Annotated in this window: 79 protein-coding genes, 1 pseudogene and 4 riboswitches (1 of these 84 cut by a window edge); of the genes and pseudogenes, 54 read left to right on the top strand and 26 right to left on the bottom strand. The window is 28.8% G+C overall.

The annotated features are described in order from the left end of the window. The 3 genes from ACYUDJ_RS16550 to ACYUDJ_RS16540 form a co-directional block, all read left to right on the top strand. On the top strand, positions 1-740 hold a 740-nt coding region (locus ACYUDJ_RS16550), incomplete at its 5' end, for an alanine/glycine:cation symporter family protein (protein WP_460289667.1). A gap of 347 nt (positions 741-1,087) precedes the next feature. Then, positions 1,088-1,187, top strand: a riboswitch (purine riboswitch). A gap of 85 nt (positions 1,188-1,272) precedes the next feature. Beyond that, on the top strand, positions 1,273-2,715 hold the full coding sequence (locus ACYUDJ_RS16545; protein ID WP_003484061.1) for an NCS2 family permease: 1,443 nt from the start codon (positions 1,273-1,275) through the stop codon (positions 2,713-2,715). 379 nt (positions 2,716-3,094) lie between these two features. Continuing rightward, positions 3,095-3,688, top strand: a complete 594-nt coding sequence (locus ACYUDJ_RS16540) for a YdcF family protein (RefSeq protein WP_080333572.1) — start codon at positions 3,095-3,097, stop codon at positions 3,686-3,688. 64 nt (positions 3,689-3,752) lie between these two features. Here ACYUDJ_RS16540 and ACYUDJ_RS16535 read toward each other — a convergent pair whose 3' ends face one another. The 10 genes from ACYUDJ_RS16535 to yqeC form a co-directional block, all read right to left on the bottom strand. Then, positions 3,753-4,325, bottom strand: coding sequence for a GDSL-type esterase/lipase family protein (locus ACYUDJ_RS16535; RefSeq protein ID WP_003484064.1), 573 nt, complete (start codon positions 4,323-4,325; stop codon positions 3,753-3,755). Between the two features lie 129 nt (positions 4,326-4,454). After that, positions 4,455-4,787, bottom strand: coding sequence for a hypothetical protein (locus ACYUDJ_RS16530; protein WP_003484066.1), 333 nt, complete (start codon positions 4,785-4,787; stop codon positions 4,455-4,457). Positions 4,788-4,924: 137 nt separating this feature from the next. Further along, the gene (locus tag ACYUDJ_RS16525; protein WP_043032234.1) at positions 4,925-5,983 is read right to left on the bottom strand and encodes an ABC transporter substrate-binding protein; all 1,059 of its coding nucleotides are present in this window, start codon (positions 5,981-5,983) and stop codon (positions 4,925-4,927) included. 51 nt (positions 5,984-6,034) lie between these two features. After that, positions 6,035-6,829 carry an ABC transporter ATP-binding protein gene (locus tag ACYUDJ_RS16520; protein WP_003484069.1) on the bottom strand — a complete coding sequence of 265 codons (795 nt, stop codon included), beginning with the start codon at positions 6,827-6,829 and terminating at the stop codon, positions 6,035-6,037. Further along, positions 6,826-7,794 (bottom strand): FecCD family ABC transporter permease, encoded by a 969-nt coding sequence (locus ACYUDJ_RS16515; RefSeq protein ID WP_043032233.1) that lies wholly within the window; start codon positions 7,792-7,794, stop codon positions 6,826-6,828. Before ACYUDJ_RS16515 ends, ACYUDJ_RS16520 begins: the two co-directional genes overlap by 4 nt. After that, positions 7,791-8,336: a nucleoside-triphosphatase gene (locus ACYUDJ_RS16510; RefSeq protein ID WP_003484073.1), complete on the bottom strand. Its 546-nt coding sequence runs from the start codon at positions 8,334-8,336 to the stop codon at positions 7,791-7,793. The genes ACYUDJ_RS16515 and ACYUDJ_RS16510 overlap by 4 nt, the downstream gene beginning before the upstream one ends. Before the next feature lie 25 nt (positions 8,337-8,361). After that, a complete protein-coding gene (locus ACYUDJ_RS16505; protein ID WP_043032232.1) occupies positions 8,362-9,171 on the bottom strand; it encodes an XdhC family protein in 810 nt (269 codons plus the stop codon). Continuing rightward, complete coding sequence (gene yqeB / locus ACYUDJ_RS16500; protein ID WP_003484077.1) at positions 9,153-10,001, bottom strand: selenium-dependent molybdenum cofactor biosynthesis protein YqeB; 849 nt, start codon at positions 9,999-10,001, stop codon at positions 9,153-9,155. Before yqeB ends, ACYUDJ_RS16505 begins: the two co-directional genes overlap by 19 nt. Beyond that, positions 9,991-10,596 (bottom strand): molybdenum cofactor cytidylyltransferase, encoded by a 606-nt coding sequence (gene mocA / locus ACYUDJ_RS16495; protein WP_003484079.1) that lies wholly within the window; start codon positions 10,594-10,596, stop codon positions 9,991-9,993. The genes yqeB and mocA overlap by 11 nt, the downstream gene beginning before the upstream one ends. A gap of 14 nt (positions 10,597-10,610) precedes the next feature. Then, positions 10,611-11,348, bottom strand: a complete 738-nt coding sequence (yqeC, locus tag ACYUDJ_RS16490; protein ID WP_003484080.1) for a selenium cofactor biosynthesis protein YqeC — start codon at positions 11,346-11,348, stop codon at positions 10,611-10,613. Positions 11,349-11,714: 366 nt separating this feature from the next. Between yqeC and ACYUDJ_RS16485 the strand changes: the two genes are divergently transcribed. The 16 genes from ACYUDJ_RS16485 to purD all read left to right on the top strand — a co-directional run bounded on the left by ACYUDJ_RS16485 (position 11,715) and on the right by purD (position 36,290). Further along, a complete protein-coding gene (locus tag ACYUDJ_RS16485) occupies positions 11,715-13,478 on the top strand; it encodes a sigma-54-dependent Fis family transcriptional regulator (protein WP_003484082.1) in 1,764 nt (587 codons plus the stop codon). A 285-nt stretch (positions 13,479-13,763) separates the two neighbouring features. Beyond that, positions 13,764-14,975: a diaminopropionate ammonia-lyase gene (gene dpaL / locus ACYUDJ_RS16480; RefSeq protein WP_003484083.1), complete on the top strand. Its 1,212-nt coding sequence runs from the start codon at positions 13,764-13,766 to the stop codon at positions 14,973-14,975. A 22-nt stretch (positions 14,976-14,997) separates the two neighbouring features. Beyond that, on the top strand, positions 14,998-16,371 hold the full coding sequence (locus ACYUDJ_RS16475) for a nucleobase:cation symporter-2 family protein (protein WP_003484085.1): 1,374 nt from the start codon (positions 14,998-15,000) through the stop codon (positions 16,369-16,371). Positions 16,372-16,453: 82 nt separating this feature from the next. Further along, positions 16,454-17,827 carry a dihydropyrimidinase gene (gene hydA, locus ACYUDJ_RS16470; protein WP_043032231.1) on the top strand — a complete coding sequence of 458 codons (1,374 nt, stop codon included), beginning with the start codon at positions 16,454-16,456 and terminating at the stop codon, positions 17,825-17,827. A gap of 364 nt (positions 17,828-18,191) precedes the next feature. Then, a complete protein-coding gene (gene ygeW / locus ACYUDJ_RS16465) occupies positions 18,192-19,388 on the top strand; it encodes a knotted carbamoyltransferase YgeW (RefSeq protein WP_003484088.1) in 1,197 nt (398 codons plus the stop codon). Between the two features lie 36 nt (positions 19,389-19,424). Next, positions 19,425-22,442: a putative selenate reductase subunit YgfK gene (gene ygfK / locus ACYUDJ_RS16460; protein ID WP_003484090.1), complete on the top strand. Its 3,018-nt coding sequence runs from the start codon at positions 19,425-19,427 to the stop codon at positions 22,440-22,442. A gap of 30 nt (positions 22,443-22,472) precedes the next feature. Beyond that, positions 22,473-23,801 carry a putative aminohydrolase SsnA gene (ssnA, locus tag ACYUDJ_RS16455; RefSeq protein WP_003484092.1) on the top strand — a complete coding sequence of 443 codons (1,329 nt, stop codon included), beginning with the start codon at positions 22,473-22,475 and terminating at the stop codon, positions 23,799-23,801. Between the two features lie 25 nt (positions 23,802-23,826). Next, the gene (locus ACYUDJ_RS16450) at positions 23,827-25,044 is read left to right on the top strand and encodes a YgeY family selenium metabolism-linked hydrolase (RefSeq protein ID WP_003484094.1); all 1,218 of its coding nucleotides are present in this window, start codon (positions 23,827-23,829) and stop codon (positions 25,042-25,044) included. Positions 25,045-25,419: 375 nt separating this feature from the next. Further along, the gene (xdh, locus tag ACYUDJ_RS16445) at positions 25,420-27,975 is read left to right on the top strand and encodes a selenium-dependent xanthine dehydrogenase (protein ID WP_042384442.1); all 2,556 of its coding nucleotides are present in this window, start codon (positions 25,420-25,422) and stop codon (positions 27,973-27,975) included. Between the two features lie 484 nt (positions 27,976-28,459). Next, a riboswitch (purine riboswitch) is annotated at positions 28,460-28,561 on the top strand. A 90-nt stretch (positions 28,562-28,651) separates the two neighbouring features. Then, positions 28,652-29,131, top strand: coding sequence for a 5-(carboxyamino)imidazole ribonucleotide mutase (gene purE, locus ACYUDJ_RS16440; RefSeq protein WP_003484098.1), 480 nt, complete (start codon positions 28,652-28,654; stop codon positions 29,129-29,131). Then, on the top strand, positions 29,131-29,835 hold the full coding sequence (gene purC, locus ACYUDJ_RS16435; protein ID WP_043032230.1) for a phosphoribosylaminoimidazolesuccinocarboxamide synthase: 705 nt from the start codon (positions 29,131-29,133) through the stop codon (positions 29,833-29,835). The genes purE and purC overlap by 1 nt, the downstream gene beginning before the upstream one ends. A 91-nt stretch (positions 29,836-29,926) precedes the next feature. Next, on the top strand, positions 29,927-31,375 hold the full coding sequence (gene purF / locus ACYUDJ_RS16430; RefSeq protein ID WP_080333570.1) for an amidophosphoribosyltransferase: 1,449 nt from the start codon (positions 29,927-29,929) through the stop codon (positions 31,373-31,375). 59 nt (positions 31,376-31,434) lie between these two features. After that, positions 31,435-32,430 carry a phosphoribosylformylglycinamidine cyclo-ligase gene (purM, locus tag ACYUDJ_RS16425; protein WP_003484101.1) on the top strand — a complete coding sequence of 332 codons (996 nt, stop codon included), beginning with the start codon at positions 31,435-31,437 and terminating at the stop codon, positions 32,428-32,430. 126 nt (positions 32,431-32,556) lie between these two features. Next, the gene (gene purN / locus ACYUDJ_RS16420) at positions 32,557-33,174 is read left to right on the top strand and encodes a phosphoribosylglycinamide formyltransferase (protein ID WP_003484102.1); all 618 of its coding nucleotides are present in this window, start codon (positions 32,557-32,559) and stop codon (positions 33,172-33,174) included. Between the two features lie 213 nt (positions 33,175-33,387). Further along, positions 33,388-34,887 (top strand): bifunctional phosphoribosylaminoimidazolecarboxamide formyltransferase/IMP cyclohydrolase, encoded by a 1,500-nt coding sequence (purH, locus tag ACYUDJ_RS16415; protein ID WP_003484104.1) that lies wholly within the window; start codon positions 33,388-33,390, stop codon positions 34,885-34,887. A 161-nt stretch (positions 34,888-35,048) separates the two neighbouring features. Continuing rightward, positions 35,049-36,290, top strand: a complete 1,242-nt coding sequence (purD, locus tag ACYUDJ_RS16410) for a phosphoribosylamine--glycine ligase (RefSeq protein WP_043032229.1) — start codon at positions 35,049-35,051, stop codon at positions 36,288-36,290. A 166-nt stretch (positions 36,291-36,456) separates the two neighbouring features. On the opposite strand, the gene ACYUDJ_RS16405 is transcribed toward purD, so the two are convergent. Together ACYUDJ_RS16405 and ACYUDJ_RS16400 are read right to left on the bottom strand one after the other, a co-directional pair. Next, the gene (locus ACYUDJ_RS16405) at positions 36,457-37,551 is read right to left on the bottom strand and encodes a Ger(x)C family spore germination protein (RefSeq protein WP_003484108.1); all 1,095 of its coding nucleotides are present in this window, start codon (positions 37,549-37,551) and stop codon (positions 36,457-36,459) included. A 90-nt stretch (positions 37,552-37,641) separates the two neighbouring features. Then, positions 37,642-39,048, bottom strand: coding sequence for a spore germination protein (locus ACYUDJ_RS16400; RefSeq protein ID WP_042384449.1), 1,407 nt, complete (start codon positions 39,046-39,048; stop codon positions 37,642-37,644). A gap of 93 nt (positions 39,049-39,141) precedes the next feature. On the opposite strand from ACYUDJ_RS16400, the gene ACYUDJ_RS16395 reads away from it, so the two are divergent. The 3 genes from ACYUDJ_RS16395 to mgtA all read left to right on the top strand — a co-directional run bounded on the left by ACYUDJ_RS16395 (position 39,142) and on the right by mgtA (position 44,013). Next, positions 39,142-40,254, top strand: coding sequence for a GerAB/ArcD/ProY family transporter (locus ACYUDJ_RS16395; RefSeq protein ID WP_321161977.1), 1,113 nt, complete (start codon positions 39,142-39,144; stop codon positions 40,252-40,254). A gap of 106 nt (positions 40,255-40,360) precedes the next feature. Next, a complete protein-coding gene (locus tag ACYUDJ_RS16390) occupies positions 40,361-40,765 on the top strand; it encodes an HNH endonuclease signature motif containing protein (protein ID WP_003484114.1) in 405 nt (134 codons plus the stop codon). Between the two features lie 73 nt (positions 40,766-40,838). Beyond that, a riboswitch (M-box (ykoK) riboswitch) is annotated at positions 40,839-41,000 on the top strand. 367 nt (positions 41,001-41,367) lie between these two features. Next, the gene (gene mgtA, locus ACYUDJ_RS16385; protein ID WP_460289666.1) at positions 41,368-44,013 is read left to right on the top strand and encodes a magnesium-translocating P-type ATPase; all 2,646 of its coding nucleotides are present in this window, start codon (positions 41,368-41,370) and stop codon (positions 44,011-44,013) included. Between the two features lie 232 nt (positions 44,014-44,245). Here the strand turns inward: mgtA and ACYUDJ_RS16380 are convergent, their stop codons facing one another. Beyond that, positions 44,246-45,139 (bottom strand): MBL fold metallo-hydrolase, encoded by an 894-nt coding sequence (locus ACYUDJ_RS16380; RefSeq protein ID WP_043032228.1) that lies wholly within the window; start codon positions 45,137-45,139, stop codon positions 44,246-44,248. A gap of 560 nt (positions 45,140-45,699) precedes the next feature. Here ACYUDJ_RS16380 and ACYUDJ_RS16375 point away from each other — a divergent pair. The 5 genes from ACYUDJ_RS16375 (at position 45,700) to ribH (ending at position 51,467) form a co-directional block, all read left to right on the top strand. Further along, positions 45,700-47,136 carry an aminoacyl-histidine dipeptidase gene (locus ACYUDJ_RS16375; RefSeq protein WP_003484121.1) on the top strand — a complete coding sequence of 479 codons (1,437 nt, stop codon included), beginning with the start codon at positions 45,700-45,702 and terminating at the stop codon, positions 47,134-47,136. A 61-nt stretch (positions 47,137-47,197) separates the two neighbouring features. Next, positions 47,198-47,316: riboswitch (FMN riboswitch) on the top strand. Positions 47,317-47,539: 223 nt separating this feature from the next. After that, complete coding sequence (gene ribD, locus ACYUDJ_RS16370) at positions 47,540-48,634, top strand: bifunctional diaminohydroxyphosphoribosylaminopyrimidine deaminase/5-amino-6-(5-phosphoribosylamino)uracil reductase RibD (RefSeq protein WP_003484123.1); 1,095 nt, start codon at positions 47,540-47,542, stop codon at positions 48,632-48,634. A gap of 176 nt (positions 48,635-48,810) precedes the next feature. After that, positions 48,811-49,464 carry a riboflavin synthase gene (gene ribE / locus ACYUDJ_RS16365; RefSeq protein ID WP_003484124.1) on the top strand — a complete coding sequence of 218 codons (654 nt, stop codon included), beginning with the start codon at positions 48,811-48,813 and terminating at the stop codon, positions 49,462-49,464. Positions 49,465-49,765: 301 nt separating this feature from the next. Next, a complete protein-coding gene (locus ACYUDJ_RS16360) occupies positions 49,766-50,971 on the top strand; it encodes a bifunctional 3,4-dihydroxy-2-butanone-4-phosphate synthase/GTP cyclohydrolase II (protein ID WP_003484126.1) in 1,206 nt (401 codons plus the stop codon). Between the two features lie 31 nt (positions 50,972-51,002). Beyond that, entirely contained in the window at positions 51,003-51,467 is a 465-nt protein-coding gene (gene ribH / locus ACYUDJ_RS16355; protein ID WP_003484127.1) for a 6,7-dimethyl-8-ribityllumazine synthase, read from the top strand. A gap of 276 nt (positions 51,468-51,743) precedes the next feature. On the opposite strand, the gene ACYUDJ_RS16350 is transcribed toward ribH, so the two are convergent. Both ACYUDJ_RS16350 and ACYUDJ_RS16345 read right to left on the bottom strand, forming a co-directional pair. After that, positions 51,744-52,496: a sulfite exporter TauE/SafE family protein gene (locus tag ACYUDJ_RS16350; RefSeq protein WP_003484130.1), complete on the bottom strand. Its 753-nt coding sequence runs from the start codon at positions 52,494-52,496 to the stop codon at positions 51,744-51,746. 25 nt (positions 52,497-52,521) lie between these two features. After that, entirely contained in the window at positions 52,522-54,381 is a 1,860-nt protein-coding gene (locus tag ACYUDJ_RS16345) for an LTA synthase family protein (RefSeq protein WP_003484132.1), read from the bottom strand. A 332-nt stretch (positions 54,382-54,713) separates the two neighbouring features. On the opposite strand from ACYUDJ_RS16345, the gene ACYUDJ_RS16340 reads away from it, so the two are divergent. The 7 genes from ACYUDJ_RS16340 (at position 54,714) to ACYUDJ_RS16310 (ending at position 65,161) form a co-directional block, all read left to right on the top strand. Beyond that, positions 54,714-55,172: a hypothetical protein gene (locus tag ACYUDJ_RS16340; RefSeq protein WP_043032227.1), complete on the top strand. Its 459-nt coding sequence runs from the start codon at positions 54,714-54,716 to the stop codon at positions 55,170-55,172. Between the two features lie 247 nt (positions 55,173-55,419). Continuing rightward, on the top strand, positions 55,420-56,775 hold the full coding sequence (gene rlmD / locus ACYUDJ_RS16335) for a 23S rRNA (uracil(1939)-C(5))-methyltransferase RlmD (RefSeq protein WP_043032226.1): 1,356 nt from the start codon (positions 55,420-55,422) through the stop codon (positions 56,773-56,775). A gap of 274 nt (positions 56,776-57,049) precedes the next feature. After that, positions 57,050-57,619, top strand: coding sequence for a TetR/AcrR family transcriptional regulator (locus ACYUDJ_RS16330; protein WP_042384453.1), 570 nt, complete (start codon positions 57,050-57,052; stop codon positions 57,617-57,619). A gap of 304 nt (positions 57,620-57,923) precedes the next feature. Beyond that, the gene (locus ACYUDJ_RS16325) at positions 57,924-59,717 is read left to right on the top strand and encodes an oleate hydratase (protein WP_003484139.1); all 1,794 of its coding nucleotides are present in this window, start codon (positions 57,924-57,926) and stop codon (positions 59,715-59,717) included. Between the two features lie 141 nt (positions 59,718-59,858). Then, the gene (locus ACYUDJ_RS16320; RefSeq protein WP_003484141.1) at positions 59,859-61,970 is read left to right on the top strand and encodes a hypothetical protein; all 2,112 of its coding nucleotides are present in this window, start codon (positions 59,859-59,861) and stop codon (positions 61,968-61,970) included. Next, positions 61,967-63,202 carry a hypothetical protein gene (locus tag ACYUDJ_RS16315; RefSeq protein ID WP_003484143.1) on the top strand — a complete coding sequence of 412 codons (1,236 nt, stop codon included), beginning with the start codon at positions 61,967-61,969 and terminating at the stop codon, positions 63,200-63,202. Before ACYUDJ_RS16320 ends, ACYUDJ_RS16315 begins: the two co-directional genes overlap by 4 nt. A 15-nt stretch (positions 63,203-63,217) precedes the next feature. Then, a complete protein-coding gene (locus ACYUDJ_RS16310) occupies positions 63,218-65,161 on the top strand; it encodes a vWA domain-containing protein (protein ID WP_003484145.1) in 1,944 nt (647 codons plus the stop codon). A gap of 693 nt (positions 65,162-65,854) precedes the next feature. Here ACYUDJ_RS16310 and ACYUDJ_RS16305 read toward each other — a convergent pair. Genes ACYUDJ_RS16305 through ACYUDJ_RS16290 form a run of 4 tightly spaced genes read right to left on the bottom strand, consistent with a single transcriptional unit; the run spans position 65,855 to position 70,056 of the window. Beyond that, on the bottom strand, positions 65,855-66,106 hold the full coding sequence (locus ACYUDJ_RS16305; protein ID WP_460289668.1) for a PRD domain-containing protein: 252 nt from the start codon (positions 66,104-66,106) through the stop codon (positions 65,855-65,857). Further along, on the bottom strand, positions 66,102-66,677 hold the full coding sequence (locus ACYUDJ_RS16300; protein WP_460289665.1) for a PRD domain-containing protein: 576 nt from the start codon (positions 66,675-66,677) through the stop codon (positions 66,102-66,104). Before ACYUDJ_RS16300 ends, ACYUDJ_RS16305 begins: the two co-directional genes overlap by 5 nt. A 38-nt stretch (positions 66,678-66,715) precedes the next feature. Beyond that, the gene (locus ACYUDJ_RS16295) at positions 66,716-68,128 is read right to left on the bottom strand and encodes a glycoside hydrolase family 1 protein (RefSeq protein WP_003484151.1); all 1,413 of its coding nucleotides are present in this window, start codon (positions 68,126-68,128) and stop codon (positions 66,716-66,718) included. A gap of 56 nt (positions 68,129-68,184) precedes the next feature. Further along, positions 68,185-70,056, bottom strand: a complete 1,872-nt coding sequence (locus ACYUDJ_RS16290) for a beta-glucoside-specific PTS transporter subunit IIABC (RefSeq protein ID WP_042384457.1) — start codon at positions 70,054-70,056, stop codon at positions 68,185-68,187. Between the two features lie 635 nt (positions 70,057-70,691). Between ACYUDJ_RS16290 and ACYUDJ_RS16285 the strand changes: the two genes are divergently transcribed. The 3 genes from ACYUDJ_RS16285 (at position 70,692) to ACYUDJ_RS16275 (ending at position 75,486) form a co-directional block, all read left to right on the top strand. Next, positions 70,692-72,599 (top strand): acyl-CoA dehydrogenase family protein, encoded by a 1,908-nt coding sequence (locus ACYUDJ_RS16285; RefSeq protein ID WP_003484155.1) that lies wholly within the window; start codon positions 70,692-70,694, stop codon positions 72,597-72,599. A 57-nt stretch (positions 72,600-72,656) separates the two neighbouring features. Further along, positions 72,657-73,856 (top strand): FprA family A-type flavoprotein, encoded by a 1,200-nt coding sequence (locus tag ACYUDJ_RS16280; RefSeq protein WP_003484157.1) that lies wholly within the window; start codon positions 72,657-72,659, stop codon positions 73,854-73,856. 235 nt (positions 73,857-74,091) lie between these two features. Further along, positions 74,092-75,486, top strand: coding sequence for an MATE family efflux transporter (locus tag ACYUDJ_RS16275; RefSeq protein ID WP_003484159.1), 1,395 nt, complete (start codon positions 74,092-74,094; stop codon positions 75,484-75,486). Positions 75,487-75,813: 327 nt separating this feature from the next. On the opposite strand, the gene ACYUDJ_RS16270 is transcribed toward ACYUDJ_RS16275, so the two are convergent. Further along, on the bottom strand, positions 75,814-76,296 hold the full coding sequence (locus ACYUDJ_RS16270; RefSeq protein ID WP_003484160.1) for a Fur family transcriptional regulator: 483 nt from the start codon (positions 76,294-76,296) through the stop codon (positions 75,814-75,816). A 542-nt stretch (positions 76,297-76,838) separates the two neighbouring features. Between ACYUDJ_RS16270 and ACYUDJ_RS16265 the strand changes: the two genes are divergently transcribed. From ACYUDJ_RS16265 to ACYUDJ_RS16255, 3 genes are all read left to right on the top strand, one after another. After that, entirely contained in the window at positions 76,839-77,450 is a 612-nt protein-coding gene (locus ACYUDJ_RS16265) for a TetR/AcrR family transcriptional regulator (RefSeq protein WP_003484162.1), read from the top strand. Positions 77,451-77,539: 89 nt separating this feature from the next. Then, entirely contained in the window at positions 77,540-78,259 is a 720-nt protein-coding gene (locus tag ACYUDJ_RS16260) for an ABC transporter ATP-binding protein (RefSeq protein ID WP_042384463.1), read from the top strand. A gap of 1 nt (position 78,260) precedes the next feature. Continuing rightward, entirely contained in the window at positions 78,261-79,181 is a 921-nt protein-coding gene (locus tag ACYUDJ_RS16255; RefSeq protein WP_003484166.1) for a SufB/SufD family protein, read from the top strand. Between the two features lie 133 nt (positions 79,182-79,314). Here ACYUDJ_RS16255 and ACYUDJ_RS16250 read toward each other — a convergent pair whose 3' ends face one another. Beyond that, positions 79,315-80,685, bottom strand: coding sequence for an MATE family efflux transporter (locus ACYUDJ_RS16250; RefSeq protein WP_003484167.1), 1,371 nt, complete (start codon positions 80,683-80,685; stop codon positions 79,315-79,317). 283 nt (positions 80,686-80,968) lie between these two features. Here ACYUDJ_RS16250 and ACYUDJ_RS16245 point away from each other — a divergent pair. Further along, positions 80,969-81,171: pseudogene (locus tag ACYUDJ_RS16245) on the top strand (helix-turn-helix transcriptional regulator). A gap of 232 nt (positions 81,172-81,403) precedes the next feature. On the opposite strand, the gene nagE reads toward ACYUDJ_RS16245, so the two are convergent. Continuing rightward, positions 81,404-82,846, bottom strand: a complete 1,443-nt coding sequence (nagE, locus tag ACYUDJ_RS16240; protein WP_042384465.1) for an N-acetylglucosamine-specific PTS transporter subunit IIBC — start codon at positions 82,844-82,846, stop codon at positions 81,404-81,406. Positions 82,847-83,483: 637 nt separating this feature from the next. On the opposite strand from nagE, the gene ACYUDJ_RS16235 reads away from it, so the two are divergent. Next, positions 83,484-83,963, top strand: coding sequence for a PTS sugar transporter subunit IIA (locus ACYUDJ_RS16235; protein ID WP_003484170.1), 480 nt, complete (start codon positions 83,484-83,486; stop codon positions 83,961-83,963). Positions 83,964-84,198: 235 nt separating this feature from the next. Here the strand turns inward: ACYUDJ_RS16235 and glcT are convergent, their stop codons facing one another. Then, complete coding sequence (gene glcT, locus ACYUDJ_RS16230) at positions 84,199-85,056, bottom strand: glucose PTS transporter transcription antiterminator GlcT (RefSeq protein ID WP_003484171.1); 858 nt, start codon at positions 85,054-85,056, stop codon at positions 84,199-84,201. A gap of 292 nt (positions 85,057-85,348) precedes the next feature. Here glcT and ACYUDJ_RS16225 point away from each other — a divergent pair, with 292 nt between their 5' ends. From ACYUDJ_RS16225 to ACYUDJ_RS16205, 5 genes are all read left to right on the top strand, one after another. After that, a complete protein-coding gene (locus ACYUDJ_RS16225) occupies positions 85,349-86,083 on the top strand; it encodes a GntR family transcriptional regulator (RefSeq protein WP_080333566.1) in 735 nt (244 codons plus the stop codon). Between the two features lie 56 nt (positions 86,084-86,139). Beyond that, complete coding sequence (murQ, locus tag ACYUDJ_RS16220; RefSeq protein WP_003484174.1) at positions 86,140-87,012, top strand: N-acetylmuramic acid 6-phosphate etherase; 873 nt, start codon at positions 86,140-86,142, stop codon at positions 87,010-87,012. A gap of 22 nt (positions 87,013-87,034) precedes the next feature. Next, a complete protein-coding gene (gene nagA / locus ACYUDJ_RS16215; protein WP_003484176.1) occupies positions 87,035-88,177 on the top strand; it encodes an N-acetylglucosamine-6-phosphate deacetylase in 1,143 nt (380 codons plus the stop codon). A gap of 82 nt (positions 88,178-88,259) precedes the next feature. After that, positions 88,260-88,994 carry a glucosamine-6-phosphate deaminase gene (nagB, locus tag ACYUDJ_RS16210; RefSeq protein WP_003484178.1) on the top strand — a complete coding sequence of 245 codons (735 nt, stop codon included), beginning with the start codon at positions 88,260-88,262 and terminating at the stop codon, positions 88,992-88,994. Between the two features lie 226 nt (positions 88,995-89,220). Continuing rightward, positions 89,221-91,440, top strand: coding sequence for a glycosyl hydrolase family 18 protein (locus ACYUDJ_RS16205; protein ID WP_042384469.1), 2,220 nt, complete (start codon positions 89,221-89,223; stop codon positions 91,438-91,440). Positions 91,441-91,535: 95 nt separating this feature from the next. Here the strand turns inward: ACYUDJ_RS16205 and ACYUDJ_RS16200 are convergent, their stop codons facing one another. The 3 genes from ACYUDJ_RS16200 to ACYUDJ_RS16190 all read right to left on the bottom strand — a co-directional run bounded on the left by ACYUDJ_RS16200 (position 91,536) and on the right by ACYUDJ_RS16190 (position 94,924). Further along, positions 91,536-93,545 (bottom strand): chitinase N-terminal domain-containing protein, encoded by a 2,010-nt coding sequence (locus tag ACYUDJ_RS16200; protein ID WP_003484182.1) that lies wholly within the window; start codon positions 93,543-93,545, stop codon positions 91,536-91,538. Between the two features lie 132 nt (positions 93,546-93,677). Beyond that, a complete protein-coding gene (locus tag ACYUDJ_RS16195) occupies positions 93,678-94,145 on the bottom strand; it encodes a Fur family transcriptional regulator (RefSeq protein ID WP_003484184.1) in 468 nt (155 codons plus the stop codon). 398 nt (positions 94,146-94,543) lie between these two features. Next, the gene (locus ACYUDJ_RS16190; protein ID WP_003484186.1) at positions 94,544-94,924 is read right to left on the bottom strand and encodes a hypothetical protein; all 381 of its coding nucleotides are present in this window, start codon (positions 94,922-94,924) and stop codon (positions 94,544-94,546) included. 515 nt (positions 94,925-95,439) lie between these two features. On the opposite strand from ACYUDJ_RS16190, the gene ACYUDJ_RS16185 reads away from it, so the two are divergent. From ACYUDJ_RS16185 to ACYUDJ_RS16155, 7 genes are all read left to right on the top strand, one after another. Beyond that, entirely contained in the window at positions 95,440-95,877 is a 438-nt protein-coding gene (locus tag ACYUDJ_RS16185; RefSeq protein WP_003484188.1) for an NUDIX domain-containing protein, read from the top strand. A 566-nt stretch (positions 95,878-96,443) separates the two neighbouring features. Next, entirely contained in the window at positions 96,444-98,156 is a 1,713-nt protein-coding gene (locus ACYUDJ_RS16180; RefSeq protein WP_003484190.1) for a methyl-accepting chemotaxis protein, read from the top strand. Between the two features lie 390 nt (positions 98,157-98,546). Next, a complete protein-coding gene (locus tag ACYUDJ_RS16175) occupies positions 98,547-98,945 on the top strand; it encodes a carbohydrate-binding protein (RefSeq protein WP_042384473.1) in 399 nt (132 codons plus the stop codon). A gap of 191 nt (positions 98,946-99,136) precedes the next feature. Then, on the top strand, positions 99,137-99,658 hold the full coding sequence (gene thpR / locus ACYUDJ_RS16170; RefSeq protein ID WP_003484193.1) for an RNA 2',3'-cyclic phosphodiesterase: 522 nt from the start codon (positions 99,137-99,139) through the stop codon (positions 99,656-99,658). A gap of 307 nt (positions 99,659-99,965) precedes the next feature. Further along, positions 99,966-102,224, top strand: a complete 2,259-nt coding sequence (locus tag ACYUDJ_RS16165; protein ID WP_003484194.1) for an ATP-binding cassette domain-containing protein — start codon at positions 99,966-99,968, stop codon at positions 102,222-102,224. Between the two features lie 17 nt (positions 102,225-102,241). Further along, positions 102,242-102,661: a MarR family winged helix-turn-helix transcriptional regulator gene (locus tag ACYUDJ_RS16160; protein ID WP_003484196.1), complete on the top strand. Its 420-nt coding sequence runs from the start codon at positions 102,242-102,244 to the stop codon at positions 102,659-102,661. A 594-nt stretch (positions 102,662-103,255) separates the two neighbouring features. After that, positions 103,256-103,379: the beginning of a YdcF family protein gene (locus tag ACYUDJ_RS16155; RefSeq protein ID WP_003484198.1), read on the top strand. The gene runs 932 nt beyond the window's last position; the window shows 124 of its 1,056 coding nt (coding positions 1-124); the start codon lies at positions 103,256-103,258; its stop codon lies beyond the right edge, outside the window.

Here is a 103,379-nt window from a genome sequence, read left to right as displayed (position 1 = left end):
GAATAGCTTCTGTAACAGAAAAAATGGTTCCTATAATGGCTTTATTTTATATAATAGGAAGTATTATAATATTAGCTAAGAATTATACAAATATATTACCTGCTTTTAAATTAATATTTGTTTCTGCTTTTAATCCTAAGGCCGCTATAGGTGGAGTTGCAGGTGTTACTGTAAAACAAGCTATACGATATGGAGTGGCAAGAGGATTATTCTCTAATGAAGCTGGAATGGGATCAACACCACATGCCCATGCGGTAGCTAAGATAAAACATCCAGTAGAACAAGGATTAGTAGCTATAGTTGGAGTATTTATAGATACATTTATAGTTCTTACATTTACAGCATTTGTAATACTTACAACAGGGGTATTAGATGGAAAAACAACAGGCATAGAATTGACACAAAATGCATTTACTAAGGGATTAGGTAATTTTGGTGCATACTTTATAGCCATCGCATTATTTTTCTTTGCTTTTTCAACAATAATTGGATGGTATTTTTTTGGAGAAGCTAATGTAAAATATCTTTTTAAAGGCAAAGGCTTAAATATATATAGATTATTAGTAGCAATTTTTATAGTGGTAGGAACAACTTTAAAAGTAGATCTAGTTTGGGAACTTGCAGATACTTTTAATGGACTTATGGTAATTCCTAATGTAATAGCATTAATAGCTTTGGCTAAGATAGTAAGAGAGTCATTAAAAGATTATAATGAAAATTTTAAAGTCAAAGATATGTAATATGTGATGGGATTTTTAAAACATAAATAATACAATAATAAAGAGGATACAATAGAATAAAAGGAAGCCTAATTCAGATGGAGTTTTACTCTATCTGAATTTTAGGTTTATGAGACCATAAAATTTAGAATTGTTATAGATGTCATAATAGCTCTAAACTAGGGAAGCTAAAGAAATCTAATATTTGATTTTATAAAAATAGGTGAGAAATGTTATAAATAAAATAAAAATATACGAACGATATAAACAAAAACAAGGTTTAACATTCAAACTGATAGGAACGTTAAGATAAATAATACGTCAAAAGTGTTGACTAATTCATGAACATAGGGTATTATGTACTTGTAAGTTAAGTGAATAGTTCTATCCATATAATCTTAACAATACGGGTTGAGAGTTTCTACCAGAGGCCGTAAATCTCTGACTATGGGTAAGTCCAGTTTATTTATTGGTATATTAAAGTTTTTGTTTTGGATTTACTCATATTTATAATCCGTAAACAAAAACTTTTTTATTTAGGAGGAGTATTACAATGTATATGGAGAAGGAAAAAAATTATAAGGAACCTAATAATAAAGGTTTTTTGGACTCATTTTTTAAATTATCAGAGCGTGGTAGTAATGTAAAGACCGAGGTTATAGCAGGTATTACCACATTTATTACTATGGCATATATAATATTTGTTAATCCAAGTATATTAATGCAAGCAGGGATGAACTCAAAAGGTCTTGTAGGTGAAGCAGCTGTAAAGGCAGGGTTATCTGCTATAAATGATCCAGTAGTTGGAGCAGTTTTTGCAGCCACTTGCATTTCCGCAGGTATAGGTACTTTAATAATGGCTCTTTATGCTAATGTACCTTTTGCACAAGCTCCAGGTATGGGGTTAAATGCCTTTTTTACTTTTAGTGTATGTTTAACATTAGGATACACTTGGCAACAAGCTTTGGCAGCGGTATTTATATCAGGATTACTTTTTATACTTATAACACTCACATCTATAAGAGAAAAAATAGTAGATGCCTTGCCACAAAATTTGAAATTAGCCATATCTGGTGGTATAGGCTTATTTATAGCTTTAGTAGGATTTAAGTCTGGAGGAATAATAGTTGCAAATCCAGCAACACTTATAAGCTTTGGAGACTTTACAAATCCAAGAACTATATTAACTGTAATAGGTATTTGTATAACAGCTATTTTGATGGCTAAAAATACTAAAGGTTCTATATTAATAGGTATAATTGTTACTACACTAATAGGAATACCTTTTGGAGTAACAAAGGTGGCAGGGGTAAGTGTTATATCAGCACCACCATCTTTAGCACCAACTTTCTTAAAACTAGATTTACCAGGACTTTTAGGTTTTGGAGGGGCAGGAATAATTGGGGCCTTAATGAGTGTATTAACAGTGGTTATATCTTTTAGTTTAGTAGATATGTTTGATACTATAGGAACCTTAGTTGGAACAGCTGAAAAAGCAGGGATGCTTGATGAAAATGGAAAAATGGAAGATTTAAATAAAGCACTTTTAGCAGATGCAGTAGCTACTACAGCAGGAGCTTTAATTGGAACAAGTACTGTTACTACTTATGTGGAATCTACAGCAGGAATATCAGAAGGTGGAAGAACGGGCTTAACATCTTTTGTTACAGCTATTATGTTTTTATTAGCAATGTTTTTTAGTGGACTTGTAGGAATAGTTCCAGCAGAAGCTACAGCACCAGCACTTATAATAGTAGGTGTATTAATGATGGGAGCTATAACAAAAATAGATTTCAATGATTTCACAGAAGCCCTACCAGCTTTCTTTACTATATCAATAATGCCATTTAGTTATAGCATTGCGAATGGTATAGCAGCAGGAATAATATTTTATCCAATAGTTAAGGTAGTTACAGGTAAGAGAAAAGAAGTTCACCCAATAGTTTATATATTGGCCATATTATTCATAATCAGATTTACGATTCTTCCTAAATAAATATATATAAATAAAGCCTAAAGAACTATTAATAGTTCTTTAGGCTTTATTTGAATTAAAGGAAGTTATATGTAATATTATTAAAGCAATATGGGGGACTTATATAATGGGGGTTAATACATTATATATATTTACCAATAATAATAATTTTATACATATAATAATAAATTTATTTATAAAAATTTCATACAATGTAAAAATTTATATTGTATAATATAGATATAAGCCTATATAGTATTTATATAGTGAAGTTATTTAGTCATTTAAGGTTAAACATAATTTTGAAAAAATTTACATTTAAAATTTTATAAACTGGTAAAAGTGAATAAAGATTTTAAAATTATCTCTAAATACTTCTACGAGGAATGAGGTGAGATAAATAATAAATTATAAATTTAAAAAAATATTTAAGGGTTTTATATTTTTTATGATTTTAGCAATTTTAATAATAACGATTTTAGCCTCTAAAATAATATATTTTGGAGTTAAATCACAGCCACAAAAATCAGATTGTATAATAATATTAGGATGTAAAGTTAAAGGAAATGATCCAACACCTTTTTTACAGTGGAGATTAGATGAAGGATTAAGGCTATATAATGAGGGGTATGGAAAGTATATAATAGTTTCTGGGGCAAAGGGACCAGGTGAAAATATAAGTGAAGCTGAAGCCATGGAAAAATATTTAGTTGAAAAGGGAGTAGATAAGAATTTTATAATATTGGAGGATAAGTCAAAAAATACACTTGAAAATATAAAATTTTCTAAAAAGAAAATGGAGGATAATAATTTGAAATCCTCTATAATAGTATCTAATAAATATCATTTAAAAAGAGCGGAATTGTTATGCCAAAAGGAAGGAATAAAAGCAAGTTATTCGGGAGTTTTTGTAAAACCTCATATGTCCCATGAGATAGTAGGTTTTTTTAGAGAAATACCTGCATTACTAGTATATTATGTTAAAACAATATAATAAGGGAATTGTCTCAAAATAGATTTAATTTGAGATGTCATCTTTTAGAAAAGTCTATGAGATATTATTTAAATATCTCATAGGCTTTATTAAACATTATTTTATGTCCTAATAGGGTGGGGTGAATTCCATCTACAAATAGTTCAGAAGTTTCACATTTTGAGTTATGTTCTTTAATAGTTGAGAAAAAATCTATATATTTAAAATCATTTTCCTTAGAAATGTTTAAAATATATTTTCTATATTCAGTTAGTTGATTATTTACACTCAAATAATCCAAATCAGATGTCCAAATTTTTTGTGCCATAGCTATTTCTATTTCCATGGGAATACCTATAATAGGAGTTACATTGTTTTCCATACATTCCTTAATTATTAGATTTAAATTTTTTTCTACATTTTCTAAAGAACGACCTAATAAGAAGTCATTTGTTCCAGCTAAAATTATAGTATGGGTAGCTTTACTTTTTATTATATCTTCATAGGATCTAGTTAAAATACCTCCGGTTGTATCACCATTTACTCCTTTATTTACAACTTCATATTCCAATATATTTTTTAAAAGTGTTACCCAGCAATAGTTCCTATTAATTCCATATCCAAAGGTTAAACTATCTCCAATACATATTATTTTCATTTAGGTTCCTCCTATTTCATTTCTATAACAAATGATAATGGTGAAAATTTATTTATATATAGTTTTTTATAATTAATATATAAATATTATTTTATTTAGAATAATATTTCAAATAAGAAAATAATAAAGCTAAAAGTTGGTTATATCTTCATTAAATTTTTTTAGTTCACTAAATAATTCTTCCTGCTTAGCTATTTGTTGTTGAATAGACCAAACATTATTAGCATAATAGAATTTATGTTCTAATATACTGACAAAATTTTCTTTCCAATTTGCATTTAAAAGAGAAATAAATTTTTCTTTTTTGTAATCTTCCATAGAATGGTAATAATCCTCTATATATTTATTAAAATCTTTAAGATTATTTATTAATTCGTATTTTCTATTTTTATAGTTGTTTCTAGATATCCATATAGCTAAGATTAATATGCATATAAAAATTATTAAAGGTAAAAAAGTCATTTTATCATACCTTTCATAAGTATATTTTTATAAAAAATGAATTTGATATAATTAAATTTTACTTTATTATATCAAACTTATCAGTTAAAAAATAGAAAAATCCTGATTCATTTATTAAATGAATCAGGATTTTTTATTTATTTAGATATATTTGTTTTTAAAAGATCATTAACTTCCTCATGGGAAAGATCTTTATGATAAAATAGTTTAAAAAATTCTTTAGTATCTTTATTAATATCTCCTTTATATAAATCCGGATATAGACAGGCTTGAAACCATCTTATTCCTATAAGTCTATTGATTGATGGTGGTTTATCAAACCAGTTAAATGGGATAGTTGGAATTATATATATTTTATTTTGTTTTACTGCAGAAACTTGTTTCCATGAACTATCATTAAATGCATTTGAATCTGAAACAATAACATCAGGATTCCAAGATATAATCTGTTCCATAGATACAGTATTTCGTGAGCCGTGTTTTACAGGGAAATTAGCTACATTCTTTCCACCAGCATAGGTTATAACTTCTGAATGAAGAGAACCTTCTGGATCTGTTTCTAAACCTTTAGGACCTTCAGCATAATAAACTTTTATTTTTTTATCTTCTTTGATATTATTTGTGATTTCTTTTGAAGATTTAAGAATTTTTTCACAATAAAGAGCAAGTTCTCTAGCTTTCTCTTTTTTATTTAATAAATTACCTACAAATTTATATGCTTCAGGTAATTTATCCATTTTGCCATCTACAAGTATAAAAGGTATATTTGATTGCTTTTGAAATTTTTCTACCCAAGATATAGTCGAATCGTTTATATCTCCCATAGATATTACTATATCTGGCTTTAACTTAGATATTTCTTCTATGTTGCCTGATTTTTTACCTTGTAGGCTACCAGCTACAGGAAGTTTGGCCACATCTTCGTTAAGATATCTAAGAGATTTTTTAGGAATCTTGTTATTCCATGCAACTAGTTTTTCAGGAGATAATGAATATATAAAAACAGAACCTAAGGGACTTGTACAATAAATTTTTTCTATTTTTTCAGGGATCTTTACTTCTCTTCCGGCTTGATCTGTTATGGTTTTGTAGTTATTTGAAGTAGTCTGAGTTTTATTAGTACATCCGGAAAAAGAGAATACAATAAGTAAAATTAGTGTTAAGATTGTAAATTGTTTTGATATTTTTTTTAGCATCGTATTGATACTCCTCTCATAAACATTTCATGTACATAGTTATGTAAAAATTTATTTAAAATTAGAATCAAAGGGTATACATATATTTTGTTGTGAGTTTTCACTAATATTAGTATTTATCATTTTTATATCTATTCCATAAGTTTCTTTTATAACTTTAGGAGTAATTTCATCAGATGGATTACCAAAGGAAAATAATCCTCCTTTTTTCATAATAATAACTTTACTTCCATACAAAAGAGCATGATTTGGATTATGACAAGATATAAGTATAGTTTTGTTGTTATTATCACATAGCGATTTTATTAAATTTAAAACTTTTATTTGATTCCCATAATCAAGATTTGATGTAGGTTCATCCATTATGATTATAGAAGCTTCTTGAGTAATAGCTCTTGCTATTAATACAAGTTGCCTTTCACCACCACTTATTTCTGTATAAATTTTATTTTTTAAGTGCAATATACCTAAAATATTCAAAGAGTTTTCTGCAATTTGTTTATCAATCTTGCTTGGAGAAGAAAATTCTTTTATGTATACAGCACGACCCATTAGAACTACATCAAACACAGTAAAGGGAAAAGGTGGAGTGTGTGCCTGAGGTACATAAGCTATATATTTATATAATTCATTAGGAGAATAAGAATTTATATTTTTATCATCTATTAATATTTCCCCAGATTTTAATTTTAAAATATCCAATATAGCTTTAAAAAAGGTTGTCTTCCCAACGCCATTAGGACCGAGAACACATAGAAATTCTCCTGAATTTAAACTAAAGGATAAATTTTTATAAAGTATGGTATCATCATAACCAAAAGAAACTTTTTTTATTTCCAATTTCATATCCAACCCTTCCTTACATTTATTAATAAGTAAGCGAAAAATGGTATCCCTATTAGAGAAGTTAATATTCCAAGGGGAACCTCCACAGGAAATACACATCTAGCTAAATCATCTACTAAGAGCATATATAAGCCACCTATAATAAAAGAAGTGGGAAGTAATATTTTATAATTAGGACCATATAATGATCTTGTTAAATGAGGAATAACTAATCCTACCCATCCAATAATTCCACAATAAGAAACAATTGAAGCACTAAGTAATGTGGAACATATTATTACAATAATTCTTATTCTATCTGTATTTACTCCTAGAGTTTTTGCTTCTTCTTCTGGAAAGGATAATATGTTAAGCTTCCATCTTATTAAAAGTAAAGGTATTAATCCTAAAATTATTGGTATTATCATGATTTGTAAATCTTTTAAAGTTATAGAAGATAAGCCACCCATAAGCCAAAAAGTTATAGCAGGTAGTTTGTCATAAGGATCACATATATATTTAATAAGAGATACTCCAGATGTAAATATTCCTTGTACTAACATTCCAGATAAAACTAATACTAAACTTGGATCATGATGAGGGATCCTTTTACTTATTCTCCAAGAACTTATAACTGCAATTAGCCCAAATATAAATGCAAAAACCTGTATAAATTGAACATTTAAAGAAAGTAATATACCTACTGCAACACCAAAGCTGGCTCCAGCAGAGGCACCTAAAATATCAGGAGATACTAAAGGATTTCTAAACATACCTTGATAAGAGGCCCCAGCAGTAGATAAGGCACCACCAACAAGTAATGCAGCTATAATTCTTGGCAATCGTAAATTAAAAAATATAGCAATAGTTTTATCATTTAGAAAATATAAATCCCTTAAAGATATAGAATATCTTCCTATAAAAATTGATAATAGAATTAGGATAATACCTAATTGAAGTATTAAATATTTTTTTATTTTGTTCATGGAATCATCTCATTTTCATAAAGTTTCATAGGTATATTCCAGCTACTTAATATATTTAATATATGGTTTGTAATATAATCTCTATTCTTTAGAGTAACATTCAGTAGAGTTATATCTTTTCTACTTCGTATTTCATTTAAAAAGGGAGAATCAAATTCTTTTAATACCCCTAATATAACTTTATTACTGTTTAAAATATTTCTTACTGAGGATTTAAATTTTTCTGCATTTTCTTCTAAGAAACCGATTTCATCTAGTATTATTAAGTCACTATTAGTTAAGCTAGTATTTAATATTTCAACACCCTTATTTTCAAAAGTATATAGGTTTGGCAATGTCTTTTTATTTTCCATACATTCTCCAATTATATTATTACTTTTTTTATCCATAAGAGATATCATGTCAAAATACATTTTTCCTTTTTTATTTAAATAGCGTTTTACTTGAAAGCCACCTATTGAAACATTTAAACGGCATAATATTTTTTCTATTATAGTACTCTTCCCAGTACCGCTAGGAGCTGTGAGAAATAAATTATACATAGTAATTCTCCTTTGGCTAAAAGATTTAAAAATCTATCTTTTTTAAATCTTTCATATGATTTAAAGTTCCTTTATTTTTAATCAATAAAACTTCACTTAAAATACCAGCTGCTATCTCTTCTGGTTTCTCGGAGGCTATATCTAATCCAATAGGAGCGAATACTTTTTTTAAGTCTTCTCTACAGACTCCTTTAGCAATTAAATTATTCATAACGTAGGATGTTTTATTAGAACTTCCTATCATACCAATATAAGCTGAATTTTTAGAAACTACAGTTTCTAAAGCTAAGGCATCATCCTTATGTCCTCTTGTTACTATAATAATATAAGTATTTTTGTTTATAGGATACTCGGATAAAGCCTTGTCTACCTTTTCAACTATTATTTCGTTAGCATTAGGAAATCTTTCGTTATTTGCAAAATCTTCTCTATCATCTATTACTACTGTATAGAAATTTAATATTTTAGCTATTTTGTGGAGATGAAAGGATATATGACCAGCACCAACTATTATAAGTTTAGTTTCAGGAGCAAATATTTTTATGAAGCCTTCAGCTTCTCCGCCACATTGCATACCTAGCTCGCCACCTTCATTTAATTTATGTTTAAAATTACTACTTTCATTATTTTTAATACATTTTATAGATTTATTTATGATTTCATATTCAACCTTACCACCGCCTACAGTGCCTTGAATTTCTCCATTTTCCCATACAGCCATTATTGATCCAGCTTTACCTGGAGAGGAACCTGAAATATGAGTTAGAGTAGCTAAAGCAACTGTGTCACCATTATTTACACTTTTATAAATATTTCTTAAGATATCTTGTTCCATAAATTTGACCTACTTTCTGTATTTTTATTCATAAAATATAATATAGTTTCTAATACTCCACCAGCAATATTGCGTGCTTTATCAGAAATAGTATAACAATTTTTTATTTCGTGACATCTAGGATCTACATCAGCGATTTTTAAACCTCTTTTTATTTTACTAGCATCTCTTATAAGTCCTCTTAATAATCCGTTTATTTCTGTTTTAATCTCTAAGTTATCTACATAAGCTAAAATTTCACCTGAGGATACAAAATCACCAATTTTTCTTACATTTCTAATAATTCCGCCACCTGGACTATATATAACTCTCTCTTTAGAGTATCCTCCAATTTCTCCAGGTATTCCTGTATTTTTCATAGCTTCCCCTTTTAATATAATTCGTCCCAAATTGTGACCTCTCATGGTTTCTATAACAGCATGCACATCCTTACCAGCACAAAACCCTGGGCCAAGGCCTATAGTTATTTCTGCCATATTCATTTTTGTACCTAGATTCTTCTTTGCAAGTATAGCATCTATCAATATTCTAGGTTTAAGCATTTCTATAAATTTTCCTTGGGGATCTACTGCAATAGGAATTCTATCATTTTGCCAACATTTTAATATTTCATTAAAATTACTTACTTTTACAGCAGTAGAATTTTCAATAGTAAATTTTCCATTATATATAGCTTCGCTATAACAGACATTTCTTCTTATAGAGGTAGGATTATGAGTTTCTAAAACCAATATTTTAAAACCACTTCTATGAAGTTTGTGTATAGTTCCAGAGGCTATATCTCCTCCTCCCCTAACAATTACAATATCTTTATATATGTTATTTATCATAACTATCACATCCTTGGTACAAATTTTTGCTTAATATATATTCATAATCCTTTGGAGTATCAATATCAAACAAAGAACAACCATTTCTTAAGTTTACAAATATAATTTCGTTTATATGATTATTTATAACGGTTTTACCGCCTACATCTCCTTGTAAATCAAGTAATTCATTCTTAAATTTTTCAGGAAATATGGTAGGGGAGCCAACTTTATTTTTGTATTTAGGAATTATTATATAGTCATTATTCCGTGTAAAGGTATTCAATAATAAGTTAATAGTATATGAATCTAATAATGGTTGATCACCGGTAAAAAACATATAGCCTTTTGATGAAGATGTATTTAAAATACCTAATTCTATAGATTGACTTTGGCCTTTGTAGGCTTTTGTATTTAAAATAGTTAAAATATTCTTTTTTTTAGCTATATCTAAAACTTCTTTTTCTTGGCCAACTAAAATTATTTCATTGAAGTTACATTCTTTGATTGCATCTATAACATGTTCTATTATAGGTTTTCCTTTGAATGGTAACATTAATTTGTTTTTTCCCATTCTAGTTGAGTAGCCTGATGCCATTATTACAGCATTTACCATAATAAGCCTCCAATTTAAAATGATATTAAATTATAATTTTTTTCTTTTAAGCTTCCTATAACTATTTTGTCTATAAATGAGTTAGAAATAGTTAAAATATGTTTTATTAATTCATAGGATAAAAAAATATCATGTTGGGTTTCAACTTTGTTTATAAATAATATTCTTTCTCCTAAAGAATCCTTAAAAAGTCCTAAAGGATGAGCTATTAACGAACTTATCATAGGTATAGATATTTTTTCACCTAACTTTCCATTAGTTATTTTTAAAAAATAAGATACTCTATGAACGTTAAAGTCATTTATTATTTTATTTATACAACTTATATCTAATACGCCTATAGTTTTATTTGTATTTCTACATATAACAGGCTCAGCATCTTTCCAACCTTTAATAGGCTTTCTTTTAGAGCCATCTGCCTCTATTATGGAATAATCAAAATATTTAAACTTTTCATCTAAAAAATTTTTACTAAAACCTATTAATTTATTATCGTTATGTATATATTTACCATATACATATACACCATTTTGTTTAAGGTGATCATATATATAGCAATTTTTTTCTCCAATGCATATAAAATCGTAGTATATTTTGTCAGGATTATATATCTTTGTAGTAGTTGTTGATAGAACTTTGTTATTAGGTCTTAATTCTTCTGATAAATTAAACATTAAAGAGGTCTTTCCACCAGCACCAACTATCGATATAATAGATCCTTTTTTAAAATTTAATATATCTGAAATAAACATATTTACCTCTACAATATAATGTTATTTTTCTAAATAATTGAAGCAATAAATATGCCAAGGGTATTTATTTACAAATTAAATAAATAGTTTGAAAATATTACGGCATAGTAGTGTTATAAAATAAATTATAGTATGTATAAATAGCGGGAATAGAGCATAATTATTAAAATGATAAAAATTTATAATACTGATAAACTTGATATAGCTTAGATTTTTAAGGGTATATTAAAAAAAATTATCCTATTGATAAATAACACAGTTAAAAATTGTTTGTGTTTACATTTAATTGTGATAAAATAATTTTATGGGATATATTGAAGTCTGTTGTAGAAAAAAATAAAAATATTATTTAAGGAATGATATATAATGAAAAGTTCTACATTACTAGAAATTCAAGATACAGTGGCTAAGTATGCAAATATAATTTCAAATATAATAAAAGTAGATGTGGAAATTGTTGATAAAAATCTATGTAGAGTAGCAGGTACTGGTATTTATAAAAACGAAATTAATAAAGATATATCCAAGGAAGGATATGTATATGCTCAGGTTATAAAAACTGGAGATAAGCAAATAATAAAGAATCCAGGACAACATTATTTGTGTAAAAAATGTAATCATAGAGATAATTGCGTAGAAAAAATGCTTGTATGCACTCCTATAATATTAAATGAAGATATTATAGGGGTAATAGGACTTGTATGTTCAGAGGAGGGTCAAAGGAATTATTTTATAAAAAATTTTGATTCATATATTCAGATACTAGATCAAATATCAGATTTTATAAGCACTAAATCATATGAACATCTTGAAATTGAAAGAAGTCATATGATGGTGAATTTATTAAATCAAATAATAGACAGTGTAGATAAAGGTGTTCTAGTTACTAAAAATAATGAAATAGTTCATATGAATACAAGTGCTATGAAGCAACTTAAGTTAAAAGCTAATAATATAAACAAGAAAATAGCAATATCTTCTACTAGTGAATATATAATGGGCGGAGAAGTATATACTATAACTATAGATAATGAAAAGTTTGAACTTATGGGCAAGATTATACCTGTTTTCCCTATATTATCATCTTATGACACAATATTTGTGTTTGAAGAAATAAAGCATTTAAAATCTAAAATATGTAAAGTTAGTGGAGGAAGAGAAGTTATAAAGGTTGAAGATATTATTGGAGAGTCAAAAGCTATGATTCAACTTAAAAATAGGATTAAAAAAATTGCCTCATCAAGTTCTACGGTTCTTATAACTGGAGAAAGTGGCACAGGTAAAGAAGTAATTGCACGGGCTATACATTGTGAAAGTGATAAAAATACTAATCCTTTTATAGCCATAAATTGTGGCGCTATACCAGATGCTCTTTTAGAAAGTGAATTATTTGGATATGTAAGAGGAGCTTTTAGTGGAGCAGATCCAAATGGAAGAGTAGGTAAATTTGAATTAGCTAATAAGGGAATAATATTTTTAGATGAAATAGGAGACATGCCTTTGTATCTTCAAGTTAAAATACTAAGAGTACTTCAGGAAAGAAAATTAGTAAGAATAGGATCTAACCATCTGATAGATTTAGATATAAGAGTTATAGCAGCTACTAATAAGGATTTAAAAAAACTCATAAAAGAAAACAAATTTAGAGAAGATTTGTATTATAGACTAAATGTTATTCCATTAAAAATACCACCTTTAAGAGAACGAAAAGAAGATATAGATCTTCTAATGAAAATGTTAATAAAAAAATATAATGTATTATTTGCTAAATCCGTTCATAAGGTTGATAAAGAATGTAGAGATATCTTGATGAATTATCCTTGGTATGGTAATGTAAGAGAACTTGAAAATGCTGTGGAATTTATGATAAATATGGCAGATGATAGTGGTATGGTGACTATGAATATGCTTCCACCTAATATAGTTGAGAATAAGAATTCTCAAGTTTATGGGATGGACATGGATGAAGATATGAAACCTTTAAAAGATATAGAGAAAGAGTATATTTTAAGAGCTTTAGATATATATGGACATGATACTAAGGGTAAGCAATTGGCTGCAAAGCGTTTAGGAATAGGTATAGCTACCCTATATAGAAAATTAGAGGAGATGAAGCATTTATCAAAATGATAAATTTTTAACACTTATTACGTTTAAAAGCAATAAAAATATGTATTTTACCGTAATGATAATTAATTATTATTTTGATAATAAAACTATATATTTTTAAATAATAAAAGATGCAAAGCAGATAATAGGCTTTGTATCTTTTCATTTTAATAAAGTATTTCTATTTTAGACAAATACCATCTCATCTAGAATTTTATATTCATAAGAAATATCAAATAGTTAAAAATTTGGCACAAGTATTGCTTATAGATATATATAAATCAAAAAAAGAAAAGAGGTATTATTATGAGTAAAAAAATAAAATGGAAAAATAACACTATGAAAGGGGATACAGACAAAGCATCTGTTGAATTTTTAGGAGAAGAAGAAATAAAAAAAGCTAGAGATTTTCATCAAAGCTTCCCACAATTTACAAAGACTCCTTTAGTAAATTTAGATAACTTAGCAAAACACTTAGGTGTAGCTGGAGTATATGTAAAGGATGAATCTTATCGTTTTGGATTAAATGCTTTTAAAGTATTGGGTGGTTCTTTCTCTATGGGTAAATATTTAGCCAAGAGATTAGGAAAAGATATATCAGAATTAAGTTATGAAAAACTTAATTCAGAAGAAGCAAGAAAAAAGCTTGGTGATATAACATTTATTACAGCTACAGATGGTAACCATGGTCGTGGAGTAGCATGGACTGCAACACAATTAAATCAAAAATCAATAGTGTATATGCCAAAGGGATCTTCATTAACACGTCTTGAAAATATAAGAAAAGAAGGTGCTAAAGCATCTATAACTGAGTTCAACTATGATGACGCAGTGAGACTTGCAGCCTCCCAGGCGAAAGAAAATGGATGGGTTATGGTTCAAGATACTGCTTGGGAAGGATATGAGGAAATACCTACTTGGATAATGCAAGGTTATGGAACTATGGCATCAGAAGCATTGGATCAATTAAGAGAATTAAATGTAGAGAAGCCTACACATATATTTGTTCAAGCTGGAGTTGGTTCTTTAGCAGGCGCTGTTCAAGGATATTTTGCTTCAGTATTTAAAGATGAATGCCCAATAACTGTAATAGTAGAAGCTGATGAAGCAGATTGTTTATATAGATCAGCAGTAGCTGGAGATGGAAAGCCAAGAGCAGTAACTGGAGATATGCCTACTATAATGGCTGGTCTTGCATGTGGAGAAGCGAATACTATAGGATGGGAAGTACTAAAATCTTATAGTTCAACTTTTGTATCATGTCCAGATTGGGTTTCAGCAAACGGTATGAGAATGTTAGGAAATCCTATTAAAGAAGATAAAAAAATAATATCAGGAGAGTCAGGATCAGTAACATCAGGATTGTTAAATGCTATAATGACAAACGATGATATGAAAGAATTAAGAGAACAACTAAAACTAGACGAAAATTCAAGAGTACTTTTATTTAGTACTGAAGGTGATACAGATCCAGATAAATACAGAAAAATTGTTTGGAATGGTGAATATTCAAAATAAAGAATTCATGGGGGTATAAAAAATGGATAATAAAGTAAATGAAGCAATAGCTCCTGTTGATGAATTACTTCCACCACAGCAGTTATTTATTTTAGGTTTACAACATGTATTGGCGATGTGTGCAGGTGCAGTTGCTGTTCCTCTAATAGTAGGTGGTGCACTGAATTTGTCTGCAGAACAAACAATATTTCTTATAAATGCAGACCTTTTTGTAGCAGGCATAGCAACTTTAGTACAATCTTTAGGTATAAAGAATTTTATTGGAGCGAAAGTTCCTGTTATTGAAGGTGCAAGTTTTGCTTCAGTATCGGCTATGTTAGCTATTGCGAATACTTATCCAGGAGATCCTATTACAGGTATTACAACTATCTTTGGAGCTACATTTATAGCTGGGTTGTTTTGTTTTATTATGGCACCTTTCTTCGGAAAGCTTATAAGATTTTTCCCTAAGGTAGTAACAGGTACTGTAATAACTATAATAGGAATCTCATTGCTTCCAGTAGCAGTGAGATGGTGTGCAGGCAATGATGTGAAATCTTCTTCATTTGCTAGCCCTAAAAATATTTTGTTAGCTTTATTTGTTTTAATTTTAATCTTAATTATGTATAAATTTTTCAAAGGAATTTTAGGAAATATATCTATACTATTAGGAATAGTTGTAGGAACTATTGTTGCTTCAATGTTAGGAATGTCTGATTTTACTAGAGTTCATAGTTCAGGTTGGATTAATATAGATATTCCTTTATATTTTGGTGCTCTTAAATTTGACTTGACAGCTATAATTTCAATGATATTAGTTATGTTAGTTATGATGACAGAAGCTACAGGAAATATGATAGCTATACATGAAATGGTTGGAAAAGATATTGACGATAAAAATTTAACTAGAGGTCTTAGAACAGATGGATTTGCTACAATGCTTGCAGGTATATTTAACACCTTCCCTCATACTGCTTTTGGTCAAAATGTAGGGCTTGTAAATTTGACTGGTGTAAAAAGTCGTTTTGTAGTAGCAGCTTCAGGTGGAATTCTAATATTATTAGGATTATTCCCAAAAGCAGGAGCAGTAGTTGCATCTATACCATATCCTGTTCTTGGTGGAGCTGGTATAGCTATGTTTGGCATGGTAGCTTCAGGTGGAATCTCAAGCCTTGGTCAGGTTGAATTTAAAGGAACTAAAAATGGGATGATAATAGCAGTAAGTATTGGGCTTGCTATGATTCCTTTAGCAGTACCAACTTTTTATAGTAAATTTCCCCAATGGGTAGAAACTCTTTTTCATAGTGGGATAACAACTGGTAGTTTAACAGCAATACTTTTAAATTTATTTTTTAATGAACTTGGAAAGAATAAAAATTTATTAATAAAAGACGATAAAGAGATAGCTATAAAATAGAAATAGCTGATAAAGAAATAAAAAAATATATAAATTTAAAATCATTTTTCACAATATTCACAAAAGGAGATGCGATTTTACGATGGCCACTTTAATAAAAAATGGAATTATTGTTACTTCAGGAGATACCTTTAAAGGAGATATTTATATAAGAAATGGTATCATAACTAAAATAGGGATGGATTTAATTGAAGAGGCTGACGAAATCATTGATGCTCATGGGAAATATGTAATTCCTGGAGGAGTAGATGTTCACACTCACCTTAATTTAGATGTAGGAATAGCTGTAGCTACGGATGATTTTTATACTGGAACTGTAGCAGCTGCATGTGGTGGTACTACAAGTATAGTAGATCATTTAGCATTCGGACCTAAAGGATGTGATTTACACCATCAAATAAATTTATATCATAATTATGCTAAGGGGAATGCAGTTATAGACTATGGTTTTCATGGTGTTATACAACATGTAAACGATAATATATTACAAGAACTTGAAGACCTCTCCTGTGAAGGAATAACAAGCAATAAAGTTTATTTAACTTATGATTATAAATTAAGTGATTTAGAAATATTTAAAGTACTTATGAAATCTAAAGAAATTGGTATACTTACAGCTGTACATCCAGAAAACAATGATATGGTTAACTATCTTAGACAATATTATTCAAACAATGGTTTTACATCTCCTATATATCATGCAAAAAGTAGACCAGTATGTTGTGAGGGAGAATCTATAAATAGAATGCTAAATATCGCTAGTGTAGCAGGAGATTCTCCTCTGTACATAGTACATCTTTCCTGTAAGTTAGGGTTAGATTATATAAAAATGGCTATAGATAGGGGACAAAAAAATATTTTTATAGAAACATGCCCTCAATATCTTTTTTTAGATGAAAGCAGATATAATGGTAAAAATAATGAAGGATTAAAATATATTATGAGTCCTCCCCTAAGAGAAAAATCTAATCAAGATGCCTTGTGGAAAGGGATTCAAGATGGATATATACAAGTTATTGCTACAGATCATTGTCCATTTAACTTTAGTATAGAAAAACAATTAGGAAAAGATGATTTTACTAAATGTCCAAGTGGAGTACCAGGTATAGAAACTAGAATACCTTTAATTTTTTCAGAGGGCGTTATGAAAAAAAGAATATCCTTAAATAAATTTGTAGATTTAGTAAGTACAAAACCTGCAAAAATATTTGGACTATATCCAAAGAAAGGAACTATTGCAGTTGGTTCTGATGGAGATATTGTTATAATTGATCCTAATAAAAAAGTTAAGATTACCAAATCTATGTTACATGAAAATGTTGATTATACTCCTTATGAAGGATTTGAACTTCAAGGGTATCCAGTAATGACAATTTCAAGGGGAAAAATCATAGTAAAAGATAATAAATTTATTGGAGAAAAGGGATACGGACAATTTTTAAAAAGAAAAAAATAGATTTTTTTAGTATTAAATAAATAATAATTTTGTAATTATAAAGAACCTTTTGTAGATTTAAAAAAGGTTCTTTTTTTTAGAATTTATCAAAATGATAAGAAATATTAACAAGTTAAGCATTATAATGAATATTTATAACATTTAGTAAATTTATTATTAAAATGATAAATTTATCATTTTAATAATAAATTTATTGAGATAATTTTTCTAAATTAACCACTTATAGGCTTTAGACTGTTTGGCATAAATATTGCTTATATAAAATAGTAAAGGAGGATATAAAAGATAAAAAGAAAACTTGGGAACTTTAATTAATTTAGTATGTAAATTTAAAATTTAATTATAAAAATTAGGAGGCGTATTTATGCAAGAGATTAAAAAATTAACTGAAAAATTAGAAAGTTTAAAATATGACAAAATGTATAATAATGATTTTTTCTTAACCTGGGAAAAGACTGATGATGAACTTAAAGCAGTATTCCAAGTAGCAGATATTTTACGCAAAATGAGAGAAAACAATATATCTACAAAAATATTTGATAGTGGATTAGGTATTTCAGTATTTCGTGATAATTCAACAAGAACAAGATTTAGTTTTGCAAGTGCATGTAACTTATTAGGTTTAGAAGTTCAAGATTTAGATGAAGGAAAATCTCAAATTGCTCATGGTGAAACAGTACGTGAAACAGCAAATATGATTTCTTTTATGGCTGATGTTATAGGCATTAGAGATGATATGTTTATAGGTAAAGGAAATAAATATATGCATGAAGTATCTGATGCAGTTCAAGAAGGATACAAATCAGCGGTTTTAGAACAACGCCCTACACTTGTAAATCTTCAATGTGATATAGATCATCCAACTCAATGTATGGCAGATTTACTTCACATGATTCATTATTTTGGAGGAATAGAAAATCTTAAAGGTAAAAAAATAGCTATGTCTTGGGCATATTCACCATCTTATGGTAAGCCACTTTCAGTTCCTCAAGGTGTAGTGGGTTTAATGACAAGAATGGGAATGGAAGTTGTGCTTGCTCATCCAGAAGGATATGATTTAATGCCGGAAGTAGAAGAAGTAGCAAGAAAAAATGCTAAAGTAAGTGGTGGTAAGTTTACAAAAACTAATTCAATGAAAGAAGCTTTTGAGAATGCAGATATAGTATATCCTAAGAGCTGGGCACCTTTTGCATTTATGGAAAGACGTACAAACCTATATGGAGAAGGCAAGTTTAAAGAAATAGATGTTTTAGAAAAAGAATTATTAGAAGAAAATGCTAAACATAAAGATTGGGAATGTACAGAGGAAATGATGAAACTTACTAAAGATGAAAAAGCATTATATCTACACTGTTTACCAGCGGATATTACTGGAGTTAGTTGCAAGGAAGGAGAGGTAGCTGCATCAGTATTTGATCGTTATCGTGAACCACTTTACAAAGAAGCTGGATATAAGCCTTATATCATTGCTGCAATGATGTTTTTGAGCAAAGTTAAAAATCCAGCCCTAAAGTTTGAAGAACTTCTAAAGGCAAACAAGCCAAGATTTTACGGAAAATAATTTTATAAAAATTATATATTTAAGGGGGAAGTTTATATGGGTGATAAGATGCGACCAATTTCTTTTAATAAAATGATTACATGGATTACTAAAGAGCTTAAAGAAAAAGAATCTATTTTTGGAATTCATAAGAACAAGTTTTATAAAAATGATAGTGAGAAATATATAGAATTATTTGGTAAAAAATTAGCATCGCCACTTGGTCCAGCAGCAGGTCCTAATTCCCAATTAACACAAAACATAGTTGCGTCTTACTTAGCAGGAAGTCGTTTTATTGAATTAAAAACAGTACAAGTTATTGATGGAGAGGATTTGCCTGTAGCTAAACCATGTATCCATGCACAAGATGAATGCTATAATGTGGAATGGTCTACAGAACTAACAGTACCAGAGGCTTATGATGAATACATAAAGGCTTGGTTTTTGCTTCATGTTTTAATGAAAGAATTAAATTTAAGTGAAGAAAGAGACTTTATGTTTAATATGAGTGTAGGTTATGATTTGGATGGAATAAAATCACCTAAAGTTGATGCTTATATAGACGGAATGAGAAATGCATCTACTACAAAAATTTGGAATGAGTGCAGGGAAATATTACTTTCTAACATAGATTTGTTCTCTAATTTTAGTAAAGAAGATTTGGATAAAATTTCACCAGCAGTTTGTCCATCTATTACATTATCTACACTTCATGGATGTCCGCCAGAAGAAATTGAAAAAATTGCAAAGTATCTTTTAGAAGAAAAAAATCTTCATACTTTTATAAAGATGAATCCAACCCTTTTAGGAGAAAAGTTTGTTAGAGATACCTTTGACAAAATGGGATATGATTATGTAGTTCTTAATCCTAATCACTTTATAAATGACTTGCAATATAAAGATGGAGTATCCATGCTTAAACGTCTAAAATCTCTTGCTAAAAAGTTAGAGTTAGAAATAGGAGTGAAGCTTACCAACACACTGCCAGTTAAGATTGAAAATGGTGAGTTACCTGGAGAAGAAATGTATATGTCAGGACGTTCTCTTTTCCCACTTACAATATCTTTAGCAAGTAAATTAGCTTCAGAATTTGATGGGGATTTACAGATATCTTATTCAGGTGGTGCAGATTTCTTTAATGTAGAAAAGATTTTAAAAGCAGGTATTCAACCAATTACTTTTGCAACTACTATTTTGAAACCAGGTGGTTATGAAAGAATAACTCAAATGGCTAAAAAGGTAGAAGAGCATCTTAAAGGTGAATTTAAAGGTATTGATATAAAATATTTAAATGATCTTGCTAATTCAGCTTTAACTGATAAATACCATCTTAAAGATCTTAGACCTGTAAATAGCAGAAAGATTTCTTTAGAACTTCCAACTTATGATTGTGCAATAGCACCTTGTACTATAGGATGTCCTATAAATCAACAAATACCTGAATATGTATCTCTAGTTGGTGAAAAAAAATATGATGAAGCTTTTGAAGTAATAGCTAAGGATAATACTTCACCAGCAATAACAGGTACTATATGTAATCATAACTGTCAATATAAATGTACAAGACTTGATTATGATGAATCAGTTCTAATTAGAGATATGAAAAAAGTAGCTGTTTTAAATTCTGAAGATAAATATATTGAAAACATTAAAGAAGCTAATATAAGAAGTGACAAAAAAGTAGCGGTTATAGGAGCTGGTCCAGCAGGATTGTCAGTAGCGCTATTCTTGAGAAGAAATGGCGTAGATGTAACTGTAATGGATAGAAAAGAAAAGCCTTATGGAGTTATAGAATATGTTATTCCAGAATTTAGAATTTCTTCTGAAATGATCAAAAAAGACTTTGAACTTGTTAAAAAACAAGGCGTTAAATTTAAATTTGGTATTGATGAAAATTTAGATATAGATGATCTAAAGAAAGAATACGATTATGTGGTATTAGCAATAGGTGCTTGGAAACCAGGCAAGTTAGCATTAAAAGAGGGTGAATCAAAAGCCATTGATGCTATTTCATTCCTTGAAAACCACAAAAAGTCTAAAGGAGATATTGATTTAGGAAAACATGTCTGTATTATTGGCGGCGGCGATGTAGCTATGGATGCAGCACGTGCAGCTAAGAGAACTAATGGAGTAGAAGAAGTTTCCATAGTTTATAGAAGAACTAAAAAATATATGCCAGCTAGCCTAGAAGAAATAGAGTTGGTTCAATCAGAAGGTATATTATTTAAAGAGTTACTTTCACCAATGTCTATAAAAGATTCAAAATTAATTTGTGAAGAGATGAGATTAGGGAAAAAAGATACTTCAGGAAGAAGAAAGCCTGTTGGCACTGGTAATACTGTGGAATTAAAAGCGGATACAGTTATTTTGGCTGTAGGACAACAAGTAGATAGTGATCTACTTAAAAATAACAAAATAGAATTAGATGCTAAGGGATTCCCTAAGGTAAATGAAGCGCGTGAAACAAATATTACTAATGTGTATGTGGCCGGAGATATGAAAAAAGGACCAGCTACCATTGTTAAAGCTATGGCTGATGGTAAGGCAGTATGTAAAGACATTTTATTAAAAGAAGGACTAAGTAATGATTTTGATAAGAAAGTCTTTTCTATAAATGAGAAAAAAGTATACAGTAAAAAGGGTATATTAAAAGATCATAATTGTTTAGAAAATGAATCAGAAAGATGTCTATCTTGTAGCAACATATGTGAATTATGTGTAGATGTCTGTCCTAACAGAGCTAATGTAGTTATTAATGTAGATGGAGAATTTGATTCTTCACATCAAATAGTACATTTAGATGGAATGTGTAATGAATGTGGTAACTGTGGTATATTCTGTCCTTACAAAGGAAATCCATATAAAGATAAATTAACACTTTTCTGGACTAAGGAGGATTTTGAAAATAGTACAAATAAAGGATTCTTAGTTATAGATAAAGATAAGGGAATCTGTAAGGTTAGAAGAGAAGATGCTGAAATTATAGATTATACTATTGGAAAAGAAAATGATGCTTCAAAAGAAATGGACAGTATGATTAAAACTTTCATAAATGAATATAGTTATATGTTATAAATTAATATTAAAAATGGGGAGGTAAATCATATGTTGCTGATCGGAAATGGAAAGGTTATAACTAGAGATAATACTAGACCAATCATAGACAATGGATGTATTGCTGTTGATGAAAATAAAATAATTGAGATTGGATCAACAGAAACTTTAAAAAATAAGTATAAGGAATCTCAATTTATAGATGCAAAAGGAAAACTTATAATGCCAGGATTTATAAATACTCATATGCATTATTATAGTACTTTTGCTAGGGGAATGGCTAATGATAGTCCGCCAGCAAAGTCATTATGTGACATACTTACAGGTCTTTGGTGGAGATTAGATAAGGTATTGACCTTAGAAGATGTTTACTATAGTGCTGCGGTACCTATGATTGATCAAATAAAAAATGGTGTAACAACTGTATTTGATCACCATGCTAGTGCTCACGCTGTTAAAGGAAGCTTATTTAAAATTGCAGAAGCAGCAGAGACAATGGGAATTCGTAGTAATTTGTGTTACGAAACTTCTGATAGAGATGGGGAAAAGATTGCACAAGAAGGCATTAATGAGAATGTAGAATTTATTAAGCACTGTAATGCTAAAAATGATGATATGATCAAAGGTATGTTTGGGCTTCATGCATCTATGACAATATCTGATAAAACTCTAGAAAAATGTGTAGACGCAGTTAAAGGTTTAAATACAGGATTCCATGTTCATTGTGGAGAAGGTATTGAAGATTTAGAGGATTCAAAGAAAAAATACAGCAAGGGAATTATAGAAAGATGGAATGATGCAGGAGTTCTTTGTGATAAAACTATAGCTGTACATTGTATTTATGTTTCAGATGAAGAAATGGATATGCTTAAAGAAAAGAATACAATAGTAGTTCATAATCCAGAATCTAATATGGGTAATGCAGTAGGCGTTTCTCCAGTACTTAAGATGTACAAAAAAGGTATTTTATTAGGATTAGGAACTGATGGATACACTCCAGATATTATTGAATCTTATAAAGTAGCAAACATTATTCATAAACATGCTGCCGGTGATTCAACTGTTGCATGGACCGAAATTCCTGAAATGTTATTTAAAAATAACAGGAAAATTACTGAAAGATTTATTGATGGTAAGGTTGGAGTTTTAAAAGAAGGTGCTCTAGCAGATATAATCGTAGTAGATTATAATCCACCAACACCAATTAATGAAAATAATATAAATGGTCATATATTATTTGGTATCAATGGAAGACATGTAGATACAACTATTATAAATGGTAAAGTTTTAATGGAAGACAGAAAACTTCTTCATGTCGATGAAGAGAGAGTTATGGCTAGAAGTAGAGAACTAGCAAAAGAAGTTTGGAAACGATTCTAATATAAAAAATTTTGGAGGGATTTAAATGGAAAACATTAAAAAGGAAGAAATATTAAAATTAGCTGGAAAGTACAAATCAGAAATGTCAAAATTCTTAAGAGATATGGCTAGAATTCCAAGTGAAAGTTGCGATGAAAAAGGCGTAATACTTAGAATAAAAGAAGAGATGGAAAAAGTAGGCTTTGATAAAGTAGAAATAGATCCTATGGGAAATGTATTAGGATACATAGGCCATGGAAAACATGTTATAGCTATGGATGCTCACATAGATACAGTTGGAATAGGCGATAGAAATTTATGGAACTATGATCCTTATGAAGGCTATGAAGATGATGAAATAATAATAGGAAGGGGAGTAACAGACCAAGAAGGCGGAATGGCCTCTATGGTATATGCAGGTAAAATAATTAAAGATCTTGGGTTAGAGGATGATTATACATTAATAGTAACAGGTACCGTTCAGGAAGAAGATTGTGACGGATTATGCTGGCAATATATAGTTAATGAAGATAAAATAAAGCCAGAATTTGTTGTAATTACAGAACCAACTTCTTTAAATATATATAGAGGGCATAGAGGAAGAATGGAAATAAAAGTTACAACCCATGGTATTAGTTGCCATGGATCAGCACCTGAAAGAGGGGATAATGCAATATTTAAAATGGCTCCTATATTAAACGAATTAAAAGCTTTAAATGAAAATTTAAAGGATGATGAATTCTTAGGAAAAGGTACTTTAACTGTATCTGAAATATTCTTTTCATCACCTTCCAGATGCGCTGTTGCAGATGGATGCACTATATCTGTAGATAGAAGACTTACTGATGGTGAGACTTGGGAATATGCAATTCAACAGATTAAGAATTTACCATCAGTTAAAGCTGCAAAGGCTGAGGTTGAAATGTATAGTTATGAAAGACCTTCATATACTGATTTGGTATATCCAACAGAATGTTTCTTTCCAACTTGGGTATTAAAAGAAGATCATCCAATATGTGAAACAGCTGTGAAGTGTTATAAAGATTTATTTAAAAGTGAGCCAAAGGTTGATAAATGGACATTCTCCACAAACGCAGTTTCTATAATGGGAAGATATGGAATACCATGCATTGGATTTGGACCAGGACATGAAGATCAAGCGCATGCACCTAATGAAAGAACTTGGAAAGAAGAATTAGTAAAAGCTGCAGCAATGTATGCTCTTATACCAATAACTTATGTAAAAGAATTTGTTAATAAATAATAATGTAAGTATATATTAAATTGTGCTGTGTAATAAAATAGGATTCTGATTTATTTTATTAGTATATTTTAAAAAGTTAGTATATTTTAAATAATAAAAATAAATGATGAAATGGAGAAAATTTATCTCCATTTCTTCATTATACATTTTTTTATCATAAACAGAGTTCTTGGCTTTAGAGGGAGCTTTTATTCCTATTACAGCTTATAAAATAGTTATCCAGTGATGTAGCTACTCTTTATTCCAACTTTTAAGAAGATGAGAGTATTAGAGGTAGTAGTCATCGTATAAAGTTCATTTATAGTTTTATACATTTAGACATATAAAGAGAAAATAATAGGCTTATTGATACATAAATATATGGGGGTAATAAATGTGTATGAATTTATATTAAATGAAAGAAATGTATCTGTTTCAGAGGATATTAATTTACTTGAATATTTGAGGGATAATGAGGATTTAACTTCAGTAAAAAATGGGTGTGCAGAAGGAGCCTGTGGAGCCTGTATGATACTTGTTAATGGTAAGGCACTTAGAGCCTGTATATGTACAACTGCAAAGGTGAATGGAAAAGATGTTAAGACTGTAGAGGGGTTAACAGAATTTGAAAAGGATGTTTTTACTTGGGCTTTTTCTAAAGCTGGAGCAGTACAGTGTGGATATTGTATTCCAGGGATGATAATAAGTGCAAAGGCACTTTTAGATAAAAATCTAAATCCAAATAAGAAAGAAATCAAAACTGCTATTAGAGGAAATGTATGTAGATGTACTGGATATGTGAAAATAATAAAAGCTATTGAAATGGCAGCAGAGGCATTTAGAAATGGTAAACTTCCATTTGCGAAAGAATATAAAGGAAAAATAGGTGAAAATATTCCAAGAATAGATGCAAAAGATAAAATTTTGGGTATAGGAAAATATGTAGATGATATGAAGGTAGAAGGAATGATTTATGGTTCTGCTTTAAGAACAAAATATCCTAGAGCATTAGTAAAAAGTATTGATATAAGTGAAGCTTTAAAACATCCAGATGTAGAAACAATTATTACAGCACAAGATGTCCCAGGAAAAAGATATATAGGACATATTATGAAAGATTGGCCTGCAATGATAGATGTGGGTGAGGAAACAAGATATGTTGGAGATTCAGTAGCCTTAGTAGCTGCAAAAAATAAGAAGGCTTTAAAAGAAATACTTAATCTAATAAAGGTAGAATATGAAGAATTAGAACCTATTTCTGATCCTAATATAGCTATGGATGAAAAGGCACCTAAAATTCATCCTAAGGGAAATATTTTAACAGTGGAAAAAGTTAATAGAGGAGATGTGGATGAGGCGATAGCCAATTCTAAATATGTGGTTACAAATCACTATTCCACTCCATTTACTGAACATGCTTTTTTAGAGCCTGAAAGTGCTTTAGCTATGCCAGATGGGGATGGAGTTATTATTTATACAGGAAGCCAAGGTATATATGATGAGCAGAGAGAGATTTCTGAGCTTTTAGGGCTTCCTAAAGAAAAAGTAAGGACTATTAGCAAATATGTGGGTGGAGGCTTTGGTGGAAAAGAAGATATGAGTGTACAACATCATGCGGCTCTTCTTGCATGGACTATTAAAAAGCCTGTTAAAATAACGTTAAGTCGTAAGGAAAGTATAAAGATTCATCCTAAAAGACATGCTATGGAAATGACAATTACTACTGCATGTGATGAAAAAGGAAATTTAACTGCTTTTAAAGCAGATATTATATCAGATACTGGTGCCTATGCATCATTAGGAGGGCCTGTACTTCAAAGAGCTTGTACTCATGCAGCTGGCCCATATAAATGCCCTAATGTGAAAATAAAAGGTACAGCTGTATATACTAACAATCCTCCAGGAGGAGCTTTTAGGGGATTTGGAGTAACACAATCAGTTTTTGGATCAGAGTGCAACCTAAATCTTTTAGCTGAAAAAGTTGGTATATCTCCTTGGGAAATAAGATTTAAAAACGCAGTAGAACCTGGAGATGCACTGCCTAATGGACAAATTGCTGATAAAGGAACTGCAATTAAAGAAACTATATTAGCTGTGAAAGATGTATATGAAAAGAGTAAATGTGCAGGAATAGCCTGTTGTATGAAAAATTCAGGAGTTGGTGTTGGAATACCGGATATTGGAAGATGCAACTTAGTAGTAATAGATGGAAAGGTTCATATAAGAACTAGTGCAGCTTGTATAGGTCAAGGACTTGGAACAATTCTTACACAAATAATATGTGAAACAATAGGTTTATTACCAGAACAGATAATTTTAGATTTACCAGATACAAAATTTGCACCAGATTCAGGGACAACTACAGCATCAAGACAAACAGTATTTACTGGAGAAGCCACAAGAATGGCATCATTAAAGCTTAAGGAAAAATTATTAACTACATCATTAGAAGAGTGTGAAGGTGAAGAATTTTATGGGGAATATCAAGGGGTTACAGATCCTATTAATTCTGATAAAAAGAATCCAGTAAGTCACGTGGCTTATGGCTATGCAACACAAGTGGTTATTCTTGACGATGAGGGAAAAGTAGAAAAAGTGGTTGCAGCTCATGATGTGGGAAAAGCTATAAATTTAACTAATGTGGAAGGGCAAATTGAGGGAGGAATAGTTATGGGCCTTGGATATGCATTTACAGAAGATTATCCTTTAAATAAATCTATTCCAACGGCTAAATTTGGTACATTAGGTTTGTTTAGAGCTACTGACATACCAGAAATTGAAACAACAATAATTGAAAAGAATACTAATGATTTAGCTTATGGTGCAAAAGGAATAGGAGAAATTACAACCATACCAACAGCGCCAGCCTCCCAAGGAGCGTATTATAAATTTGATGGAGAATTTAGAAAAAAACTTCCTCTCAAAGATACTGCTTATAGAAGAAAAAAATAATTATCTTAGATAGCACTATTTTAAAATAGATTTAAATTCAACCATGCAAATATAAAAAATACACGTATAGATAGATCAATTATTTGACTAAGGATTTCAAATTTTCTCTATTAAAAATTTTTTACCCGGTGGAAAAGTCATGCGTGGCTTGGCCATCGGTTTTTTACCTTCATTCTTTGATTAATAACAAAAGCTCCCGATTTAAAAAGATTAGAAAATTCTAAAGTTTATTCATATGTTTATTACCATATATTATTTTGCTTGATATCTGAAAATTAAATCTATTTTATTTTCAGAAATAAATTTCTATTATAAATTATTTCTATTACAATATAATATATATTTGAGTGAATTTCTCATCTGACAAATTGTTCGTTCCATTACGAATGATATTACGAAAAAATAAATAAAATACCAATAAAATACGAATGTTTTTATAAAAGCATGTTGATTTATTAAGAATTATATGTTACCATGAGTACATAAAACAAATGAATATATCATCCATATAATCTCAATAATAAGGTTTGAGAGTCTCTACGAGGGAACCATAAATTCCCTGTCTATGGATGAATCTTAGCTATGCTTTTGCAGTGCGCTTAAGTTCCGCTTTAGGATTCTCCATAGAAATCTTAGCGGAATTTTTTATATATTTAAATATAAGGAGGTCTAGTACATGAAAGTAGCTATTATTTTTGGAAGTAAATCTGATACTGATAAAATGAAGGGAGCGGCTAAAGCTTTAAAAGAATTTAGTATAGAATATAAAGCTTACATACTTTCAGCACACAGAGTACCAGAAAAGTTGATGGAAACAATTGAAGATTTAGAAAAGGAAGGTTATGAATGTATAATTGCTGGGGCAGGTCTTGCAGCACATTTACCTGGGGTTATAGCTTCTCATACGATTCTTCCGGTTATAGGAGTGCCTATAGAAGCCGCAGTTGGAGGAATGGATTCACTTTTATCTATAGTTCAAATGCCTAAATCTATACCTGTAGCTACAGTGGGTATAAATAATAGTTATAATGCAGGAATGCTTGCGGTACAAATATTATCTTTAAAGTATGATGAATTAAAAGAAAAACTTATAGAATATAGAAAAGATATGAAAGAAAAATTTATAAATGATAACAAAGAGGGAGTGGAGTTATAATGGAAAAGAAGGATATGTTATATGAAGGAAAGGCTAAAAAAATATTCGAAACGGATGATAAGGATACAGTTGTTGTGTATTATAAAGATGATGCCACAGCTTTTAATGGGGAAAAGAAAGGAACTATTGAAGATAAGGGAGTTATGAATAACTCTATAACAGCAATGTTATTTGAACTTTTAGAAAAAAAGGGTGTAAAAACACATTTTATAGAAAAGATAAATGAAAGAGAACAGCTTTGCAAAAAAGTAGAAATAGTTCCACTAGAAGTTATAGTTAGAAATATAGCAGCAGGAAGTATGGCAAAAAGATTAGGACTTTCAGAAGGAAGAAAATTAGATACTACTGTATTTGAAATAAGTTATAAAAATGATGATTTAAATGACCCTCTTATAAATGACTATCATGCAGTGGCTATAGGACTTACAACCTTTGCGGAACTAAGAGAAATGTATTCTATAGCAGAAAAAGTAAATAATACATTAAAAGAATTCTTTGATAAGCAAGGAATAAATTTAGTTGATTTTAAAATAGAAATAGGAAGATTTAATGATGAGCTACTTTTAGCAGATGAAATATCCCCAGATACTTGTAGATTATGGGATAAAAGCACAGGGGAAAAGTTAGATAAAGATAGATTTAGAAGAGACATGGGAAATGTAAAAGAAGCTTATATGGAAATATTAAAGAGAGTCAATAAATAAATTGTTATAGTTTAAAATTATTTTTGCAGCAGCTGGGAATAATCTAAAAGAAGATTAAACTTTAAAAATAGAAAATAAGTGGGGAGTAAAAATGAGTATGTGCTATATGTTAGATGATTTAAATGAAAATATGCCCTTTGATTTAGAAGGAGATAAGTTTAAAGAAGAATGTGGGGTATTTGGAGTATTTTCTAAAGATAATGAATCAAAGTCAGCAGAAATAACTTATTACGGATTATACGCTCTTCAACATAGGGGACAAGAAAGTGCAGGAATAGTAGTATCTGATGGAGAAAAGTTTAAATATCATAAGGATATGGGTCTCGTATCAGATGTTTTTAGTAAGGAAACCATAGAAGGATTAAGAGGAAATTCTGCTATAGGGCATGTTAGATATTCCACTACAGGAGCTAGTAAATCAGATAATGCACAACCTATAGTAGGTACTTATAAATTAGGCTCTATTGCCATAGCCCATAATGGTAATTTAGTTAATGCAGCAGTTATAAGAGAACTTTTAGAAGATGGTGGATGTATTTTTCAAACTTCTATAGATACAGAAGTATTATTAAATTTAATAGCAAGAAGTGCTAAAAAAGGCATAGATAAAGCAGTAGTAGATGCAATACAAGCAATTAAAGGTTCCTATGCTATTGTTATACTTACAGAAGATAAGTTAATAGGAGCACGTGATCCTCATGGTATAAGACCTATGTGCCTGGGGAAAATTGGGGATGATTATTTACTAAGCTCAGAAAGTTGCGCTTTTGATTGTGTAGGTGGAGAGTTTATAAGAGATATAGAACCTGGGGAAATAGTTATTATAGATGAAAGTGGAATAAATTCAATTAAGTTCGCAGAAAAAACAAAATGTCATACCTGCGCTTTTGAGTATATATATTTTGCAAGGCCAGATAGTACTATGGATGGTATAAATGTTTATGAATCAAGGGTTAGAGCAGGAAGAAAACTTTATGAAGAATATCCAGTAGAGGCAGATATAGTTATAGGAGTTCCAGATTCAGGTATACCAGCTGCAGTAGGCTATGCTGAAGCTTCAGAAATACCTTATGGTATAGGATTTATAAAAAATAAATATGTAGGAAGAACTTTTATAGCACCTTCTCAAGAATTAAGAGAAAAAGCTGTATCTGTAAAACTAAATCCACTTAAAATAAATGTAGAAGGAAAAAGAGTAGTAATAATAGATGATTCCATAGTAAGAGGAACTACTAGTAAAAGATTAGTACAAACATTAAGAAAAGCTGGAGCTAAGGAAGTTCATTTTAGAGTATCATCTCCAGTGGTTAAATATCCTTGCTATTTTGGAATAGATACTCCTTATAGAAAAGATTTAATAGGTGCTCACTCAGAAGTAGAAGAAATAAGAGAAAAAATAGGAGCAGATAGTCTAGCTTATATAAGTATGGAAGGCTTAGTAGAAACACTTAATAAAGATAAAGGTTTTTGCTTGGGATGTTTTAATGGTATATATCCTATATCTGCACCTATAGAAATGCCTAAAGATAGTTTGGAATAGGAAATTTAAGTTTTTTTATTGGTAGAATAACTAATAATTTAAAGAAGGGAATGTTATTCATGGTATCTTACAAAGAAGCTGGGGTTAATATAGAGGAAGGTTACAAATCTGTAGATCTTATAAAAAAACATGCTTCAAAGACATTTACAAAGGGAGTATTAAATAATTTAGGAAGTTTTGCAGGAATGTTTGAACTTCCTAAATATAAAAATCCTGTATTAATATCAGGAACTGACGGAGTTGGAACTAAATTAGATATAGTCTTTAGAATGAAAAAATATAATACAGTGGGAATAGACTGCGTAGCTATGTGCGTAAATGATATATTATGTCATGGTGCTAAGCCGTTATTTTTCTTAGATTATATAGCTTGTGGAAAATTGGAAGCAGAGGTTGCAGCTCAGCTTGTAGAAGGGGTTAGCAATGGTTGTATCCAAAGTGAATGTGCTCTAATAGGTGGAGAAACAGCAGAAATGCCAGGCTTTTATAGAGATGGGGAATATGATATAGCTGGTTTTGCTGTAGGTATAGCAGAAAAAGATGAAATAATAGATGGAAGTAAAATAGAGGATGGGGATATATTAATAGGTATAGCATCTTCAGGACCTCATAGCAACGGATATTCTCTTATAAGAAAATTAGTAGAAGATTTACATAAAGATTTTGAAGGGGATAAAATAGGAAATACTCTTTTAACTCCTACAAAAATATATGTAAAACCTGTAATGAAACTTTTAGAAAAATATAATATAAAGGGTATGGCTCATGTAACTGGAGGAGGTTTTTATGAAAATATTCCTAGAATGTTTAAAGAGGATTTTACAGCAGTTATAAATAAAAATTCTTATCCATTACCAAATATATTTAGCCATTTAATGAGTTTAGGGATAGAAGAAGATCATATGTACAATACTTTTAATATGGGGATTGGTTTTGTATTATGTGTAAATAAAAAAGATGGGGAAGATATAATAAAAGACCTGATAGAAATGGGAGAAAAGGGTTATAAAATAGGATATGTTAAAAAAGGAGATAAGTCTGTTGAACTAATTTAAAAAATAGTGCTAAAGGATTTATAATAAAAATTAGTTTATAGGTTAGATCTTTAAAATAATTGATTGGGGAATTAATTATTTATAGAGTATATATGAAAAATTTTCTTTAAATTAAAGGAGAATAAGATGTTTAAAATTGCAGTACTTGTTTCAGGGGGAGGAAGCAATCTTCAATCTATAATAGATAAAATAGAAGAGGGATATATAAAAAATTGCAAGATAGAAATGGTTATAGGGGATAGATCTAATATTTATGGTATAGAAAGAGCAGAAAAAAAGGGAATTAGAACTTTAACTCTAGATAGAAAAATATATAAAAGCAACCTGTCTAATAAAATATGTGAGTGTTTATATGGAAACGTAGATTTAATAGTTTTAGCAGGATGGCTTTCTATATTAAATGGGGATTTAGTAAATAAATTTGAAAATAAGATAATAAACATACATCCTTCATTAATACCAAGCTTTTGTGGAGATGGAATGTATGGTATAAAAGTACACCAGAGAGCATTAGAATACGGAGTAAAAGTATCTGGGTGTACTGTGCATTTTGTAGATGAGGGTACGGACAGTGGACCTATAATAATACAAAAATCTGTACCAGTTTTTGCAGAAGATACAGCAGAAATATTGCAAAAAAGAGTTCTAGAAAAAGAACATGAGGCATTACCAGAAGCTATAAAACTTATAAGTGAAGAAAAAGTAAAATTACAAGGAAGAAAAGTTTTTATTAAAACATACTAAGCTTATAATAATGAAAAAATTACTATTAATATAAATGAAACTAATAGAAAAATGTGTTTAGAGTAGATTAAGTTTGTTGAAATATAAAAAATTGTAGTTTGCAAATTGAAATAGTGCCACTTATATGTTTTCTTTGAAAGAAGGTGTATTGGTGGCAGTTACTTATGACAGATAAATAAGATAATAAAAAATATTGAAACTGGGGGAATTTAAGTGATAAAAAGAGCATTAATAAGTGTATTTGATAAAACAGGAATTTTAGATTTGGCAAAGTTTTTAGAAAGTAGAGATGTAGAAATAATATCTACAGGTGGAACTTATAAACATTTAAAAGAAAATGGAGTAAAAGTAATAGATATAGAAGAGGTAACAGGTTTCCCAGAAATGTTAGATGGAAGAGTGAAAACATTAAATCCTTTAATTCATGGAGGCATACTAGCTATAAGAGATAATGAAGAGCATATGAAGGTAATAGAAGAAAAGGGAATAAACCCTATAGATATAGTAGTAGTGAATTTATATCCTTTCTTTAATAAAGTAGAAGAAAATTTAAGTTTTGATGAAAAAGTAGAATTTATAGACATCGGTGGACCTACTATGATAAGAGCAGCAGCTAAAAATTTTAAAGATGTAGTAGTACTAACAGATACTAAGGATTATGAAAATGTCATAGATGAAATAAAAGAAAATGATCAGGTTAATATAAAAACTAGAAAAAAATTAGCAGGAAAAGTTTTTAATCTAATGTCAGCCTATGATGCAGCTATAAGTAATTTCTTATTAGAAGAGGAATATCCAGAATACTTAACTCTATCCTATAAAAAGAACATGGATTTAAGATATGGAGAAAACCCTCATCAAACAGCGGCTTATTACACATCTACTGTTGGAAAATATCCTATGAAAAATTTTGAAAAGTTAAATGGAAAAGAATTATCCTACAATAATATAAAGGATATGGATATAGCTTGGAAAACCGTTCGTGAATTTGAAGAGGTGGCTTGTTGTGCATTAAAACATAATACACCTTGTGGTGTGGCTATAGGAGATACTGTACAGGAAGTTTATACTAAGGCCTATGAATGTGATCCTATATCTATATTTGGTGGCATAGTTGCTTTTAATAGAAAAGTAGATAAGGAAACAGCAGAGAATCTTGCAAAAATATTTTTAGAAATAGTTGTAGCACCAGATTTTGATGAAGATGCTTTAGAAGTCTTAAAAAACAAGAAAAATTTAAGGGTTATAAAATGTGAAGAAAAATCTACAGAGTCAAAAGATATGGCAAAGGTAGATGGAGGAATATTAGTACAACAGGGTGATAATAAATTATTAAAAGATACAAAAGTAGTTACAGAAAAATCCCCAACAGAGAAAGAAATGAAAGATCTTATATTTGGTATGAAAGTAGTTAAATATGTGAAATCCAACGCTATTGTAGTAGTTAAAGATGGTATGGCAAAAGGTATTGGGGGAGGCCAAGTAAATAGAATATGGGCAGCAAAGGAAGCATTAGATAGAGCTGGAGATGGCGTAGTTTTAGCTTCAGATGCTTTTTTCCCATTTGGAGATGTAGCAGAAGAAGCTGCAAAATGGGGAATAAAAGCTATAATTCAACCAGGCGGTTCTATAAGAGATGAAGAATCTATAAAGGTATGTAATGAAAAAGGGATTTCTATGGTATTTACAGGAATAAGACATTTTAAGCACTAGATTTAAATATTTTTATACAAATATATTTTAGTTAAAAGATAAAAATTTTAATAAGATATTCTAATACTAAGATAAAAGAGATATTTTTTATAAAGAAATTCCATCTCAATATTAGAATTGATTAATGTATGGGAATTAAATATATTAAAGGGGTAAAAAACATGAAAATATTGATAATTGGTTCTGGTGGAAGAGAGCATGCTATAGCTTGGAAGATAGGTAAAAATCCTTTAGTAGAAAAAATATTTTGTGCTCCAGGAAATGGATGTACTGCACTAGAGCATAAGTGTGAAAATATAAATATTTCATCCGATGAAGAACTATTAGAATTTGCTTTGAAAAATAATGTAGATTTAACTATTGTAGGTCCAGAAGTACCTTTAATGGATGGCATAGTAGATTTATTTAAGGATAAGGGACTTAATATATTTGGACCAGATAAAAAAGCCGCTTTATTAGAGGGAAGTAAGGCCTTTGCAAAGGACTTTATGAAAAAATATAATATTAAAACTGCAGCTTATGAAGTTTTTGAAGAAGAGGGAAAGGCTTTAGAATATTTAAAGAATAGTGAGCACCCAGTGGTAATAAAAGCAGATGGATTAGCAGCGGGAAAGGGAGTTGTTATAAGTAACTCCTTTGAAGAAAGTAAAAATACCTTAGAAGAATTTATGACTAAGGATAAATTTAATGGTGCAGGTAAAAGAGTTGTTATAGAAGAGTTTTTAGAAGGCCCAGAGGCTTCTATACTATCTATAACTGACGGGGAAACTATAATACCTTTCATATCCTCAAAGGATCATAAACAAATATATGATGGTGGATTAGGTTCAAATACAGGGGGAATGGGAGTTATATCCCCTAATCCTTATTGTACAGAAGAAGTATTAAAGGATTTTGATAAAAATATATTAAAACCAACCCTAAAAGGCCTACAGGAAGAAAATCTAAAATTTTCAGGAATAATTTTCTTTGGCATAATGATAACTAAAAAAGGACCGTACCTTCTTGAATATAATTTGAGAATGGGAGATCCAGAAACGGAAGCTGTTCTTCCTTTAATGGAAAGTGATTTACTAGATTTAATATTAATATCAATAAATAAAGAATTAAAAAATGCAAATATAAAGTGGAAAAAAGCTTATTCTACCTGTGTTATAGCAGCATCTAAAGGATATCCTGGAAATTATGAAAAAGGATTTTCAATAAATGGAATAGAAGGTTTAGAAGGTATATTTGGAGCAGGAGTTAAATTAGAAAATAACAAGCTTTTAACTAATGGTGGAAGAGTGTTGTGTACTCAAGCTTTAGGAGAAACCTTAGAAGAATCTATAAAAAAGGCCTATGACAAGATGAAAAGAATAGATTTTGAGGGCATATATTATAGAAAAGATATAGGAAAATAATATTAATAATAAATAGCAGATACAAGTAATTATTTGTATTACATATGTATCTGCTATTAGTAATTTTTTAATAATAAAAATTGGGTTAATACAAGTTTTGCCACAGTATCATTTTATTATTTAGTATTAACTTTATATAAAAAAGATTGTGTTAACTCTATGATATTTATGAAATAATATCAGCACTATTTCTAATTTCTACTTCTATTTCAGTTTTTAGCTCAGTATTTAAAATTATATTTTCAATATTTAATTTAGGATACCTAATATACACATCATTTTCTATATCAAATATATCTAAATTATTCTTTTGAAATTTGGAAAATACAGAAGAAGTAAGTTTATTTATTTCTTCGGCTGCTAATGCTTCCAATTTATCTATTTCATTTTTATTACCATAAAATCTTCCTTGACTTTCACCTATGGTACATATGGTTTTAATTTTTTTAGTTAAATGGATAGAACCATTTACATACTCAATTTTAGTTCTGGTCTTACTAGATAATATCTCTAGAGATATTAATTTGTTTTTATCCTGGGGATTAGAAATTTGAAATACACCTTTAGAAACTTTATTAACTAGAAAATTATATCCTTTAGTTTCCTCTGCGGAAAGTCTTGATACATATTTATCCTTGGTTATAATAGCACCACCATTTAAGAATATTTTATTTTCAGTTTCCCTCCTGTTAAATTGTATAAAACTTGCTACAGCAGTTCTATCTTTCATAAGTCTTTTATTTAATAATTCGTTTAATGTCAACTTTATGGCACTAGAGGATGTATTTATATTTCTTATTAAATCATAAACAAAAATCCCAAGAAATTTTTCATCGGGTATCTTTATGTTTAATAATTCATCTCCAGTTCCTTCAAATATGCAAAAATTGGCTCTCATTATAAATTGTTGTTCTCTTTCAAAGATGTCTATAAACTTTTCTAAACCTATATTGGCAGCTTTTTCTGTAAATATAATTGCTTTTGTTTGCTCATAATTTACTTCATTTGAAGAGCTTAAATTAATATTTTTAAGAGCATCTAGTAGAGTTTTGCCTGTACCTTTAAATACTAATCTATCTTTTTGATTGGATTCCTCTCTAACACCCTTATAGGCTTCAACAAATAATACAGGATTATTTGAGTTGTCAACATCTACAATTACAGCAGTAGCAAATAATAATTTATTTATATCTCTATAACTGAAACATCCTTGTAAAAATATATTTGAAAAAACTAATAGTACTGCAATAAATCTTTTCATGTATATCAATTCCTTTAGAAAAAAAATAGGTTAAACAAACATAAAATTGGTTTTCTTATTTCAATTTATAAATATTTATGGCTTTATTTATTATTGAGATTTTTGATTATCTTTTAATATATCATTGGATAAATCTTTTAAATCACTCCTCAAAAGTACATCTTTATAATTATATTTCTCAAAAGTACCTAAAGGATATAGGTAAGGATATCCACAACTTTGCAAAGAACTTATATGAGCTAGAAATACCATAAGCATCATATAAAATCCAGGGAGCCCAGCTATGGATGAACCAATGGATATTAAGACAGACCATATAGAAACAGCATTATAAAATTTAGGTATTAAGAAAGTAGATATAGCAGCTAATCCAACTATAACCATGGTAGATTGCGATGTTAAGCTGGCACTTACAGTAGCATCTCCTAATATTAAAGCTCCAACAATACTCATGCTTTGTCCTATAGGCTGAGGAAGTCTAAGGCCTGCTTCCCTAGATAATTGAAAAAAGAACATCATAAGAAGAACTTCAATTATAGTTGGGAAGGGTACTCCAGCCCTAGCTTTAGATAATCTAAATATGAACATATAAGGAATTAAAGAAAAATGATGAGTAGATAAAGCTAGATAAAGTCCAGGTAAAAAAAGAGAAATACCTAGAGCAGCCCATCTTAATAATCTGCTTATATTAGCAAAGGACTTTTTTTGATAATAATCATCTGCCATATTAATATTTTCAATGAAAAAATGAGGAGCAGTTAAGACAAAAGGAGTCCCATCTACTAATATTCCAACTCTTCCCTCAAAAATTTTAGAGCATACCACATCTGCTTTTTCACTACTAGATATAGTGTCAAAAAGAGTATTTTTCTGAGTAAGAAGTTCTTCTATATAGTTGCTTTCAATAACAAATTCAAATTTAGCTTTATTTATTTTGTTCCTTATATAATTTGTTAAATCTTCAGGAGCTTTATTTTTTAAATAGCACATAGCTACTAAAGTGTTAGATTCTTCTCCCAAAGTAAATTTTTCTACCTCAAAATTTTCATTTTTAATTCTTCTACGTATTAAAGAAAGATTATCCATGATGGACTCTGTAAACCCTTCTCTAGGACCTTTTATTACGGATTCTGTTACAGGAGAACTAACAAAACGTTTAGCAAAACCTTTAGCTTCTACAGAAAGAATTCCTTCAAAAAAATCCGGTATTATAATTACATTTCCTGATAATATACTTATTATAGCCTCATCTATATCTGATATTTCCTCTACAGAACTTGCAGCTAACATTTTTTCTTTTATATTTTTTATATTATAAGTATAATTATTGTCCTTAATTAGAGGATAGATTATATATTCACTTATAAAGCTAGAATCACATAAGTTGCTAATAAATATTAAATGTAGGGTTCCTTGTTTACAAGAAACATCTCTAAATACTATATCAAAATTATTTTTTAATCTCTTTTTTATAGTATTATAAAAATCAATATTCATATTAATCACCATTTTTATTATTAGTAATAATTGCGAATAATATTCTAATATAGGTCAAGAATTAAAATAAAATATTATAAAATATAAGGAGGAATAAACATTTTTAAGTTAAATTCAAAGCATGTGGCTTTTATAATATTAGGAACAGTTATAGTATCATTAAAAACCTATCCAGAAATATTTATTATAAATGGTAAGACTAGTAGTTGGGTGGCTACTATAATAGCTTCACTGATTATATTTTTATATTATCTATATATAATCAATGTAAGTAAGAAAATTCGTAAACATAGTTTATGGGAAGTTTATGAATACGCCTTAGGAAAGCGCCTAGGAAAGTTATTTCAGATTACATTTTGTTTAGGATTATTTTTTTCTCTTTTAGAGAGCTGTAGTGTGGATGCTAATGCTATGAATACTAATTTACTTCAAAATACTCCACCTTGGTTTTTTGTTATAACATTTATATTAAGTGCTAATTATGTATTATTAAAAGGGCAAAGAGCTGTAATTTTAATGAGTTTAATCGGAATAACGCTTATATCTATTGCAGGTATAAATTTAGTAATACTTACAGCTAAGTATAAAACTTTTAAATATTTACTTCCCATATTTCCTAACGGTATAGATAGAGGGTTTATCATATGTATAATTCAGATATTAGGACTATATGGATGTGTAGCCATAGCGTATCCATATTTTCAAGGAATTAAAGATAAAAAAGCTGCTTTAAGAGGAGCAAATATAGGATTACTTATAGTTATACAAATGATAATAGTGTCTATAACAGGAGTAATATCTACTTTTGGAACTAATAGAGCTGTAACATTAGCTTATCCTAAGCTTATTCAAACTCAACTAGTAAGTTATTCAGGTTTCTTAGAAAGTGGAGAATTTTTTGTTATGCTTCAAATGTTAGCAGGTTGGTTTGTAAAATATGTATTAAGCTTTCAAGCTTTATTACATTTGTTAAAACACTTTAGAATAGAGGATAAAAAGCAAAGGATAACTATATGGGTATTAAATATTATAGTAATGATTGTATGTTTTTTTATGGCAAAAAATACTTATAGATTGTTATACATATTAGGATTCTATCCATATATATATTTAACTTCTTTTATAATAATTCCATTTATAATTTTTACTATAGCTTTAATAAAGAGTAAAAAAAAGCAAAAACCATATAAGGCTAGAAGATATTAATTAATAATTTTAAATTGGGAAAAATACAACTATTTTCAAATTACTTATAATATTATTTATGATATAATATTATTATAATATTATATTTATAAGGAGTGAATAGCTTTTGCCAAGATGTGAAGTATGTGGCAGAGAAGGTGCTGAAATACACCATATAATTCATAAATGTGAAGGCGGAATGGACTTAGAAATAAATTATAAATATTTATGTGGAAGGCATCATAGAGGAAGATATAGTCCACATAAAAATAATAATATAGATATAAGTTATAAATTAGAACTACAAAATAAACTGGAAAATTTATTTGCAAAAGAGTATTATTCATTAGGAAGTATTCAAGCTATATTAGATATTAATAGAAATAAGGGCAAAAAAATAGTACAAGGCTTAAAAATATATAAAGAAGGCTATAAATCTGAAGATATAATATATAAACTTATGGGACAAAAACATTATAGTGAATATAATTTATTTGAATCCGAAGAGTTTATAGCTTTAGGAGCGATATAAAGAGTAAATTTAAAAAATATGAAAAATTTCTTGACAAAATTCTATATAGAGAATAATATATTACTATAAATTGAATAAACCTCGGTAGGTGAGGTTACTACAAGGATACGGGTTGTTGCCGTAAAAGGATGGAAACATTCTTAACTGGTTAGCAGATTTTGCCGAACAAAGAAGGCATAATCTAATACAATTTCATTGCCTTGTAGAGCCAAAACTTGAACGAGAAAGTGTTGTTAATATAATACCTTCGCCATGTTTAAGTTTGGCGAAGGTTTTTTATTTTGAAATTTAGGAGGTGAAAAAGAATGGAAGCTGGCGGGAGTAGTATGGACAGTGGAGGTAAGCTTATATATTTAGAGAAAATTTTATATATGATTATTAAACTCTATTCTTTTTCACTGGAGTTTAACATAAAATTTATATGACAAAACTCTTCATATATGCAAGTCTTTAGTAAGATTTTTTATCTTCAACTGTTCTTTACTAAAATAATTCACCAATTATTATTTAACCGCAAATTTAATTTTATTTTTTTAAAAGGTTAAACTATATGTAATTAGCCTTTAGTTTGTTATTGTTTTTAGAATTTGGAGGTGTGAATTATGATGAAAAAAAGAATATTCAATGTTGAAGACATGTCAAAAAAAAGCATAAATAATCTTATAGAATTTAGCAAAATGGATTTAAAAAACGTTTATAAAAAATTAAACACTGATGTAGAAGGTCTAACAATAAATCAGGTAGAAAAAAGCAGAGAAAAATGGGGATTAAATCGAGTAGAACAAGAGAAACCAATACCATGGTACATTCAGCTAATTAAAGCTTTTATTAATCCCTTTATATTAGTTTTATTAGTTCTTGCAGGAGTATCTTTGATAACAGATGTTATATTAGCAGCACCAGAAGACAGAAGTTTTATAACTGTAATTGTTGTTTCTATAATGGTAACAATAAGTGGTTTTTTAAAATTTTTTCAAGAATTTAAATCAAATAAAGCTGCTGAAAAGTTAAAAGCATTAATAAAAACAACTGCTGCTGTATGTAGAAAAGAATCAGGAATTAATGAAATAGATATGAGTGAAATTGTACCTGGAGATATGGTATATCTTTCAGCAGGAGATATGATACCCGCAGATATAAGAATAATAACAAGCAAAGATTTATTTGTAAGTCAATCTTCTTTAACAGGTGAATCTGAGCCTGTTGAAAAGTATTCAGTTCTAAAGAATAAAAATGAAAATTTAAATGTAAGTGAACTTGATAATATCTGTTTATTAGGGACTAACATTATAAGCGGAAGTGCTACTGGGGTAGTTATAGCAACTGGAAACCAAACATATTTTGGAACTATGGCTTCAACACTTACAGAAACTAAAAACTTAACAAGTTTTGAAAAAGGTATAAATAGTGTAAGTATGCTTCTTATAAAATTTATGTTTATTATGGTTCCTATAGTATTCTTTGTAAATGGTATTACAAAAGGAGACTGGTTACAAGCTTTACTTTTTGCAATATCCATAGCTGTTGGTTTAACTCCAGAAATGCTCCCTATGATTGTTACAACTAATCTTGCTAAGGGTTCTGTAATTATGGCAAAACAAAAAACTGTAGTTAAAAAACTTGACGCTATACAAAATTTTGGAGCAATGGATGTTATTTGTACTGATAAAACAGGAACTTTGACCCTTGATAAAATTGTTGTTGAAAGATATTTAAATGTACATGGAGAGGAAGATAATAGAGTATTAAGACATGCTTATTTAAATAGTTTTTATCAAACTGGACTTCGTAATTTAATGGATGTAGCAATACTAAATCATGGAGAAGAAAATGGCTTTAGTGAGCTTGAAAAAAATTATTTGAAAGTGGATGAGATCCCTTTTGATTTTACAAGAAGAAGAATGTCTGTAGTATTAAAAGATAATGAAGGTAAAAGACAACTTATAACAAAAGGTGCTGTAGAGGAAATGATTTCAATTTGTACTTTAGCTGAGTACAAAGGTAATGTTGTAGAGCTTACTGAAGATATCAAAAATAAAGTTCTTAATATGGTAAAAAAATTAAATAGTGAGGGCATGAGAGTTATTGGGGTAGCACAGAAAAATCATATTCCAGATGAAAATAGTTTTAATGTAAAAGATGAAAGTAATATGGTTCTTATGGGATATATAGGATTTTTGGATCCTCCAAAGGATTCTGCAAAAGAAGCAATAAAAGCCCTTAAGAAAAATGGAGTAGATGTAAAAATATTGACTGGTGATAATGATTCAGTAACACTAAAAATTTGTAAAGAAGTTGGATTAAAAGCCAATAATATTCTTTTAGGAAATGAAATAGAAAAAATGACAGATGAAGAATTGGGCGAGACCATTGAAAATATTAATGTTTTTGCAAAACTTTCTCCACTTCAAAAATCAAGAATAATAAAATTACTTCAAAATAATGGACATACAGTAGGCTTTATGGGAGATGGTATAAATGATGCCGCAGCTTTGCGTCAAGCAGATGTAGGTATTTCTGTTGATACTGCAGTAGATATAGCCAAAGAATCAGCTGATATAATTTTATTAGAAAAAAATCTTATGGTTTTAGAGCAAGGAGTTATTGAAGGAAGAAAAGTCTTTGGAAATATTATAAAGTACATTAAAATGACTGCAAGTTCAAATTTTGGGAATGTATTTAGTGTATTAGTAGCTAGTGCATTCTTACCATTTTTACCAATGATGCCAATACATCTTTTGATACAAAATTTATTCTATGATGTATCTCAAGTTTCTATTCCATGGGATACTATGGATGATGAATATTTAAGTAAACCAAGAAAATGGAATGCAGATGATATTGGAAGATTCATGATTTTTATAGGTCCAATAAGTTCTATATTTGATGTGATAACTTATTTAGTAATGTGGTTTGTATTTAAAGCTAACACTCCCGCCATGCAATCATTATTTCAATCAGGTTGGTTTATAGAAGGCCTTTTATCTCAAACTCTTATTGTACACATGATAAGAACTAAAAAAATAGCTTTTATCCAAAGTAGAGCTACAGTTCCAGTGCTTTTATTAACAGGAATTATAATGACAGCAGGTATTTTTATACCATTTACATCCTTTGGAATCTCTGTAGGATTGCAACCATTACCATTTTTGTACTTCCCATGGCTTCTAGGGGTTTTATTAGCTTATTGTGTACTAACACAATTCATAAAGAAAGTATATATTAAAAAGTTTAATAGCTGGTTATAATTAGAATTTAAAATAAATAGTTTCATACTAGAATTTTAGTAATATATATTTTTGAGTAAAATAAAAAATTATTAATAATTTTGGAAATCAATGATATAAATGATATAAAAGTGTAAATAAAAAAATAAATAATAGCAGTCTTTTTTAATTAGAAATAAAATTAAAAAAGACTGCTATTGTTTGGTATGTATTTTCAAAACTATTAATTTTTATTTAGCTAAAATTTAAGTTTTTATAATTTTTTAAAATAATAAAGTTTACCATCCTCTATAGAATAGTCAATAAGATTTTTATGGAAAAGGTAAGTTATAAAGGCACTTAGAGCACCGATATATAAGTGATATTGATTAAAGTTTAGTTTTAAATCTTCTAATATTGCAAGGTTTTCTAAGATGTCTTCTTTAGTTAGAGGTTGATCTAAAAGTTCTAAAATTATATTTATATGCTTTTCTATATTTTTCATGTTTTTATCCACTAAATTTATTATTTCATCTTTTTCTAACACTTTATCACAGTGACTTATAACAAAATAGTCTGCCTCTATATTTTTTATAATTTCTAAACTCTTTATAGATTCTTCTAAATCATAGTAGTAAGGAAGAGAATATTTTTTTATTGTTTCATCACTAAAAATACTGTCTCCTAAGAAACATACTTTTTCAGGTGTAATAAGTCCTATTTGTTCTGGTGAATGCCCCTTAAGACTTATAACTTCAAATTTTTCATCATTAATTTTGTTTATTCCATAATCTAATATGTAATCTACACTTATATTTTTATTGCTTTTATATATAAGTTTTATTGGTGAAGCAGAAAACAGCATAGCTGCATTTAAGTCATGATTTTCCATAAATAGTTTTTCTTTAAAGGATGTATAAGTTAAACATCCAGGATAATTTTCTTTAAATAAGAGGTTACCACCACAATGGTCTAAATGACTATGAGTGTTTACTATGTATTTTGGATGAAGCCCATTTTCTAATAAAACCTCTTCTATTTTTTTTCCATCATATTTATTTTTCCCTGTATCGATCAATAAACAATTTTTATTTTTAAAAATATATACTCCAATGTTTGTAGGAAAATTTATATAATAAGAATTTCCTTTAATTTTAGTAAGTTCCATGAAATCACTTCCTTGATAAAATAATTGTTATTAATATAAATAATTTTTAATATATATTAAATTAGATAGATTTCCTAGTATACTATATAGCAATCTAAAAAAGTTTAATTTATCCCATGACTATAGGCTGTAGCACTATCACCTCTAAGAAGTGGGCATGTTAGAATTTTGAGAAAACCATTTAAAATTCTTATGTTGTGCATAATAGTGTTAATAAGGAGTTCTAGGTTTTAGATGGAGTAAAAACTTTACCAGAAACTTAGAAATCTGTTTATATATAATTTTAAGACACTATAAATTTTAACAGAAAAGAGACTACTTTTAAAATAATAATAACATAATAAATTTTTATAAGTAAACCTTATGAATTTTAAAAATATAATAATATAATAAAAATTATTATAAAATAATGAAAAACGCCCAAATTCAGGGCAAATAAGTTGTAATTTAAGTATATATTTAGTAGAATTAGGATAATGTCGTGTTGATACTAAATTATATATAAAATTAAGTATTGGGGTAATTTTGAAATTTAATTTTAAAAAGGGGGATATATTACAATGTTAGAAAATTTACAACCAAAATCAGTGTTTCATTTTTTTGAGGAATTAACTAAAATACCACATGGATCAGGGGATGAAAAAAGAATAAGTGATTATTTAGTTAATTTTGCAAAAGAAAGAAATTTAGAAGTTATTCAAGATAAATCTTTAAATGTAATTATAAGAAAGCCAGCTACAAAAGGATACGAAAATGCTCCTACTGTAATAATCCAAGGACATATGGATATGGTTTGTGAAAAAGTTAAGGAAAGTAATCATGATTTTGAAAAAGATCCATTAAAATTAAGAATAGATGGAGACCATTTATATGCTACAGGTACAACATTAGGAGGAGACGATGGTATTGCCGTTGCTTATGGGCTAGCTGTGTTAGATTCAAAGAATATATCACATCCTAGTATAGAATTTGTTGCCACAACTTCAGAAGAAACAGGCATGTATGGTGCTATGGGACTAGATACTTCTAAATTAAAGGGGAAAATTTTATTAAATATTGATTCAGAAGAGGAAGGAATATTTTTAGTTAGTTGCTCTGGTGGAGTAAATCCTATAGTTTCTATACCAACAGAATATGAAAAGGCCACAGGAAAGTATATACAAATAGAAATAAAAGGATTGAATGGTGGACATTCAGGTATGGAGATTATAAAACAAAGAGCAAATGCTAATAAGTTAATGGGGAGAGTTTTATACGACTTAAAGAAAAAACTAGATTTTAATCTTGTTGAAATAAATGGCGGTTCAAAACATAATGCTATTGCGTTACATGCAACTGCAGTGTTAACTATAGATGAAAATAAATTTAATGAAGTTAAAGTTCTTTGCGATAAGCTAGAAGAAACTTTCCAAAATGAATTTAGAGTGGAAGATTCAAATATAAAAGTTGTAGTTGAAAACATAGAAAATAGGGAAAAACAGTTAACTAAAAAAGTAACAGATAATATAATAAATTTCCTACTATTAGTTCCTTATGGCGTTCAAACTATGAGTAAAGATATAGAGGGGTTAGTGGAAAGTAGTTTAAATATTGGTATAGTTGAAAATAAAGAAGATGAAATTAAGATTACAATAGCTGTAAGAAGTTCCGTAAGTAGTTTACAATTAGAAGTTGTAAATAGAATAGAGGCTTTATGCTTATTGGTAGATGCAAGATTTGTTAGGGAAGATGAATATCCAGCATGGCAATTTGATCCAGAATCTAAAATAAAAGATTTATGTGTTGATATATACACTAAGTTATATGAAAAACCAGAAGTATCAGCTATACATGCAGGATTGGAATGTGGATTGTTTAAGGGTACCATGAAAGATACTGATATGATAAGTTTTGGACCAAATTTATATGATGTTCACACACCAAATGAACACTTAAGTATATCCTCAGTGGAAAGAATATGGAAATTTTTAGTGGAACTATTAAAGAACATAAAATAAAAATTAATTATTGACACAAAGCGTGAAAAAGAGTATATTAAAATTGTAAAATTTAATAAGGTAAATCCTTCAGGGCGGGGCGTAATTCCCCACCGGCGGTAAAGTCCGCGAGCTACTTGTAGCATGATTCGGTGAAACTCCGAAACCGACAGTTAAAGTCTGGATGAAAGATAGGATTATAAATAATAATTTTTATATTGTTATTTTATTTCGTATATAAATCTCTGGAGGAAACTCTAGAGATTTTTTTATATTTAAGGGAACACTAAATAAAGTTTAAAGTATATAAAACTTTATTATGCTTTAAAAATATATATTAAAATAAGTGTTAAATATAAAAATATATTTAGGAAATTATACCACTTAAAATTAAATAATAGTTATATAAGGCGGTGTATTTAAAATGGAAGATTATAATTTTTATATGGAAAAAGCCTTAAAATTAGCTAAAAAAGGTGAGGGAAAGGTTAATCCTAATCCTAAAGTAGGAGCTATAGTTATTAAAGATAATAAGATAATTGGAGAAGGTTATCACAAATATTTTGGAGGTCCACATGCAGAAGTTTACGCTCTTAGGGAAGCTGGAGAAAAAGCTAAGGGAGCTACTATATATGTTACATTAGAGCCCTGTTCCCATTATGGTAAAACTCCTCCCTGTGCAAAGGCTATAGTAAAGGCAGGAATAGCTAAGGCTGTTATAGCTATGAAAGATCCCAATTCGCTAGTTCAAGGTAGGGGAATAGATATCTTAAAACAAAATGGAATAGAAGTTGTAACTGATATTATGGAAAAAGAAAGTAAAGAATTAAATGAAGTATTTATAAAATACATAACTAAAAAAGAACCCTTTGTAGTTTTAAAAACTGCTTCTACTTTAGATGGTAAGATTGCTACAAAAAAAGGAGAATCTAAATGGATAACAGGAGAAGAATCAAGATATAGAGTACACCAAATAAGAAATGATTTATCAGGAATAATGGTAGGGATAGGGACAATTATAAAAGATAATCCTCTTTTAACTACAAGGATAGAAGAAGGAAGAAGTCCAAAAGCAATAATAGTAGATTCTAATCTTAGAATTCCTTTAGAATCTAAAATCCTAGAAACAATTAATGCAAGAAGTATTTATATAGCTACAACTAAGAAACATAAGGATTTATCAAAAAAGAATGATTTGGAAAATTTAGGCGTTAAGATTTTAGAATTTGAAGAAAATGAAGAAGGGAAAGTTCCATTAAAAAAATTAATGCAATATTTAGGCGAAGAGGAAATAGATAGTATCCTTTTGGAGGGAGGCAGCACATTAAATTTTTCTGCACTAAAAGAGGGAATAGTAGATAAGGTTATGTGTTTTATAGCACCTAAAATAATAGGAGGACAGGATTCAAAGACAATGATAGGTGGAACTGGGGTAGATAATTTAAAAGATATGTTTAAATTACAAAATTTAAACTTTGAAAAAATAGGAGAGGATATACTTATTGAAGGTTATATATGAGTAGAAAAGTAATTCATAAGTTTTCAATAACTATTAAGTATAAAATATAAAAAATTATTAGATAAAGTTATATGAAAGATTATACAGTAAATGTTCTATAAATAGTTTCTAAATAGAATAAGTAAATTTAATAGGTGTAGTGGTTATTACACTAGATATTTAAAGAAGGTGTTAGTTTGTTTACAGGCATAGTTGAGGAAGTTGGAAAAATATCAAAAATAGAAGAGGGCAAAGACTTTCTTCATATAACCATAGAGGGAAGTAAGGTTTTAAATCCATTAAATTTAGGAGATAGTGTAGCAGTGAATGGAGTGTGTCTTACAGTAACGAATTTTAATAATAGTAGTTTTACTGCAGATGTTATGGCAGAAACTCTAAAAAAAAGCAGCTTAAAAACATTATCTAAAGGTAGTTTGGTAAATTTAGAAAGAGCCGTAACTTTAAATAAACCTCTAGGTGGACATATCGTTTCCGGTCATATAGATGGAACAGGCGAAATAATAAACATTAAAAAAGAAGGAATTGCTACATTATTGGAGGTAAAAACAAAAGAAACTTTGTTAAAATATATGGTGCCTAAGGGTTCTGTAGCGTTAGATGGTGTAAGTTTAACCTTAGTGGATATAAAAGAAAAAAGTTTTACAGTATCTTTAATACCTCATACAAAAGAAGAAACTATATTAATGAACAAAAATATAGGCGATATAATAAATATAGAATGCGATATTTTAGGAAAATATATATATAAATTTATGCATTTAAAAAAGGAAGAAGAAGATTTAAAAAGTAATATAAATTTAGATTTTTTAAGTAAGACAGGATTTTTATAATTTAAAATTAAGATTAATTTATTAATGAATATTAGCTTAATGTGCAGTTTATACTATGTTTAAAGTATAAAGAAAAAAATTATTATTTTAAACTTTATGTAATAGTAAAATCTATATTATATTAAATAACTATTACCAGTTTTATTATGTATAACTAATAAAAAATTATGACAACAAGTTGCTGAAAATAGGATAAAAAGTTAAGAGGCGTGGATAAAGTAAGTGGCGAATAGAGCAATATGTTTGCTGTATTATGTAAAATCTTTGTAGAAATTCAATAATATGTTTAGGGGGAATTTTCATGAGTTATAAATTTAATACTATAGAAGAAGCTATAGAGGATATAAAAAATGGAAAAATTATTGTAGTTGTAGATGATGAAGATAGAGAAAATGAAGGAGATCTTTTGATGTCAGCAGAAAAAGTTACTTCAGAGACTATAAATTTTATGGCTAAAGAGGGAAGAGGACTTATTTGTGCTCCCGTAAAAAAATCCAGACTGGAGGCATTAGAAATATATCAAATGGTACATAAAAATAAAGATAATTTTGGTACGGCCTTTACCGTATCAGTAGATGCAGTAGGCACATCCACAGGAATATCTGCATTGGATAGAGCCTTTACCGTATCAAAGATAGTAGATCCAAATTCCAAACCAGAGGATTTTTTAAAGCCAGGTCATGTGTTTCCTTTAGCAGCCAAAGATGGAGGAGTTTTAGTTAGAGCAGGACATACAGAAGCAGCAGTAGATATGGCAAGACTAGCAGGTTTTTCTGAAGCAGGAGTTATATGTGAAATAATGAATGAGGATGGGACTATGGCAAGGGTGCCACAGCTTATGGAATTTGTAAAAAAGCATAATTTAAAAATAATAACTATAGCAGATTTAATTGAATACAGAAGTAAAGAAGAAAAATTAATAAAGGCGCTAAAACCAGTAAATCTTCCTTCTAAATATGGAAATTTTACTGCTATAGGGTATGAAAATTTAATAACTGGAGAAGAACATGTAGCTTTAGTAAAAGGAGATGTAAAAGGAGAGGAACCAGTACTAGTTAGAGTACATTCAGAATGTTTAACAGGAGATGTATTCGGGTCTTTAAGATGCGATTGTGGTGAGCAAATAGCTAAAGCTCTCATGAAAATAGAAGAAGAAGGAAAAGGAGTTTTAGTATATATGAGACAAGAAGGAAGAGGTATAGGTTTATTAAATAAACTAAAAGCCTATGCTCTTCAAGATGAAGGTATGGATACTATAGAAGCAAATTTAGCTTTAGGATTTCCAGAAGACTTAAGAGATTATGGTATAGGAGCTCAAATATTAAGGGATTTAGGTGTTAAAAATATAAAACTTATGACTAACAATCCTAAAAAAATATCAGGACTTTCAGGTTATGGTATAAAAATAGTAGATAGAGTTCCTATAGATATGGGATGCAAAAAAGAAAATCTTAATTATTTAAAAACTAAAAAGGATAAAATGGGACATTTAATTGACATAATGTAGTTAAATTAATAAAAGATTAGGGGGAAATAAAATGAAAATATATGAAGGAAAATTAACGGCAGAAGGGTTAAAGGTAGGAATAGTAGTTTCAAGATTTAATGAGTTTATAACATCAAAATTATTAGCAGGGTCTATAGATTGCTTAAAAAGGCATGGAGCTAAAGAAGATAATATAGAAATATGTTGGGTACCCGGGGCTTTTGAAATACCTGTAATAGCAAAAAAAATGGCATCAAAGGGTAAATATGATGCAGTAATTTGTTTAGGAGCAGTAATAAGGGGGGCAACACCTCATTTTGATTATGTATCTAGTGAAGTTTCAAAGGGAGTGGCTCATGTATCATTGGATAAAGAAGTGCCAGTAATATTTGGAGTATTAACTACAGATACCATAGAGCAAGCTATAGAGAGAGCAGGTACAAAGGCAGGGAATAAAGGTTATGATGCAGCTATGTCAGCTATAGAAATGTCAAATTTAATAAAAATTTTAGATTAGAATTTTAAACTTTACTAAAGTTTAAAAGTATATATTGATACAAATGCTAATTCATTTTATTAAGGGCTTTTAACCTTATTTTATTGAAGTAGCCTAAAAATTCTACTATTATAAAGATAATCAAAAATAAGAATCTCTATAAAATCATATAGAAATAAAAGAGCAGATATAAGTTAATTTTTATTACATTTTAACTTATATCTGCTTAAATGTTTTAATCTTCATTAAGTAATTGTTTTAAATCTTACTTGCCCTATAACTATTTGGAAAAATGTATTATGCAATGGTCTGATATAACACTTTTATAGCTATTAAAAGCGATATAGTAGTAAAAACTGGTTTTATTACTTTGGAACCTTTATTTAAAGCTATTTTTGTTCCAAGCTTAGCACCAATTATCATTGCTAAGGATACAGGGATGGCTAGCTTATAGTTTATTTGCCTATGAAAAGCAAATAATATTAAAGAGGCCATATTGCTTATAGTAGTTAATGATTTTGAATTTCCACTAGCCCTTACAAAATCAAACTTAAAAATCCCAATTAATCCTATCATCATAAAAGCTCCTGTACCAGGACCAAAAAAACCTGTATAAAAGCCTACAGAAAAAGATAGAAATATTCCTAGTAGAGTATTTTTTTTATTTAATCCATGAAAATTATTCTTTAAGCCTACATTCTTAGAAAATAAACTGAATAAAGCTACTATAACTAATAAAATAAGAACTATGATGTTTAGACAATTAGCATCAATGCCCATTACTGCGTTAACACCTAATATAGCACCTATCAATGAAAAAGGAGCTAATATTTTAAATAGCTTTAAATTAATCTTTCCAGATTGAGCAAAATTAAAACAACTTGTTAATGAAGAACAGGTAGCACAAAGCTTGTTTGTGCCTAAGGCCATATGGGGTGGAACTCCCGCCATTAAATATGCAGGTATAGTAATTAGTCCTCCACCGCCAGCTATGGCATCTATGATTGCAGCTAAAAAACCTGCAAAACATAGAAGTAAAATAGTAAACAAAAAGACACATCTCCAATCTATAAAATTAATTTAATTTATTATTTTTTAAAAGATCATGTTTAAGTATATTATCAGAAGAGTTTAATTCACTTATAGCATTATCTTTTTTTGCTTTTAATTCTTCAGTTTCATTTATTTTTTTATGAGTTTTTATATCGTAATAAGTATTTATCGGGGATATATAAAATACTTTCCCATCAGTAAAGGAACCATTTCTAAAAATTACAGATTCATTTTTGTTGTTTAAAAGATCCCTTCCAAACATAGTATTATTTTTTATATTTAATAAATTTGCTAATGTAGGGTATAAGTCTATTTGACCACAATATTCATTGTTTATTCCCTTTAATTTTTCATCAGGAGTGTGGATTATTAAAGGGACCTTTTGAAGTTCTATCCAGTTTAATTCATCTATATCTTTTCCCAGGAAATTAGACAAATCTTTTTCATTTTCTCTTGGTATAGCATAGTGATCCCCATAGATAGCTATTATAGAGTTAGCTAAAATATTTTCTTTTTCTAATTTATATAAGAAAACACCTAATTGTTCATCCGTATAATGTATAGATTTCATATAGTTTCCTAAAAGAGTTCCTTCGTATTCTTCTACATCAAATTCTCCATATTTATCTGTAGCTTCGTAGGGAAAATGACTTGTTAAGGTTACAACAAAAGAAAAATAAGGTTCTTTAAGCTTTTTCATTTTTTCTATAGTTTCATTTAAAAAGCATTTATCACTAAGGCCTAAACCTATTTTTTCATCTATTTTATAATCTTTTTCACTATAAAATTTATCAATATCCATATTTTTATACATTAAGTTTCTATTCCAAAAGTTTTCTTTATATCCATGGAATGCCGCTGTATTATATCCGTCTTCTTTAAGTTCTGAAGGAAGGGAATTAAAATGGTTACCTGCATATAAAAAGTAAGCAGCACCAGAAGGGGCTGGATATAAAGAATTATTAGTTATAAATTCTGCATCGGAAGTACTTCCAGAAGCTATTTGATAAAAATAATTGTTAAAGTATAAAGATTTATTTAAAAACTTATTTAAATTTGGAGTTATTTCTTTATTGTTTATTTTTTTATTTATAACAAAGTTTTGCAAAGCTTCTACCTGTATAAGTATTACATTTTTATATTCATAGATACCTTTATATTTAGAAGAGTTATAAGAGGTATTCTTTTGTGCCAGAACATTTTTTATGTCTTCTTTTTTATTAGAACTTACAGGCATTTTTCTTTTTATAAAGTTTGTACTAGAACAATAAAAATCAATATAATGATAGTTTAAAACTCCTAATTTTTCAGCAATATAAACTTTATTATACATAGTTGAAATAAGCTTTGGTTGTTCTTGAGATAATTTATAAAAATTTATAAACTCTATAGGTATGGCAATAATTAAAGTTATAATTATTAATTTATAATCAAATTTATAATTATTTTCAGAGAATATACCTTTACTTTTAAGTGCCAAAAATAAAGGAATTAAAATTAATATGTCTAATATATAAACTAAATCCCAAAAGTTAAAAAGCTCCAATACGCTGGACCCCACTGCCCCTAGTTGGAAGCTATTTATAAGTATAGGCAGAGAAAATAAATCCTTAAAATATCTAAAATAATTTAAATCTCCTATAATAATAATAGAAATTAAAATATTAAACAAAAGAAGAAAAATAAATCTGCCCTTTCTTTTGAAAATAAGGCTTAAAGCTATTACTAAAAGAATAGACGCAATAGCAGGATACAATATTCTACTATATTTAAAGTGTTTCAATTGAAGTTTACTACCATAAGTTAAAAGTTTTGTGAGCATAAGAATAAAAAATAAAATAATATCCCAATAGTTATATAAATATGTTTTATATTTTTTCATGTTCACCTTTCCTTTATATGTTATAATATCAATTGTGTTTAAGTTTAAATATATATGTATTTAAAATATAAATTCTATAAAAATTTAATGTTTTATAAAAAAAATTAAAATCCTCTTTATATAGTATAAACTATAAATAGGATAATTGTAATAAAGATTGATTTAAAAAATGATAATTGTTGTAAGTGTTAAAGAAAGTGTGGATTTTTTATTACAAAAATAATAATTTATTAAAAACATATAATTTATAAGGATATAATATATTTACATAGAACTAATACTATAGCATAATATAATTTGACTTGGATGTAAAATGTGAGGAGGAGTAATATATGTTAGATAAAGAAGAAGTAAAAGCTTCTGAAGAAGTAGTAGAAAATATAGAAAAAGAAAAGGAAGAAGAAAAAGTAAAAGAAGTTAATGATGAAAAAGTATCAGAAGATGAAACAGATAAAATTAATGAGTTTGTAGAAGAAGATGCTCTAAAAAATAAAGAAGAAGAAATTGATAAGTCTGCAAAAGAAGATAAAGAAGAAAAAACTAAAGAAGACGAAGTTCATAATGATATAAAGGATAAAGTTTGCTTTTTACAATACTTTAAAGAAGGAATAAAAAACACCTTAGGAATATTTGTAGTATCCATAGGGGTTTTAGCAGTAATAGGGTTAATCTTAAGATATATAATAGGGTTATATGTAGTAGATGCTTGGGGTATGCTATTTATTGTATATTTAGTAGTATCTTTATTCTATCCATACATAAAAGCTAAATTTTATAGAAAAAATAAATAAAATGGATAAATAATTAAGAGTATCTTAGGAGGCTCTTAATTATTATTTTTAATATAGAAAATAAAATTAATATAGAAAATTTTATTCCATTGCTTATAATTCTTATAATGTATATAAGAATTATAAACCACCTAAATTGATTTAATTAAAATTTAGGTGGAATAAGAATTCCATCTGAATTAAGTTTTGATTTGAAATAAATAAAGTGCTTAAAATAAATTTACTTTGAAAGGATGAAAACAAATATATGAGAAAAGGTAAGGAGTATGAATTTCTTATAGAAGAAACAGAATTTCCAGGAACAGGTATAGCAAAAAAGGATGGTCTACCAGTTTATATAAAAGGAACATTGCCAGGACAAAAGGTTTTAGCAAAAATAACTAAAAAAAGAAGAGAATATGCTCAGGCTAAACTTTTAGAAATAATAGAAAATGTGGATTATGCTATAAAAAATAAATGTCCTCATTTTGGTCAATGTGGGGGATGTTCAACACAATACATACCTTATGAAAAACAATTAGAAATAAAAGAAGAGCAATTATTAAAATTGTTTGAAAATAAGGACATAGAAGATTTTGAATTTTTAGGAGTAGAAAAAAGTCCAGAAGAATATGAATACAGAAATAAGATGGAGTTTACCTTTGGAGACATGGAAAAGGGTGGAGATCTTACTCTAGGTATGCATGTTAAAAATAGAAGTTTTTCTATTGTAACAGTGGATAACTGTGAAATTGTGGATAAAGATTTTAGGAGTATATTAACATCTGTGGTTAATTACTTTAGCAAAAAAGGATTACCTAAATATAGGGTAATGAGTCACGAAGGTTTTTTAAGAAATTTAGTTATAAGAAAAGCTAAAAATACAGGAGAGATATTAGTAAACATAGTAACTACATCTCAAATGGAATTTGATTTTAAAGAAATAGTAGATATATTATTAAAGGGAGAGTACAAAGGAGAAATAAAAGGCATTCTTCATACTATAAATGACACGTTATCTGACGTAGTTCAGGTAGATAAATTAGAAATATTATATGGAAGAGATTATATAATAGAAGAGTTATTAGGACTAAAATTTAAAATAGCTCCAGAAGCCTTTTTCCAAACAAATTCAAAGGGAGCAGAAAAACTATATAGCATAGTAAAAGACTTTTTAGGTGATGCTAGTTCAAAGGTAGTTTTTGATCTTTATTGTGGTACAGGAACTATAGGGCAAATAGTTGCTCCAAAGGCTAAAAAAGTTATAGGTGTGGAATTAATAGAGGAAGCAGTTAAGGCAGCTAATGAAAATGCAAAATTAAATGGATTAGATAACTGTGAATTTATAGCTGGAGATGTAGCAAAGGTTATAAAGGATTTAAAACAGAAGCCAGATATTATTATATTGGATCCACCAAGACCAGGTGCACACCCAGTAGCTTTAGAATATGTAGTTAAATTTGAACCAAAGGAAATAATATATGTATCTTGTAATCCAAAAACTTTAGTGGATGACTTAGAATATCTTATAGATAATGGATATAAATTAGAAAAGGTTAAGGGCATGGACATGTTCCCCCACACACCACATGTGGAGACTGTAGTAAGGATAGCGAAAAAGTAAAATAAGTAGAGTAAAAAAGCTAGTAAATAAGGATTTCTGAGCATTTCATCAATTTTCCCAGATGTTAGTTGGTAGATGATACCCTTTGAAACTCTTATGTTCTGTCTGAGGAAACATATCATTGCTTTAACTGTGGTTATGTTGACAGATTAGACGACAGTTATTTTTTTAAGGATTGAGAATTATAATAAATAATATGATGATGAATTATTTGAAAATAACTTACCATGTTTTATAATTTTGAATATAGATAAAGCGTCAAGGAGGTGGCGACTTGGCACAGCAATATACCAAAAAAATGATTCGTGAGGTATTCATAAAGATGCTGAATGAACGTCCAATTAACAAAATCACAGTTAAGGAAATTGCTACAGTATGTGAGATAAATAGAAATACTTTTTATTATTACTACACAGACATATATGCACTTTTGTCAGAGATATTCCAAACAGAACTTCAGACAGTAATTGATGAATATAATGATACACTTTCCTGGGAGGAGAGTTTTATTGTAGCTGCTAGATTTGCTTTAGAAAACAAAACAGCCGTTTATCATGTATATAATTCCATGCAGAGAGAAGAACTAGTGAACTATATATACAATGTATCAGGGAATGTGATGATTCGGTATGTTGAAAAAGTAAGCGAGGGTATCTCAGCTTCTTCGGGAGATAGAAAACTTATTGCTTCCTTTTATCAGTGTGCCCTTACTGAAATGGTGCTACAGTGGATTGCTGCCGGAATGAAGGAGGACCCTGATACTATTATTAGACGAATCGGGTATCTTTTCGATGGAAACATCGAATTGTCCCTTAAGCGAAGTGCTGGTTTAAATGATACCTAGTAAAAAACGATAGGAGATTTCTTTTTTATCAGACATTCTGACCTCAATGCCTAAAAATTAGATAAACAAACTGCGGTGTTCGAATTTTGAACACCGCAGTTTGTTTATCTAATGAAAAAGACACAAAAAAACTATATTATAGATTTATAGAGATCTTACAGATAATAAGTATCCACAAAATTAAAGAAGGACTCATTATATATTACAATATATGGGTATACTATTGGAGTGAATATAGAAGAACTCCAAACATAATGGTATAATTTAGAAAACTATTAAAAATTTAAGAAAGAGGGAGATAATAATGAAATTAAAAACACATGATGATAGACTTACCCTTACAAATGGAAGTTATCATGCTTTAGTAAATGCAAGAAAGCCTAAAGGAATTGAAGATAAAAAAGCTTATTTAATCGGTACTGGAATTGCTGCTTTAGCTGCTGGTTGTTTTTTAATTCGTGATGCTCACATGGATGGCAGCAAGATTACCTTCTTAGAACAATTAGATATTCCTGGTGGATCTTTAGACGGTCAAGTTCGTCAGAATGCGGGATATGTAGCACGTGGTGGACGTGAAATGGGTCATTGTTTTGAAGTTTTATGGAGTTTATTCAGTTCATTACCATCTACAGAAGATCCTAATATGACTGTTTTAGATCATTTTTATTATACAAACTACGATGATCCAAACTTTAGTAATTGTCGTATTACTAAAAATAAAGGTGAACGTTATGACAATGGCAAATTCAATTTGGGTCAAGACTTGGCAAAAGAATTAGCTGCTTTTGTAAATATGACAGATGAAGAACTTGAAGATAAAGCTATTGAAGATCTTCTTTCTGAAGACCTTTTAAACACTGATTTCTGGACATATTGGAGAACAATGTTTGCTTTTGAAAATTGGCATAGTGCTTTAGAAATGAAATTATATATGAATCGTTTTATCCACCATGTTGGGGGATTGCCAAGTCTTTCTGCTCTACAATTTTCAAGACATGACCAATATACTTCATTTGTAAAACCTATGGTTAAATATTTAGAAGACCATGGTGCTAAATTTGAATATGGAGTTACTGTTGATAATGTTGAATTCTCAATTTCAGATGATAAAAAGGTTGCAAAGAAAATAGTTGCAACAGATAAAACTGGAAAAGATATTTCTATTGATTTAACAGAAAACGACTTAGTATTTATTACTAATGGTTCTATGACTGAAGGTTCAGGATATGGTGATGACAATACTCCTGCACCATTTAATAGAGAACCAGAAGGATGCTGGAAGTTATGGAGAAATATAGCAGCTCAATCAGATGAATTTGGAAGACCAGATAAATTCTGTACAGATACAGAAAAATCTAATTGGGAATCTTGTACAGTAACTTGTCATGATGAACGTGTTCCTGAGTACATTGAAAAAATCACAAAACGCTCACCATATGGTGGACGTACTGTAACAGGTGGAATAGTTACAGCACTTGATTCTTCATGGTTGATGAGTTGGACAATAAACCGCCAAGAACAATATTATGGACAACCAGAAAAAGATGTTTTAGTTTGGGTATATGGTTTATTCTCTGATGTCCCTGGAGATTATATTAAAAAGCCTATGAGAGATTGTACTGGTAAGGAAATCACAAAAGAATGGTTATATCATATAGGAGTTCCTACAGATAAAATTGAAGAATTAGCAGGATCATGTAGCGCAGTTCCTGTTATGATGCCATTTATCACATCTCAATTTATGCCTCGTGCAGCTGGAGATCGTCCATATGTTGTACCAAAGAATGGAGTAAACTTTGCTTTCCTTGGACAATTTGCTGAAACATTGGATGATCCAGGCCGTGATACTGTATTTACTATAGAATATTCAGGACGTACAGCTATGGAAGCAGTATATGTTTTAACTGGAGTTGAAAAAGGAGTTCCTGAGGTATTTGGTTCAAGATATGATATTCGTTATTTATTAAATGCTGGTGTATGTTTATTAGATGGAGAAAAACCAAAACTTGATTTACCACCAATGGCTAAACGTAAAGTTTTAAAACAAGTAGCAGGAACAGACATTGAAAAGTTATTAAAAGAATATGGAATTATTTAATGCCATTTGCAGTTAGATAATTTGATTAAAATCCCGAATTTTAAAAAAATCGGGATTTTAATTTATATGTAGTTATTATTCATATTGATACTTGGTATATTAACAATATAATAGAATTATCATACGAAGGAGGAAACTTTTGTGAAAGAAAAAACAGAGATCAAGCAAGGTTATATTCCTACTATAGAAGAAATGCAAAATCGGTATGAAGACGATTTGCGAAAAGAAGCCTTAAAATCATTGGAATATGAGAATAATAAAAAAATAGAAGAACAAGGGGCATTTTTTAAAGCTTTTCGAAAATTTGAAGAAAGGGATTATGATATTCCTCCTGATTCTAAAAAAAATAATGTGTATTATGAAAAATATAAAACTTATGTAGAAGAAGAAACAGAAAATAAGGGCAAAAAGATACAAGAAATTGAAAATTCAATTGGATATGAACAGTTTTTCCTTAGTTGGGAAAGAAGAGTTAATAGCGAAAGTAATAATTATAGTCATTATGGCAGTAATTCAGCTACAAGATATAGAGTTGATTGCATAAAAAGACTAGAAAAAGAGCTGGAGACAATTTTAGAAAATTCTCCGGAAGCATGGGAATTTTATTATAAACGTCAATTGACAAGTGATATAGAAACCCAACATCAGCAGCGTTTGGTAACTGTACCTTATGTAGTTAAAGCAAAACAAAAAGTAATAGATTCGCTGAATTTAGGTGTTCCTGTATATATTGTTGGACATTTGGGAAGTGGAAAAACACAATTAGCAACTGAAGCAGCTCTAGATTTTACTATTCAAAATAGAATACAAAGAGAATTAGAAGATAAAATGGAAGATTGGTTTTCTAGAAATCCAAGTGCCACAGAAAAAGATGCTATTGAAAAATTTGAAGAATTTAATGAAGAAAGAAAACTTTACTATAAAAATATTTTAACTAATGGAAGTAAAGATGAAATAGAATCTTTACAACCACTATTTATATCTGGATCCCATAATTTAACTTATGAAGATATGTTTGTAGAGAAAACTTTGACCCTCAAACACAGTTTTTCTAAAGGATCTTATTCGGATTATCTGAATATGATTATAGGAGATTTTTATGAGTGGATGGATGAGCATAGAACTAGACTAGAGAAGATGACTGATGAAGAGCAGTTGCAGCTTAAGATTCAAATATGGAAGAGCTTTTCTGATTTATTGGTAGCAAGTAATAGCGCTTTTGGTACCGAAATCAAAAAAATAGAAAGAGAAATTTTGATTGCAGTAAAAGAAGGTCGCCCTGTAATTGTAGACGAATTAAATACAATTGCCATGCAAAACTTAATTGCTTTAAATGATATTCTACAGCGTCATGCAGGAAATACAGCTTATATCACAGGAGTTGGTCCTGTTTTGATTAAGCCTGGATTTGGATTTATTGGTACAGGAAACCTGTCAAGTCAAATGGTCAATTATGAAGGAACCAATGAGTTAAATCCAGCCTTTAAATCACGTTTCGTAACCATTGAATATAATTATGTACCTCAAAATACAATTGGTTCTTTAGAAGATCAAGAGTTGCCAGAAAAAAATGAACTTTTTAGAATAATAATAGCGCGATTAACTGACAGAAATGGAAATATCCATCTTCCTAATTCCAAAAGAACATTAGAAGAATTGTTTAGATTTTCTCAATTGTGCAGGGTTACTCAAAACGTTTTTATGGGGAAATGGAAAGATGACGAAGCCCAAGAAGATTGCGGAATAGATGAACTAGAGTTGAGAGAGTCTGTATTATCAATTCGTAATATTTTACACGTTTTAGATAATTGGAATAAAGGAGAAGAAAAAGACTTGAGTAAAGCTTTGTGGGATGGCTTTATTAGTTCAATCACTTATCCTGACGATCAAAACTATATTCTTTCACAAGCAGTACGTTTTGGATTTTTCCCTATGGGAGAGGGATGGAAGGTTGAGACAAAAGGCATAGGAGAAGCAACCACAACATATGATGAAATTCGAACTCGTCCATATCACTATGTTCGCCCATTAACAGAAACTTTAAGTTATTTAGATGTAGTTCATCTTATATTTGGAAAAGGAACGCCAAGAAAAACTTTGCCAAAAGGACTAAAAGAAACTTTTGAAGCTGCTATTGATGATTCATCGCGAATTGATGCCATAGAGTATCAAAAATTAGATCAACAATTATTTCATTTAGAGCATTCAAAAGATCTACTTGAATACTTAGAAGATAATGGAGAAGAAAAATGAAAATAAATTTATCAGTAGACGAAAAGGAGTTTAAGAGTCAAGTTAAAGATCTAAGAGAAAAATTGAATGAATGCCAAAGAGATGGAATTTTAGATGATAGATTTAAAGAACAATTAAATAAACTTTTAAAAATAGAAGAAGAGTTATTGACTGATTTAATTCCCTATTATCGAGTTTATGCAAATGATATCCAAAAAACTTCAATGAGGATAAATCCAATAAAACAATTGGGAGCTTTTAGTTTTGATAGTTTTTTACAAACTATATTGAGGATTAATAAAAACCTTTTTATTACAAGTAGTATAGATAGAAAAGTTCAATTTTTTTATATAGATATTGTAGATGATTTTTCTGATCATAAACAAATTGAAGTAGAGTGGAGTCCTCCTATTAAAGAAATAAAAGAGACGATTTCCTTTATATATAAATTGAATGACAAAGAAATTTTGCTTTTAGGGGTCAGAGGAGGATGCTATCTACTTTCAAGCGATAATTTTGATAAGCTGCCTAATGTTAATGAGGAGATTAAAGTTAAAAGGATTCAAGCAAATTATGACTTTAATGGATTTGGAAGATGTTTAGCAATTAGAGATGGTTTATTTGTAGTGGAAAATGGAGATGAAAAGTTAAATTTATTTGAAATAATAAAAGAAAGTGATAAATATAGTTTGTTTTTTTATAAATATATATATTCCACTATTCCAGATTGGACTACACTAGAAAAAATAAATGAGGATTATTTTGTAGTTGGAACAAAGACGGGAAAATTATATTTTATCAAATATGAGAACAGAGAATTTATTGTTATAGAAAAAATTGATTTTCTAAATGATGAAATAAGGCAAATTAGATTCTTAGAGGATGAAAATGGTAATAAGAATTTCATTATAGTGGCAGGGAATAAAGGGCAGCTTAAGATATTTTCTTTATATGAGGATTCAAAAAATATAAAAATAGAATTGAATGATTTGAAAGGCAATTTGTTTGACATTCGATCTAAAAAAGGCACAGCTGTAGTTTTAAGTGAAGATGGAATTATATACTTACTTGAAGAGAATTTTGGAAATTGGTATCTAAATGAAGATGCAACGATTAAAGACATCTTTTTTACTAATGTCTTTAAATTAGATGTTTCAAAATATTTACTCATGGATATAGAAGGTAAATTAAATCTATTGTACATTGATCGAATTGACACACCAAAAGACTTGTGGAATCTGCCGCTGTATTAATAGGAGGGGATGAGTATGTTTGACTTTGATGAACAAACACTAATTGAAGAATCTAAAAAACATTGCGAAGAGTTTTTGCAAAAAGAACAACGCTCATTAGCCACATTTACAGGAGATTCTAGTTTGATGTATATTCCTGATTCAAAACTACAAAGATTTTTATTAGACCCTTCCAAGGGAGTTTTATATTTGCCCTTGGAAAGTTTTTTGGATAGAAAATTAGATGATAATCAAATTATGTGGCATATCTATTATGAGCTAGCATTATATCCTGATTGGAAAAAGCAAACTAAAAAATATCTGAATAGAAAAAAAGATTGGCAGAAAGAAATTGATCACATGACAAGCTATATTATGACTAGAGTAAAAAAAGAAGGACTAGAAGATGATCTTGCATACCAACCAAAAATTATTTCTAATTATGTGAGAAAAGAAATTTTTGATTTGTTACATCTAGTGGATAAACAGACATCATTTCTAAGAGTTTTGCAAATGTGTCCTATATATAGGGATGAAGAAAATTTTAAAAAAATTGTTTCATATATGAGAAAAACAGGTAAGACCATTGAGTCAATTTCTCAAATGCCTAGACATAGAGCTTTTGCAAATAGCTTTTTTATTATTGAATTATATAAAATAGAGCCTAAAATTGAAGAGTGTGTTGAAAGTCCCTTTGATAGAAAAATTTTCAATCAGCCTTTTTTTGATTTTATTCATTATCAATTAGTTAGACAGATAAATAATAGTCAAGGAATTATAGAGAGAGATCCATTCATTCGTTCTTTCATCTTTCCAACTTTTGAGCAATTGTGGAAGCAAGAAATTGATGAAATGATGTTATATAAATCAAAAGGACAAAAAGAAGAGCAAGTTAAAGGAAGTGAAAATCCTTTTGAACAGTCAAAAGCAGATGAGATACCAGATTCACTGGAATCTACTCAAGAAGAAGTGGAAAAGATTTTAGAAGAAATGATAGATCAACAAGATCAAATAAGTACGTGCATACAAAATACCATGCAAGGTAAAGTAGATTTAGAGCCTTATGGGATTAGCCAATCAGATCAACAATTGTTTCAATTTTATTCAAATAAAATGAAATTGGAAAGAGAACAAATGCGTCAATTTTGGAAAAAGTTGATAGGGGACGCAAAAAAAGAAGTGAGTGTAAAAAAAGATGGTCAAGTAAAGGGAAAACTAGATGTGGATAGCTTTATTAATTTTTATCCGGATTTTGTAGAAGCTGAAAAAAAGGGGAATTATAAAAACCTTCTGATTTTTAATAGATACTTACTAGAAACTCAAGCAGATATATTGCCTGAAAGAATAGAGATTTCTTTTGTTATAGATAATTCAGGATCAATGAATGCGTCAAAAATTGAGGCGTCAAGAAAAGCTTTGGCAGTGACTTTGTTGTCTATAGATGATTTTAATAGATATCTGAAAAGCAATGCAGAACAATTGAATCAAAAAGTAGAAGTTTTAAGTGAAACCTGGTTTTTTGGCAGTAAGTATTATAATGTTAAAGAATTTAACGATAAAAATGTGAAGGAAAAAGAAAAAAGCGACATAATTCGCTCAATTGTAAAGCTAGATGCAACAGATGGAGCAACTGATGATGCAAGTTGCCTTAGAGAAATATCCAATAGAATTACATCTATACAGGAAAGTGAACTCAAAAAAGGAAAACAAATAAAGATAGTCTTCGAAATTACAGACGGTGCATCAAGTTTTCCAGGATCAGCAAAAGAAGCCGTACAAGAATTATTATCTAAAAATGTTGAAGTCTATGCATTTCAAATAGGAAAGAATAGCGAAACAAATGAAAAAATATTTAACTTCGTATGGAATGAAGGATACAAACAACCACACGGAGTAATGATTGGTGAACAAGTAGAAAGACTACCAAAAGAATTGCTAAAAGCAGTAGGAAAAAATATGCAGTCTATTTTTAATAATTAGTTGGATAAGCATAAAATCAAAACCTTCATGTTAATTCATCAATTTATATGAGATAATATCTCTAACGTCAACAAAGGAGGTCATCTCGAGTGAAATAGGAATAGATATGTATGAAAATATAAAATATTACAAGGATATACAGTATAAATACCGGAAATATATAGACATTTGAGTTCATGAAATAAAAACTAATAAATTATCTTATTACAAAAAAATACTAGTCTACCACTAAGAAAATGCTATATACTTATGGTATCATTATTGTAGTACCTCCACGTGTGAGGGAAGTTTCTGTGGATATGGAGTGGCGGTATCTGATTTTAAGAATCCGGTTATTAAGTGGAATATAAACTATACTTATATTCAAAAAGATGGAATTAATCAGGATTTTGGAATTTATGATGATCCAGACAGTTTTTTTCAAAGCATTCTCAGCAATTTAAAATAGTAAAGAAGTTTGCTTACCAGAATAAATGAAACAAACAATCAAAAATCAAAAAAGTTCTTTAGATAAAAAAATAAGTTAAATAGAATGCGGCAAGAGGTTTAATTTAAACCACTTACTGTTTTCTATTTATTTAAATTAAACTTATATTTCAGAAGTTTATTTGAATAATACTTTTAAATATTTTTGACAATGCTATAATACTTAATTAATCATATTTAAATGTATATACATTTAAATATGATTAATTATTTTTCCACTATACGAACTAAGTGTATAGTTAGATATAGCAGTTCATCATTAGAAATTTTTTTATTTAATATTTTTTTTACGTATTTTCCAATTAATTTAGCACACTTAACTTCTTCAGGATATTCTTTTATAATTTGTTCAAAAATAAATGTCTCTTTAGATTCAATCAAGGTGTCATCCAGTAAACGCTGAACAAAGAACTGTAAATGGGTTAAGAATCTGGAATAGTTAAGTGAATCTTTATCAATTGTTATATTGAATTATATTAAAAATATCTTTTAACATTTTTATTGTGAGCATTGTATTTTGCATTACGGCTTCATCTGTTTGTGCATTAACAAAATGGAATGCAATATTGCCTGCTTCTTCTTCTGGTAAATTTACATTAAGGTTATCATTAATATATTCAACTGCATATTTTCCTATTTTAAATTCCTCTGGATAAAATTTTTTTAACTCCCATAGCAAACGATTTTGTAATGTTATATTTTTTTTATATCTTGTAAGTGCATAAGAGATGTGATCTATTAGTGTAATGAAAATTTGGTCATTTAATTTTCCACCTAATTTTTTACTGGCGTATTGTATAATATCATTAGTAATTTCAATATATTCATTAGGAGTTTCTTCAATAAGTTTTACATATTCTTTTGTGTTAGTCTCATTTTTTAATACAAATATTTTTTCTATTTTATCTACATCTATTTCTTCTCCTGATTTGCGTCTGAAACCAAGACCTTTCCCCATTACAAGAATTTCTTTATCATTTTCATCTCTTGCTAAAATAAGACTATTATTCATCACTTTAACTATTTTCATCTTATTCACCCTAAATAATTTTTATTTATATAGAAGTTTTATAAATTACTTCCATTAGTATTTATAACATTCTTATACCAATTAAAACTTTTCTTTTTTATTCTTTTCAAGTCTTTTAAATTAGATTCATCTCTATTAACATATATAAAACCATAACGCTTGCTATATCCTTGATGTGTACTCACAACATCAATTACAGACCATGGACAGTAGCCAATAACATCTACACCATCATTAATTGCTAACTTAAGTTGTTCTAAATGCTTTTTAATATAATCAATTCTATAATCATCATTTATAATTTTATTTTCTTCTATAACATCAGGTGCACCAATTCCATTTTCAGTAATTAGAATGGGTAAATTGTATCTTTCACATACTTTTCTTAATGTCAATCTAAGACCTATAGGATCAATAACCCATCCATATTTTGTTTTAGAAACATAAGGATTTTCTGCAGGGCGATATACACCTTGCTCACCTAACATTATTTGTTGATCACCAGCTCTAGCAGATATATCAGAAGAATCACCTTTGCTTTCTGAAATTGTAGCTGTTGAGTAGTAGTTAATAGCTATAAAATCAGGTTTAGCACTGCTTAGGATTTTCATATCCTCATCTAATATAGTAGGTTGTAAATTTCTATCTACTAAATAACTCCAAGCTAGTTTATTATATCTTCCCCATACGGCTATATCAAGAAAACTCCAGCAACGAATAGTTTCCCAATTATGAGCTGCAATAGCATCGGAAGGATTACAGGTTTCAGCATACATTGCGGTTGTATTAATAGCTGGACCTATATTAGCATTTGGATACATTTCATGACACAAATTCATTACTTTTGCTTGAGCTAAAAGCATATGATGATTTTGTTGATATAATTCTTTTTTAGAAGGTAAAGATTTTCCTTTAGGCATTCCTATAGCACCGGGATGAAGTATCATAGTATTTTGTTCATTTATTGTTAGCCAGTATTTTATCTTTGATCCAAAAGATTTGAATAATACTTTTGAGTATTCAACAAAGGCATTAATTGTATCACGGTTATTCCAGCCTCCCTTTTCTTCTAATGAATATGGTAAATCAAAATGAAACATTGTAACTACTGGTTCTATATTATATTTTAGTAGTTCATCTATTAGATCACTATAGAATTTAATTCCATCTTGATTAATTTCACCAATTCCATTAGGAATAATTCTAGTCCATGCTATAGAAAAGCGGTATGCTTTTAATCCAAGTTCTGCAAAAAGTTTTATATCTTCTTTAAATCTATGGTAGTGATCACTAGCAATTTTAAAATCTGCTGTACCTTCAGGATGTTCACACATATCTATTATTGATAATCCTTTACCATCCTCATTCCAAGCTCCTTCTACTTGATAAGCAGAGGTAGAACCCCCCCACAAAAAGTTTTTTGGAAATCCTTTAATATTTTTATATAGCATTTATAATTTCTCCTTTCAATAAGTTAAGCCTAGAAATAGAATTTTTATAATATTTATTATTTAATTTTTATAATGTTATTACCAAATGTAACTTCATTTTCTTTTTCACCTACTATTGCTTCGTATTTATCTGAATTACAAATGATTACTGGAGTAACAGTATCATAACCTAATTTTTTAATTTCATTTATATCGAATTCTATTAATTTATCTCCAATTTTAACTCTATCTCCGCTTTTTACAAAAGACTTAAAATGCTTTCCTTCAAGATTTACTGTATCAAGTCCTATATGAATTAAAATTTCAACCCCATTATCTCCTTGTAGTGCAACAGCATGTTTTGATTCTAGTACAGTTGAGACTATTCCTTCAATTGGAGATACTACATTGCCATTATTAGGTAGTATAGCCATACCTTTTCCTAAAAGTTCACCTGAAAATACATCATCATTAACTTGAGTTAATGGAATTAATTTTCCAGAAAGGGGACTAGCAATTTCAATTATATTAGTATCAGATATAGTAGTTTCATTTTTATTAGTGACAGAAGTTTTTATAGATTCCTCATCTATTGAATCTTCAAAACCTAAAATCCAAGTTAATATAAATGTAACTACAAAAGCAATTAAACAAGTAATTAAAGCATGTATTATATTCATTGGATTTTTACCAATAAAGGCTGGAAGAGCTGCTAATCCTGGTGAAACAAATGCATAACGGACAAGACCAGAAAGTCCTGCATATATTCCTCCACATCCACCACCAATCATAGCTGCTATTAATGGTTTTTTTAGTTTTAAAGTAACTCCATAAAGTGATGGTTCTGTTATACCTAATAATGCTGTTGTACCAGCTGAGCCTGCAAGTTGTTTTAAATTTTTGTTTTTACTCTTTACGGCGACACATAAAGTAGCTGCACCTTGAGCTATATTTGAAGCTAACATACCAGGTCCATTTATCATTTCTGAACCATTGTTAGTTAATTGCATTGTAGCAATAGGAGTCATAGCCCATGCTGTACCAGTTACAACAAGGAAAGGTTGAAATGCTCCCATAAGCAAAGGTATCAACCAGCTAGCTTTTCCGTTAATAAATGCTGCGCCAGCAGCAACTAAATCGTTTAAATATGTACCAAAAGGACCTATAACAATTAAAGCAAGTGGAGCTGTAAGTAATAAAATTATCAATGGTTTAGTAAAGAATTTAATAATTGATGGTGATATTTTTTCTGCAAATCTTTCTATATAAGACATTGCCCAGACAGTAATAATTATTGGTAATACAGAACCTGCATAATTGGTTAATCTTACAGGTATACCTATAAAATGTACTGCTTTTCCAGATGTCATAAGAGATGTTAAATTAGGATGTAATAATGCTCCAGCGATAGTTATTGCTAATATGGGATTACATTCAAATTTAATTGCTGCACCATATGCTAATAGTATTGGCATAAAGAAAAATGCTGCATCTGCAATAGTGTCTAATAGATAATAAGTTTGACTATCAGCAGATAAAAGGCCTGTTAAGCTTAAAATAGATAATACAGCTTTAATCATACCAGCACCTGTAATTGCTGGTATCATAGGTGTAAATGTTGTTGATATAACGCTTATAAAACGTGAAACTATATTTTCTTTTTCTACATTTTTATTGTGTTGCTTATTTGGAGAGTTAATAAGATCTGATGTCTCATTAATTATGGCTCTGTAAGATGTTTGAACATCATTTCCAATAATGACTTGGAATTGACCACCTTTATCAACCACACTTATAACTCCGGGTAAATTTTCAAGGTTTTTCATTTGAACCTTTGATTTATCATTTAGTTCAAATCTAAGTCGTGTTGCACAATGAGTAAGTTTGTTTACATTTTTGGCCCCACCTACAAGTTCTAATACTTGAAGGCCAACTTTTTTATAATCCATAATTTTTCCTCCTATATTAAAATTAAAAATAAAAAAAGACCAAAATAAAATGTATTTCTCATAAAAGAAATCCATTTTTATTTTGGTCTTGCCTGCATTACCAGTAACATGCCTTAACAAAAATGTGTTAAAACATATGAAATTGTTTACTTGCATATATAATAACATAGATTTATTATGCATGCAATATATATCTTGTAATAAATTTAATTATTATGAGTTAAATTGTAGAATTTTGAATTCAAGTAAATAAAGCATATATAGGAATATTTTAAGAAAAGTGAAATTGATTAGTATCAAAATGTGTATATAAGCATTGAAAAGGCAGTACTATTGATAATAGGTATAAGCCCCAAAAAAGACATAGATAGCAGTTGATGATTAAAAGAATTAAAGGTCAGAGAAATTTTCTGTATTTCTATAAATGAGAACTAGCATGGCAATGAAAATGATTTAAATAAACTATATAGTAATATAATATCAAAATAATTGATTCAGAAAAACATATTTATTATATGATTTTCATATAGTAAAAGAGATTTGTAGAATATGCTTAAGGTTAAGAAGCTCTAGTTATAAAAACTCGTTGCAGAAACATATTTATGGACTATTTTAATTAAAAGGGAGGCATATTTATGTTATTTAAAACTATGGAGCAACATGAGAAGTTGAGGATAAAAATTAGAGAGTTTGCTGAAGAAGAAGTTAAGCCTATTGCATTTATGCTGGATCAAGAAAATAAATTCCCTTTAGAATCAATTCATAAGTTAGCTGATATGGATATGATGGGGATACCATATCCAAAAGAATACGGTGGAGCAGGTTTAGATGTAATAAGCTATGCAATAGCTGTTGAGGAATTATCAAGAGTAGATGGTGGTACAGGTGTAGTTCTCTCCGCTCATACATCTCTAGGTTCATATCCAATTTTTGCTTACGGAACAGAGGAGCAAAAGCAAAAATATCTAGTTCCATTGGCAAAAGGAGAGAAGATTGGAGCCTTTGGTCTTACGGAGGAAAATGCAGGTAGTGACGCTGGAGGTACAGAGACTACGGCTGTTTTAGAAGGGGATAATTATGTTTTAAATGGAGAAAAGATTTTTATCACCAATGCAGGTGAGGCAGATATTTATGTTATTTTTGCAGTTACTACACCTAATATAGGTACTCGCGGCATTAGTGCCTTCATTGTTGAGAAAAGTTTTCAAGGATTTAGTTTTGGAAAACATTATGATAAGATGGGTATTCGTTCTTCTGCTACTGCAGAGTTAATTTTAAACGATGTTAAAGTTCCTAAGGAAAATCTATTAGGTAAAGAGGGTGAGGGTTTTAAGATTGCTATGTCTACCTTAGATGGTGGTCGTATTGGTATTGCAGCTCAAGCCATAGGAATTGCTCAAGGAGCATATGAAAATGCACTTGAGTATTCAAAAGAAAGAATTCAGTTTGGCAAACCTATTTGTCACCAACAGATTATTGCTTTTAAGTTAGCAGATATGGCTACAAAACTTAGAGCAGCTAGATTACTTGTTTATAGTGCAGCAGATATGAAAGAAAATCATGAGCGTTATAGTATGGAAGCTGCTATGGCAAAACAATATGCTTCTGATGTTTGCTTAGAGATTGTCAACGATGCTCTTCAAATATTTGGTGGAAGTGGCTATATGAAAGGTATGGAAGTTGAGCGCGCCTATAGAGATGCTAAGATTTGTACAATATATGAAGGAACTAATGAAATTCAACGTGTTGTTATAGCTGCCAATATTATAGGTAAAATGCCAAAAACTAAGAATACAGGTCAAACTTATAAAAATAAATCTGCTACAGGTTATCGTAAAAAGACGATTTTTAAGAAAGGAACTCCTAAAGAAAGAGTGGATGCACTTGTGGAAGCTCTTAAAGCAGATGGTTATGATTTTACAGTTGGAATTCCTATAGATGCTCCTATAAATAAAGCTGAAAGAGTAGTCAGTGTAGGATTAGGTATAGGAAAAAAGGAAAATATGAAACTTATAGAAGATTTAGCAGTTCAAGCTGGCGCAGCTATAGGCTCTTCTCGTCCAGTAGCAGAAACACTTAAATATGTACCATTGAATAGATACATTGGTATGTCTGGGCAAAAATTCACAGGAAATTTATACATTGCTTGTGGTATTTCAGGTGCAATTCAACATTTGAAAGGTATAAAGGAAGCTTCTACAATTGTTGCTATAAATAATAATCCTAATGCTAAAATCTTTAAGAACTCAGACTATGGAATTGTTGGAGATTTGATGGAAATATTACCATTGCTTACTGATGCTTTAGACAACGGAGAACCTAAGAAGGCAGCACCCCCAATGAAAAAAATGAAAAGGGCTGTTCCAGAAAAAGTTCGTCCAACTTGGAAATATTACGTATGTAATGGATGCGGTTATGAATATGATCCTAGCGTAGGAGATCTTGAAGGTGACATAACTCCAGGTACAATCTTTGAGAATATGCCTAAGGATTGGACTTGTCCTGCTTGTGGCGAAGGAAAAGATATGTTTATAGAAGCTTGATTTTTATAAATAAATAGACATAATAATGTGCTTTTAGCGTAAAGGAGGATTTAATCTATGTATTGTGTTAGAAATATAACTGAAGATCTTTATTGGATTGGTGGTAATGATCATAGACTTGCTCTATTTGAAAATATTCATCCCATTGAGAGAGGTGTTTCCTATAACTCTTATCTACTTTTAGATGAGAAGACAGTACTATTTGATACAGTTGACTGGTCAATTTGCCGTCAATTCATTGAGAACATTAAAGGGGTTTTAAAAGATAGAACTTTAGATTACATGGTAATAAATCATATGGAACCAGATCATGCAGCTTGCATTGAAGAAATTATTCTTCGTTATCCAGATGTAAAGATTGTGTGTACTGAAAAAGCTTCCATGTTTATGCATCAATTTGATTTTAACGTTCAAGACAGAGTAGTAAAGGTTAAAGAAGGAGATAATATGTCCTTTGGTAAACATAATGTTGCATTTATGTTTGCTCCAATGGTACATTGGCCAGAAGTTATGGTAACATATGATACCACTAATGGTGTATTATTCTCTGCTGACGCCTTTGGTACTTTTGGTGCATTAGATGGTAAAATGTTTAATGACGAGGTGGACTTTGATAGAGATTGGATTGATGAAGCTAGAAGATATTATACAAACATTGTAGGTAAGTACGGTGTTCAAGTTCAAGCTCTTTTGAAGAAAGCTAAAAAACTTGATATTAAGATTATCTGTCCGTTACATGGACCAGTATGGCGTAGTGATTTAGGATATTTCTTAGATAAGTACGATAAATGGAGTCGATATGAGCCTGAGGAAAAGGGTGTAATGATTGTTTATGGAACAATGTATGGCAATACCGAAGCTGCTGCCAATAATTTAGCAACAAAGTTAGTTAAAAGAGGAATAATTAATGTGGTTATGTATGATGTTTCAAAAACTCATGTTTCATATTTGATTTCTGAGACATTCAAATATAGTCATGTAGTTCTTGCTTGTGTAACTTATAACTTAAAGATTTATCCACCAATGTTAGGATATATAATGGATATAAAGGCATTAAATCTTCAAAAACGTACTTTTGCTCTTATAGAAAATGGTTCTTGGGCTCCTCAATCAGGAAAACTAATGCGTAAACATTTAAGTGATATGAAAGAAATGACTATTTTAGATAATGATATATCAGTCAATTCCAGTGTGAAAGAACAGGATGAAGATTCAATTGATGACGTTGCTGATAGTATTATTCAGTCAATGAAATAATTTTATAAAAATATAAATTTAGGACCAATTCATGGACAATTCTGGTGAGTTGGTCCTTTTTGAATATTTGTCAAAAACAAAAGAAAGTGTTATATTATCAAGTGGTTCTAAATTTTAGAACCTGTAAAATTTAATCCAAAGCCTAGCGCTATAATAAAATTTTAAAAATTAAAATTTAAACTATGAAGGGAGGCATGTCTAAGCTTTTCTAGGCTTTTATTAGGCAAGAAAGAATATGAAAAACAAAATATCTACAGCAGAAATGATGGAGAAAGAGAGTATATCAAAGGTGCTCTTAAAATTATCAGTACCTGCAATAATAGCTATGTTAATTAATGCTATTTACAACATAGTGGATACTATGTTCGTGGGAATGTTAAATAACACTAGTGCTATTGCTGCCGTATCTATAGTATATCCACTATTTATGTTTATTGGAGCTATAGGGGTTATGTTTGGTGCAGGAGGTGCTTCCTATCTATCAAGATTGTTGGGAGAAAAGAAAAAAGAGGAAGCTGATAAGACGCTAACATCTACTATAATAATTGGATGTATATTCAGCTTAATTTTTACTGTGATTTCTATAATATTTTTAGATAAATTTTTATTAATGTATGGAGCAACAGAAACAATAATGCCATATGCCAGAGAATATGGATATACAATAGTATTAGGAGCGGTTTTTACTATTGGGACAGGAATAATGAGTAATACTATTAGAGCAGAGGGAAATTCAAAATATAGTATGATTGCTACCTGTATAGGAGGAGTTATAAATATAATATTAGATCCTATATTCATGTTTAAATTTGGTATGGGTATAAAAGGTGCTGCAGTTGCTACAGTTATATCACAGATAGTATCTTTTGTTTTTCTTTTAAGATATTATTATTCTAAGAAAAGCTATATAAAATTAGGAATCAAGTTTTTTAAACCAACTTTTAATATGTTTTTTGAAATACTTAAGATAGGTATTCCTATTTTTGTAACTCAAGTATTGGCCAGTTTTGCTTTAGGTTTCATGAATTTAGGAGCAAAACCTTATGGAGATGCAGCTGTAGCTGCTATGGGAATAGTATTTAGAGTTATGTCTATAGGATTTTATATAGTGTTTGGAATTGGCCAAGGATTCCAACCTGTTGCAGGATATAATTATGGGGCTAAAAATTTTGCTAGATTAAAAGAAGCTGTAAAATTATCTATTAAATGGAGTATTATATCTGGAATTGTTATATCTATTTTATTTATAGTTTTTGCAGAAGGGTGTATGCTCATATTTACAAGGGATAGAGAAGTTATAAATATAGGAATAAAAGCCTTTAGAGCAGCAAGTTTGTTGTTCCCACTTTTTGGATATATAAATACTTATGCAGTATTATATCAAGCCTTAGGTAAGGCTTTAGGAGCCTTTATATTATCTATTTCTAGACAGGGTATATTTTATATACCTTTAATATTTATATTACCAAAATTTATAGGATTAGAAGGAGTAATATTCTGTCAAACTGCAGCGGATGGCTTGGCGTTTATAGAAACTTTTATAATGGCAATTTGGTTAAATAAGAGCCTAAAAAAGGAAATGGTTGAAGAGACTAATTTAGACTCAGTAAAGAAAGTTTCATCCTTATAAAGACCAGATTGAAAGTATATATATGGAAAAATGTTTACAAATATATGTTAGTTAGAGTTTCTCAAAAGTCTTATTTATTAATACAAATAAAAATAAGCAAAAATAAAAGGTGGCATAGTATATGTGTCACCTTTTATTTTCGCTTATTTTTTTATTTAATGAACCTAATGTAAGCGATATCTTTATTTCCCTAGAGTTTTATATTATACAATTTTTAAAATTATATAAAAATTTAAAACACTATTATATACATATTTAAATGGGTTAAGTAAATTCTTTTAATATAAATAGCATTAATAAAAATAATATTTATATGCACGAAATCTATTATTTGCTTTTTTTACCAGAACATTTCTCACAATATCCATAGAAATTCATTTCCAAATCAGTAATTTTGAACAAAAAGTCTTTATTTATTTGATTTTTAACAGTATTAATAAAGTTATATTGACTAAAGTCATATCGACAATCTATAATTTTTTTACAACCAAGGCAAATAAGATGAGGATGATGTTTATTATGAACTTCAAAATTTGTATCTTCATTAAAAAATAGTTTATAACAATTAACTCTACCTTCTAATAATAAATGTTCTAACAAATCTAGTTTTAATAATGTTTGAATGGTTCTATAAACAGTAGCTAAGCCAATTGACGGACAAATTTTTTTTACTAAATAGTAAATTTCATTTGCTGTTAAATGATCATTTTTATGATCAAAGAAAATTTTTAAAATCATGATTCGTTTAGTTGTAAGTTTGATATTATTAGAGTGAAAAATATGTTTATAAAATTCTAATTCCTTTGACATATAGATTCTCCTTAAACTTTGGTGTTAAGTAATAAGCATAAAATTTGGATATAAAGACATTATATTATTGTATTTATTTAAATAAAATCATTAAATAATTTTTGAAAATTGGATAAGCATCAATTTATATCATAAAGTTGTTTATGCAACATTATAATTATATATTGATGATTGAAAAAGGTTAAAAGTTAAAATAGAATATACATGTAGATGATAATTAATATCAATTACTTATTAGGTAAGTATATAAGGTTATTAGAGAGAAATATTAGTGAATTTATGTTATTGTTAATAAAAAATTATAGTATTTATTTAAATTAAAATAAGAAATTAATATCTAATGTTAATGTTAAATCGAATTATTTCAAGCATTATTATCAAATTATTATAAATTTAAAAAGAAAAATTAATTTTATTAGATTTCAATATTGATATCTTCATCAATTTTGTAGATAATGATTTTATGATAAATCCATTATATTTTAATAAGAGAAGTACGTTAATGTTCATATAATTTATCAGAAAATTGATTCATATTAGGAGTGATTATATTGTTTGAAGCACAAGATTTAAGAGTTGTAAAAACATTAGATAATATAAAAAATAGTTTTTTACAATTAATAAAAGAGAAAAGTTTTACTAAAATTACCATAAAAGATTTAACTGAGAGGGCACGAATAAATCGATCAACTTTTTATAAATATTATCTAGATAAATATGATTTAAAAGAAAGAATAATTAATGATTTTTTAAAAGATTACGAAAAGGAATTCAGTCTAGATTATATCAAATCTACACATAACAGTATTACCTTGAATATAGATGAATTGGAAAAATTAATGTTATATTTTCAAATAAAAGAAGAAATGATTATGTCGTTGTGGGATGAAAATATGGAAGATTGCGTTTTATCGAAAATGCAGGAAATTTTAGAAGAAAAGATTGGAATTTGGATTAAATTAAATACAGATACAGAGCAATTAGATAAAAAAGATGAACTATTTATCAGAATATTTTCGTGTTCTTTTTTAGTAATTATTAAATGGTGGTTTGAGTGTGCACCCAAATGTTCGGCCAGAGAAATTGCACAACTTGTATCTGATAGTAGAGATTTAGCACATGGAAAATTTTTGCTTGATAATTGTGATTTGTAAAGGGAGTATTATAGAGATAAAACTAGATAGTATGGTTTTTATTATGGAGTATGTATAATGTTATGTTGGATAAAGAATGGAGGATATATATGTTAGAATTGAAGAATGTTTCTTTTGGGGTGAAAGAAGATAATTTGCAAAAAGATATATTAAAAAATATTAATTTGAAGATTGGAGAGCAGTTTGTTGTTATTACAGGACCAAATGGAAGTGGTAAATCTACTCTTGCAAAATTAATTGCTGGAATTGAAAAGCCAACTAGTGGACAGATTCTGTTTGATGGACAGGATATTACAGATTTGAGTATCACAGACAGAGCAAACATGGGTATCAGCTTTGCATTTCAACAGCCCATTCGCTTTAAGGGAATTACCGTTAAGGATTTAATTACATTGGCATCAGGAGAAAATCTGAGTACAGCAAATGCCTGCAAGTATTTATCAGAAGTAGGGCTTTGTGCAAGAGATTACATTTATCGTGAGGTAAATGCTAGTCTTTCTGGTGGAGAATTAAAAAGAATCGAAATAGCTATGATCATTGCAAGAGGTACAAAGCTTTCTGTATTCGATGAACCAGAGGCTGGAATTGACTTATGGAGTTTTAATAATCTGATTCAGGTATTTGAAAAAATGTATCATAAAATTCACGGCTCAATTATTATTATTTCCCATCAAGAAAGAATTTTCAATATTGCAGATCAGATTGTTGTAATTGATGGTGGTGAAGTAAAACAAGTTGGCAAGAAAGATGAAATACTTCAGGGACTATTAAATAGTTCTAAAAGTTGTAAATTTTACAAAGGAGAATGAGATGATGAATGCAATACATAGAAATTTATTAAAAGAAGTAATAGGATTTCACGAGATTCCCATAGGGGCTTATAATATTAGAACAAATGGAAAAGCAGTTGGAAGAAATACAACTGAGAATATAGATATTGTTATCAAAACAGATAAACCGGGAATTGATATCATTATTAAACCTAATACAAAGAATGAGAGTGTGCATATACCTGTTTTATTAAGTGAGAGTGGTTTTAAAGAAATGATATATAATGATTTTTATGTTGGAGAAAATTCCGATGTAACTATTATTGCCGGTTGTGGAATTCACAATGATGGTAGTAAAGAATCTGAACATAATGGCATACATAGTTTTTTTATTGGTAAAAATGCGAAAGTAAAATATGTAGAAAAGCACTATGGAACTGGCGATGGTAATGGAGAACGTATTATGAATCCTACAACAATTATAAAAATTGATAATGGTGGTTATATGGAAATGGATACTGTACAGATTGAGGGTGTCAATTCTACAAAGCGTGTAACAAAGGCTACTTTGAAAGATAGTTCTACATTGGTTATTCAAGAGAAAATAATGACTCATGGAAAGCAAACTGCTGAGACAGAATTTGAAGTGGATTTAGATGGTGTGAACTCTAGTACGAATGTAATATCAAGATCTGTAGCAAAAGATAATTCACATCAATTATTTTTATCCAAAATTAATGGAAATAATAAATGCGCAGGACATACAGAATGTGATGCAATTATCATGGATAATGCAAGTGTAAGAGCAATTCCTGAAATTGCAGCCAATTGTATTGATGCAAGTTTAATTCATGAAGCAGCTATTGGCAAGATTTGCGGTGAACAGCTTATTAAGCTAATGACCTTAGGACTTACGGAAATAGAAGCAGAAGAACAGATCATTAATGGATTTTTAAAGTAATTATAGGATATAGTGAGTGAGATTATGTTTTTTACAGAATATTAATGCATGAAAAAGATATTGATTAAAAATGAATAAAAGGTAACATAACATAAATGTCACCTTTTATCTAAATATATATTCTTCATCCATTTTATTTAATGTAAGTTATATTTTGATTTTCTGAAGAATTTATATTATTTAATTTTTTAAATTCCATGGCTAAAAGAACAAGAGAAAGTACAAATACTATTGAATCAGTAACTGAAGAAGATAACCATGTTCCTTTTATTCCTATAATTTTAGTAAGAATTATAGCTATAGGCATAAAGAGTATTACTTGTTTTAAAATAGTTATTAGTGCAGATTTTCCGCCTTTACCTATTGATTGGAAAAATGTCATAGACATAACTATAAGTCCTGATACTGGGAAAGTTAAAAACATAAGTCTAAAAAATTCGTATCCATTTTCGATTATAGTCTTATCATTAATAAACCAACTTAGAACAACTCTAGGTTTAAGCATATAAAAGACCCATAATATTCCAATGAAGATAGTAGAAGCTATACTAAAGATTTTAACAGCATCTTTAACACGATCATATTTTTTAGCTCCAAAATTCATTCCTACTATAGGTTGAAGTCCTTGTCCGATTCCCCAGATAGGTATAAATGTAAACATTAAAATTCTAAGAGCTACACCCATTAATACCAATTGTTCATCCCCACCATATATTGAGGTGAGCTTATACAAAGCAGTTTGTTGTACTAGATACATAAGTTGCATCATTGCAGCTGAACCTCCTATGGATAATATCTCTGGCATTAAATCGAAAGCAAACTTTAATTTATTTACTGATAGGATTGATTTGTTACGTTTAAAGTATATAAATGTAACTAGAGCCTGGATTATTTGTGCAATTATTGTAGCTATAGCTGCACCTTCAACGCCAAAATTTAAAGTCTTTATAAATATTGGATCTAAAATGATATTTAATATTGCACCTAATGCCATAATACTCATAGCTTCTTTCATCTTTCCCTCTCCTCTTATGAGCATATTAGCGCTTTGTGAAAAATTAACAAAGAATGATCCAATATAAACTATTCTTAAATAGTTTATGCCTGATTTTAATATTTCTCCTGTAGCTCCTGAAAATCTAAGTAAATTTTCTGAAAATAAGCATCCTAATATAGTTACAGCCAATGATAATACTAATACAGACAGTATTAAATTTCCTAAAATTTCATTAATAACTTTATCATCTTTTGATCCAATAGCTCGAGATAAAATTGAAGATGAACCAACACCTACGAGTACAGCAATACAATTGTTTATAAAAGTAAATGGAGAGGATATGCTTACAGCAGCCAAGGCAGTTTCTCCTACTAGTTTTCCGACAAAAATAGCATCACATAAATTATATAATCCTATGACTAGCATTCCTATAATGCCTGGAATAGAAAGTTTTAAAAGCAATGTAAGCATATTACCATTAATTAATTCTTCGCGATTTTTATTCATATATATCCTTCCTTTTTTAAAATTATTTTTTATGATAGTGAGTATTAGTAATTTTGTGATTGATTATATTTTTATCTACCTCCCTTAATATCAATGAATATATCCTCTAAGGTTTTTAATAATGATTGTCTGTATCGATTGTATAAAAAATTAGTATATATTATCTACTCATATGAGGATTTAAAATAACGAAAAAAGGATTATTTTAATTTATATTGCTCTATTATAAAAAAGCTAATTTTGAATTGAATAGGAGAAGTTGGAGAAGATACATTTTTGTAAAATGGCTCTTTTAAAAACCAATTTAAAAGAGTTCAGAGAAAAGACAAACATGAAGCAAAGGGAATTAGCTGATTTAGTAAGAGTTAGACGGGAAACTATTATGCATCTTGAAAATGGAAAATACAATTCTTCACTAAAACTTACTGTGGATATTGCTAAAATTTTAATATGTAGGTTGAAGATTTGTTTGAATTTATAGATTGATATGTATTTATTATAATATTTAGGGGTAAAACAAAAAACATTTGAAATAATATATCTTAGGTAAATATATATAGATTGGAATAATAAAAAACCAAAGTATTATATAAAATTAAGTGATAAAGTAATTTATGATAGTATTTTAAGTAATAAATAAAAACCTACAAATATAAATATTTATATATTTGTAGGCTTTTAAGTTATATAAGGAATATAGTTTAAGTTATAAAGTAATTTATTTTTTCATTAATAGTTTCATTTGAGATACTAAAGGATCAGCTATAGTGCCAACCACTATTTGGAAATTTTTATCATCAAGCTTCATAATTCCATTAGCGCCTAATTCTTTAAGTTTAGCTTCATTTATTTTGCTTCCATCAAAAACAACAAGTCTTATTCTAGTTACACAAGCATCTATAGAATCAATATTTTCAGAATTACCGATAGCGTTTAGTATTCCTTTAGCTTTATCTTCTAATTTAGAATGTCCACTTTTTTTGGACGTATCAACATTGATATTTGTATTAACTTCTGAATCTAATTCCCTTCCTGGTGTAGGTAAATTGAATTTCTTTATAAAGAACAAGAATAAAAAGTAGTATATTGCTGCAAATATTAAACCTATGGGAATTATAAATAGTGGTTTAGTTGATATACCAAAATTAAGACCATAATCTATAAGACTTGCAGAAAATCCAAATCCACATTTTATTCCTAAGGCTGATGTAAGGGCTAGAGCTATACCAGTTAACAAAGCATGTATTGCATAAAGAACAGGAGAAATAAACATAAATGAAAACTCTATTGGTTCAGTAACCCCTGTAAGAAATGCAGTAAATGCTAACCCTAAAAGCATACCTGAAACAGCTTTCTTATTTTCTTCTCTAGCAGCTTTTATCATAGCAAAACAGGCTGCAGGAAGAGCAAACATCATTATTACAAAGAATCCAGTCATATAAGTACCTGCAGTAGGATCTCCAGCGAAAAATCTATTTAAGTCACCATTAGCAATTTTACCTGCTGGATTTTTAAATGTACCAAATTGGAACCAAAATATTGTATTCATAATATGGTGTAATCCAGTTGGAATCAAAAGTCTATTAAATAATCCAAAGAAAAATGCCCCAATAGCTCCTGCTCCAGCAACTGCGTTACCAAAGTTATTTATAACATTTTGAATTGGAGGCCATATAAATCCAAATATAATTCCTAAAATTAAAGAATATAGAGAAGTTATAATTGGAACAAAACGTTTACCACCAAAGAAACCTAAATAATCAGGAAGTTTGATATCCTTATATTTGTTATAAAGGGATGCAGATAATATACCTACGATTATACCAGATAAAACTCCCATATTAATTGTATCATCAAATTTTAAAGAAACATTTGTTAGCACAAGGTAGCCAACAGTAGCAGAAATTGCAGCAACACCATTATTCTCCTCTGCTAATCCTACAGCTATACCTATAGCAAAAATAAGGGATAAGTTATCAAAAATAGCAGATCCAGCTGAAGACATCCAAGGAATACCGCTTGGTAAAGAACCAACCCAAGTCCAAATATCAGGCTGTCCTAATCTAAGAAGTAGGGCAGCTGCTGGCAATACAGCTATAGGGGTCATAAGAGATTTACCTAACTTTTGAACCTTTGATAAAATTTTACTGTTTTTTGCCATGTTTATACCTCCTAATACATGTTTAATAATATATTTCCATTTAATTTGTATAGATATTTTAGTAGAATACATCTTTAATTAACTTAAGAATTTATTTATTATTAAGTAAAAGTATTGCAAAAGAATAAAAAATGAAAGAAAATTCTTGAAATTAACCCTACAGATGCATTTCTTAAAATAAATATACTTATAAACAGAGTTCTTGGCTTCAGAGGGAGTTTTTACTCCATTAAAGCTTAGAAATCGTTATCCAGAAACATAGCCGCTCTTTACTCCCACTTTTAAGAAGATGGGAGTATTAGAGTGGGTAGTCATCGGATAAATATGAATTTAGTTAAAAAATTGTAATAAAAAAAGCCGAAAAGGTATAGATAACCTTTTCAGCTCTTGCCCAACGTTGGTTGCACGCCGATAAATTAAGTATAAGCTATAAAAATAAAAATGTCAATATATTATACTTAATTAATTTTTTATAATATATTGACATCAATGGATTTAGATTATATACTGATATAAGTATTAAACGTGTAACTGTTAGATCAGGCATAAGTTAGAGATAACTTGTGCCTTTTTTTATTTCAATTTTTATAAAAATGTAAGTAATATTTGTATTAGATATATTTAGGAGGTTTTAAAAATGTTTAGTTTTTTTAAGAGAGAAAACAAGATTGTCGCTCCAGTTTTAGGGAGAGTATTAGAATTATCAGAAGTACCAGATGAAGTATTTGCAAGTAAATTAGCAGGAGATGGTGTTGCTATTGAATGTGAAGATAATACTATTGTTGCTCCAGCAAATGGAGTAATTTCTTTAATATTTAAAACTAATCATGCTTTTGGTATTACTTTAGAGGATGGAACAGAGCTTCTAGTCCATATTGGTATTGACACTGTTAAATTAGAAGGAAAAGGTTTTGAAAGATTATTACAGGAAGGTGATAAAGTTAAAACAGGAGACCCTATTATCAGGATAGATAGGGAGTTTATTAAAGCTCAAGGATATTCTTTGATTACACCTGTTTTAATAACAAATCCTGATAATGTTAAAAATATACAATATAAAACAGGTTTTAATGCTAGTCCTGGAAAGGATATTTTGATTATCTATACTGATAAATAATTTAATAAAGTTATAATTTATAAACTTATTTGGAATATTAGAACTAAAGTTTATTTAGTAAGGCGTAATACTAGTATAATTTATGTATATTAGTATTACGTCTTTTAGTGTAAGAATAATTATTATTATTCTTTCTGTATTAAAGGTTTTTTAATTATATGGAATGAAAAATTTCTTAAAAATTAAGTTTTATAGTGCAGTATTAATTAGGTATAGGAAAAAGTTAAGTGGATACTTAATTTTTAGTAGGAGAATTTCTGAATTTTTCTATGTGAATAGCAATGTAGGCTATTTCTTCTTTGGACACATTTACGGAAAGCTCCCCTTCTATTATTTTACTTACTTTTTTAGCCAATTTATATGAAATTTTATATTGACTTTTTATAGCAGTTAAAAGTTCATTTTTTATTGGTGTATTATTTAAAATTCTTTCTATTGCAAATCTTATGTGAGTTAAAAATCGGGCGTAGTCTAAGGAACTTTTATTTATTTCTATGTTAAGTTCGTCTTCAAGGAACTCTATGATAGTGTTAGAAAGAAAAGCGTATTTTATGGTATTAGATAGTTTCCCTTCGTTTCTTGCAGAGTGAATGTGTAAAGTGATAAAACCTGCCTCTTCATCAGGAATAACTAAATTAAGTCTATCTTCTAACATTCTTATTGCTTTTTTTGCTATAGCAAATTCCTTTTTATATAGAGTTTCTGTTTCTACTAAAAAGGGATTTTCTATAGAATTATTTTCCATGAGTCGTTTTATAGTATAAGATATGTGGTCAGTTAAAGATACATGTATTTTTTCATTTAAAGGTTCATTTAGTTCATCGGAAATCATTGAAATTACTTCTTCACATAAACCTATAATATCACTGTCTACATTTGACATTAAAAATTTAAAGTTATTAAAATTATTTTTATTTTGTATAGTGAATATCTTATCAATTTTTATATCAAAAGGGATACTATCTCCAGGATGTTTTCCAAAACCAATACCTTTGCTAAAAAGAATTTTTTCTTCTTTACTTTCATGTACCAGTAAAACATTATTATTAAATACTTTTATAACCTGATAGCAATTGTCTTGTAAACCATTCATTACAATTCCTCCGAAATATAGATAAATTTTATATGAAAATTAAATTAACTTTTATATATTTATAAGATTACAAATACTCTCTTTATAATATAGTATAAAATCAAACAAAATATTTTTCAAGGGAAATTGGTATATACAACATAACAATATGATGATATAATAACATAAAGAATAGGAATTGAATATTAAATTTATTATTAAGTTTTATAAAAATAAACCATAAATTCTAGTATTAAGAAATATAAGGATTAGTATAATAAAGGTTTAGATAAACAAAGAAGGGATTAGTGATATGATGAAAATTGTTTCTAAAAAAAATCCAGTACCTCTCCATTTTCAAATTAAAGAGATATTGCAAGAGATGATAGAAAATGAAGAATTAAAGCCTGGAGATGCTGTACCTACAGAAAGAGAACTTTGTGAAATTCAAGGTGTTAGTAGAATGACAGTAAATAAGGCTATAATGTCTTTAGTTAATGAAGGATTATTATATAGAGAACAGGGGAAGGGTACTTTTGTTGCTAAACCTAAAGAAAATAAAGAAATAGCTGGTCTAAAAAGTTTTAGTGAAGTAATGCAGGATAAGGGATTAAAAACAGAAACTAGAATTTTATTTTTTCAAATAAAGGAAGCTACAAAGAGAATACAGTCTGTTTTAAACTTATCAGATTATAATAATAAAGTTTTTGAAATTAGTAGATTAAGAATGAGTGAAGGTGAACCAGTAGCTATAGAAACTGTGTGGATACCACATAATTTATGTAGTGATATGGATAGACAAACTATAGAGGGAAAATCTTTGTATGAAACTTTTAAAAATAAATACAATTATTTTCCTGATAAGGCAAAACAAACTATAGAGCCTATAATTCTAAATGAGGACGAATGTAAGCTTTTAAACCAAAATGAAAATGCTTTAGCCTTAATGTTTAGAAGAACTACTTATATAAAAGGTGAAGTTCCAATAGAATATACAAAAGCAATTTATAGAAGTGACATATATAAGTATGAGTTGGTTTTCCAGTAATAGATTAATATTTATTAAAGATTAACTATATTAATCTTGAGAAAAGAGGCGAACTTATGAGTGAAAGAAATATAAATACTGTTAATTTAGATAGTTTAAGTACTTTGGAAATAATAAGAAAAATAAATGAAGAAGATGAAAAAGTGGCAAAAGCTATAAAAAAAGAAGAAAAAAATATAGCTTATGCAGTGGATATTATTGTTAAAGCTCTAAAGGAAGAAGGCAGAATGCTCTACATTGGTAGTGGAACCAGTGGAAAAATTGGAGTTTTGGATGCTTCCGATTGTCCTGCAACTTTTGGAATTGATGATTTCTTGGTACAAGGCATTATATCAGGTGGAGAAGCAGCTATAAGCGATTGTCTTGAACATACTGAGGATAATGAGGAGTTAGCCATAGAAGATCTAGAAAAAATAGGAGTAAATAATAAGGATGTTTTAATTGGAATAACTGCTAGTGGCAATACTCCTTATGTAAATAGTGCTATGAAATATGGAAGACAGCTAGGATGTAAAACCATAGGCATTATGTGTAGTAAAAATGGAAAGCTTAAAAATATATGTGACTTAACTATAGCTGTAGATTTGGGGCCAGAGGTTATAATGGGATCAACAAGAATGAAAGCTGGTACTGCACAAAAAATGATTGTTAATATGTTAAGTACTACTGCCATGATTAATCTTGGAAAAACTTATTCTAATCTTATGGTTAATGTTAGGCCTATAAATAACAAGCTAAAAGACAGAGTTAAAGAAATAGTTATGTTGGCAACAGATAAAGAGTTAGAGGTAGTTGAAAAATATCTTAAGGAATGTAATTATGATCCCAAAGTTGCTATAGTTATGATTAAAACAGGAATTTCAGTTGAAAAAGCACAAGAAAAGTTACAACAGCATGGAGGTAGAGTTTATTATGCTTTAAAAAGCTAGGTAGATATGGGGAGTGATTAATATGAAGGCTATAGTCAATGGAAAGATTATAGTAGGGAATGAAATATTAGAGAATAAAGTATTATTATTTGAAAAAAAAATAATCGACATATTAGATAGAGAGAATGTTTGTTTAAGTAAAAATGATTATATTATTGATGCTAAGGGGTTATATATTTCTCCAGGGTTTATAGATGTTCATATACATGGTTCAGGTGGAAAAGATGCTATGGATGGGGAAATAGAGTCTATAAAGGTTATAAGTAATACTATAGCTAAAAGAGGTGTGACCTCATTTTTACCAACTACCATGACTATGGCTAAAGAACGTATATATAAAGCTTTGGATGTTATAGAACAAGCTATGAATATGGATTTAGGTGGTGCTAAGGTTTTAGGAGCACATTTAGAAGGACCTTTTATTAACCCAAAATATAAAGGAGCTCAAAAGGCGGATTTTATAAAAAATCCAAGTTTTCATTTTATTAAAGGTTATGAGAATGTAATAAAAATAATTACGCTGGCACCAGAGAAAGATGAAAATTTTAAGTTCTTAAAATATATTAAAGAAAATACAGATATAGTTTTATCTATAGGTCATTCAGATGCAACTTATGAACAAGCTATGGCAGCTATAGATAATGGAATAAGTCGTGCTACTCATATATTTAATGCTATGACTCCTTTAAATCATAGGAAGCCAGGAATAATAGGAGCTATTATGAATACAGATATATCTTGCGAGCTTATAGCAGATAATATTCATGTTCATAAGGGAGCTATTAATGTTCTTACTAAAATTAAAGGTAAAGACAAGATTATTTTAATTACAGATTCAATGAGAGCTGGATGCATGAACAATGGTATATGGGAACTAGGAGGACAGAAAGTTATTGTAAAAAATGGTTCTGCTAGACTAGAAGATGATACCCTAGCTGGAAGTATTTTGACATTAGATAATGCAATCAAGAATATGAAAAATAATATAGATGCTTCTTTATGTGAAATTATATCTATGGTAACAATTAATCCCGCTAAAGATATAAATATATATGATAAAAAAGGAAGTATTGAAAAAGGAAAAGATGCTGATATTGCTATTTTTGACAAAGACATTAATATTAGTATGACAATTGTTGAGGGCAATATTGTTTATCAAAAATAAAACATTTTGACTTAGATTATTAGACATAATTAGTTATTAATTTATTGAAAGAGAAAATTTAATTTTAATGAGGTGTGTTTTTATGAGAATTATAGTAGTAGATAATTATGAAGAAATGAGTAAAAAAGCAGCCGCTATGGTGGCTAGCCAAGTTATTTTAAAACCAGATAGTGTCCTTGGATTGGCAACGGGAGATACCCCTACAGGAATGTATAAAGAAATCATAAATATTTACAAAAATCAAAAGATGGATTTCTCTAAAGTTAAAACTTTTAATTTAGATGAATACTATGGTTTAAGTAGAGAAAATCCTCAAAGTTATTATTATTATATGATGAATAATTTATTTAATCATGTGAATATTGATGACAATAATATCAATATTCCTAATGGAATGGCTGATAACATAGAAGTAGAGTGTAAGGAATATGAAAGAAAAATAGATAAAGCAGATGGCATTGATTTACAAGTTCTTGGCATTGGTGTTAATGGACATATTGGATTTAATGAACCAGATGCAAGTTTTGAATCAGAAACTCATCTAGTTAATTTAGATGAAAAAACTATAGAGTCTAATTCAAGATTTTTTAGCTCAAAAGATCAGGTACCAACAAAAGCTATTAGCATGGGAATTAAAACTATATTACATTCAAAAAAGATAATTTTGTTAGCTTGTGGTAGTGCAAAGTCTGATGCCGTTTTTAAAGCTATAAATGGTAAAATTACCCCTAATATACCTGCATCTATTCTTCAATTACACAGAGATGTTGTTGTTATTATAGATAAGGAAGCTGCTAGCAAGTTAAATTTGAAGTAAAGGTAGCTTAAAATATAAGTGTTAGGAATTCGTGCCCTTAGGTTATAGGGATGAATTACCTAACACTTTTTAATTCATTAATATGTAAAAAATACAAAAAAATGTTAACACAAACCTCTTTGTAAAATATATTGATATTAACTAATATTTTCTATAATATTAAGTTTTATGTAAAAATATACGAATAAAGTAAAAAGTGATAAATAATTATAAAGGGGGAAATTTTATGAAAAATCATAAAAAAAAGAGGATTAGAGCATATATAGGATGTATTCTATCTTTATTTATGTTATTTAGTATTATTCCTTTAAAAGGAAAGACGGCTAAGGCAGCTGATTCTAATGAATCCAGAAAAAAAATTGTGGCTTATTTTACGGAATGGAGTGTTTACGGAGGTCATAATAATTACAAGATATCTGATTTACCTTGGGATAAAGTTACTCATATAAATTATGCATTTGCAACTATAAAAAATAATAAAATTGCTTTATTTGATGAATGGGCTGCTACAGGTATAGATTTTGGTGATGGATGGGATTCGCCTTATAAAGGAAATCTAGGACAAATAAAAAAATATAAAAAGAAGTATCCAAATGTAAAAGTTCTTATATCTATAGGTGGATGGAGTCAATCAGCTGGATTTCATAATGTAGCAAAGACTCCAGAAAACAGAAAGATATTTGCTGACAGTGTTGTAGAGTTTATTCGTGATTGGAATTTAGATGGTGCTGATATAGATTGGGAATATCCTACTTTTAAAAGAGAAGGAGATACTGTAGATAATCCTAATGATCAAGGAACACCTTTGGCAGACGAAAGTGAAAAAGAAACCTTTACACTTCTTTTAAAGGATTTAAGAGAAACATTAAATAAAGCTGGTAAAGAAGATAATAAATATTATGAACTTACCGCTGCAGTTGGATCTGGAAAAGATAAAATAGAGAAGACTGAACCAGAAAAATACTCACAGTATTTAGATTTTATAAACATTATGACATATGATATGAATGGTGCTTGGGAAAATGTAACAGGACATCAATCACCTTTATACAAAAATCCTTATGACAATCATGATGATACAGTAAAGAATTATTATAATGTAGACACAGCTATGAAGTTATTTGAAGCTTATAATATACCAAAGGATAAGCTTGTAGTTGGATCACCATATTATTCTCGTGGATGGAAAGGTGTAAAAAATGATGGACCTATAAAGGAACTGCCAGGATTATTTGCCACAGCAACTGGAGGAGCAAAGGGAACATGGGATGGGGGACGTGCAGCAGGATGCAATCCTTACCATTATATAAAGGGTACTTTAGAGAAAGATCCATCTTTTAAAAAATATAGAGATCCTTATTCAAGGGTTCCTTATTTATATAGTGAATCTAAAGGAGAAATGTATACCTATGAAGATGAGACTTCTTTAGGTGAAAAAGTTAAATATGTAAAAGATAATAACTATGGTGGGGTAATTTTCTGGGAATTAGCAGGAGATGCACCTCTAAAAGGAAGTAGTTTAACAGATGTTATTTATAAAGGATTCTTTGGAGATGGAGGTATACCTTCAGATGATAAGCTGCCTAAGTCACCAGAAGTATCTTTGAAAAATGATGATAATTATGGAAACTATGATATCAATATATCTATACCAAAAGATAGTAGAGGAGATAAGATTAAGTTATATGAAGATAATGAAGTGATTTTAGAAGAAGATATAGACAAATTACCTTCAAACAATATAATAAAAAATTTTAAAGGAAAGAAAGAAGGTTCATACACTTATACAGCAGAGCTTGTCAATAAATATGGTTCCTCTAAAGGTAACACTATAGTAGTTAAAGCAACAGATCCTAATAAATTAAAAGCTCCTATAATTTCTGTGGATAAACAAATTAACACAGGAGATTATAAAATATCTATGGAAGTTTTAAAAGATAATAATGGAAATGAACTAAAACTATATGAAAATGGAGTAGAAATTTTAACAGAAAAGATTGATGGATCAACTAGTAAAACTTTTATTAAAGAATTTAAAGATAAAAAAGTAGGAGAGTACACTTATAAAGCTGAAATATCAAGAAAAGATGATAAGATAGAAAGTAATGATTTAAAAGTAACTGTAAAAGACAAGGACTCATCAGTTAAAGAAAAACCAGGTAAACCTGCATTGACTCATGATAACTGGTGGCCAGCTGATGGAGATTATACTATTACCATGAGTATGTGGTGGGGAGTTAATGGTGATAAGGTAAAAATATATGAAAATGGTGTTTTAATTAAGGAAGCAAATTTAACATCCAATACTCCTCAAGCTCAAACTTATAGCCTAAAAATAAATGGAAGAAAAAATGGTAAGTACACCTATTATGCAGAACTTATAAATGAAGCTGGTGTAACTAGAAGTGATGATCTAGTTGTAAATGTAACAGAAAGTAATAAATAATATAAAAAATGTCAAGCTAAAGTAAATTTAGCTTGACATTTCTTATTTAAAATATTAAAGGTGTTAAAAGTAAAAGGCTTTATTTAGTAATTAAATTAGTGAATATTATTAGCTGAGTTTACTTGTTCTATCCAAGAAGCACCAGATGGAGCCGGCTGTTTATTTTCAGGAAGATGCTTTTGGCAAACTCTCAAAAGTGTTAAGAAGTCATATCTTAAAGATACGCGGCCTCCACCCCAATGCTTAGAAAGTACATCATAGGCTTTTTTAACATCAGCTTTCATAACATTCCAATCAGCATCAGTTGGGACATTTCTACCATAATATAGTCTTAATTCTTTAAAGTAGTTTTCCATGTCAGCCCAAGTTATATCAGCATCATAGAAGTTTTGAGTTTCTGAATCCATAGCTTTAATAACATTTTGGATATTTTCAATATGATTAGCAAACCCAGAAAGATTAAATTCCTTATTTATATCAGGGGAATTAATAAGTTTATCTCTATGTTCCGTAAATAATTTTCTTTGAAGTAATCCATAAACACCCCTATTATAAGCATTATCTACTAAAACAAATTCTGCCCAAGGATCTTTAGCTTTTTTTAATGCGCCGCTAAAATCATTATTTGGAATAGCATATAAAAATTCTCTTGTCATAGTAAGGCTCATGTAAGAAGACATAGCAGCATGAACATAAGATGGATCATCTGGTTCTCCAGTTTTTAAAGTAACATAATTTTCATGTTCTGCTGAATCTGCAAAATAATCAGGATATTGTTTTTTTATTTCGTTAAAGTTGCCTTTTTCTTGTTGGAAAGGGCCATCAGGATGCTTTTTTTGAATTGGCCATGACCATTTTTCACCATCCACAGTAACAATATTTTCTGTGTACCCAGATTCTAAAGGTGCTAAACCGCAAGTAAAGTTCTCTTTTATTGATAAACCAATCATAAAATTCGGATTTAATCCAAAGTATTCAGTACCTGTTCCAATTCCCATAGCTAAGTATTTAGAAGGCATCCAAATTCTTAAACCATTTACACCATTTATAGGAACGGGCATTTTTTTTGGCATAGGTATTATAAGTTGAGTACTTGATGCAGGATTATTATACATAAGTTTATTGTCAGTATTCACCTTAATTTTAGGATTATAATAATCAGATTTATTAGCAATTAAATCTTTTTCATTTAAATCTGGCTTATTTTTAGTAAAGCTAGAAGGAAGAGAAGCAAAAGTAGGATAACTAATATCTCCTCTAATTAAGTTTGATTTAAAATTTGTAGGTGCTTTTGAAGAATGTTTTTTACCTTTGACTACAAATATTCTAGTAGTATTGTAAGGTAAAAGTCTTTCGTCTTGTTTTACATTGATTATTACATTTTTACCATTCTGCTTAAAAGAATCTGCATTAGAAACAGAAGTTATTTCATTATCAGTTTCAAAAGACATTCCCCATAAAGAAAAACTACTACCTTGCCATATATAATTTTTATTAGGATTTGAAACAAACACTGCCCATTCAAAGTTATTATTATCTTCATTTAAAACAGTATATCCTACAGCAGGTTGCCCACTAACGGATTCAGGCAAAGGAACATCTATAGGAGTATCATTTTTAGTTACCTCATGAACTACAGTATTTTTAGATTTTTTAACACCAGCTGCATTTATAAGTTCAGCAGTGTATTTATAGGTTCCATTACTTTTGTTAGTGAATTTTACTTCACCATGTTGAGCATTGGGTGAATTGTTTACAAGTTTAACTTCATGAACTAATTTACCATTTTCATAAAGTTTCCATACATCACCATTAGCGCCATACCACATATCCATTGAAATTGTGTAATTGGGAGAACCATCCCAGTTGTCTTTAGAAAGTTGGAAATCAGATGGAACACTAGTTGGAGTATCTAGAACTTTTGGATTTTTTTTGGAATTGTTCAATACATAAGAACTATTATTAGATTTTAAGTGGACTTTATTAATATCTATTTCTTCTTTATTTTTTTCTAGAGCACAAACAGGTGTAGATACACCTAATAATATAGCTGCTGAAAGAGCTAAAGCGTTTGCCTTATTAATAGTTTTAAATTTTTTATTCAAAAGTGTACACCTCCTTATATGTTAATTATATAGTAAATGTTTATTATATAATTATCAATATATAACAAAAATATAAAAAATATCATTCAATAACTAAAAATATATAAATTCAATAAATGTTACATTTAATAATTACTTAATCTTTTTAATATAACATTTCTCGCAATAGCCATAAAACTTCATTTGAAAGTCAGTAACTTTAAATAAACAACTTTTATTTATCTCAGTTTTAATAGTATTTATAAAATTATAGTGGCAATCTATAATTTTTTTACAATCAAGACAAATAAGATGAGGATGATGTTTATTATAAGCTTTAAGATTTGTATCCTTATTTACAAATAATTTATAACGATTAACTCCATCTTCAAGTGAGAGATGGTCTAATAAATCTAGTTTTAGCAATATTTCAATAGTTCTATAAATAGTAGTTAGACCAATTGATGGGTAAGTTTCTTTAGCTAAATAATAAATTTCATTTACTGTTAAATGATCATTTTTATGATTTAAGAAAATTTTTATGATCATAATTCGTCTAGTTGTAAGCCTGATATTATTAGAGTTAAAAATATGTTTATAAAAATCTAATTCTTTTGACATATAAATTCTCCTTAAAGGTTAATGTTAAGTAATAAATAACTGGATATAAATTTGTGTATTATCTATTAATAATGATTTAATATTAATAGATAGATCCATAAAATATTTAATAATGATTGTCTGTATCGATTATATAAAAAAATAGTATATACTATCTACTCATATGAGGATTTAAAATAACAAAAAAAAGGATCATTTATCTTATAAAAAAAATTGTAAAAATGATTAAGATTATTTATTTTAAGTGAGGAGATAAATAGATAAAGGCATATTAAGAAACAAGTTTTTAATTATGAATTTATTTATAAATTATAGATTATTATTAAAAAACACAAAGAAACTAAAAAAACTTACAGTTTAACTCACTGTAAGTTTATATATTATATTTAAAGAGTTTATTAGTAACATTCAAAATAATCGATACAATTTAGGTCAACTCCAAAATAAACCCAACGCTGGCTATTCCATCTCCATCCTGAAGCGGATTTTCGACCAACGTAAGTTAGCCATGCCCAAAAACTATTTCCATTATCGAGCCATATATATACATATTTAAATACACATGGTCTTAATGCTCCTGGATCAACAGCATAGGTGCATACATCAGATTTATCTTTATTAATAAGATCTTCTGGAATAGAATCTGATGGAGGGGAAAGTGTAATATTAATTAAAGCATTTAATGTTTCATCTGTATGCTCAGCTTTATCAAGTAAATAATCCAGTTTTTCATTTATTAAATTTAGTTCTCTTGATAATATTCTATCTTCTGTAATCATAAGTTAGAACCCCTTTTATTAAATAATTAGTTGTACAATTAATTAAATTATTTTAAAGCTTGTCTAGTTTGTACTATAGTATATTATTTAAAATATATATTGGTTACAATTGCTTATGATTTTACTAAAGATGTTCATTTTATATAGAAGAAATTAAGATAGACAATAGATAGAAAATTGTATAATTTCTTATGATGGAGATTCTTAATAGTGATAAAGAAAATTTTAAAATTTATAAGCTTTTATATGAATTATTGGAAGTTATTTATTGACAAGATTAATATTTGGGTATAGCATGAATATTAATATTATATAGTTTTTTATTGAACTGGGACTAGATAGCTAGGGTTCCGCCTTAAGATTTTAAGGGTTTGTGACCGAGCGCTATAGCTCTTGTTTTGCAAGAGGCACCTATTGGAATAAAATGCCCGAGGGGGAAGGTTCAGCGGATTTTTTTATGCGCTGAATTCTTATCTTCTCGGTTTTTTATATTTTAAAATAAAGGAGGAGATGTTATGGGACAAGCTAAAGAAATTTGTCCGGGAGTAGCTATTGTAATTTTTAACGATAAAAAGCAAGTTTTGTTACAGAAAAGATCAGATGTTGGCCTTTGGGGTATACCTTCAGGTCATGTAGAAACAGGAGAAACAGTAACTAATGCTGCAATAAGGGAGGTGTTTGAAGAGACAGGATTACATGTAAAAGTAGCGCGTTTTATTGGAGTATATTCCGACCCCAAGTCTCAAATTTTTGAGTACCCAGATGGGAGAATAACTCATTTTGTAACTTGTTGTTTTGAAGCAAAAATAATAGGCGGAGAGATTTCCTGTGAGTCTTCGGAAACTTTAGACTTGAAATTTTTCCCTATAGATGAATTACCTATAGATATAGTAAAGATGCATCCTGATTGGTTAAAGGATGCATTGTCTAAAGGGGGCCCTTATATTCGATAAAATGTACAAAAGTATTTCTTAGGTTAGCTTGTCAATTTTAAAAAAATATATGAAAGCAAGTTGAATAAATTTATTTTTTATAAATTTTATACTTTTTCATAACTGGAAAAAGAAAGAATCTAGTGAAGATTTACTATTTAGAGTAATATCTTCACTAGATTTTTAGATTTGTTGAATTTTTTCAGTTTATATTAAAATATCCTATCTTTTTATTTAAATTTCTACTTAATTAAATTAAATATTTATAATATTGTTCGATAAATAAATACAAGATACATAGTACAATTTATTTTAAGCAATAAATATAGTGTTTTTACTTTTTCTATCTTAAAGAAAAGATAACTAATATTCAGATTTAGAGCCAATTAAAAGAAGAGTAAGAATTCAACATAAACTATTAAAAATAAAGGAGATAATTTGCATGAAAACTTGATATATGTATTTATAATAAAATTAATTAAATAATGATAAAAACTAAAGAAATGATACAAAAGTTAAAAAATGAAGATAGTATTGATGTTTCTATGAACTTAAATTTTAACAATTTTTTAAGGAGATGATGAACCATGCTTAAGAATATAAAAAAGAAAGTAAAAACACAACTAATTTCTGCTTTTTTAATAGTAGCTGTACTTATTGTTATAGTAGGAGCAGTAGGTGGAGTAGCTCTTAAAAATGTAGCTAGATATGGTGAAAAAATGTATAGCATTAATCTTCAATCTGTTTATATGATTACAGATATGAATCAAAATTTGACAGAAATTAAAAGCGATATGTTACAGTTAATATATGAAAAAGATAAATCTAAGAAGGCTGAATTGGTAAAGAATATTCAGAAAAATAAAGATGAAAATAGCAAATATCTTTCTGAGTATGAAAAATTACCAAAGACAGAAGAGGAAAAGAAAATATTTGAAGTTTTTAAAGAGCAATTAAGTCAATATAGAACACTAAGAGAAGATGTTATAAAATTAGTAGAAGATAATAATTATGCTCAAGCAGAAAAGCAATATAAAGAAATACCAAAAGTTAGAGATGCTATGTTTGAGAGTATAAGTAAAATAACTGAAATAAATTTAAACTCAGCTGAATCAGCAAATAATGATATTAATTCTATATATACTAAATCTAATATGATTATTGTTATTTTAAGTATAGTTGGTCTTGCAATGGCAATTTTAATAGGACTATTTATTGCAAGAAATATAGCAAAACCTCTTAATAATATAAAAGATTTAGCAGAGAGATTAGCCAATTATGATTTTTCAAATTCCATTGCAATTACAAGAGGAGATGAATTTGGACAAACAGCTATAGCTTTAAATACTGCACAAGAAAATGTAAATGGATTAGTTAAGGTAATTATGGAGAATTCACAGGAAATAAGTGCTTCTTCTGAAGAACTTTCAGCTACAGTAGAGGAATTATCATCAAAAGTGGAGACTATAGATACTGCAATAAATAATATTGCAGGAAGTATGCAGGAATCTAGTGCTGCATCAGAAGAAATTAGTGCATCCGTTGAAGAAGTAGATTCAAGTGCTAATGAACTATCACAAAAGGCTATGGAAGGAAGTGATAATTCAAATAAATTTAAAGAAAGAGCCACAGAAGTTAAAAAGAATAGCCAAAAAGCTATAGAAGAATCACGAAAAATACACTTAGAAAAGAAAAGTAATATGGAAAAGGCTATTGAGGAAGGTAGAGTTGTTGATAGCATCAAGGTTATGGCAGATACTATAGCAAGTATTTCAGAGCAAACTAATTTACTTGCGCTAAATGCAGCAATAGAAGCAGCGCGAGCAGGAGAACAGGGAAAAGGTTTTGCAGTAGTAGCTGAAGAAGTAAGAAAGCTTGCTGAACAGTCAAAAGATGCTGTACTAAGCATTCAAGAAACTATAGCTAAAGTACAAGGGGCATTTAAGAGTAGTATTGATACAGGTAGTGACATATTGGAATTCATAAACATACAAGTAATGGAACAATTTGATGCTTATGGAGAGACAGGCAGTCAATATTATGAGGATTCTGATTTTGTAAGTAAAATGTCCGAGGAAATTGCAGCTATGTCTGAAGAAGTTACAGCAACATTAGGACAAGTAAGTGGAGCAGTGCAGAATATGGCAATATCTGCTCAAAGGTCTAATGAGGAAGCAGACATAATAAAAGATAGTATGAATGAAACAACTAAAGCTATAGAACAAGTAGCAGAAACCGCTCAAAGTCAAGCAGAACTTGCCCAAAATCTAAATGAAATGGTGCATAAGTTTAAAATATAAATTTAAAAATCTTCCAACCATAATAAAAAGACTATGAGGAATTTTAATTAATAACCTCATAGTCTTTATGCGTAAAATTAGGGATTTATAATATTTAGACTAAGGAGTATTTATTTAAAATAAAACACATATAGTATTAATTTAGCTAGTGTAAGCTAATAGTGTTAAGAAAAACATATTAACATCTTCAACTATATTCCAATAAAGTATAATAATACATTGATTTAAATGATTACATGCCTTAAATTGAATTGAAATACAATTTTTAACATTTAGGCAAGAGTGTTATAATAAAACATGTAATCAAAAGGGGCCCTAATTGATAAGTTGTAAATATAATCAATGAGTATTAAAATATATAAAACATACTTAGAATTAGGGGGAAATAAAATGAAAAAAATAATAACTTTTATTATGGCAACAGCATTAGCATTTGGTATGTTCATAGCGCCCAAGCAAGTTTTGGCTGCAGAAAATCACGAAATGGTAGCATATAGAATTTATATGCCTGTTAATTATAGTAAAGTAGATACATCTCAAATAAAAAAAGCAACATTACACTATGGTGTAAATGGATGGAAAGATGTTAAAGATGTTCAATTAAACAGAAGCGTAGTAGATTATTATATGGGAAAAACATTTGAAAGCTTTTATACAACTATTTATGTAGAAAAAGGTTCAAAAGTAGATTATTGCTTTAAACAAGAGTTTTATAATGAGGGAACAACATGGGATAATAATAATAACAAAGACTATCATATAGCTGTAATAGAAAGTAACGTTAAATAATTTAATGTAAATAGACTGTTTTATTTATTATCATATATTAATCTTATTATAATTGGCTTTACCAATTGAATAATTTAATGAAGATATAAATGAAGAAGTATTTATTAAAATTAAATATAGATAATATAAGCTTAGTTTGTATAAACTAAGCTTATATTAACAAAAAAATTATTTTAAATGTAGGTGAAAAAATGAGAGTATTTTATGCGGTTACATTTCAGGAAGAAACAAAAGAAAAATTGATAGAATATAAAAATTTAGTTTCTAATAATTCAGTTAAAGGTAGATTCACAAATAAAAATAATTTCCACTTAACCCTAGAGTTTATAGGTGAAGTTGATGAAAAAGAGCTGTCTTTACTAACTAATATATTATATAAGTTGCAGAATCCACCTAAGGAACTTATTACTTCACATATTGGTTCATTTAAAAGGAGAGATAAAGATATAATTTGGCTTGGAATTGAAGAAAATAAAGAACTTATAACATTACAAAGGAATTTAAGAAATTTATTAATTAATAATGGATTTAAAATTGAGAATAGAAAATATAAGCCTCATATTACAATTGGTAGAGAAATAGTAACAAAATGTCCTATAGAGAAAAATATTTTTTCTCCTATAAAGATTCCAATAGCTTCAATAGCTCTTATGGAAAGTAAGAGATTCAATGAACAATTAGTTTATGAGCCATTAGAAGAAATAATAATATAAAGTCAGAAAACAAATTTATAATAAATATAATTTTATTATTATATTTAAAATATAATTAATTAATGATATAAATAAAAATCCTTATGAGCTGTTTTTCGAATAGTTTATAAGGATTTTTCTAGCTTATTTAATTAAATTTACAATAACCAAACTATATATTTAAAAAATAATACAAAAAAATTTCATAAGATTTAAGTGAAGTGCTTGATAGTAAAATAGGTAAGTAGTAGAATATACTTAACTTAGTTATATATTAACTTAGTTATATATTAATTAAAAGTATGAATTATTTGGAGGTGAATACTTTATGGATAGAAAAGAAAGCATTCATGTATTAGGAGCTAGAGAAAAAAATCTAAAAAATATTGATATTGAAATACCCAAGAAGAAAATCACTGTATTTACTGGGGTTTCTGGTTCAGGTAAATCATCTTTAGTTTTTGATACTATTGCTGCAGAATCACAAAGGCAGCTAAATGAAACTTATTCTAGCTTTATTAGGCATCGGCTACCACATTATGGACAACCAGATGTAGATTCAATTAAAAATTTATCTGTTGCTATTATAATAAATCAAAAAAGAATTGGTGGAAATTCAAGGTCAACCGTGGGGACTATTACAGATATAGCTTCATTATTAAGGCTTCTTTTTTCACGTATAGGAAAACCCTTTGTTGGATATTCTGATTCTTTATCTTTTAATAATCCTACCGGAATGTGTATGCATTGTGATGGGTTAGGAAAAGTTGATAGCATTAATATTGATAAATTATTAGACAAAAATAAATCTCTTAACGAAGGCGCTATTTTGTTTCCTAGCTTTAAGCCTGGTGGATGGAGATTAAAGAGATATATACATTCAGGATTATTTGATAATGATAAAAAAATAAAAGATTATAATGAAAAAGAATTAGATTTACTTTTAAATAAAACTGATATAAAAATTGAAACAGATGATCCAGAGTGGCCCAAGACATCTTTATACGAGGGTCTTATACCAAGAATTGAGAGAAGCTTTCTAAAAAAAGAAGGTGGAGAAAGGGATAAATATAAAAAAGAAATTAATAAAATTGTTACTAAAGAAATATGTCCTGTGTGTAAAGGTGCAAGATTAAATGAAAAAATATTATCTTGCAAAATTAATGGGAAAAATATTGCGGATTGTACAAAGATGCAAATAAATGATTTAATAATATTTATGAAAGAAATTAAAGAACAATCTGTTCAAACTGTATTAAAAGCCCTAATTAGTCGACTAGAGCATTTAGAGTACATAGGATTGGGATATTTAAGTTTAGACCGTGAAACTTCATCACTTTCCGGTGGTGAATCACAGAGAATTAAAATGGTTAAACAATTGGGAAGCAGTTTAACAGGACTTACTTATATTTTTGATGAGCCTAGCATTGGATTACATCCACATGATATTGGTAGAATAAATAAATTGTTAAAGATGTTAAGGGATAAAGGAAACACTGTTCTTATTGTTGAGCATGATCCTGATATAATAAAAATTGCAGACTATATTATTGATATGGGACCAAAGGCTGGTATAGAAGGTGGTAACATTGTTTATAAAGGAACTCCAGAAGGATTATTGAAATCTAATACTCTAACAGGTAAGGCTTTGCAGTATAAACCACATATAAAACTTCATACAAGGAAAGCAAAGGAATGGTTGTCAATTAAAAATGCAAATTTACATAATCTAAAAAATATTAATGTAGATATTCCTAAAGGTGTTATGACTGTAGTAACAGGTGTAGCTGGTTCAGGTAAGAGTACTCTTATTAATGGATTGTTGCCCAAAATTTATCCAGAAACAATTTTTATAGATCAAGGAGCAATACATGCTTCAATACGTTCCAATATTGCCACTTATACAGGTATATTTGATTTTATAAGAAATTTATTTGCTAAAGAAAATAATGTTAAATCCTCTCTTTTTAGTTTTAACTCAGAAGGAGCATGTCCAGAATGCAAAGGGTTAGGTGTTACTTATACTGATTTAGCTTTTATGGATACTGTTATAAGTACATGTGAAGTTTGTGAAGGAAACAGATTTACAGATAAAGTATTAGATTTTAAATTTAGGGGGAAAAATATAAGCCAAGTTTTAAAAATGACTGTTGCTGAGGCAATTGACTTTTTTAAAGAAGATGAAATATATTTAGTGTTGAAAAAGTTAGCTGATGTAGGAATTGATTATATAACTTTAGGACAACCATTAAATACTTTATCAGGAGGAGAATTACAGAGATTAAAATTAGCTGCTCAATTAGATAGTAAAGGTAATATTTATGTATTGGATGAGCCTACAACAGGGCTTCACATATCTGATATAAAAAAGTTAGTAGCTATTATGAATAGGTTAGTTAATCAGGGGAGTACCTTAATTGTAATAGAGCATAATTTAGATGTAATGACTCAAGCTGATTGGATAATTGACCTTGGCCCAGAGGCTGGAGAAAATGGTGGAAGAATTATGTTTGAAGGGGAACCAAAAGATATAATTAACAATGAGAATTCAATTACGGGGAAATACTTAAAAAGATACATTCTTTAAAAGAAAGGGTGAAGATAATGCTTAGACAAGAATTAGAAGAAAATTATATGCCTTTCCAATGTATGATTATTAGCAGCATTAATCGATTTAATCTAGAAGGGGTGTCAACTGCTCAATACTATATATTAGATATATTAGATAAGCAAGGTTCAAAGACAACTAAAGAATTAGCTGAAATAAGAGGAATAACTCAACCGGGCATATCGAAATTAAATAAAAGACTTTTAGAGAAAGGATATATAAAGCAAGAACGACAAGAAACTGATCGTCGCTCTTATAATATTTTCATTACATCTGAAGGTAAAGAGTTTCTTGCAAGATCAGAAAAATTTGGTGAAGAAATAATGAATTTAATAGAAAAAACACTTAGCCAAGATGAATTAAGAATTTTCTCTACATTATGTAAAAAAATTACGGATTCCTATAAAGAAGAGTAATACTAAAATATAAATTGAATACAACAAAGAAAAATAATATCAAAATTTATAAAAAGATACATTTAAACCTTTAAAAATATATTTATATAAACTATATTTTATAATGTTGAGAAAATATTATATTTTTTAGTATAATTAAAAGGTCACAATATATTGATCTGTATTTAGTATAAGCTATAATAATAAGAATGTGTAATATTAGGTTATTATATATTCTTATTATTTTTTTACAACTTAACTACAAAATAGTTTATTTAAGCTATCTACAGTTCAATTTCTTCAGTTTATTTTCAGATCTATTATAAAACTCTAAAAAATATTTAGAATTAGATGTTTTTATTTCAAGTGTTGTTTAATTAAATCAATTATTTATAATGTTGTTCGATAAATAAATACCAATATTTTTTTAGATTTTATACACAAGTTAAGAAATAGCTTATAGAATATAATAATGTTAATAATGTATAATAATAAAGAAAAATAATTATATAGTCTAATTGTAATTGATTGTATAATTAAGTTTTAGAATTACATATGGAACCAAACAATATAAACTTTATAAGATATATACAAAACTAAAGAAGAGGTGTAATTATGTATTTTTTATTATTTATTTTTATTGCACTTACGGTGGGATTTTTTGCTATGCTTCGTAGGGAGCCAAGGACATTATGGATTGGTATAGTATTTCTTTTATGGGTCGGATCTATATTTGCAT

The organism is Clostridium sp. CTA-6 (assembly GCF_054768115.1).
Note: the sequence above shows the minus strand (reverse complement) of the source record. Positions and strands in the feature narration are given on the sequence as shown.

Excerpts from the sequence above, each read along its gene's own strand:
- ygfK (WP_003484090.1), top strand. The coding sequence starts at position 19,425 with ATGGGTGATAAGATGCGACCAATTTCTTTTAATAAAATGATTACATGG.
- ACYUDJ_RS16195 (WP_003484184.1), bottom strand. The coding sequence starts at position 94,145 with ATGTCAAAAGAATTAGATTTTTATAAACATATTTTTAACTCTAATAAT.
- ACYUDJ_RS16525 (WP_043032234.1), bottom strand. The coding sequence starts at position 5,983 with ATGCTAAAAAAAATATCAAAACAATTTACAATCTTAACACTAATTTTA.
- ACYUDJ_RS16535 (WP_003484064.1), bottom strand. The coding sequence starts at position 4,325 with ATGAAAATAATATGTATTGGAGATAGTTTAACCTTTGGATATGGAATT.
- nagA (WP_003484176.1), top strand. The coding sequence starts at position 87,035 with ATGAAGGCTATAGTCAATGGAAAGATTATAGTAGGGAATGAAATATTA.
- ACYUDJ_RS16315 (WP_003484143.1), top strand. The coding sequence starts at position 61,967 with ATGAAAATAAATTTATCAGTAGACGAAAAGGAGTTTAAGAGTCAAGTT.
- yqeB (WP_003484077.1), bottom strand. The coding sequence starts at position 10,001 with ATGATAAATAACATATATAAAGATATTGTAATTGTTAGGGGAGGAGGA.
- ACYUDJ_RS16165 (WP_003484194.1), top strand. The coding sequence starts at position 99,966 with ATGGATAGAAAAGAAAGCATTCATGTATTAGGAGCTAGAGAAAAAAAT.
- ACYUDJ_RS16185 (WP_003484188.1), top strand. The coding sequence starts at position 95,440 with ATGGGACAAGCTAAAGAAATTTGTCCGGGAGTAGCTATTGTAATTTTT.
- ACYUDJ_RS16300 (WP_460289665.1), bottom strand. The coding sequence starts at position 66,677 with ATGAAAATAGTTAAAGTGATGAATAATAGTCTTATTTTAGCAAGAGAT.
- purF (WP_080333570.1), top strand. The coding sequence starts at position 29,927 with ATGAGTATGTGCTATATGTTAGATGATTTAAATGAAAATATGCCCTTT.
- mgtA (WP_460289666.1), top strand. The coding sequence starts at position 41,368 with ATGATGAAAAAAAGAATATTCAATGTTGAAGACATGTCAAAAAAAAGC.
- ACYUDJ_RS16340 (WP_043032227.1), top strand. The coding sequence starts at position 54,714 with ATGTTAGATAAAGAAGAAGTAAAAGCTTCTGAAGAAGTAGTAGAAAAT.
- ACYUDJ_RS16545 (WP_003484061.1), top strand. The coding sequence starts at position 1,273 with ATGTATATGGAGAAGGAAAAAAATTATAAGGAACCTAATAATAAAGGT.
- ACYUDJ_RS16225 (WP_080333566.1), top strand. The coding sequence starts at position 85,349 with ATGATGAAAATTGTTTCTAAAAAAAATCCAGTACCTCTCCATTTTCAA.
- thpR (WP_003484193.1), top strand. The coding sequence starts at position 99,137 with ATGAGAGTATTTTATGCGGTTACATTTCAGGAAGAAACAAAAGAAAAA.
- ACYUDJ_RS16325 (WP_003484139.1), top strand. The coding sequence starts at position 57,924 with ATGAAATTAAAAACACATGATGATAGACTTACCCTTACAAATGGAAGT.
- ACYUDJ_RS16375 (WP_003484121.1), top strand. The coding sequence starts at position 45,700 with ATGTTAGAAAATTTACAACCAAAATCAGTGTTTCATTTTTTTGAGGAA.
- purD (WP_043032229.1), top strand. The coding sequence starts at position 35,049 with ATGAAAATATTGATAATTGGTTCTGGTGGAAGAGAGCATGCTATAGCT.
- ACYUDJ_RS16235 (WP_003484170.1), top strand. The coding sequence starts at position 83,484 with ATGTTTAGTTTTTTTAAGAGAGAAAACAAGATTGTCGCTCCAGTTTTA.
- ACYUDJ_RS16285 (WP_003484155.1), top strand. The coding sequence starts at position 70,692 with ATGTTATTTAAAACTATGGAGCAACATGAGAAGTTGAGGATAAAAATT.
- ygeW (WP_003484088.1), top strand. The coding sequence starts at position 18,192 with ATGCAAGAGATTAAAAAATTAACTGAAAAATTAGAAAGTTTAAAATAT.
- ACYUDJ_RS16250 (WP_003484167.1), bottom strand. The coding sequence starts at position 80,685 with ATGAATAAAAATCGCGAAGAATTAATTAATGGTAATATGCTTACATTG.
- ACYUDJ_RS16510 (WP_003484073.1), bottom strand. The coding sequence starts at position 8,336 with ATGTATAATTTATTTCTCACAGCTCCTAGCGGTACTGGGAAGAGTACT.
- ACYUDJ_RS16175 (WP_042384473.1), top strand. The coding sequence starts at position 98,547 with ATGAAAAAAATAATAACTTTTATTATGGCAACAGCATTAGCATTTGGT.
- hydA (WP_043032231.1), top strand. The coding sequence starts at position 16,454 with ATGGCCACTTTAATAAAAAATGGAATTATTGTTACTTCAGGAGATACC.
- ACYUDJ_RS16280 (WP_003484157.1), top strand. The coding sequence starts at position 72,657 with ATGTATTGTGTTAGAAATATAACTGAAGATCTTTATTGGATTGGTGGT.
- ACYUDJ_RS16515 (WP_043032233.1), bottom strand. The coding sequence starts at position 7,794 with ATGAACAAAATAAAAAAATATTTAATACTTCAATTAGGTATTATCCTA.
- ACYUDJ_RS16205 (WP_042384469.1), top strand. The coding sequence starts at position 89,221 with ATGAAAAATCATAAAAAAAAGAGGATTAGAGCATATATAGGATGTATT.
- dpaL (WP_003484083.1), top strand. The coding sequence starts at position 13,764 with ATGAGTAAAAAAATAAAATGGAAAAATAACACTATGAAAGGGGATACA.
- ACYUDJ_RS16255 (WP_003484166.1), top strand. The coding sequence starts at position 78,261 with ATGATGAATGCAATACATAGAAATTTATTAAAAGAAGTAATAGGATTT.
- nagE (WP_042384465.1), bottom strand. The coding sequence starts at position 82,846 with ATGGCAAAAAACAGTAAAATTTTATCAAAGGTTCAAAAGTTAGGTAAA.
- purM (WP_003484101.1), top strand. The coding sequence starts at position 31,435 with ATGGTATCTTACAAAGAAGCTGGGGTTAATATAGAGGAAGGTTACAAA.
- yqeC (WP_003484080.1), bottom strand. The coding sequence starts at position 11,348 with ATGTTTATTTCAGATATATTAAATTTTAAAAAAGGATCTATTATATCG.
- mocA (WP_003484079.1), bottom strand. The coding sequence starts at position 10,596 with ATGGTAAATGCTGTAATAATGGCATCAGGCTACTCAACTAGAATGGGA.
- rlmD (WP_043032226.1), top strand. The coding sequence starts at position 55,420 with ATGAGAAAAGGTAAGGAGTATGAATTTCTTATAGAAGAAACAGAATTT.
- ACYUDJ_RS16520 (WP_003484069.1), bottom strand. The coding sequence starts at position 6,829 with ATGAAATTGGAAATAAAAAAAGTTTCTTTTGGTTATGATGATACCATA.
- murQ (WP_003484174.1), top strand. The coding sequence starts at position 86,140 with ATGAGTGAAAGAAATATAAATACTGTTAATTTAGATAGTTTAAGTACT.
- ACYUDJ_RS16405 (WP_003484108.1), bottom strand. The coding sequence starts at position 37,551 with ATGAAAAGATTTATTGCAGTACTATTAGTTTTTTCAAATATATTTTTA.
- ribH (WP_003484127.1), top strand. The coding sequence starts at position 51,003 with ATGAAAATATATGAAGGAAAATTAACGGCAGAAGGGTTAAAGGTAGGA.
- glcT (WP_003484171.1), bottom strand. The coding sequence starts at position 85,056 with ATGAATGGTTTACAAGACAATTGCTATCAGGTTATAAAAGTATTTAAT.
- ACYUDJ_RS16505 (WP_043032232.1), bottom strand. The coding sequence starts at position 9,171 with ATGGAACAAGATATCTTAAGAAATATTTATAAAAGTGTAAATAATGGT.
- ACYUDJ_RS16260 (WP_042384463.1), top strand. The coding sequence starts at position 77,540 with ATGTTAGAATTGAAGAATGTTTCTTTTGGGGTGAAAGAAGATAATTTG.
- purN (WP_003484102.1), top strand. The coding sequence starts at position 32,557 with ATGTTTAAAATTGCAGTACTTGTTTCAGGGGGAGGAAGCAATCTTCAA.
- ACYUDJ_RS16530 (WP_003484066.1), bottom strand. The coding sequence starts at position 4,787 with ATGACTTTTTTACCTTTAATAATTTTTATATGCATATTAATCTTAGCT.
- ACYUDJ_RS16450 (WP_003484094.1), top strand. The coding sequence starts at position 23,827 with ATGGAAAACATTAAAAAGGAAGAAATATTAAAATTAGCTGGAAAGTAC.
- ACYUDJ_RS16295 (WP_003484151.1), bottom strand. The coding sequence starts at position 68,128 with ATGCTATATAAAAATATTAAAGGATTTCCAAAAAACTTTTTGTGGGGG.
- ACYUDJ_RS16485 (WP_003484082.1), top strand. The coding sequence starts at position 11,715 with ATGAAAAGTTCTACATTACTAGAAATTCAAGATACAGTGGCTAAGTAT.
- ACYUDJ_RS16345 (WP_003484132.1), bottom strand. The coding sequence starts at position 54,381 with ATGAAAAAATATAAAACATATTTATATAACTATTGGGATATTATTTTA.
- ACYUDJ_RS16160 (WP_003484196.1), top strand. The coding sequence starts at position 102,242 with ATGCTTAGACAAGAATTAGAAGAAAATTATATGCCTTTCCAATGTATG.
- ACYUDJ_RS16290 (WP_042384457.1), bottom strand. The coding sequence starts at position 70,056 with ATGGATTATAAAAAAGTTGGCCTTCAAGTATTAGAACTTGTAGGTGGG.
- ribD (WP_003484123.1), top strand. The coding sequence starts at position 47,540 with ATGGAAGATTATAATTTTTATATGGAAAAAGCCTTAAAATTAGCTAAA.
- ACYUDJ_RS16360 (WP_003484126.1), top strand. The coding sequence starts at position 49,766 with ATGAGTTATAAATTTAATACTATAGAAGAAGCTATAGAGGATATAAAA.
- ACYUDJ_RS16270 (WP_003484160.1), bottom strand. The coding sequence starts at position 76,296 with ATGTCAAAGGAATTAGAATTTTATAAACATATTTTTCACTCTAATAAT.
- ssnA (WP_003484092.1), top strand. The coding sequence starts at position 22,473 with ATGTTGCTGATCGGAAATGGAAAGGTTATAACTAGAGATAATACTAGA.
- ACYUDJ_RS16310 (WP_003484145.1), top strand. The coding sequence starts at position 63,218 with ATGTTTGACTTTGATGAACAAACACTAATTGAAGAATCTAAAAAACAT.
- purC (WP_043032230.1), top strand. The coding sequence starts at position 29,131 with ATGGAAAAGAAGGATATGTTATATGAAGGAAAGGCTAAAAAAATATTC.
- ACYUDJ_RS16275 (WP_003484159.1), top strand. The coding sequence starts at position 74,092 with ATGAAAAACAAAATATCTACAGCAGAAATGATGGAGAAAGAGAGTATA.
- purE (WP_003484098.1), top strand. The coding sequence starts at position 28,652 with ATGAAAGTAGCTATTATTTTTGGAAGTAAATCTGATACTGATAAAATG.
- ACYUDJ_RS16180 (WP_003484190.1), top strand. The coding sequence starts at position 96,444 with ATGCTTAAGAATATAAAAAAGAAAGTAAAAACACAACTAATTTCTGCT.
- ACYUDJ_RS16400 (WP_042384449.1), bottom strand. The coding sequence starts at position 39,048 with ATGAATATTGATTTTTATAATACTATAAAAAAGAGATTAAAAAATAAT.
- ACYUDJ_RS16190 (WP_003484186.1), bottom strand. The coding sequence starts at position 94,924 with ATGATTACAGAAGATAGAATATTATCAAGAGAACTAAATTTAATAAAT.
- ACYUDJ_RS16475 (WP_003484085.1), top strand. The coding sequence starts at position 14,998 with ATGGATAATAAAGTAAATGAAGCAATAGCTCCTGTTGATGAATTACTT.
- nagB (WP_003484178.1), top strand. The coding sequence starts at position 88,260 with ATGAGAATTATAGTAGTAGATAATTATGAAGAAATGAGTAAAAAAGCA.
- ACYUDJ_RS16380 (WP_043032228.1), bottom strand. The coding sequence starts at position 45,139 with ATGGAACTTACTAAAATTAAAGGAAATTCTTATTATATAAATTTTCCT.